This is a genomic window from Pseudolabrys sp. Root1462, assembly GCF_001426945.1.
Classification (GTDB): Bacteria; Pseudomonadota; Alphaproteobacteria; order Rhizobiales; family Xanthobacteraceae; genus Pseudolabrys.
Genome location: NZ_LMFS01000004.1, coordinates 1 through 113,248 on the forward strand (window position 1 = coordinate 1; position 113,248 = coordinate 113,248).

106 protein-coding genes, 2 tRNA genes and 1 other RNA gene (1 of these 109 cut by a window edge) are annotated in these 113,248 nt (G+C 63.6%); 52 read left to right on the forward strand and 57 right to left on the reverse strand.

All coding sequences use genetic code 11. From position 1 onward, the window contains the following. Positions 1 to 477: 477 nt before the first annotated feature. The gene (locus ASD45_RS20910; protein ID WP_056913657.1) at positions 478 to 720 is read right to left on the reverse strand and encodes a helix-turn-helix transcriptional regulator; all 243 of its coding nucleotides are present in this window, start codon (positions 718 to 720) and stop codon (positions 478 to 480) included. Between the two features lie 93 nt (positions 721 to 813). Between ASD45_RS20910 and ASD45_RS20915 the strand changes: the two genes are divergently transcribed. The 6 genes from ASD45_RS20915 to ASD45_RS20940 all read left to right on the forward strand — a co-directional run bounded on the left by ASD45_RS20915 (position 814) and on the right by ASD45_RS20940 (position 6,801). Continuing rightward, the gene (locus ASD45_RS20915; protein ID WP_056913658.1) at positions 814 to 1,722 is read left to right on the forward strand and encodes a hypothetical protein; all 909 of its coding nucleotides are present in this window, start codon (positions 814 to 816) and stop codon (positions 1,720 to 1,722) included. Between the two features lie 88 nt (positions 1,723 to 1,810). Then, the gene (locus ASD45_RS20920; protein WP_156381017.1) at positions 1,811 to 2,347 is read left to right on the forward strand and encodes a hypothetical protein; all 537 of its coding nucleotides are present in this window, start codon (positions 1,811 to 1,813) and stop codon (positions 2,345 to 2,347) included. Position 2,348: 1 nt separating this feature from the next. After that, positions 2,349 to 3,113 carry a metallophosphoesterase gene (locus tag ASD45_RS20925; protein WP_056913660.1) on the forward strand — a complete coding sequence of 255 codons (765 nt, stop codon included), beginning with the start codon at positions 2,349 to 2,351 and terminating at the stop codon, positions 3,111 to 3,113. After that, positions 3,110 to 5,314 (forward strand): AAA family ATPase, encoded by a 2,205-nt coding sequence (locus ASD45_RS20930; protein WP_056913661.1) that lies wholly within the window; start codon positions 3,110 to 3,112, stop codon positions 5,312 to 5,314. The genes ASD45_RS20925 and ASD45_RS20930 overlap by 4 nt, the downstream gene beginning before the upstream one ends. A 9-nt stretch (positions 5,315 to 5,323) precedes the next feature. Further along, positions 5,324 to 6,253, forward strand: a complete 930-nt coding sequence (locus ASD45_RS20935; RefSeq protein ID WP_056913662.1) for a 3'-5' exonuclease — start codon at positions 5,324 to 5,326, stop codon at positions 6,251 to 6,253. A 203-nt stretch (positions 6,254 to 6,456) separates the two neighbouring features. Further along, a complete protein-coding gene (locus tag ASD45_RS20940; protein ID WP_156381018.1) occupies positions 6,457 to 6,801 on the forward strand; it encodes a hypothetical protein in 345 nt (114 codons plus the stop codon). A gap of 12 nt (positions 6,802 to 6,813) precedes the next feature. On the opposite strand, the gene ASD45_RS20945 is transcribed toward ASD45_RS20940, so the two are convergent. Further along, positions 6,814 to 8,373, reverse strand: coding sequence for an AbiV family abortive infection protein (locus ASD45_RS20945; RefSeq protein ID WP_056913664.1), 1,560 nt, complete (start codon positions 8,371 to 8,373; stop codon positions 6,814 to 6,816). 776 nt (positions 8,374 to 9,149) lie between these two features. Here ASD45_RS20945 and ASD45_RS20950 point away from each other — a divergent pair. Next, positions 9,150 to 9,899, forward strand: coding sequence for a hypothetical protein (locus tag ASD45_RS20950; protein ID WP_156381020.1), 750 nt, complete (start codon positions 9,150 to 9,152; stop codon positions 9,897 to 9,899). Here ASD45_RS20950 and ASD45_RS23635 read toward each other — a convergent pair. From ASD45_RS23635 to ASD45_RS20970, 5 genes are all read right to left on the reverse strand, one after another. Next, positions 9,896 to 10,201 carry a hypothetical protein gene (locus tag ASD45_RS23635; protein ID WP_156381021.1) on the reverse strand — a complete coding sequence of 102 codons (306 nt, stop codon included), beginning with the start codon at positions 10,199 to 10,201 and terminating at the stop codon, positions 9,896 to 9,898. The genes ASD45_RS20950 and ASD45_RS23635 overlap by 4 nt on opposite strands. A 92-nt stretch (positions 10,202 to 10,293) precedes the next feature. After that, a tRNA-Met gene (locus tag ASD45_RS20955) sits at positions 10,294 to 10,371 on the reverse strand. A gap of 436 nt (positions 10,372 to 10,807) precedes the next feature. Next, positions 10,808 to 11,455: a hypothetical protein gene (locus ASD45_RS20960; RefSeq protein WP_056913666.1), complete on the reverse strand. Its 648-nt coding sequence runs from the start codon at positions 11,453 to 11,455 to the stop codon at positions 10,808 to 10,810. After that, complete coding sequence (locus ASD45_RS20965) at positions 11,452 to 13,728, reverse strand: Mov34/MPN/PAD-1 family protein (protein WP_056913667.1); 2,277 nt, start codon at positions 13,726 to 13,728, stop codon at positions 11,452 to 11,454. The genes ASD45_RS20960 and ASD45_RS20965 overlap by 4 nt, the downstream gene beginning before the upstream one ends. Before the next feature lie 4 nt (positions 13,729 to 13,732). Further along, positions 13,733 to 14,983, reverse strand: a complete 1,251-nt coding sequence (locus ASD45_RS20970) for a metallohydrolase (protein WP_244485591.1) — start codon at positions 14,981 to 14,983, stop codon at positions 13,733 to 13,735. Between the two features lie 175 nt (positions 14,984 to 15,158). Between ASD45_RS20970 and ASD45_RS20975 the strand changes: the two genes are divergently transcribed. Beyond that, a complete protein-coding gene (locus ASD45_RS20975; RefSeq protein WP_056913669.1) occupies positions 15,159 to 16,373 on the forward strand; it encodes a Fic family protein in 1,215 nt (404 codons plus the stop codon). 92 nt (positions 16,374 to 16,465) lie between these two features. On the opposite strand, the gene ASD45_RS20980 is transcribed toward ASD45_RS20975, so the two are convergent. The 5 genes from ASD45_RS20980 to ASD45_RS21005 all read right to left on the reverse strand — a co-directional run bounded on the left by ASD45_RS20980 (position 16,466) and on the right by ASD45_RS21005 (position 23,376). Next, the gene (locus ASD45_RS20980; protein WP_056913670.1) at positions 16,466 to 17,842 is read right to left on the reverse strand and encodes a DUF2235 domain-containing protein; all 1,377 of its coding nucleotides are present in this window, start codon (positions 17,840 to 17,842) and stop codon (positions 16,466 to 16,468) included. Positions 17,843 to 18,330: 488 nt separating this feature from the next. Beyond that, on the reverse strand, positions 18,331 to 19,269 hold the full coding sequence (locus tag ASD45_RS23640; protein WP_156381022.1) for a plasmid recombination protein: 939 nt from the start codon (positions 19,267 to 19,269) through the stop codon (positions 18,331 to 18,333). Positions 19,270 to 19,933: 664 nt separating this feature from the next. Next, positions 19,934 to 21,781, reverse strand: coding sequence for a hypothetical protein (locus ASD45_RS20995; RefSeq protein ID WP_156381023.1), 1,848 nt, complete (start codon positions 21,779 to 21,781; stop codon positions 19,934 to 19,936). 21 nt (positions 21,782 to 21,802) lie between these two features. Then, complete coding sequence (locus ASD45_RS21000; RefSeq protein WP_056913674.1) at positions 21,803 to 23,089, reverse strand: hypothetical protein; 1,287 nt, start codon at positions 23,087 to 23,089, stop codon at positions 21,803 to 21,805. Beyond that, positions 23,086 to 23,376, reverse strand: a complete 291-nt coding sequence (locus ASD45_RS21005) for a hypothetical protein (RefSeq protein WP_056913675.1) — start codon at positions 23,374 to 23,376, stop codon at positions 23,086 to 23,088. Before ASD45_RS21005 ends, ASD45_RS21000 begins: the two co-directional genes overlap by 4 nt. Before the next feature lie 108 nt (positions 23,377 to 23,484). Between ASD45_RS21005 and ASD45_RS21010 the strand changes: the two genes are divergently transcribed. Then, positions 23,485 to 24,141, forward strand: coding sequence for a hypothetical protein (locus ASD45_RS21010; RefSeq protein WP_056913676.1), 657 nt, complete (start codon positions 23,485 to 23,487; stop codon positions 24,139 to 24,141). A gap of 73 nt (positions 24,142 to 24,214) precedes the next feature. Here ASD45_RS21010 and ASD45_RS21015 read toward each other — a convergent pair. From ASD45_RS21015 to ASD45_RS21030, 4 genes are all read right to left on the reverse strand, one after another. After that, positions 24,215 to 24,291: transfer RNA gene (locus tag ASD45_RS21015), tRNA-Arg, on the reverse strand. Positions 24,292 to 24,330: 39 nt separating this feature from the next. After that, complete coding sequence (locus ASD45_RS21020; RefSeq protein WP_056913972.1) at positions 24,331 to 24,885, reverse strand: isoprenylcysteine carboxylmethyltransferase family protein; 555 nt, start codon at positions 24,883 to 24,885, stop codon at positions 24,331 to 24,333. Further along, positions 24,878 to 25,930, reverse strand: coding sequence for a type III polyketide synthase (locus tag ASD45_RS21025; protein ID WP_056913677.1), 1,053 nt, complete (start codon positions 25,928 to 25,930; stop codon positions 24,878 to 24,880). The genes ASD45_RS21020 and ASD45_RS21025 overlap by 8 nt, the downstream gene beginning before the upstream one ends. Positions 25,931 to 26,041: 111 nt before the next feature. Next, positions 26,042 to 27,514 (reverse strand): HAMP domain-containing sensor histidine kinase, encoded by a 1,473-nt coding sequence (locus ASD45_RS21030; RefSeq protein WP_056913973.1) that lies wholly within the window; start codon positions 27,512 to 27,514, stop codon positions 26,042 to 26,044. Positions 27,515 to 27,952: 438 nt separating this feature from the next. Here ASD45_RS21030 and rpmH point away from each other — a divergent pair, with 438 nt between their 5' ends. From rpmH to oxlT, 10 genes are all read left to right on the forward strand, one after another. Further along, a complete protein-coding gene (gene rpmH / locus ASD45_RS21035; protein ID WP_056913974.1) occupies positions 27,953 to 28,087 on the forward strand; it encodes a 50S ribosomal protein L34 in 135 nt (44 codons plus the stop codon). A 33-nt stretch (positions 28,088 to 28,120) separates the two neighbouring features. Beyond that, the gene (rnpA, locus tag ASD45_RS21040) at positions 28,121 to 28,462 is read left to right on the forward strand and encodes a ribonuclease P protein component (protein ID WP_056913678.1); all 342 of its coding nucleotides are present in this window, start codon (positions 28,121 to 28,123) and stop codon (positions 28,460 to 28,462) included. Positions 28,463 to 28,480: 18 nt separating this feature from the next. Continuing rightward, positions 28,481 to 30,349, forward strand: coding sequence for a membrane protein insertase YidC (gene yidC, locus ASD45_RS21045; RefSeq protein WP_056913679.1), 1,869 nt, complete (start codon positions 28,481 to 28,483; stop codon positions 30,347 to 30,349). 1,972 nt (positions 30,350 to 32,321) lie between these two features. Then, entirely contained in the window at positions 32,322 to 32,972 is a 651-nt protein-coding gene (yihA, locus tag ASD45_RS21050) for a ribosome biogenesis GTP-binding protein YihA/YsxC (protein WP_056913975.1), read from the forward strand. Positions 32,973 to 33,022: 50 nt separating this feature from the next. After that, on the forward strand, positions 33,023 to 33,385 hold the full coding sequence (locus tag ASD45_RS21055; RefSeq protein WP_056913680.1) for a DUF423 domain-containing protein: 363 nt from the start codon (positions 33,023 to 33,025) through the stop codon (positions 33,383 to 33,385). Between the two features lie 35 nt (positions 33,386 to 33,420). Continuing rightward, the gene (gene argB, locus ASD45_RS21060; protein WP_056913681.1) at positions 33,421 to 34,311 is read left to right on the forward strand and encodes an acetylglutamate kinase; all 891 of its coding nucleotides are present in this window, start codon (positions 33,421 to 33,423) and stop codon (positions 34,309 to 34,311) included. 172 nt (positions 34,312 to 34,483) lie between these two features. Further along, on the forward strand, positions 34,484 to 35,479 hold the full coding sequence (locus ASD45_RS21065; RefSeq protein WP_056913682.1) for a DUF1036 domain-containing protein: 996 nt from the start codon (positions 34,484 to 34,486) through the stop codon (positions 35,477 to 35,479). 135 nt (positions 35,480 to 35,614) lie between these two features. Then, the gene (locus tag ASD45_RS21070; RefSeq protein ID WP_082541100.1) at positions 35,615 to 37,246 is read left to right on the forward strand and encodes a B12-binding domain-containing radical SAM protein; all 1,632 of its coding nucleotides are present in this window, start codon (positions 35,615 to 35,617) and stop codon (positions 37,244 to 37,246) included. After that, the gene (locus ASD45_RS21075) at positions 37,246 to 37,959 is read left to right on the forward strand and encodes a pyrimidine 5'-nucleotidase (RefSeq protein WP_056913683.1); all 714 of its coding nucleotides are present in this window, start codon (positions 37,246 to 37,248) and stop codon (positions 37,957 to 37,959) included. Before ASD45_RS21070 ends, ASD45_RS21075 begins: the two co-directional genes overlap by 1 nt. Positions 37,960 to 38,381: 422 nt before the next feature. Continuing rightward, positions 38,382 to 39,677 (forward strand): oxalate/formate MFS antiporter, encoded by a 1,296-nt coding sequence (oxlT, locus tag ASD45_RS21085; protein WP_056913685.1) that lies wholly within the window; start codon positions 38,382 to 38,384, stop codon positions 39,675 to 39,677. Positions 39,678 to 39,825: 148 nt separating this feature from the next. Here the strand turns inward: oxlT and ASD45_RS21090 are convergent, their stop codons facing one another. The 7 genes from ASD45_RS21090 to ASD45_RS21120 form a co-directional block, all read right to left on the reverse strand. Further along, a complete protein-coding gene (locus ASD45_RS21090; RefSeq protein ID WP_056913686.1) occupies positions 39,826 to 40,554 on the reverse strand; it encodes an amino acid ABC transporter ATP-binding protein in 729 nt (242 codons plus the stop codon). After that, the gene (locus ASD45_RS21095; protein WP_056913687.1) at positions 40,541 to 41,191 is read right to left on the reverse strand and encodes an amino acid ABC transporter permease; all 651 of its coding nucleotides are present in this window, start codon (positions 41,189 to 41,191) and stop codon (positions 40,541 to 40,543) included. The genes ASD45_RS21090 and ASD45_RS21095 overlap by 14 nt, the downstream gene beginning before the upstream one ends. A gap of 102 nt (positions 41,192 to 41,293) precedes the next feature. Continuing rightward, the gene (locus tag ASD45_RS21100; RefSeq protein WP_056913688.1) at positions 41,294 to 41,956 is read right to left on the reverse strand and encodes an amino acid ABC transporter permease; all 663 of its coding nucleotides are present in this window, start codon (positions 41,954 to 41,956) and stop codon (positions 41,294 to 41,296) included. A 152-nt stretch (positions 41,957 to 42,108) separates the two neighbouring features. Beyond that, the gene (locus tag ASD45_RS21105) at positions 42,109 to 42,888 is read right to left on the reverse strand and encodes a transporter substrate-binding domain-containing protein (RefSeq protein ID WP_056913689.1); all 780 of its coding nucleotides are present in this window, start codon (positions 42,886 to 42,888) and stop codon (positions 42,109 to 42,111) included. Between the two features lie 66 nt (positions 42,889 to 42,954). Beyond that, entirely contained in the window at positions 42,955 to 43,668 is a 714-nt protein-coding gene (locus ASD45_RS21110) for an urea carboxylase-associated family protein (RefSeq protein WP_244485593.1), read from the reverse strand. Further along, entirely contained in the window at positions 43,658 to 44,548 is an 891-nt protein-coding gene (locus tag ASD45_RS21115; RefSeq protein WP_056913690.1) for a mechanosensitive ion channel family protein, read from the reverse strand. Before ASD45_RS21115 ends, ASD45_RS21110 begins: the two co-directional genes overlap by 11 nt. 108 nt (positions 44,549 to 44,656) lie before the next feature. Further along, entirely contained in the window at positions 44,657 to 45,289 is a 633-nt protein-coding gene (locus ASD45_RS21120) for a HupE/UreJ family protein (RefSeq protein WP_244485594.1), read from the reverse strand. 107 nt (positions 45,290 to 45,396) lie between these two features. On the opposite strand from ASD45_RS21120, the gene dapD reads away from it, so the two are divergent. From dapD to dapE, 4 genes are read left to right on the forward strand one after another with little or no spacing between them, the layout of a single operon-like run. Then, the gene (dapD, locus tag ASD45_RS21125; RefSeq protein ID WP_056913691.1) at positions 45,397 to 46,254 is read left to right on the forward strand and encodes a 2,3,4,5-tetrahydropyridine-2,6-dicarboxylate N-succinyltransferase; all 858 of its coding nucleotides are present in this window, start codon (positions 45,397 to 45,399) and stop codon (positions 46,252 to 46,254) included. Positions 46,255 to 46,286: 32 nt separating this feature from the next. Next, a complete protein-coding gene (locus ASD45_RS21130; RefSeq protein WP_082541102.1) occupies positions 46,287 to 46,514 on the forward strand; it encodes a DUF1902 domain-containing protein in 228 nt (75 codons plus the stop codon). Then, a complete protein-coding gene (locus ASD45_RS21135; protein WP_056913693.1) occupies positions 46,514 to 46,708 on the forward strand; it encodes a type II toxin-antitoxin system HicA family toxin in 195 nt (64 codons plus the stop codon). Before ASD45_RS21130 ends, ASD45_RS21135 begins: the two co-directional genes overlap by 1 nt. After that, on the forward strand, positions 46,708 to 47,868 hold the full coding sequence (gene dapE / locus ASD45_RS21140; protein WP_056913694.1) for a succinyl-diaminopimelate desuccinylase: 1,161 nt from the start codon (positions 46,708 to 46,710) through the stop codon (positions 47,866 to 47,868). Before ASD45_RS21135 ends, dapE begins: the two co-directional genes overlap by 1 nt. A gap of 101 nt (positions 47,869 to 47,969) precedes the next feature. Here dapE and ASD45_RS21145 read toward each other — a convergent pair whose 3' ends face one another. Together ASD45_RS21145 and truA are read right to left on the reverse strand one after the other, a co-directional pair. After that, positions 47,970 to 48,392, reverse strand: coding sequence for an OsmC family protein (locus ASD45_RS21145; protein WP_056913695.1), 423 nt, complete (start codon positions 48,390 to 48,392; stop codon positions 47,970 to 47,972). Between the two features lie 113 nt (positions 48,393 to 48,505). Continuing rightward, entirely contained in the window at positions 48,506 to 49,252 is a 747-nt protein-coding gene (gene truA, locus ASD45_RS21150; RefSeq protein WP_056913696.1) for a tRNA pseudouridine(38-40) synthase TruA, read from the reverse strand. A gap of 70 nt (positions 49,253 to 49,322) precedes the next feature. Between truA and ASD45_RS21155 the strand changes: the two genes are divergently transcribed. Then, entirely contained in the window at positions 49,323 to 49,835 is a 513-nt protein-coding gene (locus tag ASD45_RS21155) for a pyridoxamine 5'-phosphate oxidase family protein (RefSeq protein WP_082541103.1), read from the forward strand. A gap of 68 nt (positions 49,836 to 49,903) precedes the next feature. On the opposite strand, the gene ASD45_RS21160 is transcribed toward ASD45_RS21155, so the two are convergent. The 3 genes from ASD45_RS21160 to def form a co-directional block, all read right to left on the reverse strand. Then, positions 49,904 to 50,932 carry a fatty acid desaturase gene (locus ASD45_RS21160; protein WP_156381025.1) on the reverse strand — a complete coding sequence of 343 codons (1,029 nt, stop codon included), beginning with the start codon at positions 50,930 to 50,932 and terminating at the stop codon, positions 49,904 to 49,906. 266 nt (positions 50,933 to 51,198) lie between these two features. Further along, positions 51,199 to 52,122, reverse strand: a complete 924-nt coding sequence (gene fmt, locus ASD45_RS21165; RefSeq protein WP_056913698.1) for a methionyl-tRNA formyltransferase — start codon at positions 52,120 to 52,122, stop codon at positions 51,199 to 51,201. 17 nt (positions 52,123 to 52,139) lie between these two features. Then, entirely contained in the window at positions 52,140 to 52,697 is a 558-nt protein-coding gene (def, locus tag ASD45_RS21170; RefSeq protein WP_056913699.1) for a peptide deformylase, read from the reverse strand. Positions 52,698 to 52,825: 128 nt separating this feature from the next. Between def and rmuC the strand changes: the two genes are divergently transcribed. Then, positions 52,826 to 53,956, forward strand: a complete 1,131-nt coding sequence (rmuC, locus tag ASD45_RS21175; RefSeq protein WP_056913700.1) for a DNA recombination protein RmuC — start codon at positions 52,826 to 52,828, stop codon at positions 53,954 to 53,956. 126 nt (positions 53,957 to 54,082) lie between these two features. After that, positions 54,083 to 55,447 carry an MFS transporter gene (locus tag ASD45_RS21180; RefSeq protein ID WP_056913701.1) on the forward strand — a complete coding sequence of 455 codons (1,365 nt, stop codon included), beginning with the start codon at positions 54,083 to 54,085 and terminating at the stop codon, positions 55,445 to 55,447. Here ASD45_RS21180 and pobA read toward each other — a convergent pair. Continuing rightward, a complete protein-coding gene (gene pobA / locus ASD45_RS21185; protein ID WP_056913978.1) occupies positions 55,444 to 56,616 on the reverse strand; it encodes a 4-hydroxybenzoate 3-monooxygenase in 1,173 nt (390 codons plus the stop codon). The genes ASD45_RS21180 and pobA overlap by 4 nt on opposite strands. 75 nt (positions 56,617 to 56,691) lie before the next feature. On the opposite strand from pobA, the gene ASD45_RS21190 reads away from it, so the two are divergent. Then, a complete protein-coding gene (locus ASD45_RS21190) occupies positions 56,692 to 57,609 on the forward strand; it encodes a helix-turn-helix domain-containing protein (protein ID WP_056913702.1) in 918 nt (305 codons plus the stop codon). Between the two features lie 6 nt (positions 57,610 to 57,615). Here ASD45_RS21190 and ASD45_RS21195 read toward each other — a convergent pair whose 3' ends face one another. The 5 genes from ASD45_RS21195 to ffs all read right to left on the reverse strand — a co-directional run bounded on the left by ASD45_RS21195 (position 57,616) and on the right by ffs (position 61,276). Beyond that, a complete protein-coding gene (locus ASD45_RS21195) occupies positions 57,616 to 57,987 on the reverse strand; it encodes a hypothetical protein (RefSeq protein ID WP_056913703.1) in 372 nt (123 codons plus the stop codon). A 137-nt stretch (positions 57,988 to 58,124) separates the two neighbouring features. Continuing rightward, positions 58,125 to 58,730, reverse strand: a complete 606-nt coding sequence (gene recR / locus ASD45_RS21200; RefSeq protein ID WP_056913704.1) for a recombination mediator RecR — start codon at positions 58,728 to 58,730, stop codon at positions 58,125 to 58,127. Between the two features lie 168 nt (positions 58,731 to 58,898). Continuing rightward, positions 58,899 to 59,216: a YbaB/EbfC family nucleoid-associated protein gene (locus tag ASD45_RS21205; protein WP_056913705.1), complete on the reverse strand. Its 318-nt coding sequence runs from the start codon at positions 59,214 to 59,216 to the stop codon at positions 58,899 to 58,901. Between the two features lie 62 nt (positions 59,217 to 59,278). Next, a complete protein-coding gene (locus tag ASD45_RS21210) occupies positions 59,279 to 61,093 on the reverse strand; it encodes a DNA polymerase III subunit gamma/tau (RefSeq protein ID WP_056913706.1) in 1,815 nt (604 codons plus the stop codon). Positions 61,094 to 61,180: 87 nt separating this feature from the next. Further along, positions 61,181 to 61,276, reverse strand: an RNA gene (gene ffs, locus ASD45_RS23200) — signal recognition particle sRNA small type. Positions 61,277 to 61,334: 58 nt separating this feature from the next. Between ffs and ASD45_RS21215 the strand changes: the two genes are divergently transcribed. The 3 genes from ASD45_RS21215 to ASD45_RS21225 are packed head-to-tail and all read left to right on the forward strand — an operon-like array spanning position 61,335 to position 63,685. After that, positions 61,335 to 61,763 carry an HIT domain-containing protein gene (locus ASD45_RS21215; protein WP_056913707.1) on the forward strand — a complete coding sequence of 143 codons (429 nt, stop codon included), beginning with the start codon at positions 61,335 to 61,337 and terminating at the stop codon, positions 61,761 to 61,763. 49 nt (positions 61,764 to 61,812) lie between these two features. Further along, positions 61,813 to 62,772, forward strand: coding sequence for an NAD(+) diphosphatase (gene nudC / locus ASD45_RS21220; RefSeq protein ID WP_082541104.1), 960 nt, complete (start codon positions 61,813 to 61,815; stop codon positions 62,770 to 62,772). Continuing rightward, positions 62,765 to 63,685, forward strand: a complete 921-nt coding sequence (locus ASD45_RS21225) for a PfkB family carbohydrate kinase (protein WP_056913708.1) — start codon at positions 62,765 to 62,767, stop codon at positions 63,683 to 63,685. Before nudC ends, ASD45_RS21225 begins: the two co-directional genes overlap by 8 nt. Before the next feature lie 53 nt (positions 63,686 to 63,738). Here ASD45_RS21225 and ASD45_RS23645 read toward each other — a convergent pair whose 3' ends face one another. The 3 genes from ASD45_RS23645 to ASD45_RS21235 all read right to left on the reverse strand — a co-directional run bounded on the left by ASD45_RS23645 (position 63,739) and on the right by ASD45_RS21235 (position 66,107). Next, complete coding sequence (locus tag ASD45_RS23645; RefSeq protein WP_156381026.1) at positions 63,739 to 63,894, reverse strand: hypothetical protein; 156 nt, start codon at positions 63,892 to 63,894, stop codon at positions 63,739 to 63,741. A gap of 5 nt (positions 63,895 to 63,899) precedes the next feature. Further along, positions 63,900 to 65,045 carry a YeeE/YedE thiosulfate transporter family protein gene (locus ASD45_RS21230; RefSeq protein ID WP_056913709.1) on the reverse strand — a complete coding sequence of 382 codons (1,146 nt, stop codon included), beginning with the start codon at positions 65,043 to 65,045 and terminating at the stop codon, positions 63,900 to 63,902. Positions 65,046 to 65,135: 90 nt separating this feature from the next. Beyond that, a complete protein-coding gene (locus ASD45_RS21235) occupies positions 65,136 to 66,107 on the reverse strand; it encodes a sulfurtransferase (protein WP_056913710.1) in 972 nt (323 codons plus the stop codon). 164 nt (positions 66,108 to 66,271) lie between these two features. Between ASD45_RS21235 and ASD45_RS21240 the strand changes: the two genes are divergently transcribed. Beyond that, on the forward strand, positions 66,272 to 66,742 hold the full coding sequence (locus ASD45_RS21240; protein ID WP_056913711.1) for an Lrp/AsnC family transcriptional regulator: 471 nt from the start codon (positions 66,272 to 66,274) through the stop codon (positions 66,740 to 66,742). A gap of 10 nt (positions 66,743 to 66,752) precedes the next feature. Here the strand turns inward: ASD45_RS21240 and ASD45_RS21245 are convergent, their stop codons facing one another. From ASD45_RS21245 to ASD45_RS21260, 4 genes are all read right to left on the reverse strand, one after another. Continuing rightward, a complete protein-coding gene (locus ASD45_RS21245) occupies positions 66,753 to 67,316 on the reverse strand; it encodes a TadE/TadG family type IV pilus assembly protein (protein ID WP_056913712.1) in 564 nt (187 codons plus the stop codon). Next, positions 67,310 to 67,885: a TadE/TadG family type IV pilus assembly protein gene (locus tag ASD45_RS21250; RefSeq protein ID WP_056913713.1), complete on the reverse strand. Its 576-nt coding sequence runs from the start codon at positions 67,883 to 67,885 to the stop codon at positions 67,310 to 67,312. The genes ASD45_RS21245 and ASD45_RS21250 overlap by 7 nt, the downstream gene beginning before the upstream one ends. A 147-nt stretch (positions 67,886 to 68,032) precedes the next feature. Beyond that, positions 68,033 to 68,524 carry a pilus assembly protein N-terminal domain-containing protein gene (locus ASD45_RS21255; RefSeq protein WP_056913714.1) on the reverse strand — a complete coding sequence of 164 codons (492 nt, stop codon included), beginning with the start codon at positions 68,522 to 68,524 and terminating at the stop codon, positions 68,033 to 68,035. Positions 68,525 to 68,644: 120 nt separating this feature from the next. Further along, positions 68,645 to 69,472 carry a sterol desaturase family protein gene (locus ASD45_RS21260; RefSeq protein WP_056913715.1) on the reverse strand — a complete coding sequence of 276 codons (828 nt, stop codon included), beginning with the start codon at positions 69,470 to 69,472 and terminating at the stop codon, positions 68,645 to 68,647. Positions 69,473 to 69,931: 459 nt separating this feature from the next. Between ASD45_RS21260 and ASD45_RS23205 the strand changes: the two genes are divergently transcribed. The 9 genes from ASD45_RS23205 to ASD45_RS21300 all read left to right on the forward strand — a co-directional run bounded on the left by ASD45_RS23205 (position 69,932) and on the right by ASD45_RS21300 (position 78,845). Beyond that, positions 69,932 to 70,096 (forward strand): Flp family type IVb pilin, encoded by a 165-nt coding sequence (locus ASD45_RS23205; RefSeq protein WP_082541105.1) that lies wholly within the window; start codon positions 69,932 to 69,934, stop codon positions 70,094 to 70,096. Positions 70,097 to 70,264: 168 nt separating this feature from the next. Further along, positions 70,265 to 70,774 carry a prepilin peptidase gene (locus ASD45_RS21265; RefSeq protein ID WP_056913716.1) on the forward strand — a complete coding sequence of 170 codons (510 nt, stop codon included), beginning with the start codon at positions 70,265 to 70,267 and terminating at the stop codon, positions 70,772 to 70,774. Between the two features lie 221 nt (positions 70,775 to 70,995). Further along, complete coding sequence (gene cpaB, locus ASD45_RS21270; RefSeq protein ID WP_056913717.1) at positions 70,996 to 71,784, forward strand: Flp pilus assembly protein CpaB; 789 nt, start codon at positions 70,996 to 70,998, stop codon at positions 71,782 to 71,784. Between the two features lie 23 nt (positions 71,785 to 71,807). After that, complete coding sequence (locus ASD45_RS21275) at positions 71,808 to 73,256, forward strand: type II and III secretion system protein family protein (RefSeq protein ID WP_244485596.1); 1,449 nt, start codon at positions 71,808 to 71,810, stop codon at positions 73,254 to 73,256. 17 nt (positions 73,257 to 73,273) lie between these two features. Then, entirely contained in the window at positions 73,274 to 74,020 is a 747-nt protein-coding gene (locus tag ASD45_RS21280; protein WP_056913719.1) for a CpaD family pilus assembly protein, read from the forward strand. Continuing rightward, positions 74,017 to 75,291 (forward strand): AAA family ATPase, encoded by a 1,275-nt coding sequence (locus ASD45_RS21285; protein WP_056913720.1) that lies wholly within the window; start codon positions 74,017 to 74,019, stop codon positions 75,289 to 75,291. Before ASD45_RS21280 ends, ASD45_RS21285 begins: the two co-directional genes overlap by 4 nt. A 37-nt stretch (positions 75,292 to 75,328) precedes the next feature. After that, positions 75,329 to 76,876 carry a CpaF family protein gene (locus tag ASD45_RS21290; RefSeq protein WP_056913721.1) on the forward strand — a complete coding sequence of 516 codons (1,548 nt, stop codon included), beginning with the start codon at positions 75,329 to 75,331 and terminating at the stop codon, positions 76,874 to 76,876. 13 nt (positions 76,877 to 76,889) lie between these two features. After that, a complete protein-coding gene (locus tag ASD45_RS21295; protein WP_056913722.1) occupies positions 76,890 to 77,861 on the forward strand; it encodes a type II secretion system F family protein in 972 nt (323 codons plus the stop codon). A gap of 9 nt (positions 77,862 to 77,870) precedes the next feature. Continuing rightward, a complete protein-coding gene (locus tag ASD45_RS21300; RefSeq protein WP_056913723.1) occupies positions 77,871 to 78,845 on the forward strand; it encodes a type II secretion system F family protein in 975 nt (324 codons plus the stop codon). Positions 78,846 to 78,865: 20 nt separating this feature from the next. Here the strand turns inward: ASD45_RS21300 and ASD45_RS21305 are convergent, their stop codons facing one another. Beyond that, the gene (locus ASD45_RS21305) at positions 78,866 to 79,672 is read right to left on the reverse strand and encodes a tetratricopeptide repeat protein (protein WP_056913980.1); all 807 of its coding nucleotides are present in this window, start codon (positions 79,670 to 79,672) and stop codon (positions 78,866 to 78,868) included. A 165-nt stretch (positions 79,673 to 79,837) separates the two neighbouring features. Here ASD45_RS21305 and ASD45_RS21310 point away from each other — a divergent pair, with 165 nt between their 5' ends. Both ASD45_RS21310 and ASD45_RS21315 read left to right on the forward strand, forming a co-directional pair. Then, the gene (locus ASD45_RS21310; RefSeq protein WP_056913724.1) at positions 79,838 to 81,208 is read left to right on the forward strand and encodes a leucyl aminopeptidase family protein; all 1,371 of its coding nucleotides are present in this window, start codon (positions 79,838 to 79,840) and stop codon (positions 81,206 to 81,208) included. A 1-nt stretch (position 81,209) separates the two neighbouring features. Next, positions 81,210 to 82,040 (forward strand): NlpC/P60 family protein, encoded by an 831-nt coding sequence (locus tag ASD45_RS21315; RefSeq protein ID WP_056913725.1) that lies wholly within the window; start codon positions 81,210 to 81,212, stop codon positions 82,038 to 82,040. A gap of 57 nt (positions 82,041 to 82,097) precedes the next feature. On the opposite strand, the gene ASD45_RS21320 is transcribed toward ASD45_RS21315, so the two are convergent. The 8 genes from ASD45_RS21320 to ASD45_RS21355 form a co-directional block, all read right to left on the reverse strand. Further along, entirely contained in the window at positions 82,098 to 82,781 is a 684-nt protein-coding gene (locus ASD45_RS21320) for a thioredoxin domain-containing protein (protein ID WP_162249480.1), read from the reverse strand. A 73-nt stretch (positions 82,782 to 82,854) separates the two neighbouring features. Continuing rightward, entirely contained in the window at positions 82,855 to 83,472 is a 618-nt protein-coding gene (locus ASD45_RS21325) for an NUDIX hydrolase (RefSeq protein ID WP_056913727.1), read from the reverse strand. After that, positions 83,473 to 85,101 carry an ABC transporter ATP-binding protein gene (locus ASD45_RS21330; RefSeq protein ID WP_056913728.1) on the reverse strand — a complete coding sequence of 543 codons (1,629 nt, stop codon included), beginning with the start codon at positions 85,099 to 85,101 and terminating at the stop codon, positions 83,473 to 83,475. Positions 85,102 to 85,114: 13 nt separating this feature from the next. Continuing rightward, the gene (locus ASD45_RS21335; protein ID WP_244485631.1) at positions 85,115 to 86,263 is read right to left on the reverse strand and encodes an ABC transporter permease; all 1,149 of its coding nucleotides are present in this window, start codon (positions 86,261 to 86,263) and stop codon (positions 85,115 to 85,117) included. A gap of 33 nt (positions 86,264 to 86,296) precedes the next feature. Further along, on the reverse strand, positions 86,297 to 87,409 hold the full coding sequence (locus tag ASD45_RS21340; RefSeq protein ID WP_056913730.1) for a microcin C ABC transporter permease YejB: 1,113 nt from the start codon (positions 87,407 to 87,409) through the stop codon (positions 86,297 to 86,299). Between the two features lie 133 nt (positions 87,410 to 87,542). Next, positions 87,543 to 89,387, reverse strand: a complete 1,845-nt coding sequence (locus tag ASD45_RS21345; protein WP_056913731.1) for an extracellular solute-binding protein — start codon at positions 89,385 to 89,387, stop codon at positions 87,543 to 87,545. Continuing rightward, positions 89,387 to 91,270: an extracellular solute-binding protein gene (locus ASD45_RS21350; RefSeq protein ID WP_056913732.1), complete on the reverse strand. Its 1,884-nt coding sequence runs from the start codon at positions 91,268 to 91,270 to the stop codon at positions 89,387 to 89,389. The genes ASD45_RS21345 and ASD45_RS21350 overlap by 1 nt, the downstream gene beginning before the upstream one ends. A 250-nt stretch (positions 91,271 to 91,520) precedes the next feature. Then, positions 91,521 to 92,147, reverse strand: coding sequence for a cytochrome c family protein (locus tag ASD45_RS21355; RefSeq protein ID WP_082541106.1), 627 nt, complete (start codon positions 92,145 to 92,147; stop codon positions 91,521 to 91,523). Positions 92,148 to 92,342: 195 nt separating this feature from the next. On the opposite strand from ASD45_RS21355, the gene ASD45_RS21360 reads away from it, so the two are divergent. Both ASD45_RS21360 and ASD45_RS21365 read left to right on the forward strand, forming a co-directional pair. Beyond that, complete coding sequence (locus ASD45_RS21360; RefSeq protein WP_056913733.1) at positions 92,343 to 93,083, forward strand: 3-deoxy-manno-octulosonate cytidylyltransferase; 741 nt, start codon at positions 92,343 to 92,345, stop codon at positions 93,081 to 93,083. 48 nt (positions 93,084 to 93,131) lie between these two features. Beyond that, positions 93,132 to 93,995, forward strand: a complete 864-nt coding sequence (locus ASD45_RS21365; RefSeq protein ID WP_056913734.1) for a prephenate dehydratase — start codon at positions 93,132 to 93,134, stop codon at positions 93,993 to 93,995. A 169-nt stretch (positions 93,996 to 94,164) separates the two neighbouring features. On the opposite strand, the gene ASD45_RS21370 is transcribed toward ASD45_RS21365, so the two are convergent. Further along, entirely contained in the window at positions 94,165 to 94,551 is a 387-nt protein-coding gene (locus ASD45_RS21370) for a hypothetical protein (RefSeq protein ID WP_056913735.1), read from the reverse strand. Positions 94,552 to 94,738: 187 nt separating this feature from the next. Between ASD45_RS21370 and ASD45_RS21375 the strand changes: the two genes are divergently transcribed. Then, positions 94,739 to 95,524, forward strand: a complete 786-nt coding sequence (locus ASD45_RS21375; RefSeq protein ID WP_056913736.1) for an SDR family oxidoreductase — start codon at positions 94,739 to 94,741, stop codon at positions 95,522 to 95,524. Here the strand turns inward: ASD45_RS21375 and ASD45_RS21380 are convergent. From ASD45_RS21380 to ASD45_RS21395, 4 genes are all read right to left on the reverse strand, one after another. Continuing rightward, a complete protein-coding gene (locus ASD45_RS21380) occupies positions 95,521 to 96,648 on the reverse strand; it encodes an FAD-dependent monooxygenase (protein WP_056913737.1) in 1,128 nt (375 codons plus the stop codon). The two genes, ASD45_RS21375 and ASD45_RS21380, sit on opposite strands and share 4 nt — an antisense overlap. Positions 96,649 to 96,755: 107 nt before the next feature. After that, positions 96,756 to 98,255 carry a phosphomannomutase/phosphoglucomutase gene (locus ASD45_RS21385; protein WP_056913738.1) on the reverse strand — a complete coding sequence of 500 codons (1,500 nt, stop codon included), beginning with the start codon at positions 98,253 to 98,255 and terminating at the stop codon, positions 96,756 to 96,758. Positions 98,256 to 98,389: 134 nt separating this feature from the next. After that, the gene (gene hrpB / locus ASD45_RS21390) at positions 98,390 to 100,843 is read right to left on the reverse strand and encodes an ATP-dependent helicase HrpB (RefSeq protein ID WP_056913739.1); all 2,454 of its coding nucleotides are present in this window, start codon (positions 100,841 to 100,843) and stop codon (positions 98,390 to 98,392) included. Positions 100,844 to 100,902: 59 nt separating this feature from the next. Further along, positions 100,903 to 102,216, reverse strand: a complete 1,314-nt coding sequence (locus ASD45_RS21395; protein ID WP_056913740.1) for a UDP-glucose/GDP-mannose dehydrogenase family protein — start codon at positions 102,214 to 102,216, stop codon at positions 100,903 to 100,905. Between the two features lie 181 nt (positions 102,217 to 102,397). Between ASD45_RS21395 and ASD45_RS21400 the strand changes: the two genes are divergently transcribed. The 4 genes from ASD45_RS21400 (at position 102,398) to ASD45_RS21415 (ending at position 107,651) form a co-directional block, all read left to right on the forward strand. Continuing rightward, positions 102,398 to 103,453, forward strand: a complete 1,056-nt coding sequence (locus ASD45_RS21400) for an acyltransferase family protein (RefSeq protein WP_244485598.1) — start codon at positions 102,398 to 102,400, stop codon at positions 103,451 to 103,453. Between the two features lie 151 nt (positions 103,454 to 103,604). Then, positions 103,605 to 106,619 carry a DNA polymerase I gene (polA, locus tag ASD45_RS21405; protein ID WP_056913742.1) on the forward strand — a complete coding sequence of 1,005 codons (3,015 nt, stop codon included), beginning with the start codon at positions 103,605 to 103,607 and terminating at the stop codon, positions 106,617 to 106,619. A gap of 54 nt (positions 106,620 to 106,673) precedes the next feature. Beyond that, a complete protein-coding gene (locus ASD45_RS21410) occupies positions 106,674 to 107,012 on the forward strand; it encodes a hypothetical protein (protein WP_156381027.1) in 339 nt (112 codons plus the stop codon). Positions 107,013 to 107,021: 9 nt separating this feature from the next. After that, positions 107,022 to 107,651, forward strand: a complete 630-nt coding sequence (locus tag ASD45_RS21415) for a LysE family translocator (protein WP_056913744.1) — start codon at positions 107,022 to 107,024, stop codon at positions 107,649 to 107,651. Between the two features lie 9 nt (positions 107,652 to 107,660). Here ASD45_RS21415 and ASD45_RS21420 read toward each other — a convergent pair whose 3' ends face one another. Then, positions 107,661 to 109,046, reverse strand: coding sequence for a patatin-like phospholipase family protein (locus ASD45_RS21420; RefSeq protein ID WP_056913745.1), 1,386 nt, complete (start codon positions 109,044 to 109,046; stop codon positions 107,661 to 107,663). 114 nt (positions 109,047 to 109,160) lie between these two features. Beyond that, positions 109,161 to 110,330 carry a mandelate racemase/muconate lactonizing enzyme family protein gene (locus ASD45_RS21425; RefSeq protein WP_056913746.1) on the reverse strand — a complete coding sequence of 390 codons (1,170 nt, stop codon included), beginning with the start codon at positions 110,328 to 110,330 and terminating at the stop codon, positions 109,161 to 109,163. A gap of 220 nt (positions 110,331 to 110,550) precedes the next feature. Between ASD45_RS21425 and ASD45_RS21430 the strand changes: the two genes are divergently transcribed. The 3 genes from ASD45_RS21430 to ASD45_RS21440 form a co-directional block, all read left to right on the forward strand. Beyond that, on the forward strand, positions 110,551 to 111,321 hold the full coding sequence (locus ASD45_RS21430; RefSeq protein ID WP_056913747.1) for a DUF2865 domain-containing protein: 771 nt from the start codon (positions 110,551 to 110,553) through the stop codon (positions 111,319 to 111,321). A 158-nt stretch (positions 111,322 to 111,479) separates the two neighbouring features. After that, entirely contained in the window at positions 111,480 to 112,964 is a 1,485-nt protein-coding gene (locus tag ASD45_RS21435) for a lytic murein transglycosylase (RefSeq protein WP_244485600.1), read from the forward strand. 82 nt (positions 112,965 to 113,046) lie between these two features. Beyond that, positions 113,047 to 113,248 carry the beginning of a 4-hydroxyproline epimerase gene (locus ASD45_RS21440; RefSeq protein WP_056913748.1) on the forward strand. It continues 800 nt past the right edge of the window, so the window shows 202 of its 1,002 coding nt (coding positions 1-202); its start codon is at positions 113,047 to 113,049; its stop codon lies off the right edge, out of view.

Here is a 113,248-nt window from a genome sequence, read left to right on the forward strand (position 1 = left end):
GCCTGAAGCGCAGCACCCAAAATATCCAGCAATCGAAACGCCGGCCGGCCGATTACCCCATCTATTGATTTGGCGGACCGGCCCGACTGTCGGAGCGATCCCTTACGTGAAGCGCGTCCTGCGAAATTGAGGTGCAGTCTCTGGACCCGGCATCGGAACTCTCCGTTGAGCCGGAGCTTCAGCTGAAAGCCTGCAAGGCGCAAAACGTTTTTGATAATAGCTTTGTTGCGGCAAAAATGAGTGCCGTCACTACAGCGGATTTGCCGACTAAGATGCCCGGTTCCCGACAGGACGTCGGCGGCCCCGGATCGGATGCCCGTTGCGTGCACCTGATGGGACCGCCTCAACCGTACACACGTCTTGGGCACTTCCAACGTCTGCCGCAGCGCCCTGCTGTCAACAGGCCTCCCGCCGATCGGCTAGTCAGCGAACGTACCCCCCTGTTGACAGCGGGCACTCACTTTTTCGTTCTACTGCTTAGCTATTCGTGCTGCTTCGATAAATACGAACACCTACGCCAATTTGACCTTCAAACTGAAACTCGACGCCCAGCGCAATGAGCGTCTGTTCAATGTCGCGAAGCGTTCGGTCATGGGGGATTGTTGCCCCGCGCTCGAAATCGGCAATGGTTCTTTTGCCCACTTTGGCTGCGGTTGCCAGATCCTGCTGAGACAGGTTCAGCCACGCTCGTGCGGCGCGTAGTTGCTCTTTATTAATCATAAAATGGTTCTATTGATGCGTATGCCCATCATTTGTACCATACTCGTTGCCATGGACGGGGAAATTACCCCACGGCAAGGAGGCCGTGAACACATGGCGAAACAGCTTGGTTTGACTGACGTATCTCATGCGGCGCTGATCCGCGCCGCCCGCGAAGTGGTGGCAGGCGCTCTTGCCGGCGACTTTCCTCAGGACCCAGTCATCGGTCCGGACCTGTCGCGGGCGATCTCGACTCTCGGCAGCGTGGTGAAGCGGCATGGCGGGCTCATTGAGTTGGGCATTGCTGGCGCCCTGATCGCGAGTGAACGCTTCGTGGTGCTGACCAACGTCGCGCTCCCTGTCACCAAAGGAGCGGCGCAGTTGCTCGACGCGAAAAACTCCGATCAGGCCTTGGCCAAGATCAGGCTCTCGGCTGATTCGGAAGCTGACGGCATCGTGAACGTCGATCTGGTCGTTGTCGACCCTGAGGCAAAATGGGCCGGCGCCTACGAGATCAAACGCGGCAACGGCGCCACGGAGCACGGTAAGCGGCGTCAGTCGATCCACAAGCTGCGCGCAGCTCGTCTGGTGCTGGAATCCTATCTCCGCCAGGCGGGTTACGGCACCATGGAGACTTGCACCAGCGGCGTGATCGACTATTACGGCGCCGCCGGTTTCACCCCGGAATTCACGCTTTTGCGGGATGAACTCGACGACCACTTCGGCGTGCCGGTGGTGGCGACCGTCGACGCCATGACGTCTGCGCTGCAGGAGGAACTGAAGGCCGCCTTGCCGCGGTTGTTCGGACCGTTCCTTGCCAGCCTGCCGGCCCCCGATGACGGCGAGAGGAGGCCGACCGGCAATGCCATCCGCTTGACCGCTGAGATGACTGAGCGCGCGGCGATGGATCCGGCGGTCTTGAAGACGTTGACGGCGCCGCCCACCGGGCCCGGCCGCGGGACCAACCGGCGCAGGCCGGTGCACGGCGTCGCGTCCGCCGAGTTCGGGCGGCCGCCGCACTAAACCCAGGGGTGGCGCCCACGGCGCCGCCTCCTTTTCTCCTTCGATGCCCCTTTTGCGTGCTTGCCACGCCACGGGCGGAGTCTGTGTCATGCGTAATGTCTTTAACCCTGGTTCAAGTGATCAATGCGGCACGTCGCCGTCTGGGCGTTGCGAAGCACCAGCGCCCAACCGCCAGGACTCCTCGCGCGCCATAGCCTTGGCAAAGGTGCCGCCGCTCCATTGGTGGCGCCGATTGCCGGCAGACATATTTACCGGAGCCCATGTCCGCGTCATCCGCAAAGCTTTGGCTGGCCTCTTTATCCTGAATGAGCCGCGGTGGCGCGAAGCCGCCAAAGGTGATCCAGCGGCCGCGATCGGTATTGCCTTGCGGGTCGCGCGGCGGCGCGGCACCGCCGCGCCTGTCATCGACCTGGTGATGTCGGCGGTTCTGCTCGCAGCCTTGTCGGGCGATCCTGCAGCAACGCTGACGCTAACGACGATGATCAAGCGTAAGGGCGCAAGAGCTGAGAGGAACGCCCTCATCACCTCTTGGCTTGGTACCCCCAGCGTTATCGAGGACTCGGGAGCAGCTGCGAACAAGCGCAACCATAACCAACTCGGCTCCGATGCCACGGCGGGAGCCTAACATGCGGCTCCAGATATTTTCGGATCTTCACGCCGACGTCGCCCGGCCTCGGCCAATCACGGTCGCCCCGGATGTCGATGCGGTCATCGTCGCCGGCGACGTCTGCGAAGGCGCCAAAAACGGCTTTGCCCGCCTGCGCCAGATCGTGCCGATGCAGGTGCCGATCATCATGGTGATGGGCAATCATGAATACTACCGCAGCCACCTTGCCAGTGAACTGGCATCCGCGCGCCAGGCGGCGCCGCTCTATGGTATCCACCTGCTTGAAAACGACCTCGTCACTCTTGGTGGCGTCAGGTTCATCGGCTGTTCGCTGTGGACGGATTACGCGCTTTTTGGCGATCCTCAGCGCGCCATGCTGGTCGCCGCCGAGGGCCTCAACGACCACCGGCGGATCAAGTGGTCGAAGGAGCCATGGCTGCGCTTTCGCCCGCAAGAGGCGTTGCTGCTGCATAAACGTTCGCGCGCCTTCATCGAGACGACGCTGGCGGAGCCGTTCGAGGGTGCCACGGTCGTGGTGACACATCACGCCCCTCACCCCGGCTCGATCCATTCTCGCTACAAATCCGACCCTTTGACCGCCGCATACGTTTCCAACCTGACGGCGGTGATCGAGGCGGGCCGCCCCGCCTTCTGGATCCATGGCCACGTTCACGAAAGCTTCGACTACAGCGTCGGGACCACTCGGGTGATCTGCAATCCGCATGGCTATGGCGGAGAAAACCAGCGGTTCGATCCTGCACTTGTGGTGGAGATCGCGTCATGACGCGTGTGCAGATGCTTGCATCGTCACCAAGGCCGCTCGCCGATGTGCTGGTCGATAGCCTGCGTGGCAGCGGCAATTCCTTGTTAAGGCTTCGGACCCCTTCATCCGATGAGGATGTCTGCGACCAGCGCCAGTATCCGCTGCGACTCGAGGATGTGGAAGAAGGCGGCGATAGCCATTCAACCCACGTCATGCGGCCGGACGAGGTCGCCATCGCCATTTTGCTCGGCCAGGCGCTCGATCATCGACGCGATGTCCTGGCCAGGCTCCAGGACCGCGACACCGTGGCGATCATCGAAGCCCCGGGCGAGGAATACATCGACTTCGTCGAGCGGCTTTTCAAGAAGTACGTGATCGGCACCGACGCCCCGATGCTCGACGGCGATGGGTTGTCGCTCCAGGAAATTGCCGTTGCGGCGCCGCGGACGGTCGCCATTTTCGTACGGCGCGGCGAAGAGAAGTCCAAGAAGGCGACAAAAAGTGGCAACGCAGAATTCGCCGCCGCTATTCAACGGCGCTGTGCGATCGTCGGCATCGCCACTGAGCCCGATCGCCTGCTTCCGTCGCATCTGGTTCGCATGGCTGAACATCGTGTCGTTCTGGGGCGGCTGGACGGTCCGGCGATTGCCGCTGTGATCGAGGCAATTACCGGCCGCCATCCCGGCGCGGTCGATGACAAGCTTGCCCGAAGCACGACCCTGGAAGCTCTCAATCTTACCGTGCGCGCCGATCTTGGCGCCGAACGCTCGCTCAAACGGCTCCGCCAATTCGTCTGTCGCAATGACGTAGATGCCGAACCCGGCGTCCTTCTGACCGACATGCACGGGCTTGGCGCTGCCAAGACGTGGGGCCTGGCCTTGATCCAGGACCTGCGCGACTACGGCACTGGCCGACTGCCTTGGGCCGAGGTCGACAAAGGCTGCTTGCTGACCGGCGCGCCTGGGACCGGCAAGACTTCATTTGCGCGAGCACTGGCGCAGGAGGGCAACGTCCACTTCATCGCCACCAGTTATGCGCAGTGGCAAGCGCACCGCGAGGGCCACCTCGGTCACGTGACTCAGGCCATTCGCAAGGCCTTTTCCGAGGCCATGCTTCAGAGCCCGACGATCTTGTTCATCGACGAAATCGATACGATTCCCGCGCGCGGCACCGGCAAGTGGAACGACGACTGGTGGACATCGATCACCAACACATTGCTGGAATGCCTTGATGGGTTCGAGCGGCGCGAAGGCGTGGTGGTCATCGCGGCCTGCAACGACCCCTCTCGACTCGATCCGGCCCTGGTGCGCTCGGGGCGTCTCGACCGCCACATCGAGATCCCGCTGCCCGATGTTCCTTCGCTGGTCGGCATTCTCCGCACCCACCTCGCCGCCGACCTGGCCGGCGCCGACCTGCGCGAAGTGGCCCTCGCCGCCCGCGGTGGCACCGGCGCCGATGTGGAACGCTTCGTGCGTGAAGCGCGTGGCCGCGCACGCCGCGCCGGCCGTCCAATCAATATTCAGGACCTCCTCGATGCCGTACGCAATGGTCAGTCCGAATGGCCCGCCGATGTGCGCCGCCGTGTCGCTTACCATGAAGCCGGACATGCCATTGCTTTCCTGGCCCTCGGCATTGCCGAACCCAAAGCGCTGTCGATCGGCGGTACCGGTGGCCTTGCCGAAAGCGACCTGGGCGAGATGCGCGCGATCACCCGCTCGCACCTGGAGAAATTCCTCGTTGCCCTTCTCGCCGGACGTGCCGCCGAACAGCTCACCTTCGGTGAAGCGACCGCCGGCGCCGGCGGCAGCGACGACAGCGATCTTGGTCGGGCAACGATGCTGGCGACGCGCCTGGAGACTGACTATGGCCTTGGCACTTTTGGTCTGGTCTGCATCCCCGGTGGGTCAAGCGGTCGTGACCTTCTCCTGCTCGACACTCTGCGTTCGGCCGTCGGTGGCACCATTGATCGCGCCTACGCGACGGCGCTTGAACTGCTGGGCCGGAACCAGCACGCGCTTGAAGCCCTTGCCGCGGCCTTGTTCGCCGCCGGCTATCTCGACCGGACTGATATCCAGGCAATCCTGGTTCATTCGCCGCTGGTCTCCCAAACCATGGCGGTGGCACCGGCAGCCCCGGCCTCCGAAACCCTCGATGCGCCGAGCAACGATACGGCCATCGCCGGCGCTACGCCGTCCAACTCCGCCCTCAAGAATCAGGCATAGAAGGCCGTCATGAACATTCATGCTCAGACCACGATAGCTCAAGCGCAGCCCACTAGTGACGACGCCGAAAGTCTGGCGCGCCATCTTGAGGCAACCGGCTACTATAAAATCCTCCGCCGGCTGATTCCGAGAACTGCTACGCCTGCGCCCGCCGACTATACCGGCAAGATTGGTGTCATCGTCGATTTCGAGACAACGGGGCTCGATCCGGCGAAGGACGAGATCATCGAAGTGGCCATGATCAAATTCCGGTATTCCGCAACGGATGAAATCACCGGCGTCAGCGGCGTCTTCCAATCCTACAATGAACCGTCGATCCCGATCCCCGCGTTGGTTACGGACCTGACCGGCATCACGAATGAAATGGTCGCTGGGCACCGGATCGATATCGCCAGCGTGCAAGCATTCGTCGCCGACGCCAATATCGTCATCGCCCATAACGCCGGGTTTGATAGGAAGTTTGCCGAGCGGCTGTCACCAGTCTTCGAGCACAAGCACTGGGCCTGCACCCAGACCGAGATCGATTGGCGCAAGCAGGGCTTCGGCGGCGCCAAGCTCGGTTACCTACTGGCCGACATCGGGTATTTCCACAACGCGCATCGCGCCATCGACGATTGCCATGCGCTCGTCGAGGTTCTCTGCCACCCGCTGCCGGCGACCGCTCGGTCCGTGTTTGCCGAATTGATCGACTGCGCACGTCGAACCACGGTCCGTATCTGGGCGCAACGCTCGCCTTTTGACCTGAAAGACGCGCTGAAGGCCCGTGGCTATCGTTGGAATGATGGAACGGATGGCCGTCCAAAGTCATGGTTCATCGACGTCGATGAAGACAAGCGCGATGCCGAGCTAAGTTTCCTGAAGAAGGAAATCTACCAACGCGAGGTCCATATCGGGTGCCGCGCAATGACCGCCCTCGATCGATTTTCAAATCGCGCGTAGGTCCATTATGGAATATTCGCGGTTCATTAGCATCCGGGCCACATGGCCCCCGTCGAATTATCTATCAGGTGGACAACAGCGACCTTCAGATTATGAGCCTCTGCAAAACACGGAAATTCCTGTTTGAAGTCAACGACCTTCGGGCGTCCGTGTGCCAATCCTGTGCCCGGGAGTATGATGTAGGCGTAGACAATGGAGGTCAGATGAGTCTCTCCAAGCGCATTCTCTTTGGCAATGATCCGGCTAATGACGAAGCACGGCGCCAGATTCAGGAGGGTATCGCCCGGGCTATTGAGACGTACAAATTTGGCGTGGCAACCCGCCGTCGAAGCAAGACCGGGTCTGGAACGCATTGGGACAGCCTCTGGCCGTCATGCGTCCAGAGCGCCGTAGACCAGTTGGCAATTAAGACAATCGGGGTGAACAGCCGGATTTATGCAAAAACCGAAGCAGAAGCCGAGGCGATCAAGGCCCGTGCAGAGGCGCTCTATAAAGCGCGACTGGCCGAGCGACTTGAGCTTTTGGCAAAGCGTCATTCGCGGAGATAGGCAGAGCCGCCTTCAACCGGACGGCTGCGCCCCCGCGGCCAATCTCGCATCCATAGCCTCTGCCGCCTTCGGCTGGATTTTGTGCAGAAAGTAAGCGTCACAGAACAGCTTGATGAAGGACACTTCCTTCAGGGTAATTTTGGCATTAGTCGCGTCGTTCGCATCGAAGGCGCGACACAACTCGACGTAACGTGCGGTCTCGTCGAACTCTGGAAACAGCTCTCCGATGAAGCGAACGAACGCGCCTTCGAAGGGTTTGCCTTCCCGCCAGTCGCCCTGCTGAGCCATCATGTGGCGTAGACACTCAAAGAAATTGCCGAACGCCTGAACTTCGCATTGCCAGTGCACGTCGTTGAGCGACAGGAAGGTCACGCCGCCGACATAGTAGTCGAGCCCGGTTTGCTTCCCCTGCTTGTCGCGCGCCGGCAAGGCCGCAAACACGGCAGCGGTGCGCGCCAAGTCCTCAATCGTCAGGACGCGATTCTCGCCCCAATCAATTTTGAGGCTCGGGCGCCTTTCAATCCGCACCTCCGCTTTGTTCTCAAGGTCCTGGACGGACTCGTGATAACGGTCGATCTGCTCAGGCATGCGCCACCACCAGAACCCCATCGTGGCGATATTCAGCGCAACGACGAACTGGCGGGCGACGCCCCATCCGAAATACCACAGCGCTTCGACCGGTACGTTGTCGCCAAAGATGAAGTCGATAAGCAGCTCATTCTTCTTGCCGCTCACCGCCGTGAGCTTGATCCAGTCCGTTTTCTCGTTCCATGCCGTGAGTACTTTTGGTCGAATGGAGTGCGACGCACAGATGATCCGCACCCGCAGCTTCCATTTGTCCTTGGTCTTTTTGTCCGGCACATTCCTGCTGCGTTCAATCTCGACGGCAACAGCAGCTTGTGACTCGGCTTCGGCCTTGTCGAAAAGGTCTTTCAGCCACAGGCCCCATGCGTGAGCGTCCTTCAACTCCGCCAGCTTCTCCATCGATCCTTTTGATAGAATCTGCTTGCGCTGCTCGGGATCATCGACCGCCGTCATGAACCACGCTTGCAATTCGACATCGGCTTTCGTGAAATCTTCGCGGACGGTTTCCGCTTCGGCCATGCCGAGCCGGGCCTCGGCAAGGCCGATAAGCTCCTCGGCCTGCTCAAGCAAAACGGCATCCGCCGGGATGCTCAAGCCGTCTTCGCCGTTATCCACATACAAGCCTGCGAGCCGGTTGCCATGGATACGCTCGGCAAGGCCGGCCATCTCCGTCAGGCCTTTGGCCGTGAGACGGTTGCCGTAGAACTCGGGTCCGAAGAACGCCCAGAACAATTTCTTGATGTGGTCGTGCTGGTGATTTTTCGGCCATGCGGGTGGGACGACTTGCTGATCAGCAAGGTGCTGCACACCCATCAGCGCGCGACGGCCGATCTCTTCGAGTGAAAGCGTCGCAAGGTGATAGGCCACATTTGCGTTACCGGTTGTCTGAACCGCCTTGGCCGAATCCAACAGCGCGCGAGCGTGCGTCACACAAGCCTGCATCGCGGCAACGTGCTGGGGGTCGATCGGGAGCTTGGGCGGTTTCATACCCGGCATGGCCTGTGAGGGCAGATAGTAGCATCGCAAATGCATGTCGAGTTGACGCGCCCTTGGCAAGAGGCCTTTTTAGTCAGCACCGCGGGGCTACAGCTCCAAGGGCGGGCATCATCATGCGTCGGTGGACACTACTGGCCTCCAAAAAGGCCACGAAGTGACGCTAGGGCGGCGGAGACGATGGCGCCGAGGCTCCCAAACCGCCCCCCGCTTTTTGCCGGACGCGGGGGGTTAGCTGAGCCGACGCTCTCAACAACTCGTGTCGAGCTGTATCTGGCCCAGCCAAAACGCCAGGTCACCTCCTGCCTACTCTTGTATGCCTTGTGAGCAGCTGCGGCGGCGGGCGGCGAGGCATTTACAGGCTGAAGTATTTCGACGGTCGAAAGCGGATTGTTATTTGGCTCCGGCGGAGGCACAAATATGGGTGATTCGTTGCCTGCGTGATTCGGTGTTTGAGACGCTACAGTTGCGCTACCTGAGAGGTAGCCCTCACTGTTGCCCTGTGCCCCGGTACTCATTGATACAACTCCCCTCCGAACGCTGTCGGTTGCCAGCGCAATTGAAGGCGGTCTTGTTCCGGAAGTGAAGCGGGCGCGCCTTAACCTTTCCAAATATGACCCATTCAAGATTTCGGTGACGTGGATGGGGAAAGACCCCTTGAACCCATTGAGGGGGTTCGAGCCATTGTCATAATGCTCGGCATATACACGTCTGAGTCGCGGGCCAATTAATTGCTAACATCGATCCAAGCATTGCAAACGATTGCGGACGTGCCCGATACCCTGGACGTTCGCTTTTTCGCGCGTGCGCTTGGGCCGCGCTACCGCTGTTATGTTGGCGGCCTTCGCGAACTCCTTGACCTTTTTGCCCTTGCCTATCCCGACGATTATTCGCGGGAGGGCCTATACGCCGTGATTGCTGGCTATCACGAACTGGCCGTCGCCAAAATTCCAGCCGAGCTGCGGCGCAGACCTTTTCACGATACGCGCCTATTTCATTGGGACTATATCAAGCCACAGGACGTGATCAGCGCCTGCGAGTGCAAGCTGATCCGCTATGACAGAGCTATCCAAGTCGCGAACTGCTTAACGCTCGCGCTACGATGGTCTTCGGCCCCCGGCCTTTCGACGGTCGATGCGTGGCGCTTTCTTCGTGTTCGCCCCGTCATATTCACGTTTGAAGGCGGTGGCGCCCGCTGGCTGGACCACGGCTCCGGCCCCATTTACGAGCGTATGCTCAACGAGCTTGGTGCCGGACGGCCGGACCTCTCTGAGCGAAAGGTCAAGTCGTTCCTAAAGAATGTCGGATCGGGTGGCGCGATAACGCATGCAAACGCGGTTCGACTTCGCGCCTATCTGACGGAAGCAAAAATCCCCCATAGCGGCTTCGGCGTCGTTACCAATCGGGCAGAACCGAAACCGGTGAAGGAAGAAGCCTGCTTCATAAGCCTTGCGCCCGCGCTTGCCGCCGAGTTCAGTCTTTTAAGGACGGCTTGTGCGCAAGCGCAGGCCCGGGCTTAGCGTCGTAGGGCGACGACGCGTCCTTCAGACATTGATGCCGGGCGGTGGGGAGAGCCGACGCGTTCATTGAACTGACGTCGCCCAGCCGCGCTGAGATTGAACTCATCGAACAGATGACCTCCGCCGACGCGATCCCACTGTTGAACCGTAATGATTCCGTACGACCTGTAGATGTTCTTAAGAAAGCTCATGACGGGAGTTCGGTCGGCAAACAGCGCGCAGAGCATTTGGTGCGGCGAGAGAAAAGCCTGACGCGCCGGTGCGTGCCGCGGCTCGACTTGCAACTCCACTACATTGCTCACGCGATACATCCTGCTCAGACCGTGCACTGTATTAGAGCGCTGTGCCGTTAATAAATTGGAAATTATGCCGCTGTGCTGCGATGAAATCGAAGTGGTTGCGGGGGTTGGATTTGAACCAACCACTTCAAGGTTATGAGCCTTGCGAGCTACCGGGCCGCTCTACCCCCGCGACCGACAAGCTAGGGCGCAAGGCACAGAGCTTCAAGGATTAAATTCCGCGCCATTTTTCAAGGTTATTTGTGCTCTGTCGGGCCCCGTATGTTGGGCGACTATGCCCGTTGGCTCATTCTTCAATAGGCGTGCGACAGCACAACACGCCCGAATGGAAGACGACAACGCAGCAGCTACATTTTGTGGCACTCACTTTCGTTGAACTCATACACCACGCCCGCATGAAGGACGACTGCGCCAAAGCTTCTGGGATCTTTTCGTTTTGCACATCACGCTCAAGTGGAGGGCGACTGCGCCTGCTGAAATGATCAGAAAGATCGGGGATTTATAATTTTTGGAGCGGGGTGATTGGTTGTTGAATGCGCTTAAAATAAAATAAAGCCACGTGACGAATTGATTCGTCACAACGCGAGACTTCTTTCAGCGCCACGGTTGTCAGTGAGACGCCACCGCGAGTGTGTTCTGCACCAGCCGAGCGGCATAGACCTGAGCCGCAAGGCACATCAAGGCATATGCCGCAAACAGACAGCCGGCGTAAACAGCAACCCTTCCATGATCCTGGGTGAACAAGCCGGCAAGCGGGACCAACAGGATCAGCAGGATTAGATTGATCGTCCCGATGTCGCGCGCCGCGAGATAGGATTTGTGAGCGTCGAGCACGCCGACATCGGCGGAGTGCTTTCGGTATATCGAGTAAAACAATCGGCCCTGTTCGTCCGGGTCGACCGGCAAACGGCCGTGAGCTTTTTTGAGCTTTTTCATATCCACGCGCTGATCTGCCGGGCCAATCTTCGTGAAGGCGCGCGCGCCCGGCAAAGGATTGATCCAACGCCAGTGAATGAGGCGATCACGCATCTGCGCCGGTATCAGGCCCAGCAATACAAGCCGGGTCAGAGCTATGAGGCCGAGGGCAATTGATCCTGGGGCCAAGAAGTTCTGCATCTTCTGCAAAGCCTCCGGCCCGGAAAGCTGCGTAATCGGCAACGGTTGAAAGACGACGTAGGCGAATGCCAGGGCGTGAATAACCAGGACCGCCCGGATGAGCCAGGCGTTCTGCTCTTTCAGAGACTTCCCGGCACTCATTCGGTTACCCCGTTGTGCATCAGCGCGTAGAGCCGGCTGGGTGCTGTGATTAGCAATACTGACGGCGGCGGGCGCTCTGCCGCAAGCTGCCTTGCAGTTGCCCTATCCAAAGACGATGGACCATGATCGGCCAGATGGGAATGCCATGTGCCGACATCAAAGAGCGTATTTCCGCTGAGGCGGTGGCGCGCCTTGATGGCCGCCTTCAAGCCCTTTGTCCCCAGCACAAAAAGCGCAGCCGATCGCAAACTATCGGGCGGCGCGGGGATCAGGTCCACGACCGTCACTGCCCTGAGCCGGGCGCTGCATGTACCGATAAGAACGCCGCCGGTTTCAACGTGCGGATAACGCGCGGTTTCGGCTCTGATTTCCTCAACGACGCGCCGGGATGCGCGAACCGTCCAGCCTTCAGGGCCTTCAATTTCAACGACCTCGAACGGCGGAACCTGCTGCTTTTGCCAAACCGTATTTGATGTTGTTTCCGCTTTGGTCCCCACGATGATGCAACCATCCTTGCCGGGCTGCTGCGTAAACCCGACGAATTCTTCGGTGAGCGCTGCGGTCATTGCCGACAGCCGCATGTCGGTCATTGGCATTGTGAGCGAGCCGCAGCCCTGTCCAATCTGAATTTCGGTGAGCCCGAACGCGGGATCGAAAAGCAATTTGCGCAGGCGGTCGTCCGTGGCAGCCGCATTCATTTCTGCGACAAGATCGCAGAGAGTCGGATTGTGAGCGGCCCCTTCGACAACAAGAAACCCGCCGTCGCCGCGCCCGAAGAGAGCGGCTTCCGCGAGACGGGGTTTGATGTCTTTGGCTGAAAGAACTGAAAGCGCCTCCCGAACGCCAAGCGAAGCAGTTGTATTAAGGGCGTACTCCGCCTCTTTAGGCAGAACCGTCTTCCGCGCTTCCTTTGTCGGAAGACTTGCGACCAGATCGTCTTTATAAACAGCCGGCGACTGGCCCAGCTGTTCCAGCTCCTTCGCCAGCTCGGCTGCTTTCGACCCGGCATAGCTGGACCGGGCCAGCGCATGGCGCGCCATGTTATGCGGCCGCAACGAGCCGCTGTCGCTGACTGAAGAAATCTTTGCCCCGGACCGCGCGAGATGCATCGCCATCTTCGAGCCGACGCTGCCGCAACCGATCATCGCAACAGGCGCAATCACGGGAGCGCCTGACACGTTTCGCAAAAGCTCGGGATTTGTCGCATCGATCTGCATGGTCGGGGCCACCGGCTCATTGTCGCCGCCCGCCAGCAGCGAGCTTCGCTTCTTCATTGCCCGGATTTCGAAGACATAAGGAAGCAGTTCGATATTTGACGGCGATCCCGCGAGAGCGCACGGCCGCCGCGCGCACAGGATCACGGCAACCGGTATCGACACTTCAAGAACGAACCCGTCGAAATTTCGCTCAAGCTCGCCTATGAAAAGCCGAAGGGCCCGGCCGCAATGCAATTCGTCCGCCCGCGCGAGAAGGCGGGCGAAGTTGTCGACCGTCTCCGGCATGTAAGAGGCGGCGACAAACTCCGCGCCGCTCGGCATTTTATCCGGCCAGACGAGACAGCACACCGTCTCGCCGCCCCACCCGTTTCCGCTCTTGCGCCTTACGAACAGGTTCTTGTCGTCGCGTTTCAGCGGAACCTGTTCGTTGCTAACATCGAGCCACGCCATGGCCTCGCCGCCAAGCAATGCTTCGTCTTTGCCGGACCGAAAAAAGCCCGCCTTGAGGACGCGATGTCCGCCGTTCCGGTCAACGGCGGCGCGGCAAGCCTCCGCATCCACCGCAACCACATCCGACAGATCGCGGCGCAGCGTCACTTCCCAGCCGCCGCCATGATGGATGAGAGTGCCTTCCGCAGCACGCTGAAGCCACAAGACAAGCTGATGGATGAGGTTGAAGACACCCAGCTCGATCAGCCCGAACTGAAAGAAATATTCACGCTGGTTGCCGTCGACCAGGCAGGGGCGCGGCAGGTTGTCCGCCGAGCCGGGCTGCAAATGCGGAAGATCGCGCGGGAAGTCGCTGCGCAAATAGAATACCGGTGACGACCACGGATAGTCCGGCCGCAAGACAACCCGGACAGTCTCAGTCGTTCGCACGCCGTTGGGGCTGGCGCCGTCGACTTTGAACTCAAGCGCCATCTCGACATTGAGGTCGAGTTCGAGCGCCGAACCCTTTTCGTCGCTCGCAATCAGGCGCCCCGCGCGACATTCCGCGTGGGTCTTCGCTGCCGAAAGAAATCTTTCGGCAGCGGAGTTGGGCCGGCTTTCGGCCATATCGTCAGCCGTGATGCCGCGCGTGCGATGCGGTCGCGCTGATGCCGAGCGCCGGCGCGGCGAGCGCAGCCGCCGTGCCGATCTTCCGGACGATGCCGCTGGATTTCACTTCAAATTCCAGAGTCAGCTTCTTGTCCTTCCAGTATTCATCGGTGCAGAAGAACCGATCGGCATCGTCATCCAGAATGACGACATATTCGCGTTTCGCGCGCTCGTGCGGGGGATTATCGTCATCGGCCTTGATAGGCTTGCAGCTTGCGACGATGACTGCCCCTTTGCGCGTCTGCGAAAGCGCGTTCCGCGCATTCGCGTCGACCTCGACGGCCTCGCCCAATTCGCTCCAGCGGTCGAAGCTCAGGCTGCGCCACGAGCAATGATGCGGGGTTTGAAGAAGGTCGTACGAGAGCCAATCCGCATTGGCGCCGCCGTGGGTGTCCCACAAGCGGTTCCAGATAGCGACTTCGGCATCGCCGCCGGTCAGAAAGCGGCAGCGGTCGCTGATGCCGCCGCCGCGCAGAGAAAAGCGAAGGATCACGGAAGACTGGTTATGACGGAGGGTGTCTTCGTCGTCCTCATCGATGGGAAACAGCGGAGCCAGAAGGCGCGCTTCGAACGAGCCGTCGCGGACGCGGTTGCAAGTATCGACCAGTTCGTTGAGCTTGACGACGATGCCCAGGATGTCGTCGGTCTTGTCGTCGACATCCTCGCCCATGATTTGAATGCGATCGCCTTCCGTGGTCGCAAAGCTTTTCTCGCGGAAGAGCTTCACGCGCCGCCGCGCCTCTTTGGCCCATGCGCGCGCGTCTTCGCAAAGGCTTTCCCCATTGGCGTCGGCGCGGCGGAAGACAACAGGCGAGGACCACATCTCGCGGATCATGATTTTGTCGTCGTCTTCGTTCCAATCGGCAGGCGGCCCGAGGTGAAAGTGGTTGCGCAGACCGGTCGTATGGTCCGAGTGCGGATGACTGACCAGAAAGGCGTCCACAAACAGACGCCCGTCCGCGTCGCGGTCGAGACGGCCGCGAAGGTCTTCAGCGACATTTGGCGTATCGTCGTTCTCGTCGTCCGCGGCGCCGCGGATGTTCACGTCGACCAGGATGGTCTGGCCGTTATCAAGGCGGATGAGGGTCATGTCGCCGTTAGAGACGGGGAAGAAAGCAACTGAAGCGGTCATTTGGGGTACACCTTGTTCAGTATTTGTTCCTTGTACAAAGGGATTGATAACCCGGTTCCAGCCGGGGCAATGGGCGGACAATGGAACTCCGCATTGGGGCTAAATAGTGAACAGATTCTGGATTTAAAGAGGCAAATACGATTTATTCGGAACAATTTAAAGCGGTCTAACAAGCGGACATTTCGGCAGCCACAAGGCAGCTTCTTTATTTTTAAATATATGATATAAATAGATTTATATGGGCAGAGAAGAGGACATGAAAGAGGACATGAAAGAGGCTCTCCGGGACCGTGGAGAGTCAACGGGATTAATGCAACCTCTTGTACTCCAGGAAGGCGCTCCGCAGCGAGGCGCTCTTACTGATTTAGCCGTCGATCTGGCCGCAAAGTCCGCCGGGTTTCGGCGCAGCCTGCCTCAAGGAGTGATGGCGGCGCTCGCCGACCTCGTGCGCTCAATGAACTGCTACTACAGCAACCTCATTGAGGGTCACAACACTCACCCTATCGATATAGAGCGGGCGCTGAAGGACGACTACAGCGCCGATCCAAAAAAGCGCGATCTTCAGCGCGAAGCCAGAGCGCACATCACCGTTCAACAATGGATCGATGCCGGCAGGATCGAAAATCCCGCAAGCACCGGCTCTCTTCGCGAGATTCACCGCCGCTTCTGCGAATTGCTTCCCGATGAGCTGCTTTGGGTGGAAGAGCCCACGACCAAAGAACGCGTACGCGTCGTACCGGGGGAATTCCGCACGAAGGATGTGAAAGTCGGCTTGCATATTTCCATCAGTCCCGGCGCAGTCCCGCGCTTCCTCGCGGACTTCGAGCGCGTCTTCAGCGCCGTCGGAAAGACCGACGCGATCATCGCCGCCGCCGCCGCCCATCACCGCTTCGTCTGGATTCACCCGTTCCTGGACGGCAACGGCCGCGTGGCACGGCTGATGTCGCATGCGATGCTGCTCAAGACACTCGATACAGGAGGCGTCTGGTCGGTGGCGCGCGGTTTCGGCAGGAATGTCGCCGCTTATAAGGGCCACCTCGCCGCCTGCGATCTGCCGCGCCGTAACGATCTCGACGGACGCGGCAACCTAAGCGAAGAAGCTCTTGCCGCTTTCACGAAATTCTTTCTCGAAACCTGCCTCGATCAAGTAGCCTTCATGGAAGAGCTGGTGCAGCCCGATCGCCTGCGCGCCCGCATCGGTCTGTGGGCGGAAGAAGAAATCAAGCTCGGCAAACTTCCTGCGAAATCGGGACAGGTACTTGAAACGGTGCTTTATCGCGGCGAACTGCCGCGCGGCGATGTGGCCGAAATCCTCGGCGCTACGCCGCGTCACGCGCGGCGTACAATTTCTGCGCTTCTTGATCGCGGCGTCCTCACTTCAAAAGGGATGCGGGATCCGTTGCTTCTGGCGTTTCCCGCCACTCTCGCCTCGCGCTGGATGCCGGGCCTGTTCCCGGACAAAGAAGCATAGGGCGGCAAGTCCTAATGGCTTTCGTCCTGTCGCGCCGCAGAGCGCTTGGACTCGGCAGCAACGCTGATTATACGGAAAGCAAAGACCCGTAATCACTTCGCTTTGTAAAGCTCCGCGAAGTCGGGCTGGTTGCGCAACGCTTCCGGCCTATAAGCGGCATACTCGTCGTATTGCAGGACACGCTCCGCTTTCATGCGCGCAAGCACCGAAGGGTGCATGGACGAGCCAGGCACCGGCGCCCTTGGCCGTTTCTTCGCGAAGCGGAAGACGCTGCTGCGGGTTTCATCATGCAGTGGGCCGAGGGGATCGGGATTGAGCCGCAACAAGGCCGTGTCGAATTTCAGGCCGTCCGGCAAAGCCTGCGCCTCCTCCGCCATCCACTGCAAGGCGATGTCGGACAGGCGAGATTCATTTTCGGGGTAGCTTCCGCCGATGTCGGAATGATTGCCGGGAAACCAAAGCTGCTTGAACCATCTCGGATTCCCGGGCCCAGTATCCCGCCAATCTTTCGGATCGCCCCAAGGGACGCGCGGGAAAGAGTCGCGGTTCTCGTCGATCGCAATGGCGTGACGCGCATAGCCAACGTTGGGGTTCAGTTCTTGATCATAGAAGCGCAGGCGCAGCGCCGTGAAGTGGAACGTCTTCCAGAACGGATAACCCGGGAGACCTACGGCATAGCGAACATTCATAAAGGCCAGCAGGCCAAGCGTGGCCACGACTGCGGCAAGCGCCGTAATGCCAGTCCAGAAGAGAAAATGCCCGAAGAGAACCCCGAGAGTAGCGCCAAGGAAGGCGACTACAACGGCGATACCCCCGAACACCATCAGCAGCCCGCTCAATGTCGCGACGGAGGCAACCGTGTCGAACACGCCTATAAAATAGGGATAGGCGTTCGATTTGCCATCCGCATCCGAACCGAATTTTTCTCGGAACCATTTCGCGAGCGCCCTGCGCTGATCGAGGTAGGCCGAGTCTTTCGGGGAACTGACGTGCTGGTAGACTTTCTTGACGGCGATCTGCGCAACGGCGCGCACCGAACCGGGATCGAGCTTTAACAGTTTTCCGTCCTTGCCCAAGCGCGGAACGCCGCACATCGCCACGACCGCGCCGACGCATCGCGCGGTGTAGGCGCCGCGGCTGAAACCGAACAGGTAAATTCTGTCGCCCGGCTCCCACATGCGGATAATCGCCGCATAGCAGTCGATAATGTTGGTAGTGATTCCCAAGCCTGTGGCTTGGCTGACTACATTCTGGACTTTGCGCCAGAGACGTCCCATCAATCCGAGACCGCCGGGCTCCGTGCCGATTCCGGGATCGTAATAGGTCAGTTGCTCTGCTGGATTGACACAGGAATCGGGACCGCAGCGCGTGGCCCTGTACAGTTTGTAGATATTGCTGCGGCATTCGTCGAAGAGGATGCCCCCGCGCTGGCCCGTGCCATCAGAGAAGACGATGATATTTTTTGGCATGACCTGCCTTTAATTTTTCATTGAAAAACGGGCTCGAATATAAGGTCCGCACCAAAAGAACGCGGCAACAATCGTCGTCTCCTTTTAGCAGAAATATCCATCATGACAATTGCCGGTTGAAGCAGGCGTATAGACAGCGAAGCGGCAGCATCATTTGAAAAGGCTAAACAAGATTTTGGGCTGAAGTGACAGCGCCGCGAATGCCGCCAGTTTTATTTCAACAACATCCGATATTGCAGTGCCAATCTATTGCGGCGTCGGCGGCACACTGAACACCAGCCGCTCCCGCCGTGACCCGCACGCGGCCCGCCCCGCCGGCGGGGTTAACCGATCTCGAGCGCCGCTAAGCCCCACTCGCCCCGGGGCCGACGGCGCTCGGCACGCCCCGGCGGGCGGCGGCTTGGTGCCGTGTTGCCCGCCGTCAGCGGCCCGAAGGCGGCTAGGCCGCTGACGCCAGTTGAGGCGGGGGCCGGCGGGTCCGGCCACCGTTAGAAGGCCGGCCTCGGCGCAGCGGCCGGTTCCAGCGCCGCCAGACGCTCGCGTAGGGCCACGCACTCCGCCTCAGCTGCCCGGCGCCGCTTCTCCTCGGTGCCGTAACGCTCCGCGAGGACGGCGGCATCTTGCTGCAGGGCCCGGTACGGCGCGGCATAGCGTTCCCACGCACGCTTGCGCGTATCGTAGTCAACTTCATCCCGTTTTTTCTCGATCTTTTCGAGCATGCTCTTCTCCTTCGCCGCTATGGCCTGCTCCATCTTCCATTGCAATCGGTTCACGCGCTGACGGCGGGGCCCGGAGCGCTCGTGGCGAAAGAATGCGCTGACGTCGCGATGAAAAGTGTCTTGCCATTGCCGCATCCCCTGGCGATACGCCCGGTCCCTATGCTTGGGCTCGGCACCGTCCGCCGCGGCCGCCGCCTTGGCACGGCGTCCGGGATGGACCTGGTTGATGTCGAGCCGCCCGTCGTCCCGCAGATCCGGGACCACATAAAAATGCAAATGGGGATATCGTTCATCGCGATGTTCGACAACGGACTTAAGATGATGGCCGAACTGTTGCCGCAGCCACGCAAGCACCATCTGCTGCCAAAGCGAGTACACATCGCTGTCCACCGGATCGTCGCACAGCGATTGGTGATCCCAAGGATAGCTCACGACGCCCGCCAACAGGCAGACGCCGTCTCGGCGCAGCCGTCGAAGTTTTTTGCCTTCGTCACGGGCCTGATCGGCGCGTTCGATCGCGAGCCGTCCCGCTTCGATCGGCGACACCCCGTCGATAACCTTCGGCTGCGCCGGATAGCGGATATGATTGGACGCGCCCGGGCTACGGGCCCCCTCCGCGGTGATCCCTTCGATGCATGACCAACTCGGTTCTCCCGAGCGCGGAAAGCGGCCGCACGAGCCCAGATGTAGAAACTGATAGCTTTTCATTTTCGCCTCCTGATGGTTGTTTGAGGCATTCAAACCGACCGCCTAGCAAACTCAAAAATGTTTTTTAAAAAATAATTTTGGACAACAATTTTCGCGTCTGCGGTCCATATGCTACTGACCGACTAGCATACGCGGAAAATTCGCAACCGCCCGGCAGCACCTGGCGCTCCGGAATGACGTTCGGATGTTCTCCGCGCCGTCCAAAATTATGCTCACTTGTAGGCAGTCGCACCACGCTCGACGTCGGACCGCAGGGGTGTCAACAGGGGTGTCGGCTCGTCGACGGCTCCGGTCCGGGCCCCCCTGTTGACAGACCGAACCACCGACTGCTCTCGGAAATAATATTACGCAGCCAAGGTCTGCTCACGAGGAAAAGAGCCCTTCGATGGCGGGCGAACATTCCGAGCCGCACTCACTGTATAATGCGATGAACTCTACTCACAGATGTGGGACAACCGATGAGCCGGCTGACGACGGATCACGGATTCCGCAACGGCCTAGCCAAATCTATTGGCCGGATGGACAAGCCCTAGTCGAGATCGCCGCGATCAAGTTGGCGGCGGCACCCCGAATGACCGGATCGCCGGTTCGTCCGCGAAAGGCTAGGAACGGCATCCGCCACCGATCGACGCCGCTCACGCTATTCGCTTCGCTCTCATCTTCCTTACTGCCTCGGCCGCCGCGGATCAGTCACGAGATCCGGAAGCTGGCGCTCGGGATCAAAAACCACCTCAGCCACACGGACTGCATGGCCGCCGCCCGCCTCCTTAGGATCGCACGGCACCAGCAACTTGTCCGCGACGAGCCGATCAATCGCACGATCGAACTCCGCGGCTGTCGGCATCGCCCTCTTTAAAATACGACCTACGTCCCGCAGCAGCAGATTCGGACGCGCAACGCTCGCGTTCAACTGCGCAAACGAGAGGATACGCCTCGCGTTGCGGACCTCGGAAACAACGCTCGCATCCATCAGGACGCTACGGGCCGCCGGGAGCGCAGTCTGTTCGACAAAATCGATCGCGCGCTGTGCGACATCCTTGCCGATCTCCGCAGACATCTGATCAGCCTTGCGCGCGGCGTGATCCAGAAGGTGCAGCAGGACTGCAATGCGATACGCGAGGTCGGCGGCAGCCACGTAGTAGTGCGCAAGTGGCGGCAGCACCGCGGCCGACGTGCTCACGAACCTCGTTTTAGCGTGCTCCAGTATTTTGCGTGCCGCCGCCGAGAACTTCAACTGAATCAAATCGTCCCCCCTGGTCGCGGTGAGCGCGCGCGCGCGCGCGAGAATATCGGTCGCCGCCTTGGCCACGTCGGTGGCCTGGCCTGATTCCGATTTTTCTTCGGCCGGGATGAACAGCGTGGCCGTCAGTGCGGCGGTGGTCGCCTTGTGAAGGCTGAAGCTGTCGACGACGGAGAGCGTGCCGATGACCGATGCGCTTACCGGACGCATGCGGACACATCCGTCAGCGCGGGGATCGGCGAGTTCGAGCGGGCGGCCGACGCTGGCGTCGTTCAAGAGCTGCGCCGTCAGGGTGTCATAGTTCACGCCAAAGCCCGCCATGCTCGGCATCCGACGCCCATCGACGATCAGGACACCCGAGTTCGCCGCCTCAAGACCGCGTTTTACTTCGGTCTGGACTGGATCGCGCAGCACGACGGAAGGCCGGGGCGGCGACGAAGCCGTTTCGGCAGCTGTGAGATCGAGTTCGAGGCTCTCAGAAAGCCCCGCAAGCCCAAGCATGACGGCCTGGGCACGGGTTTGCCGGCAAAGCCGCCGCCGCGCGGCGATGGCCGCGCCATGCAAATCGGCCTTCTCCTTGTCCACACGCCAGCGCTGCACATCTTTCGCTTCCAGTGCGTATGCGGCGTGCAGCACGGGCCTGGCGGCCTGCGGCAGGTGGTGTTCTTCGCCGACGAAAGCGACGCGCAGCGCGAGCGAACCGCCCACGCCGTTTGCGTTCTTGCCAGTACCGAGCCACACACCGAGACCGGCAGCGGCGGCGGTCGCCGCCAATAACGCGGAAACCGACACTGTGTCAGTAAACAGTTCTTCGAGGGCGGGCGGGAGCGTTCCAACGGGAGGCGAAGCTGCGGGCTTGATGCGGACAACCTGTAAGCACGTCAGATCGGGCGCGCGCTCGTCCGATCCCGCTTCGTTCGGGGCGTCACCAGCGTCGCCGGGCTCTGCCGCGCCGCGTTTGTCGGCGCCGGCAGTCTTCTCCGCCTTGGCGCGGTTGGGTTTGCGCTTCGACTTGTTCTTGCTGTTTTTCTTGCTCTCGGCCTTTGGCCTCTTCGATTGTGTTTCTGCGTCCGTCGCCAACGGCTGAACATCACCATCATCGCCGATGCGAGGTTCGGTCAGCGGCGTTGTCTCAGGGGACGCGGCCTGCACATCGAAGCCTTCGGTCGGTGCGGACCCATCCGACATGTCAGAATTCCGTTCGGTCTTGGTCGCAGCCGTTGCAGACGGTTCGCTGCGATGGTCTCTTGGATCGTTAGACTGCGTGTTCATTTGTGCTCTCCAATGTAAACGTTATGACTTTGCCCTGCGAAGGCGTCTCTTTTCCTGCACGCGCTCGGACATTTCCCGAGCGCCGCGTTTGTAAACATCTCTCGTGATTATCTTGTCGGCGTGTCCCGCCGTGCTCGCGAGATCGTCGTCGCTAGCGCCGGCTGCCGCTGCTTCAGTAATCCCGGAAGCGCGGCCGTCCATATTCCAGACCGATTTTGGAATTCCGGCCGCGGAAGCGTAGCGGCGCCACGCTTTGCTAAATGCCTGTCGGTCGGCCCACGGCTTGCCGTCAGGACGCGCCGCGACTGGTGCATAGGGATTTCCCCGATCGAGATGCCTCACGCAACGGACGACCAACTCACATTTGTCGAGTGCATGAACAACCGGCTGTGTCGTTTTCGATGTCCTAACGACGAGGTTTTCGGCCAGTTGTATCCGGTCGATCGTCATCCCAGACCACACCTTGGGACCGCGCCGTACTTCACCCGGCTTAAGCTCATACGTCGGCGGCTCTTCTCGCCACGAGCCCAAGATATCTCCTTGACGAAGAAACGCCTCGTATTGCAGCGCCTGTGTCAACGCCATGTGAGCGTCATTTTGTTTGAGACACTCGTCCACGACCGCCTTCGCTTGAGTGAAGCTCATCGTCTCTTCACGCGGCGGGTTCTTGGAAAACCTCATCTGGGACAGGCCTTTGCGCAGCCTTTCGCAATCTGGAAGATCAGCCTCAATGCCGAAAGAGAGAAGCGCCCGGATCATCTGAATGCAGCCGTACGCCCGCCGCGTTCTTTCCTCGCCACCTTTTTCTGCGGCTTCCCGCCAACGCTTGTAGTAAGAACGAAAGAATTTAGGGCTGAGTCGATCCAACCGACGCGCACCGATTGTGTTTTTGATCACCTTCAGCCAGTCTCGATATGCCGCCCTGGTGTTGTCCTTGATGTCTTCGAACGCGCTTTCTTCGTCGTGCAGATAGAGATCGATAAGACTGCCGACGGTGCCGTCGTACTTTGGGGCGAGGCGAGACCTGTCTGAGACGGCACCGTCGGCCCAGGCCAACATCGCCTGTTGCTCGCGCTGACAGATCGACTCGATTAAATCAAAATCACAAGCTTCAAAGCTCGAAAGATCGACGTGAATTCGAACGGTTTTCGTCGGGTAGAATTCGAAGTCTGGGTGCTCGTCCTTTACCCAGTAGAGCTGTTGCTCAGGGCCACGCCTGATCGATTTCAAGCCGGGCGCCGTAAGTTGGATTTCTTGACCGGCGATCTTGACGGTGACCTTGCGGGTGCGGGTGACTCGCGACGTCATGGCCCAAAATTCTCCGGACCATCGTCGGCATAATCGACCCCTTGCGGATTCTGAACACCTTCCCGCCGCTGCAGAAACTGAAGTTGCGCCGGAAGGTAGTAAAGGCCTCCCATCGCGCGTCGGGGATCAGGCATCCCTTCGCGCCGGAGCATGGCGTGAATCGACGACCACTGCTTGGCTTTCTCACCAAGTACGATCGCAGATAGAAGCTCGTCATCGACGTATAGCGGCGTCGGGATGAGAACCCCTGTCGCCGCCAACACACGAAATTCCAAACCTTTGACCATACTCGGGCTCCAATGGACCTAAAGTACCACTGAACTTTCACCGGTACAATAGGTCCGCTGGAGAGCAACCTGTGTTATGGTTAAGCCCCTCTAAGATTCGAGGCTTGAATGGTCACTTCCCGCACTTTGGCAAAAGCGATTGGTGACGCACTTGGCATCGCTCCGGAGAGCGCTGAGCTTCATCTGAAGACCGTCCGGGCAGCCGGCAAAATCTCGTTCAAGGGATATGGAAGGGCTGCGGCCGCGATGACCAGCTTGGACGCCTCAAGGCTTTTGCTGGCTGGCGCAGGCAGCCTGTTCGCAAAGGACTCGCTACAGGTTTTGCAGAATTTCGGAGGACTCAAATCATTACGAGACCGACGATCGAACTTCACCCTTGAAGAGTTCCTCGCAAGGCGCATCGAATCGATTCTTGAAGAGGAAGCTGGAGACCCATCCTTTGAAACCGACCGGCATAAAACTCGCCCGCGGAGGCCCTTCGGATCTGTTCATTTGGCAGAGACAGCGCTCCAGCTTATCGAGCCGATGGGCTCATCCCAGAGAGGACTTCCACGCTTTGCGATCGTCAGGTGGCTTTCTCGGCAGCGTGACAGCCGCGTGCTCACGTTCGCCCCCGAGGCTGAGCGCAGAAGCGACGATGCGCCACTTCCTAAAATGACGGACATCTATGATGTCATCAGCAATTACTACGGAGCGAACTTCTTCCAAATGCGAGCTGTCAAACGCGATGCATTAATGAAGATTGCGCTTGCCATTCAAGAGTGAAATTCACTCGGTAACGCACTCGGTAACATCCGGTAACGGCGCCGAGGATGTAGCTGCTAAGTCATTGAAATGATGGCGCGCCCGAAGAGATTCGAACTCCTGACCCCCAGATTCGTAGTCTGGTGCTCTATCCAGCTGAGCTACGGGCGCTAATGCCGCCGCCGGATAGCCGGGCGGGACGGGCACTAGCTATCGCCTTGGGTATCCGTTGGCAAGTGTCGCCGACGCATTTGCTTCCGGCTGCGGCCCGGCCCCGGCCGACCAGGCCAAGGCCCTGTTTTCCGACCTGATTCGCCAGGCCAGCAGCGCCGCATTGGCCAAGGTGAAGGTCAGCGCCACGCCTGGCAGTCCGAGCGCGAGAGGAACCACGGCGATTTCCAGGGCCACCACGAGGTAATTGGGGTGCTTTAGCCAGCGATACGGGCCGCGGGCGACTAACTCGGCTCCCGGCAGCACCATGACCCGCGTCGTCCACCGGCCACCCAGGCTGGCGATGACCCAGACGCGGGCCGCCTGCAGCAGCACGAACAGCGCCAGCCAGCCGAGATTGACCGGCCGGTCATGACCGAACCAGGCGAGCGCGAGCCACCACGCCGCATGGAGCGTTACCATCACCGGATAGTGGCCAGCGCCGAATTCGACGGCGCCTTCGGCCCTGAGCCGCGCCGTATTGCGCCGCGCCAGCACGAGTTCGGCGAGCCGCTGCACCAGCAGGAAGCCGATGAGCCAGGCGCCCTCACCCATGGGCGCCATCGAGCGCGGCCATCGAGACGGTGAAGCCCGGTCCCATTGCCGCGAGCATCGTCTGACCGCGCAGGCCGCGGCGCACCGCGCGCTCGAGCACGAACAAGACCGTCGGCGCCGACATGTTGCCGTGGGTGCGCAGCACATCGCGTTCGTCGCGCAGCGTGCCCGTCTGCAGCTCCAGCGCCGACTCGACCGCCTCGAGCACCTTCGTGCCGCCGGGATGAAAAACAAGTTGCGGGGCCGTCAACCGCGCGCGCTTGATGAACCGTCGTGCCGGCGCCGCGAGTTTCTGTTCGATGAAACGCGGCAGCGAGCGCGACAGCACGACGCCGAATCCGGTCGGATCCATGGTCCAACCCATAATGTCGAGCGTTGCCGGCCAAGTGTGTTCGGCGGTGGCGCCGACTTTGATGCCAGCGTCCGCCTCGCCCGCGCGCAGCACCAGCGCAGCCGCGCCGTCGCCGAATAACGCTGACGAGATCACATCGGCTTTGGTCGAACGGTCCGCACGAAAGGCTAGCGTGCACAGTTCAACGACGACAACGAGTACGACCTCGCCAGGCTGCGCCTGCGCCAGCCGCGCACCGAGCGATAGCCCGACCACCCCTCCGGCGCAGCCGCGTCCGAACACAGGCACACGCAGCACATCGGGGCGGAAACCCATTTCTGCGCCGACTCGGGCTTCCAGGCTCGGCGTGGCAATACCGGTCGACGAAACCGTGACGATGACGTCAACGTCGCGCGCATCCAGCCGCGCCTCCGTCAATGCTTTCTGAGCGGCCTCGATAAACAGGGCGCTTGCGCTCTCGAGATAAGCCCGCGTGCGCTCAGGCCAGTCATGCTTCCCCTCGAACCAGTCGATCGGCTTCGCCGAGAAGCGCTGCTCGATTCCGGCGTTCACGTAAATGTCAGCGAGTTTGGGATAGCGCGCGAAACTCCGCGCATAGACCCGCCGCGCCAGTGTAGCGACGTCGGATTGGTTCAGCTTATGGGGCGGAACCGCCGTCGCCAAAGCAAGAAGCGCAGATTGAGATGGGCGCATGACAAGACCTTTCGGAACCACAGACATCGCAGATAGTGTCGCCCCAGCGGTGAAAACACCGCCGGGGCGTCGTTCTTCATTCGCGATTGCGTGATTGCTTAGCGACGCGGCTCAAGCGCGTGCGCGGGCCGTGCGGCGGGCGCTCAGTTCTACGGTCACATCCGGAATCGTGATGCGGAAGGTCGCGCCCATGGTGCCGGGGATCAGGCTTATCTCGCCGCCATGCGCCCGAACCAATTCCGCGGCGATCGCAAGACCCAGACCGGATCCGCCGGGGCGGGTCGATCCCTGGAAGGCCTGATACAGGTGACTGCGCGCCCGCTCCGACACGCCCGGGCCGGTGTCAGAAACCTCGATGGCGATCACCTCGCCCTCGCGCCGGCCGGTAATGCGAATTTGGTCGCGAGCGGGGTCACGCGTGCCGTGAGTCTCCAGCGCCTGAATGGCGTTGCGCCCGAGATTGACCATGACGCGGAACATCTGATCGGGGTCCGCTTCCATCGTGAGCCCGCGTTCGACGGAAACGATCCAGCGGATCGGCACTTCCATGGTGAGGCCGAGCGACTCTCGCACCTCCTCGATCAGCGATTCCACCACCACCGTCTTGCGATCGGGCGGCGCTTCCTGAGCGCGCCCGTAGGACAAGGTCGATTGGCACAGCGCGACGGCTCGTTCGATCGCATGCATCAGTTTGGGAGCGAAGCGCTGCACCTTCGGATCAGGCAGACTCGAGATCTGATCGGAGAAAAGCTGCGCCGAGGCGAGCAGGTTGCGCAGGTCATGATTGATCTTGGCGACCGCGAGACCGAGCGAAGCAAGACGATTCTTTTGATGCAGCATGGAGGCAAGCTCGCGCTGCATCGACGCCAATTCCTCCTCCGCGGTGCCGATTTCATCGCGGCGGCCCGAGCGCTCGATGATGCGCGCGGAATTCTCCGGATCAGCGCGGAACGCCACCATGTTCGCCGTCAAGCGGCCCATCGGGCGTACCAGCAAGTAATGCAGCGCGAAGAATACCAGCATCGCTGTGAACGCCGAGATACCCAGCGAGACCAGCATGATGGTGACGGAAAAGCTCAGCATCGCGCTGCGCAGCGGCCCCTCATCAAGAATGATTTCGATGAACTGACCCTTCGCCATCGGCGCGGGCCCGATAACGCGCATGACGTCAGTGGGCTTGCAGAACAGCAGAACGTCGAAGGCTTCCTTGATCGACTGCCACCACATGAGATGGCGCATGTCGACGTCGTCCTCGACCGATGACGGCAGATCGGCCGAGGCGAGCAGGCGACGTTGATCGCCCATCTTCACGGCGACGGCGCGGGCGCCGATCGAATCCAGTATCTTCTTGGCAAGGCTCTCCGGCACCATGCCGCTCGGCGCGGCGTCGAGCACCATGGCGGCGGTATGCGCGGCGGCGAGCCGGTCGTTGAGCCAGTTGAGGCGGAAGTTCGCGATCAGCGGCACATAGATCAGGACTTCCGCCACCAGCACGAAAGCGATCGTCAACAACAGGAGCTTGCCGGACAAACCGACGCGGACCCCCGACCGGCCTGGACTGGTCGTGGCGGCCGGCTCGTCGATCGTTTCAGGGGTCGTGCTCAACTCAGCCCAATCTCACCTTGCTAGCCGCACAGACATGATGCGCCTCGCCGCCAAACCCGGTCAAATCCCGCCCGCCGACGGCTGTTAGCCCGGATTCTAGGCCGATTTGTGCTCTCGCAACGGTAGGAACAAGTGTCCGGACTTAACTTGCCTGAATATTTGCCCTGCCACCAACCGCCGGGCTCTTCCGCCAAAACCGCCGGATTTCGGCCGCGAAGTCGCATTGACGGGCGGGGGTGGCTCGCTTATAAGCCGCCCCAACATATGCCCCTCGGTCATGAACCGGGACATTACCCTATCCATGAACCGGGAATTGCCCTGTCCATGAGCCGGGAATTTCCCTGGTCGTGAACCGGGATTTGGCGGTTTTCGGGGCTCTGGCCCCGGCCCCAAGGCGCCATCAGCGGAGATTTGATCGTGAAGCGGACCTACCAACCGAGCAAGCTTGTACGCAAGCGCCGTCACGGTTTCCGCGCGCGCATGGCGACCACCGGCGGACGCAAGGTGGTCAAGGCTCGCCGCGCCCGCGGACGCAAGCGGCTCAGCGCCTAACCAGCGGCCCTCATAGCCGCGACGCTGCTTTAAATGGAACGATTGAAGCAACGGGCGGACTTTCTCAAAGCGGCGACCGGGACCAAGGTTCCGGCCGCCGCTTTCGTACTGCAAATGCGCAAACGCGCCGAAACCGGTCCGATCCGGGTCGGATTCACCGTGTCGCGCAAAGTCGGAAACGCCGTCGAGCGTAACCGCGTCCGCCGCCGCCTGCGCGAGGTGGTTCGCCTCCACGGCGAAACGCGCATGCACAGCGGGCATGATTATGTGCTAGTGGGGCGCCAGGCGGCTCTGAGCCTGCCTTTCGACCGCATCGCACACGACTTCGAGCGGGCACTGGGGCGTGTCCATAGCGGGGCGCGGCCGCGGCAATAGCCTTAAAACGGGATCCCGATGACCGACAACAAGAACACCATTCTCGCCATAGTGCTGTCCGCCGTGGTGCTGATTGCGTGGCAATATTTTTATGCAATGCCGCAGGCGGAGAAGCAGAAGCAGCTCGCCGCCCAGCAACAGCAGTCCCAGCCGGTGGCGCCGCCGACCGGCAACGCCCAGTCGGGCCTTGCGCCAACGGCCCCCGGCACCGTGCCCGGCACGCCGACCGCGACCGGCCAGCCCGCGGTGCAGACCCGCGACGCCGCCGTCGCCGCCTCGCCGCGCATCCAGATCGACACCGGCGTGCTGCAGGGCTCGATCGCGCTCAAGGGCGCCCGCATCGACGACCTGTCGCTGCTGAAATTCCGCGAGACCGTCGACCCCAAGTCGCCGCCGATCACGCTGCTGTCGCCGTCCGGCAGCCCGGAGCCGTTCTACGCCGAGTTCGGCTGGACCCCGCCGAGCGCCGACATCAAGGTGCCGACCGCCGACACGGTGTGGACCCAGCAGGGCAACAACAAGCTCGACGTCGCCCACCCGGTGATCCTGACCTGGAACAACGGCGCCGGACTTACCTTCAAGCGCACCATCGCGGTCGACGAGAAGTACCTGTTCACCGTGAAGGACGAGGTCGCCAACGCCTCCGACAAGCCGGTGACGCTGTATCCCTACGCGCTGATCTCGCGCCACGGCACGCCGGTGACCGCCGGCTACTACGTGCTGCATGAAGGCCTGGTCGGCTATCTCGGCTCGGAAGGCCTGCAGGAATACACCTACAAGAAGATGCTCGACCTCAAGCCGAACGCCGCCGGCGTGAAGTCGGTCGACTTCAAGGTGACCGACGGCTGGCTCGGCATCACCGACAAATACTGGGCCGCGGCGCTGCTGCCGCCGACCGACGCCGCGCTCACCGCGCACTTCACCACCGGCACGATCGGCACCACGCCGACCTACCAGACCGACTACCTGATGAACGGCGTCACCGTCGCGCCCGGCGCGACCGGCAACGCCACCGGCCGCCTGTTCGCCGGCGCCAAGGAAGTGTCCGCCGTCGGCATCAACTTCCCGCTGGTCGGCATCGGCGGCTACACCAAGCAGCTCGGCCTCAACCACTTCGATCTGCTGATCGACTGGGGCTGGTTCTACTTCATCACCAAGCCGATGTTCCTGGCGATGGACTTCTTCTTCCATCTGCTCGGCAATTTCGGTCTCGCCATCCTGATGGTGACGGTGATCGTCAAGCTGATCTTCTTCCCGCTGGCGTCGAAGTCCTACGCTTCGATGGCCAAGATGAAGGCGGTGCAGCCGCAGATGGTGGCGCTGCGCGAGCGCTTCCCCGACGACAAGGCCAAGCAGCAGCAGATGCTGATGGAGTTGTACAAGAAGGAGAAGATCAACCCGCTGGCCGGCTGTCTGCCGATCGTCATCCAGATCCCGGTGTTCTTCTCGCTGTACAAGGTGCTGTTCGTCACCATCGAAATGCGGCACGCGCCGTTCTTCGGTTGGATCCGCGACCTGTCGGCGCCGGACCCGACCAACATCTTCACGCTGTTCGGCCTCATCCCCTACGATCCGACGATCATTCCCGTGGTCGGCCACTTCCTGCATCTCGGCATCTGGCCGCTGATCATGGGCGTGACGATGTGGGTGCAGATGAAGCTCAACCCGGCGCCGCCGGATCCGACGCAGGCGATGATCTTCAACTGGATGCCGATCATCTTCACCTTCATGCTCGGCTCGTTCCCGGCCGGTCTCGTCATCTACTGGGCGTGGAATAACTCGCTCTCGGTGGCGCAGCAGGCGACGATCATGCGCAAGAACGGCGCCAAGATCGAACTGTTCGACAACATCAAGAACACGTTCAGTAAGAAGAAGCCGCAGACGTAAGGGCGACCCGAGCCGTCATGGCCGGGCTTGTCCCGGCCATCCACGACTTGACTGTTCAAATGCAAATCGCCGGGCGAGAGCCCGGCGATTTGTTTTTGGGGGTGAGGCAGCGAGCGGCGGCGCCGGAGCGAGCGGAGGCGGGGTGGCCTGCTAGGTCGCCCTTCTCGGCTCGACTATCGAAGTCCCGCGCGCGCAAAAGCGCGTGCACGATCTCCGTCAACCGTCGGGGTGGCCTCCGCAGTCTCCAGCGCTCGACCATAGTCGGTCGGGTAAGAGTTATTAAGCGGAGAGACGAAGCCTTTTTCCACTGGCGAGGCTTGAGACACACTAGACACTTCATCGTACTGAAGCAGTTTCTTCATAGTGCTGTCTCCTACGCTACTGAATGCCTTACGCCCAACTGGTTAAGAAATCCTAGCACAGTCTCTGCGTGGACGCCCATACCGACGTTTAGAAACTGATGTTCCTTGTGTGTCTGTCCATTGTGCCTTATTTCCGGGCTAAATCCGAGGGGAAGGTGGCGTGTTTGCGATTGCACCGCCCATATATGGCCATTCGTATCGAAAGTTGGACCACCACTCTGACCTCGCAGGCCAGGGGATGACGTCTCAACGAATTTAAGTTGGAACGGCGGAGCCGGAGCCGGTGGAGGAACTTCGATTACGCGAGTGAACATTCCCTCTATTGGGAAGAAGGTTACCTCCATCTGGTTCAGCGAGAAGGTATTGGACGCGTCGTCGTACGTCGGAACAAATTCCGCGAAAGGATATCCTAGTTTACAGAGACTAGCGCCCACGCGAAAGCTATCGTCTGGGCGCTTGAACGAAGGATATCGTGACACCCAATTCGGCTGAAAACCATCAAGACGCGCAACCGCCAAATCAATTTCTTCCAATATCGATACGTCTCTTAATGTAACGTTGTTGAAGTACCATAGGGAATACCCTCGGCGGGCGGCTTTCTTGTTGTGCTTACCAAGAGCGTCAAGCTGCCTTTGGCGTTCCTTTGCGCTCAGTGCTTGATTTGCCAGAATGGCGGCTCTCTGCGCCTCCCAAATTCTCGCATTCCTGTCGGATGTTGCCAGCGTAACAGCGTCCTTCATCACATGAGCGGCGGTTATGATCCATCCTTTCGGGTTTATAACGATGAACGCAGCGGCTCCAGCGCTGCATTTTCCCTCCATTGTCAAGCAGAATTGGATTACGGGAAATGTGAACTCGCATGCGTAGTCAAGTGCGTCTCTAAACATTGTTGGCGCCCTCCCCGGAGTCATTCTCGCTGACGAGAAATGCCTTTGTCTACTTCGCGGATGAATCATCAAGGATACCTACGAAGCGACTCCCACTTCTAAAGTGGCGAGCGGAGAAGCACAGGGCGCGCTCATCCTTCGAGGCTCGCGCGCCATAGCACGTTGAAGACGCGCGTGAACACGCTTATGGCGCTTTGAAGACGCGCGTTGACGCGCTTATGGCGCGCTCGCACCTCAGGATGACGGGCCCGGGGTGGTGCGGATGGAAGAGCCGCGCCGGATTTCGCTGCGCTTCATCCGGGCTACAGACTGTGCTTGCGAGCCGCGTCATGCCCCCTCCCCAACCCTCCCACGCATCTTCTTGACGACGGGCGTGAACGCCCTTTTGCGGGGGAGAGGGACGATGCCTGGCCTTCAATCCTAGGATAATATACTTGAAAGCGTGACGCCGTTCGAGTAGAAAGGCGCATTCTCGATAAGTGCATTTGATGGCGCGAATGCCGCTCCTGGGTCCCCGTTTGCACGGGGACGAACGGAGTGTGGTGACAGCGCGCTCGCGCATCCTTCAAGGACATCGCCATGCCACCCTCGATATCGCGCTGGCCGATGAGCCAGGGACAGGCGACGGGGAAGCCAACGCCGGGGAAACGTGATAGAGGCGGCCCACGAGGTAACGCCGTCATTCCGGGGCGGCCGCGTCCCGGAATGGCCGAGAAAGAGATCATGACGACGTCTGACTACACCCGCGACGAAATCGAGACCGGCCGCAAGCTGTTCAAGGCCGATTGGAAATTCATGGCGGCGGCGTCCTCGGTCGAGTCGCTGCCGAAGATGCGCGGCACCGAGATCGCCTTTGCCGGCCGCTCCAATGTCGGCAAGTCGAGCCTGATCAACGCCCTCACCGGCCGCAAGGCGCTGGCGCGCACCTCGCGCACGCCGGGCCGCACCCAGGAACTGATCTTCTTCAACGGCGGCGGCGAGCTGACGCTGGTGGACATGCCGGGCTATGGCTACGCCGCGGCGGCGAAATCCAAGATCGCGGCGTGGACCGACCTGATCGAGAAATATCTGCTCGGCCGCGCCAACCTCGCCCGCGTCTATGTGCTGATCGACGCCCGCCACGGCGTGAAGCCGACCGACGAGCCGACCTTCAAGGTGCTGGGCTCCGCCGCCGTCAGCTATCAGGTGGTGCTGACCAAGGCCGACGAGGTGAAAGCCTCCGAACTCGAGACCCGCATCAAGGAAGTCGAAGTGGCGCTGGCGAAATATCCGTCGTCGTTCCCGACCGTGCTGGCGACCTCGAGCGAGACGCGGATCGGACTCGAGGAGATGCGCGCCGCGGTGGCGCGGCTGCTGAATGAGCGGAAGGGCTAGTGCCGCAATAACGGGCCCGGACATAAACTGGGGCTGGAGAGAGAAAGAGCATGGACACCCTCGTCATCGGACTCGCCGGGCTCATGGGCGCCTTTGGCGTCATGCTGGCCGCGGCCGGCGCGCACGGGCCCAAGGCCGGCACCGGTCTCGACAGCGCCGGCTATCTGCTGATGATCCACGCCTGCGCCGCGATCGCCGTCACGCTGGCGACACGCAGCGGGCTCACGCTGCGGCCGCTCGGCCTTGCCGCGACCGCAGGCTTCGTCATCGGCGCGGCGCTGTTCGCCGCCGACGTGGCGATGCGCGCCTATCTCGGCCACCGGCTGTTTCCCTTCGCCGCGCCGACCGGCGGCATGCTGCTGATCATCGGCTGGCTTTTGGTCGCCATTGCCGCGCTGGCCGCCCGCCGCTAGAACAGCGCACCGAACCAGCCAACAAGGTCGCGGCGATGAGCCAGAAAACCAATCCGCAGGAACAGGCGCGCATCCTCTCCGAGGCGCTGCCGCACATGCAGCAATACGACGAGGAAATCGTCGTCGTGAAATACGGCGGCCACGCCATGGGCGACGAGCAGATGGCGCGCGATTTTGCCCGCGACATCGTGCTGCTCGAGCAGGCCGCCATCAATCCGGTGGTGGTGCACGGCGGCGGGCCGCAGATCGCGGCCATGCTGAAGAAGCTCAACATCAAGTCGGAATTCGCCGGCGGCCTGCGCGTCACCGACGCGGCCACCGTCGAGATCGTCGAGATGGTGCTGGCCGGCTCGATCAACAAGCAGATCGTCGGCTACATCAACGCCGCCGGCGGCAAGGCCATCGGCCTGTGCGGCAAGGACGGCAACATGGTGCAGGCCAAGAAGGTCACGCGCACCGTGGTCGATCCCGGCAGCAATATCGAGAAGGTGGTCGACCTCGGCTTCGTCGGCGAGCCCGACAAGGTCGACCTGTTCGTGCTCAACGCCGTGCTCGGCAAGGAGATGATCCCGGTGCTGGCGCCGGTCGCCTCCTCGGCCGACGGCGGCACCTTCAACGTCAACGCCGACACCTTCGCCGGCGCCATTGCCGGCGCACTGAAGGCCAAGCGCCTCTTGCTGCTCACCGACGTGCCGGGCGTGCTCGACAAGAACAAGAACCTGATCACCGACCTGTCGGTCGCCGACGCGCGGCGGCTGATCGCCGACGGCACCATCTCCGGCGGCATGATCCCCAAGGTCGAGACCTGCATCTACGCGCTCGATCAGGGCGTCGAGGGCGTCGTCATCATGGACGGCAAGGTGCCGCACGCGGTGCTGCTGGAACTGCTGACCGACCACGGCGCCGGGACGCTGATGCATAAGTAGCGGTTCGTACCCGCAATCCTACCCGCCTCATGGTGAGGGCACGCCGAAGGCGTGCGTCTCGAACCATGGGGCGGCCTCGTCCTTCGAGACGCATCACTTCGTGATGCTCCCCGGGATGAGGCCGGGAAAGGCAGCGATTCCGCCGCACCCATTTGCGCCCTACTATCCCCGCATGATTCGCAGCCTCATCACCGGGCTCGTCGCAGCCGTCGCGGTTTGCACCGCGACCGCCGCGCGGGCCGAGCTGACCTTGTGCAACCGCACCAGCTACCGCATGGACGTCGCGCTTGGCCTCGAAAAGCGCGCCAATGTCGAGACCCGCGGCTGGTTCACCGTCGATCCCGGCCAGTGCAAGCAGGTCATCGACGGCGCCTACGACGCCGACATGAGCTACATCCATGTGCGCACGCCGAAGGTCTACGGCTCGGCGCCGCTGCCGCAGAACGGCAATTCCGACTTCTGCGTGCGCGACGGCAATTTCCAGATCTCCGACGGCCGCGGCTGCCCGATCAACCAGCAGGTGCGGTTCTCGGCGGCGCGCCCGTCCGACTCGCCGAAGGGCCCGGCGATCAATCTCGCCGAGGAAGCCGACTACGATGACGATCAGGCCCGCCTCGCCGGCATCCAGCGCCTGCTGGTGATCGCCGGTTACGACGCCAATCCGATCGACGGCGTGCAGGGCGCCAAGACGCAAGGCGCCATCGCCAGGTTCCTTGCCGACCGCAAGCTGCCGGCCGATGCCGCCAGCGGCGCCGACTTCTTCACGACGCTGATCAACGCTGCGCAGAATCCGGAAGGCCACGGTTTTGCCTGGTGCAACGACACGACCTATCCGGTGATGGCGGCGATCGGCACCACGGAAGCCGGCGCCATCATCACCCGCGGCTGGTATCGCGTCGAAGCCGGCCAGTGCGTGAGGCCCGAGCTGCGCGGCGATCCGAAGAAACTGTACAGCTACGCCGAAGCGGTGGACGACGGCGGCCGCGCCATCAAGCGCGGCGGCACGGCGCTCGCCTGGGGCGGCACTGTGCCGTTGTGCACGCGCGATGGCCGTTTCGAACTGTCCGATAACAAGGACTGCGCGGCGCGCGGCCTCAACGCCGCCAATTTCGCCGAGGTCGATCTCGGCCGCGAACCGGCGACGACGATCCGGTTCAAGGAACCCTGATTCGCCAGACTTCGCGCAGGCTTAGCGACGAATATACCACCGACGGCACGTCCGGTTTCGCTCGCAGTTCCGGCCATTTTCCTTTAGGCCTGCGCGAGCGTTCGTGCGATATAAACAACCAGGAGGATGCAACGAATGTCGAGTCGTTCGTCCAGGGTGCTGTTCGTTTATCCGAAATTCGTTCCAAACTCGTTTTGGAACTATACCGACACCTGCGAGCTGCTTGACGCGCGCTATCCGGCCGCACCGCTCGGCCTGATCACCGTCGCCGCGTTGCTGCCGCAGCACTGGGAATTCAAGCTCGTCAACCGGAACACCGAGGAACTCAGCGCCGACGACATCGAATGGGCCGATGTCGTCATGACGGGCGGCATGATGAATCAGCAGCCCGACTGCATGCATCTGATCAAGCTGGTGCAGGCCAGCGGCAAACCGGTGGCCGTCGGCGGCCCCGACGTCACCTCCAGTCCGCATCTTTACACGGCGGCCGACTTCCGGATTCTCGGCGAAGCGGAAACGGTCATCGACGACTTCGTTGCGGCATGGGAGCGCGGCGAGCGCGCCGGCGTGTTCGAAGCGGAGAAGTTCACGGCCGACGTCACCAAGACGCCGATCCCGCGCTTCGACCTGCTCGACTTCAACCACTATCTCTATATCTGCGTGCAGTACTCGCGCGGCTGTCCGTTCACCTGCGAATTCTGCGACATCATCGAGCTGTACGGGCGCAAACCGCGCACCAAGACCAACGAGCAGATGCTGGCGGAACTCAGCCGGCTGTACGCGCTGGGCTATCGCGGCCATGTCGATTTCGTCGACGACAACCTGATCGGCAACAAGAAGGCGATCAAGGGTTTCCTGCCCGAGCTGAAGACCTGGCAGCAGGCGCACAATTATCCGTTCGAATTCTCGACCGAAGCCTCGATGAATCTGGCGGATGACGACGATCTGCTCGAGATGATGAAGCAGGCGAACTTCTTCGCCGTGTTCATCGGCATCGAGAGCCCCGATCCCGAGACGTTGCGGCAGACCAGCAAGAAGCAGAACACCCGCCGCAACATGGCGGAGAACGTCCACAAGCTCTACAGCTACGGCCTGTTCGTCACCGCCGGCTTCATCGTCGGCTTCGACAATGAAAAGGGCTCAATCGCGGATGCCATGGCGGACTTCATCGAGGAGTGCGCGATCCCGGTCAGCATGGTCGGCCTGCTTTATGCATTGCCGAACACGCAATTGACGCGCCGTCTCGCCAAGGAAGGCCGGCTCTACGAAGGCCATGACGTGATGGACGTCGAACGCTCGGGCGACCAATGCTCGCTCGGCATCAATTTCGAGCCGCTCCGGCCGCTGCACGATATCCTCACCGACTACAAAAAGATTCTCGAGCGCGTGTTCGAGCCGGCCGCCTATGCGCGCCGCCTCGACCGTCTGGCCACGCTGCTCGATCGAAGCGGGCGCCCGGAACCGCACAAGGAAGACCGGCGCCGCCGCCTCGCCTCCCTGCAGACCGTCAACCGGATCCTCGATGCGATGCCCGGCGGGCGCAGCAAGTTCTGGGACAGCTTCATCAATTGCGCGCGGACGAACCCGGCCGCGCTGTCCGCCGTGGTGTCGCTGATGGCGATGTACGCGCATCTCGGCCCGTTCTCGCGCCAGGTGATCGGCGAGATCGACCGGCGCATCGCCGCCGATGCCGCTTTCAAAAACGCACCGGCGGTGCCATATGTGCGCGGTGAATCAGTTGCCATGGCGGGATCGCGTCTGAACTAATGACCGTAAAGAAGCCAGCGCCGCGCAGTTTCGGCCACGTCGAAACCTGGGTATTCGATCTCGACAACACGCTCTATCCGCATCACCTGCTGTGGCAGCAGGTGGACGACCGCATCCGCGCCTATGTCGCCGAATTCCTCAAGGTCACGGCGGACGAAGCCTTCCGCGTGCAGAAGGACTATTACAAGCGCTACGGCACGACGATGCGCGGGCTGATGACCGAGCACGGCCTCGATCCAGACGCCTATCTCGATTACGTGCACAAGATCGATCACTCGCCGCTGGAGCCCAATCCGGCGCTCGGCGACGCGCTGGAGAAGCTGCCGGGCCGCAAGCTGATCCTGACCAACGGCACCGTGGCGCATGCCGATGCCGTGCTGAAGCGGCTGGAGATCGACAAGCATTTCGAGGACGTGTTCGACATCGTCGCCGCCGAACTCGAACCCAAGCCGAAGGCGGTCACGTACGAGCGCTTCCTCAAGCGCCACGGCGTCGATCCACGCAAGGCGTCGATGTTCGAGGATCTGTCGCGCAATCTCGAAGTGCCGCACACGCTCGGCATGACGACGGTGCTGGTGGTGCCGTCCGGCCAGCGCGAAGTCTTCCGCGAAGAGTGGGAGCTCGAAGGCCGCGGCGACCCGCATGTCGATCACGTCACCGACGACCTCGCCGGCTTCCTGGCCAAGGTGCGCACCATGGCGGCGACTGAATAAGAACGGCGGCGGCTGAATTTTCCGCCGGCTTTTCAGTGCGTCAGAACCTCGACATGCGACTTTCGGCTTAGCGCCGCGCCAGCGCTTATTTACACAGAAGTTACGGGCCGTTTCGGCACCGCAAGATTGACCTTTTCAGAACTGGTATACTTAATAATTGCGATAAGCGGGGCGCGCCTATCGTAGGTTTCGGCAATGCGGTTGGGCACAGTGCCCTCGCCTCGCTTTGACGTTCGGCCCGATCTTGCGATCGCGGCCGGCATCGCCGCTATGGCGGCCCGCACCATCCTCATCACCGACCTTTACGCCGGCGGCGGGCCAATCCACGCCCGCTCGCGCGACGACGAGACGCGCGCCCTGCGCACTACGCCTGTCAAAATCAAAAACAACGACACGTCGAGGAAACCCAAGGAGCGTACAAGATGGCCAATGCTGCATTAGCGCAACCGCACTCGCCGCTGCGCGATCGCTGGACTCAACTCATCGCCGGCATCATCTGCATGATCATGATCGCCAACCTGCAATATGGTTGGACCTTGTTCGTGCATCCGATCCAGCAGAAGCACGGCTGGTCGATTGCCGGCATCCAGCTCGCCTTCTCGATCTTCGTTGCGCTGGAAACCTGGCTGACGCCGGTCGAAGGCTGGATCGTCGACAAGCTCGGCGCGCAGCGCGGCCCGAAACTGGTTGTCGCGTTCGGCGGCATCCTGATCGCGGTCGGCTGGATCGTAAACTCGATCGCCGATTCATTGGCGATGCTCTACCTCGGCGCCGTTCTGTCCGGGATCGGCGGCGGCGCGGTCTATGCGACCTGCGTCGGCCTCGCGGTGAAGTGGTTTCCCGACCGCCGCGGCCTTGCCGTCGGTCTCACCGCGGCCGGCTTCGGCGCCGGCGCCGCACTCACCGTGGTGCCGATCCGCGCCATGATCGCCTCGGCCGGATATGAAAGCACGTTCTTCTGGTTCGGCCTCGGCCAGGGCGCCATCGTCTTCATGCTGGCCTGGCTGCTGCGCGGACCGGAGCCGGGCGAACTCGCCGCCGTGCCAGCGCGATCGAACCTGGTGCAGACCTCGCGCAGCTACACGCCGGCGGAGATGCTGAAGACGCCGGTGTTCTGGCTGCTCTATGTGATGTTCGTCCTGGTATCGGCCAGCGGCCTCATGGCGACGGCGCAGATCGCGCTCATCGCCAAGGACTTCAACGTCGCCAACACCGCGGTGCTGTTCGGCGCCTCGGCGCTGTCGGTGGCGCTGATCGTCGACAATGTCTGCAACGGCGCGGCGCGGCCGCTGTTCGGCTGGGTCTCCGACAATATCGGCCGCGAATACACCATGGCGCTCGCTTTCGGCCTCGGCGCCGTCGCCTACTGGCTGCTCGGCGCGCTCGGCACCGCGCCGTGGGCCTTCGTGGTGTTCGCGGCGCTGATCTTCCTCACCTGGGGCGAGATCTTCAGCCTGTTCCCCTCGACCTGCACCGACAGCTTCGGGCCGAAATTCGCCACGGTGAATCTGAGCCTGCTGTACACCGCCAAGGGCGCCTCGGCCTTCCTGGTGCCGCTCGCCAACATCATCAAGAGCCACACCGGCAACTGGCACGCGGTGTTCGTGATCACGGCGCTGATGAACCTCGCCGTCGTGGCGCTGGCGCTGTTCGTGCTCAAACCGATGCGCTCGCGGGCCACCACGCAGGAATCGCGGGTGCTGCAACCGGCGGAGTGAAAAGCTTTGCCGCGAACGCGGCGCGCTCCCTCTCCCCGCTCTTGCGGGGAGAGGGTTGGGGTGAGGGGCGAATTACAAGCGCAGACGTGAGAATCNCCGGCTCGCTTCGCTCGCCACCCTCTCCCCGTAAACGGGGAGAGGGTGGAAGCTACCCGATCCCGCTGACGAACTGCTGCAACTCCGGCGTCTGCGGCGCAGCGAAAACTTCTTTCGGCTTGCCGGATTCGTGCACCTTGCCGTGATGCATGAACACGAGATGCGTGCCGACATCGCGAGCGAAGCGCATTTCGTGCGTGACCAGGATGAGGGTCATGCCCTCTTTCGCCAGCTGCTCGACCACGCGCAGCACCTCGTTGACCAGCTCCGGATCGAGCGCCGAGGTGATCTCGTCGCACAGCAAGACCTTCGGCCGCATCGCCAGCGAGCGGGCGATGGCGACGCGCTGCTGCTGACCGCCGGACAACTGGCTCGGATAGGCGTCCATCTTCTCCGACAGACCGACCTTGGCGAGCACTTCGGCGGCGATGGCGCGGGCTTCCTTCTTCGGCGTCTTGTTGACCACGGTCGGCGCCAGCATCACGTTCTCGGCCGCGGTGAGATGCGGAAACAGGTTGAACTGCTGAAATACCATGCCGACGTGGCGGCGCAGTTCGCGCAGATTGGCATGCAGGCCGCCGACCTCGATGCCGTCGGCGAGAATGGCGCCCGACTGATAGGTCTCCAGGCCGTTGATGCAACGAAGCAAGGTCGATTTGCCCGAACCCGAGCGGCCGATGATGGCGACGACATCGCCCTTTTCGACCTCGAGCGACACGCCCTTGAGAACCTCGACGGTGCCGTAGCTCTTGCGCACGTCGCGAATACTAACGAGCGACATTGAGTTTCCCCTCAAGGCGTTTGGCAAACCAGGACAGCGGGAAGCACAGGCAGAAATAGATCAGCGCCACCAGCGCATAGACCAGGAACGGGCGGAACGTGGCATTGTTGAGCATGGTGCCGGCCTTGGTCAGTTCGACGAAGCCGATGATGGAAGCGAGCGCCGTGCCCTTGATGACCTGCACCGAAAAGCCGACAGTCGGCGCGATCGCAATGCGCATCGCCTGCGGCAGGATGACGTAGCGCATCTGCTCGATGTAGTTCATGGCGACGCTGGCGGAGGCCTCCCACTGGCCTTTCGGAATCGCCTCGACGCAGCCGCGCCAGATTTCGGTGAGGAAGGCGCTGGTCCACAAGGTCAGCGCCAGCCCGGCCGCGGTCCATGGCGAGACCTCGATGCCGAACAATGCGACGCCGAAGAAGAACAGGAAGAGTTGCATCAGGAGCGGCGTGCCCTGGAAGAACTCGATGTAGAGCTTCGTCGGGACTTCGAGCCATTTGACCTGCGAGGTGCGCAGGAACAGCAGGATCAGGCCGACGATACCGCCGCCGATGAAGGCGATCAGCGACAGAGCGATGGTCCACTGCGTCGCCCAGATCAGGTTCTTGAGAATGACCCAGAAGGAGAAGTCGCTCATGCGCTACACCTCGGCCCAGGTAAGGCAAGTCGCGCCATGCGACGCATTTTGTTTGCGCATGGCTTGATCCGAAAACCGGCTCTCACTTTTCGGAACCATGCGCTAGCCCACCTTCACGAAGCGGTCGCCGATCAGGCGCAGCAGGTAGCGCAGCAGAATCGAGAGCATCAGGTAGATGAGCGCGACGACGAAATAGACCTCGAAGGCGCGGAAGTTGCGCGACTGGATGAAGTTGGCGGCGTAGGTCAGATCCGGCGCCGAGATCTGCGACACCACCGCCGAGCCGAGCATGACGATGACGATCTGCGACGACAGCGCCGGATAGATCTTGGCGAAGGCTTGGCGCAGCACGATGTAGCGCAGCACTTCGAGCCGCGTCATGGCGAGCGAAACGCCGGCCTCGATGTGGCCTTTCGGGATGGCGTCGATGCCGGCGCGGATGATTTCGGTCGAATAGGCGCCGAGATTGACGACCATGGCGATGAAGGCCGCCGTCGTCTCCGATAGTTTAAGGCCGAGCGCCGGCAAGCCGAAGAAGATGAAAAAAAGTTGGACGATGAACGGCGTGTTGCGGATCAGCTCGACATAGACCCGCACCAGCCCCGACAGCCATGGCGGGCCGAAGCTGCGCGCCGAGGCCCCTAACGTGCCGACCGCGATGCCGACCACGGTCGAGACCGCGGTGAGCACAATGGTGAACCAAAGACCCCAGGCGAGGTCCTGCCAGTACGGCAGCAGCGCGGAGAATTCGAGGTGGTAGGTCATGGCTATGCCAATGGGCCGTCGGGTGAAGACGAGCGCCGCCACACGCCGTCATGGCCGGGCTTGTCCCGGCCATCCACGTCTTCCTCAGGAAGAAAGGCGTGGATGCCCGGCACAAGGCCGGGCATGACGAGTTTGGGGGTTATGCTGGTGCCTCAAAAGCCCGCCGGCAGCGGGTTCTTCAGCCACTTCTCCGAGAACTTGTTGAGCGTGCCGTCGGCCTTCGCCTTGGCGATGATCTCGTCGACCTTGGCCTTCAGCGCCGGCTCGTTCTTGTTGAAGCCGACATAGCACGGCGAGTCCTTCATGATGAACTTGGTCACGGCCGGACGCGACGGGTTCTTCTCGGTGATCGCCGCGGCGACGACGTTGCCGGTCGCGATCAGATCGACCTGACCGGAGACGAAGGCGGCGATGGTGGCGTTGTTGTCCTCGAAGCGCTTGATCGTCGTGTCCTTCGGCGCGTCTTTGGTGATCTCCTGCTCCTCGATGGCGCCGCGCGTGGCGCCGATGGTCTTGCCGGCGAGGTCCGCGATCTTGGCGACGGCGATGTCCTTGGTGCCGAACACGCCGGAGAAGAACGGCGCATAAGGCGCCGAGAAGTCGATGACCGCCTCGCGCTCGGCATTCTTGCCCAGCGACGAGATGACGAGATCGGCCTTGTGAGTCTGCAAATAGGGAATGCGGTTCGCCGACGTGACGGCGATGATCTCGGCCTTCACGCCGAGCTGTTCGGCAATGTAGTTCGCCATATCGACATCAAGGCCCTGCGGCTTGAGATCGGCGCCGGCCGAGCCGAACGGCGCGAAATCCTGCGGCACCGCGACCTTGATGACCTTGGCCTTCATGATGCTGTCGAGAGCATCCGCATGCGCGGCGCCCGCCAACAGGCCGACGCTCAGCAAACCGGCAGCCACTGCACGAAAAAACGACATACGAACCACTCCTCGCTTGAGACAACAGATGCTGCCCAAACTTGAAGCAATTGGCGTGCCATCAATTCATTGCGGCACCCAGGTGGGGCGCGGCGGCGGATTGGGAAAGCCTTGATCCAGCACGATAAAATGCGCCGATTGCGGCACGCCGGCCTCGCCCTGGATCTTCACGATGTCCTGCGGGCAGGCGGAAAAGGCGACGTAGCAGTCCATGTCGGCGCGCAAGGTGATGTAGTCGCCGGGCTTGGTAACCGCAGGGCCGGTGTTGAGGCTGCGGCCGTCGGGCTCGACGGCGATGTTCATGAACACGTTGAACGAGGCCAGGATCGGCATCGGCGGCTCAAGCCCGAGTTCGCGCATGCCTTCGAACATGTTGTCGAGGCAGTTGCGGTGATACGCCTTGACGCCGAGCCGCTCGTAGCGATGGCGGTCGCAGGCGGCCATGAAGGTGTCGTGCACGCCGGGCGAAGTATCCTCGACCAGTGTGAGAATCGGCTCGCGCTTCATGGTGACGAACGTGTCGCCGACCAGCGGATTGAGGCGCTGCAGCCAGACCCGCGTCGCCTCCATGCTCATGTGATCGGTGAGATCAGCGGCATTCCACGCCCAGCAATCGACGACCTGCGTGCCGTGCGTGTTGATGAGGCGGACCGCCTGACCCTTGTTGAGCTTGAGCGCCTTGCCGTGGCGCGCCGGAATTTCGATCAGCGTGTCATTCTGCATGCGCCGCTTATAGCGCTGCGCGGCAACAGCCGGCAACGGCGAACCGTCACGCGGCATCCCTGCCGTCGCCGTCGCCCGGTCCGAAGGGCTTACCGTAATAGTGCACCTGTCGCTGCGGGAACGGGATGGTGAATCCGGCGCCTTCGAGCGCCGCCTTGCCTCGCTCGGTCAGCGCACGGCGCACCGTCCAGTAGTCGGCGTTCGAGGCCCAGCAGCGCAGCCGCAGCACCACCGCGTCGGTGCCGAGTTCATCGACAAATGTCTGCGGCTCGGACGGCGCCTTCAGCACCATCGGCTGGGCGTGGGCGAGATCGAGCAGGATCTGCTGGCCCTTCTCCGGATCGTCCTCGTAGGCGACGGAGAATTTCAGATCGACCAGCCGCGTCGGCAGCCGCGAGTAATTGATGATGCGCTTGTTCCACAACTCCGAGTTCGGCACGAATAGAAAGATGCCGTCCCAGGTGTGCAGCTCGCTGGCGAACAGGCCGACATCCTTCACGGTGCCGGCCACCGAGCCGGTGTCGATGTAATCGCCGACGCGAAACGGCCGGAGCCACAGCAGCATCATGCCGGCCGCGATGTTCGACAGCGTGCCCTGCATGGCCAGGCCGATGGCGAGACCGGCGGCACCGAGCGCGGCGATGATGCTGGTGGTCTGGATGCCGAGCTGGCCGAGAACGGCGACGACAACGAGAATGAGAATGGTGTAGCGCGCCAGCGACGAGATCACGCCCGACAAGGTCGGGTCGATGTGGCGCTGCCGGCTGAGCAAGCTGCGCAGGCCGTGCTCGACGCGGCTGGCGAGCCACCAGCCCCCGATCAGCAGCACCATTGCGCCGATGAAGCTTGGGATGGCGACCGCTGCCCAGGCGGTGAGCTGCGTCACGAATACCGAAATCTCGTTGCCAAGTTGCTCGACGTTGGGAACAACATCCATCGTTTCCGCCTCCTGGAAAATGCGAACACCCGCAGCGGGTGTGACCCATCGCGGGCGCGTCCGAACAGATCGGACAAGGGTGCGGCGTTACTGTGGCCGGGTGGAACTTCAGACCGCCGGCACGATCTGCTGCACAAAGACGGCAAGGCCGATGCCGGAGATGCCGGCGCCGATCAGCCGCAGCGGCGCGGCCTCCGCCATGCGGCGCATCAGCAGGCGCGCGACGCTCATGGCGGCGACCGCGATCGCGCCCTGGATCACCGCGAGACCGATCAGATAGGCGACGAGCGGCGTCTGCTCGGCGCCGTAGATCGATTCACCGAGCGCGTAACCGTGCAGCAGGCCGACCGCGGCGAACAGCGCCAGCGCCGCTGCAGCGCTCATGGCGCGGCGCGTCATCAGCACGGCGCCGAGCGCGATCACGGACAGCGCCACCCACAGTTCGGCGCCCGGCAGCGTCGCACCCATCAGATGCACGGCGACGCCGGCCATCATGGCCAGCACATAACCGAGCGCGAGCCGCACGCCGGCGGCGTGCAGTGACGCGAGGCAGCCGATCGCCACCACGGCGGCGAAATGGTCGAGCCCGATGACCGGATGCCCGAGCCCGGACAACAGCCCCTGGCCGAAGGTCGCCGGCATCTTGCCGCCCATGACGTGATGGGCGAAGGCCGGCTCGGCGGCGACTGCCGCCACGACACTGGCGAGGAGAAGGCTGGGAATGCGGAGGTTTCGGCGCACGGCGGGGCTCCTGTCTGGGTGTCCCAGCGTAGCGGCTCCGCGCTGTCTTGACATCCCCCGCCCCGCCCCCGACAAACCGGGCCTTCAGTTAAAAAGTCGGGGTCGTCATGCCTGCCAAAGTCAATCTTGAGAGCCTGGAAAAGACCATCAACGAGGCGTTCGAGGCCCGCGACAAGGTCACGGCCAAGACCAAGGGCGCGGTGCGCAAGGCGGTCGACACCGCGCTCGATCTGCTCGATTCCGGCGCGGCGCGCGTCGCAGAAAAGCAGGGCGACGGCAACTGGCAGGTGAACCAATGGCTCAAGAAGGCCGTGCTGCTGTCGTTCCGGCTTAACGACATGAGCGCGATCCCGGGCGGCCCCGGCGGCGCCAAGTGGTGGGACAAGGTCGATTCCAAGTTCAAGGGCTGGACCCCCGCGCGCTTCAAGAAGGAAGGCTTCCGCGCCGTGCCGGGCTCGGTGGTGCGCAAGTCGGCTTACATCGCCCCCGGTGTGGTGCTGATGCCGTCCTTCGTCAATCTCGGCGCCCATGTCGGCACCGGCACCATGGTGGACACCTGGGCGACCGTCGGCTCCTGCGCGCAGATCGGCAAGCATGTGCATCTGTCCGGCGGCGTCGGCATCGGCGGCGTGCTCGAGCCGCTGCAGGCCGGCCCGGTGATCATCGAGGACAACTGCTTCATCGGCGCGCGTTCGGAAGTCGTCGAGGGCGTCATCGTGCGCGAGGGATCGGTGCTCGGCATGGGCGTCTATCTCGGCATGTCGACCAAGATCGTCGATCGTGCCACCGGCAAGATCTATTACGGCGAAGTGCCGCCCTACTCCGTCGTCGTCTCCGGCACGCTGCCGGGCAACGCGATGCCGGGCAGCAATATCGGCCCAAGCCTGTATTGCGCGGTGATCGTCAAGCGCGTCGATGAGAAGACGCGCAGCAAGACGAGCATCAATGAACTGCTGAGGGATTGATTTCCCCCGCAAACGGGCACAAATTTACGGTCATGAGCCGCAACATTACCATTCAGGCACGATGGGACGGCGAAGCCAGCGTCTGGATCGCCACCAGTGGTGACGTTCCTGGGCTCGTTGTCGAGGCCGATAGCTGGCCTGGCATGATCGAGGAAGTTCGTCTTATTCTTCCAGAGATGATGGAAGTGACGGGACAGACCGATAAAGACCTCTCCCTTACCTTCAAAGCCGAAGAGCATCTCGATCTCGCAGGCGCGTAATGGCCAATTTCTACCGCGATCTGATCCAGGTCTTGCGGGAGAATGGTTTCGAGTTGCTGCGTGCCGGCAAAGGCAGCCACGAAATCTGGTTCAATCCTTCCACTAACCGCCACGTCACGCTTCCTCGCACCACAAAGTCCCGGCACACAGCGAACGACGTGCTTAAACAAGCCGGACTGTCAAAGAAATACTAATGCCCGCCGATCCCGTTGCCATCACCCGTGAACTGTTGCGCTGTCCGTCGGTGACACCCGCGGAAGGCGGCGCGCTGAGCTATCTCGAGACGACGCTGAAAGCCGCCGGCTTTACCGTGCATCGCAAGGTCTTCTCCGAACCGGGCACCGACGACGTCGAGAACTTCTACGCCCGCATCGGCACCGAGGCGCCGCACCTGACCTTCGCCGGGCACACCGACGTGGTGCCGACCGGCGACGAGAAGGCCTGGAAGCATCCGCCGTTCGGCGGCGACATCGACAATGGCGAACTCTATGGCCGCGGCGCCGTCGACATGAAGGGCGGCATCGGCTGCGCGGTAGCGGCCGTCCTCGATCATCTCGCCGCCCATGGTGGCAGGCCGCAGAAGGGCTCGATCTCGTTCCTGATCACCGGCGACGAGGAGAGCATCGCGGTCAACGGCACGCCGAAGCTGCTGCAATGGGTCGACGGCATGGGCGAGAAATTCGACCACTGCATTCTCGGCGAGCCCAGCAACCAGGAGGAGATGGGCGACACCATCAAGATCGGGCGTCGCGGCTCGCTCAACGGCCATCTCATCGTCACCGGCAAGCAGGGCCACGTCGCCTATCCGCAGCGCGCCGACAATCCGGTGCGCGGCATCGTCAAGTTGATCGATGCTCTTCTGTCCGAGCCGCTCGATGCCGGCAACGCCAACTTCCAGCCGTCGAACATGGAATTCGTCTCGGTCGATGTCGGCAACAAGACGGTCAATCTCATTCCCGGCGAAGCGCGTGCGATGTTCAACATCCGCTTCAACGACTGCCACACGCTGGAATCGCTGAAAGCGCTGCTGCAGCAGCGCGCCGAGAAGGCTGCCGGCGGCAAGATCAAATTCGAGTTCAAGTTTCAGCCGTCAAATGCCGGTGTGTTCGTGACCAAGCCGGGTCCGTTCACCGAACTCGTGGCAAATGCGGTGAAGGAAACCACCGGCCGCGCGCCAGCGCTCTCGACCACCGGCGGCACGTCGGATGCGCGCTTCATCACGCATTACTGCCCGGTGGTCGAATTCGGCCTGGTCGGCCAGACCATGCATGCGATCGACGAGCGCGTGCCGATCGCCGATCTGCGCGCGCTGACGACGATTTATCGGAAAATTGTGGATCGGTATTTTGGCTGACCCTCATGGTGAGGAGCGCCGCAAAGCGGCGCGTCTCGAACCATGAGGCTATCCTTCGTGGCGCATCGCTTCGCGATGCTCCTCAGGATGAGGTCAGAGGATCACACCAGCTTCGCATCCAGCGTGATCTCCGCTTTCAGCAGCTTGGACACCGGGCAACCCGCCTTGGCCTTGGCCGCCAGCTTCTGAAACTTGGCGTCGTCGGTGCCGGGAATCTTCGCCTTCAGCGTCAGGTGCACCTTGGTGATGGCGAAGCCGTCGCTCTGCTTTACCAGCGTGACGTCGGCCTGCGTTTCCATCTTTTCCGCGGTCAGACCGGCTTCGCCGAGGATACCGGACAGCGCCATGGTGAAGCAGCCGGCATGCGCCGCGCCGATCAGTTCTTCCGGGTTGGTACCGGGCTTGCCCTCGAAGCGAGACGCGAAGCCATAAGGGTAGTCCTTCAAGGCGCCGCTTTTCGTCGAGATCGCGCCCTTGCCGTCCTTGATGCCGCCCGACCAGACTGCCGTGCCGAATGTGCTCATGAGCTTGCTCCTGTGCTGAAAACGCTACCCCGATAAAGGTAACGTATGACAGGGCAGTATCGTTGCAAAAGGCCACGGACTTTACGGCCCGAAGAGGCCCGAAGAGCGGCAGCTTAATAATCGACCTTCATCAAATACAGCCCATCCGGCGGCGCCACCTGGCCGCAGGCGGTGCGGTCGCGGGCCTCGAGCGCCCGCGTCATATCGTCAGCGGTCCAGGCACCCGGACCGGTGAGGCCCGTACTCATCAAGGTGCCGACCATCGAACGCACCTGATTGTGCAGGAACGAGCGCGCCGAGGCGAAGACGTGAATCTCATCGCCGTGGCGCATGACGTCGAGCCGATCGAGCGTCTTGTCCGGCGACTTGGCCTGACACTCGGTCGAACGAAAGGTGGTGAAGTCGTGCTTGCCGACGAGACGCTGCGCCGCCTCGTGCATGGCATCCGCATCGAGCGGCCGCGCAACGCGCCAGGCATATTTGACATCGAAGGTCAGGTCCGGCCGGCGGTTGACGATGCGATAGAAATAATGGCGCTTGATCGCCGACATGCGCGCATTGAACTCGTCGCCGACCTGTTCGGCCTTCAGCACCGCCACCGGATAAGGCCGCAAATGCGCGTTCAGCGCGTCGCGGACCGTGTCGGTTTTCCAGTCGCGGGCAAGATCGACATGCGCCACCTGGCCGCGCGCATGCACGCCCGCATCGGTACGGCCGGCGCCCTGCACCAGCACGTCCTCACCGGACAGCGCCTTGACGGCGGCCGTGAGCACGCCCTGCACCGTCACCTGGTCGGCCTGGGTTTGCCAGCCGCAGAACGGCGCGCCGTCATATTCGATGGTCAGCTTGTAGCGGGGCACGATTGATTCACCTCAAATCCGCCGCGGGGCGGGCTTTCTACACTATGGCGTCAAACGCGGGGACAGGGCCATGCACGACGCATTCAAGCGGCAGATCATCGACCTTCTCGACCAGCACCGCATCATGACCATCGCCACCAACCGCGCCGACGGCTGGCCGCAGGCGACGGTCGTCGGCTACGCCAATGACGGATTGATTATCTACTGTCTGGTCGCGCGCGACAGCCAGAAGTTCACCAACATCATGCGCGATCCGCGGGTAGCTCTGGCCATCGCCAAGGACTATCCGCAGCCGCTGCAGATCAAGGGTTTATCGATTGCCGCCAACGTCGTCGAGGCCACCGACCCCGGCGAGCGCGACCATGTCACCGAAATCCTGCTCAAGCGCTATCCGGAATACAAGGTGATACCGAGACCCACCCCCGCTGCCATGCCGCTGTTGCGGCTGACGCCCGAGGTGGTGTCGGTGCTCGACTATTCGAAGGGCTTCGGCCACAGCGATCTGGTGAAGGTCACCGACGGCGATCTAGCCGAGTTCGTCGAGGCGCGACGGCACCACTGGGCGAGCTTCCACGCGGCCTGATTCGCAGAGGCCTTTCCAGGACGCACGCGCCCCGGAAAGACTGTGTGCGATGAAGCGGAGACGCCGCCTCAGGCCAGCGCCTTGGCTTCGCGGAACGAAATCAGCCGGCGCTGGGTTTCGTCCCACAGCGTCAGGCGCACGCAGCCGAAGCTCTCCAGCAGCGTCAGCCGGCCGACATGGCGCAGCTCCGGATGGTCGCGCAGCACGCTCGGCAGCCGGTAAGACGGAATGCGGCTGTGCAGATGATGCACGTGATGGATGCCGATGTTGGCGGTGAACCAGCGCAGCCACAGCGGCAGATCGTAGTGCGACGAGCCATGCAGCGCGGCTTCGTGCAGATCCCAGCCGCGGCTCTCATTCCAGAGCGTATCCTCGAACTGGTGCTGCACGTAGAACAGCCAGACGCCGAATACCGCCGAGAGCAGCAGGATCGGCAGGTGCACGAGGAAGAACGCGTCGACGCCGATGAGCCAGATCAGCGCGATGGCAATCGTCGCGATCGCCGCGTTGGTGGCTTGCGTCGAGATCCATGGCAGCCAGCCGGCCCGCATCATGCCGATCGGCAAGCGATGCTGCAGCAGGAAGAGATAAGCCGGCCCGAAACCGAACATCACCAGCGGGTGGCGGTAAAGTCTGTACTTCAGCCGGCCCCAGCGCGAACGCGCCTTGTACTCGCGTACGGTGAGCGTATCGACATCGCCAATGCCGCGCCGGTCGAGATTGCCGGCGGTAGCATGATGAATGGCGTGGGTGCGGCGCCAGAAATCATAGGGTGTCATGGTCAGCACGCCGAGAACGCGGCCGACCCAGTCGTTCACCGTCCGGTTGGGAAAGAACGAGCCGTGGCCGCAGTCGTGCTGGATGATGAACAGCCGCACGAGGAATCCCGAGGCGGGAAGCGCGATCAGCAGCGAAGCCCACCAGAAGCCGAACGAATAAAGCAGCCACGCCACCACCCACAGGGCGACCAAAGGCAGGGCGGTAATCGTCAGTTCGACCACGCTGCGCACGCGGCTCGGCTCGCGGTAGCGATTGAGAATTTGCGTCCAGAGGCGGGCGTCCGGGGGCGAAACGTCGGTATTGTGACCAATGCTCAAAGCCAGTTTCCAGATCGGGGCCGACGCGCGCCGGTAAGCGGCCGCTGCCCAGGAATATCGCGATGCGTGAGAAACCCCAGAATGCCCGAGAATAGGGGCTTTTTGGTGGTCCGAACGGCGGTATCGTCAGAATAACGAAGCCTCAGGACAGACTATCGAAAGGCGTAGGATAACGCACGCGACCATTTTCGGTTCGGGCGTCGGGCTGCGAAACCGCGCGATGGCATCAGGAAGAGCGCGACCCGATGGTCAGCGCCTTCGTTCGATCACCCGAGCCGCGTGCCGGCCGCAACCTTTGTGCCGCGCAGGAATTCGTCAGCGCTCATCGCTTTCTTGCCCTCGCGCTGCACCTGGATGAGCCGCACCGCGCCGTCGCCGCAGGCGATGGTGAGGTTGTCATCGAGCGCGGTGCCGGGCGCACCGGACCCCGAGCCAAGCGTCGAACGCAGCACCTTGATGCGCGCACCGTCGAATTCGAACCAGGCGCCCGGAAACGGCGACAGGCCGCGGATGTGATTGTGCACGTCGCGCGCCGGCTTGCCCCAGTCGATGCGGGACTCGGCCTTGGCAATCTTCTCGGCGTAGGTGACGCCGTCGGCCGGCTGCGGCGTCGGCTTGAGCGAGCCTCGATCGGCCGCTGCCAGAGCCAATGGCATCAGCCGGGCGCCGAGCGCGGCCAGCGCATCGTGCAGTTCGCCGGTGGTGACGTCGAGTCCGATCGGCAGCGCCTCGCGCATCATCATCGCGCCGGTGTCGAGGCCTTCGTCCATCTGCATGATGGTGACGCCGGTTTCGGCATCGCCGGCCATGATGGCGCGGTGGATCGGCGCGGCGCCGCGCCAGCGCGGCAGCAGCGAAGCATGGACGTTGAAGCAGGCGAGCCGCGGCGCCTCGAGGATCGGCTTCGGCAGGATGAGACCGTAAGCGACGACGATGGCGGCGTCGGCCTTGAAGGCGGCGAATTCCGACTGCGCCTCGTCATTGCGCAACGATTTCGGCGTCAGCACCGTGAGGCCGAGCTTGGTGGCCTCGCGTTCGACCGGAGTCGGCACCAGATCGAGGCCACGCCGCCCGCCGGGCTTGGCGGCGCGCGTATAGACCGCGACGATCTCGTGACCGGCCGCGTGCAGCGCCAGCAAGGTCGGCACCGCGAAATCCGGCGTGCCCATGAAAATCAGGCGGAGCGGCATCACCCTGTCCCTCGGCGTCAGCCGATATGATGCGACGGCTCTTTGTCCTTGGCGAGCGCGGGCGACACGCCCTTCTTGGCGGCCTTGGTGAACTTCTTGATCACCATGTCGCGCTTGAGCTTGGAAATGTGGTCGATGAACAGCACGCCGTTGACGTGGTCGATCTCGTGCTGCAGGCAGGTGGCTAGCAGGCCGTCGGCTTCGACCTCATGGACCTTGCCGTCGGCGTCGAAATACTTCACCCGCACCTTGGCCGGCCGCTCGACCTCCTCGTAGTACTCGGGAATCGACAGGCAGCCTTCCTCGTAGGTCGAGGTCTCGTCCGACGACCACACGATCTCCGGATTGATGAAGACCTGCGGTTCCTTCGGGTCGTCCTTCTTGGCGACGTCGATCGTGATGACACGGACCGGCTCGCCGATCTGGATCGCGGCGAGCCCGATACCGGGCGCCTCGTACATGGTCTCGAACATGTCGTCGACCAGCGCGCGCAGCGGCTTGTCGAACGCCTTGATCGGCTCGGATTTCAGCCGGAGCTTCTTTTCGGGGATGATGAGGATGTCGCGGATCGCCATGGCGGCGATGTAAGGGCTGATGGGCGGAAGGTCAACGGAACCCGGGAAAAACGGGCGGTTTTGGCCGCCCGTGGCGCCCCGTTCGCTCTTCGTTCCCTCCGGCCTCGAATCGCGGTAGAACCCTCGCCATGACCGACACCCTGATCGACCTGCTGCAATCACCAGCCGCCCTGCCCGTAGGACTTGGCGTCGCCGCGCTGGTGGTCATCTGTGTGATCGCGATCCTCATCATCCTGCTGCGGCCGAAGCCGCCGGCGAAGGACCTTGAGGCCGAGCAGCGGATGCGCGAACTCAACGCCCGGCTCGACGCCATGGGCGCGTGGCTGCAGAACGCGCACGGCCAGCTGGCGCAAACCGTCAACTCCCGCCTCGACGCCGTGAGCCAGAACCTCGGCGAGTCGATGAAGACGACCGCCAAGCACACCTCCGACCACCTGCAGGCGCTGCATTCGCGCCTCGCGGTGATCGACTCGGCGCAGAAGAATATCACCGAACTGTCGTCCACCGTGACCTCGCTGCAGAACGTGCTGAGCAACAAGCAGTCGCGCGGCGCCTTCGGCCAGGGCCAACTCGAGGCCATCATCGCCGACATCCTGCCCAAGGGCGCCTTCGAATTTCAGTTCACGCTGTCGAACCGCACGCGGCCGGACTGCGTGGTGTTCATGCCCGATTCCGGACCGCTGGTGATCGACGCCAAGTTTCCGCTCGAGGCCATGACCGCGCTGCGCGATGCGCAAACCGACGAGGAGCGCAAACTCGCGGCGGCGCGGGTGCGCACCGACATGGCCAAGCATGTCGCCGACATCGCTTCGAAATATCTGCTACCCGGCGAGACCCAGGACATCGCGTTGATGTTCATCCCGTCGGAGTCGGTTTACGCCGACCTGCACGAGCAGTTCGACAATTTGGTGCAGAAGGCGCAGCGCGCCCGCGTCATGATCGTGTCGCCGACGCTGATGGTGATGGCGATCCAGGTGATCAAGCAGGTGCGTAAGGATGCGGAAATGCGCGAGGCCGCCGACCAGATCCGCACCGAGGTCGGCATGATGATGAAGGACGTCGGCCTGCTGTCCGACCGCGTGCGCAAGCTGCAGGCGCATTTCAACCAGGCCAATGCCGACATCGACCAGATCCTGATCTCGACCGGCAAGATCGAGAAGCGCGCCGGCAAGATCGAAGGGCTGGATTTCGACGCCGACGCGCCCGCCACCGCCGAGGTGATCGCAGCGCCGATCCGCAAGATCGGCGCTGCCGAGTAGATTGCCGTCGTTCCGGGATGGCCCCGAAGGGCCAGGCCCGGAATCCGGAGGAAAGCTTGGAGTGTGGGTCCGGATTCCGGGTTCACGCGCTACGCGCGTGCCCCGGAATGACGTAGAACGTGATTCATGACCGCCACGCCCGACGCGAAAGCCGACGCCGCCGCCCGCCGCTCCTTCATCGAGGCGCTCGCCGTCTATTTGAAGCCGCGGGTGCTGATCGTCCTGCTGCTCGGCTTTTCGTCCGGCCTGCCGCTGGCGCTGTCGGGCTCGACGCTGGCGGTGTGGCTAACCGAAAGCCACATCGATCTGGCCACCATCGGTCTGTTTTCGCTGGTCGGCCTGCCCTACACCTTCAAGTTCCTGTGGGCGCCGCTGACCGACGCGCTCGACATCCCGGTGCTGTCGCGGCTGCTCGGCCGCCGCCGCGGCTGGCTGGTGTTCACCCAGCTCCTGCTGTTCGTCACCATCGTCATCCTTGGCCTGTGCGATCCTCTGAAGTCGCTGCCGCTGATCATCATCGGCGCGGTGCTGGTCGCCACCGCCTCGGCGACGCAGGACATCGTGGTCGACGCCTTCCGCGTCGAAAGCCTGGAGCCCAGCGAACAGGGCGCCGGCATGGCCGGCTATGTCGCCGCCTACCGCATCGGCATGCTTGCCTCCGGCGCCGGCGTGTTGTTTCTGGTCGCCTGGCTGGAATACAAGGGCGTGCCGCGCGCCGATGTGTGGATGTGGGGCTATATCGGCGCCGCCTTCGGCATGGCGATCGGCATCGGCGCAACGCTGTTCGCCACCGAGCCTGATGCGCCCCCGTCCGCCGTCGACCGCACCCACAATCCGCTGCAGCGCCTGTACGAGACCGCGACCGGCGCCTTCGGCGAATTCCTGGCGCGCGACGCGGCCATCGTCGTGCTGCTGTTCGTCGTGTTGTACAAGTTCTGCGACGCCTTCGCCGGCGCGCTGACGGCGGCCTTCGTCATCGACATCGGTTTCGACAAGGCGACCTATGCGGCGGTCGTCAAGGGCGTCGGACTGGCCGCGGCGCTGATCGGCGGCTTTGCCGGCGGCGCCATCGTGCGCGGGCTGCCGCTAGCCACCAGCCTGTGGATCGGCGGCATCGTGCAGATGCTGTCCAACCTCACTTTCTCCTGGCTGGCCGTCGTCGGCGTCAGTGTGCCGGCGCTGATGGTCACCATCGTGGTCGAGAATTTCATGGGCGCCATCGGCACCGTGATCTTCGTCGCTTATCTATCCGCGCTGTGCGGCGACCGCGCCCACACCGCGACGCAATACGCCCTGCTCACCGCGCTCGCCGCCGTCGGCCGCACCACGCTCGCTTCCGGCGGCGGCTTCATCGCCGAGGATTTCGGCTGGGTGACGTTCTTTTTCATTACCGCACTGGCGGCGCTGCCGTCGCTGGCGCTGTTGTGGTGGCTGCAACTGCGCGGCCACTTCGCCGCGCTCGACAAGCCGCGTACGGCAGTTAAAGCCTAGAACGGCAGGCCGACGTAATTCTCCGCCATCACGCTCTTGGCGGCGTCGGACGACAAGAGATAAGCCAGCTCGGTCTCCTGCAACTGGTCCTCATAGGGCGTGTTGTCCGGAAACCGGTGCAGCATCGTCGTCATCCACCACGAGAAACGCTGCGCCTTCCACACCCGCGCCAGCGCCTTGGCCGAGTAGCCTTCGAGACCGGCGTCGTCGTTCTTGTGATAGTGATCGACCATGGCGTGGTAGAGATAATAGATGTCGGACGCCGCGCTGTTGAGCCCGCGGGCGCCGGTGGGCGGGAAGATGTGCGCGGCATCGCCGGCGAGAAACAGCCGGCCGTGGCGCATGGGCTCGGCGACATAGCTGCGCAGCGGCGCGATGCTTTTCTCGATCGATGGCCCGGTCTGCAGCCGCGCGGCGACATCCGCCGGCAGCCGGTTCTTCAGCTCGGCCCAGAATGCATCATCCGACCAGTCCTCGACCTTGTCGGTCAGCGGCACCTGAATGTAGTAGCGGCTCAGCACCTGTGAGCGCAGCGAGCACAGCGCAAAGCCGTTCTTGTGCTTGGTGTAAATCAGCTCGGGCGACACCGGCTTGGTCTGCGACAGCACGCCGAGCCAGCCGAACGGATAGACGCGTTCGTATTCGCGCAGCGTCCCGGCCGGAATCGACTTGCGGCTGACGCCGTGAAATCCGTCGGCGCCGATAATGTATTCGCAATCGACGCGGTGCTCGGCGCCACCTTTGCGATAGGTGACGTAAGGCGCGTTCCCCTCGATGTCGTGCAGCGCCACATCCTCGGCTTCATGAACGACCTTGCCGTTCATGCGGTCGCGCGCGTCGTAGAGATCCCGGGTGACTTCGGTCTGGCCATAGACGATGACCGACGAGCCGCCCGAATATTTGTGCAGATCGATGCGGTCGAGCTTGCCATCATGGGCGATGAACACACCGTCGTGAACTTCGCCTTCGCGATCCATGCGCTCGCCGCACTGCGCTTCGCGCATCAGGCGGGCAAAGCCGTGCTCCAGCACGCCGGCGCGAATGCGCGACAGCACGTAATCCCGGGTGTGCTTCTCGAGCAGGACGTTGTCGATGCCCTTGAGGTGCAGGAGCTGCGACAGCAGCAGCCCGGACGGGCCGCCGCCGATAATGCAGACCTGAGTTTTCACGGCGGTTCCCTGCGGCATCGCTCCCTCACCTTTTGCTGGTTGACGGTATTTGGGCCACGGCAGGCCACCGGGGCAATGGATCAGGACGACGATGTCTTGTACAAATCGAACATGCCGCGCGCCCCACTCAAACCCTCGGTCCTGCCCGCCATCCTGTCCTATAACCTGTTCGGCGAGGTCCGCGACCTGCCGGACGTCGTGCATTGCGAGACGCTGGCCGCGCGGTCGGTGCCCCACGGCTGGCAGTTTCCACCGCATCGCCACGGCCGCCTGCATCAGGTGCTGCTGATTTCGCGCGGCGGCGGCCACGCCACGATGGAAGGCCGCGATTATCGGCTCAAGGCCATGACCGCGGTCAACGTCCCCGCCGGCCACGTGCACGGCTATCGTTTCGCCAAAGGCACCCAGGGCTGGGTGGTGACGATCGCCACCGAAATCCTCGACGAGGTGTTGAACGCGCCGGACGGGCTGTCACGCACCTTGTCGGAGGCGGCGCTGCTGCGCGCCACGCCAGCCATGCGCCGCCTCATGCAGGAGATTGCCGCCGAGTATGGCAGCCGTCACTTTGCCCGCGCTCATGTGTTGAAGGCGCTGTCGGCGACCTTGCTCGGGCTGGTGGCGCGCGAACTGGCGGCGAAGGCTTCACCCGCGACAGCGACTGTCGGCGCCGGGCTGGTCGATCGCTTCGGCGCCTTGATCGACGATCACTATCGCGAGCACTGGCCGGTGGCGCGCTACGCCGCGGCGCTTAAAGTGACGCCGACGCACCTGTCGCGCCTGACGCGCGAAGCGTTCGGCTGCCCGGCCTCGCACATGATCCGCGACCGCGTCGTGCGCGAGGCGCGCCGCCAACTGGTCTATACCAACACCGCGGTATCGAAGATCGCCTACGAACTCGGCTTCAACGATCCGGCCTATTTTACCCGCACCTTCACGGTCGCCACGGGCCTGTCGCCGAGCGAATTCCGCGACCGGGTTCACACCGGATCATAGAGCGGCTTACGGCTTCAGCCGCCATTGGGCGAGCACGGCGTCGGCAATGTGCCAGGCCGTCTGCGCACAGAAGAAGTCTTCCGCCTCGACTGCGATGGTCTTGCCGACGAGGCGGTCGAGCCGCTGCGTCAGCGCAGGGTTCTTCGTGACGATCAGTTGAAAGGTCTTCGGCGGCTGTTCGCCGCAGAACTCGTCTTTCTTGGCGAACGGCTTCGGCGCATCCGACACGATCTCAAAGACGCGGATCGCCGTGCCGTTCGGATGTTTGGCATTCACGACCTGCAATGTGCCGGTGATGGTGTCGCCGAGCTTGAGGGTAGCTTGGGCCGGCTGTTGCGCATGCACCGCGCTCGCGATCGCCAGGAAGACAAAGAACAAAACTCCGTTCGCCCCCGCGAAAGCGGGGGCCCAGAAGCGAAACACCGAAGCGCTTGTTTTGGAATTATGGATCCCCGCTTTCGCGGGGAACGGCGGATAGTGTTGCCACACAGACATTAGCGCGGGCTTCCGGTTGTTCAGAACAAGGTCCGCTGCTTCATCGCCGCCGACAGCGTACCCTCATCGAGATAATCGAGTTCGCCGCCGACCGGCACGCCATGCGCCAGCCGCGTCACCTTCACATTGGCGTCGCCGAGCAGCTCGGTGATGTAATGCGCCGTGGTCTGGCCGTCGACGGTGGCGTTGAGCGCCAGGATGACTTCGTTGACCTGCGGTTCGTGGGCGCGCGCGACCAGCGCATCGATCGACAGATCCTGCGGGCCGACGCCGTCGAGCGGCGACAGGGTGCCGCCGAGGACATGATAGCGGCCGTTGACCGCATGCGCCCGCTCCAGCGCCCACAGGTCGGCGACATCGGCAACGACGACGAGGATCGACTGGTCGCGGCGCGTGTCGGTGCAGACCGTGCACGGGTCCTGGGTATCGATGTTGCCGCAGGTCTTGCAGACCACGATCTTTTCCAGTGCGGTCTGCAGCGCATTGGTGAGCGGCGTCATCACCTGCTCGCGCTTCTTGATCAGAAACAGCGCGGCGCGCCGCGCCGAGCGCGGGCCGAGGCCCGGCAGGCGCGCCAGCAACTGGATCAGGCGTTCGATTTCGGGTCCGGCAACGGCGGTGGGCATGGCGCTTTCTTCCTTCCCTCGCCCCGTTTTACGGGGAGAGGGCGGCCCGAGCAAAGCGAGGGCCGGGTGAGGGGCGAATTAGATTGTGCATATAGGGGGCCCTCACCCGCCTCGCGCGGCAGAGGCGCGCGCTCGGCACCTCTCCCCGCTCCCGCGGGGCGAGCGACGCTACCCCAGCAGTCCCGGCGGCAGCGGCAGGCCGCCGGTCATCGCCTTCATCTTCTCGGCGAGGACGGTTTCGGCCTTGCGGCGCGCGTCGGCATGCGCGGCGATCAGAAGATCCTCGAGCACTTCCTTTTCCGACTCCTTCATCAGCGAATTGTCGATCCGGACGTGCTTGAGGTCGCCCTTGGCGGAGAGCTTGACCAGCACCAGCCCGGCGCCGGCCACGCCTTCCACCTCGATCATATCGAGCTCGGCCTGCATCTCCTGCATCTTCGATTGCAGTTGCGCGGCCTGTTTCATCATGCCCATGAAATCGCGCATCACTTTCCTCCTTGGCGCATGGTGCTGTCCGAAAACCGGTACCCAATTTTCGGAACCATGCGCTAGTCATCCTCTTCGGTATCGCTCGGTGCCGCGAGGCCTTCGTCGGCATGCGGCTCATCGGCGGTCTGCGTGATCTCGCCGACCTTGGCGCCCGGAAACTTCTTCAGCACCGCCTGCACCAGCGGGTCTTGCAAGACTTCCTGGCGCAAGGCCGCCTGGCGGTCATTGGCCTGTTCACGCAGGGTCCGCTCGCCCTGCTCTTTCGAGATGACGACGATCCAGCGCCGGCCGGTCCAGGTCGACAGCTTCTGCTGCAGCTCATGGACCAGGCTCTTCGGCGCGCTCGGCATCAAGGCGATCTCGAGCTGGCCATCTTCGAAACGAACGAGACGCACGTCGCGTTCCAGCGCCATCTTGGCATTGATGTCGCGCTTGTCGGCAACAAAGGCGATCAGCTCGGCGAACGATTTGATGGCGACCGTGGGCTGCGCCTCGGGCTCGTCGCGGCGAACCGCCGGCGCGTTGCTCGCCATCGGCTGCGAGGCGACGACCTGTGCGCGCGGCGCGCCGCGCGGGGCCTCGAAACGCGGCGCATAATTCTGAGAGGCCACCGGCGCCGCCGCGGCAGCCCCTGCACCGCCACCGCCACCGCGGGCCGGCGCACCGCCCCCACTGTCGGTGAGCGAGCGCACCACGTCGTCCGGCGTCGGCAGGTCAGCGGCATAGGCGATGCGCACCAGCACCATCTCGGCCGCGGCCACCGGCCGGCCGGAGGACTGCACCTCGCCGATGCCCTTGAGCAGCATCTGCCAGGTGCGCGACAGCACGCGGAGCGAAAGCTGTTGCGCGAAGGCGCGGCCGCGCACGCGCTCGGCTTCCGACAACGAGACGTCGTCGCCGACGCTCGGCACCACCTTCATGCGGGTGACGAAATGGCTGAATTCGGCAAGATCGCTCAGCACCACCGCCGGATCGGCGCCGATGTCGTATTGCGCGCGCAATTCGGTGAGCGCGGCGGCGATGTCGCCTTTCATCAAGGCTTCGAACAGATCGACGATGCGGACGCGGTCGGCAAGACCGAGCATCTGTCGCACGTCCTCGGCGCGAACCGGGCCTGCCGCGTGGGCGATCGCCTGATCCATCAACGACAGACTATCGCGCACCGAGCCTTCGGCGGCGCGCGCGATCAGCGCCAGCGCGCCCTGCTCGGCTTCGATGCCTTCCTTGGCGGCGATGCCGGCGAGATGCGCGATCAACACATCGGCATCGACCCGGCGCAGATCGAAGCGCTGGCAGCGCGACAGCACCGTGACCGGGACCTTGCGGATTTCCGTGGTGGCGAAGATGAACTTGGCGTGCGGCGGCGGCTCTTCCAGCGTCTTCAACAACGCATTGAAGGCGGCGCCGGACAGCATGTGGACTTCGTCGAGGATGTAGACCTTGTAGCGCGCGGACACGGGCGCATAGCGCACCGCGTCGTTGATCTGGCGCACGTCGTCGACGGAATTGTGCGAGGCGGCGTCCATCTCGAGGACGTCGATGTGCCGGCTGTCGATGATGGCCTGGTCGTGGATGCCCATCACCGGCATATGGATGGTCGGGCCCTTCACCGAGCCGTCGGGCAGTTCGTAGTTGAGGGCGCGGGCCAGGATGCGGGCGGTCGTCGTTTTGCCGACGCCGCGGACGCCGGTGAGGATCCAGGCCTGCGGGATGCGGCCGCTCTCGAAGGCGTTCGAGATCGTGCGGACCATGGCCTCCTGGCCGATCAGGTCCTCGAAACTGGCGGGGCGATATTTTCGCGCAAGGACGCGGTAACCGCCGGCGGGCTCGGCCGGGGCGGAACCGGGACCTTTCGGGCTCTCAGCGTCGCTCATGGGGCCCATACTGGCAAGCCCGGGACGCGGAGGCCACCCGCCCTGGCGGGACGGGGGACAACTCGCCCAAGCATCGTGGAAAAATAGGTGGGAGGCTGACGAGCGACCCGATCCGTGCTCGTTAGGGCTGCTTCCTTCCGGATCTGACCCGGTTGGCGAGTGGTTCGTCCACCGCCAACCTCCCGGGCCCTATATCGGGCTATTGGGGGGAGAAAGCAAGCGAAGGAGCCCGCGGAAACCCATGCCGGATTTCACCCTCCACCCCCAGCTCGTCGCCGACACCGTCGAGGTCGGCGACCTCGCGCTGTGCCGCGTGCTGCTGTCGAACGACGCCAATTATCCGTGGCTGATCCTGGTGCCGCGGCGGCCGGATATCGTCGAGCTGATCGATCTGACGGCGGTGGACCGCGCCGCCCTCAGCGCCGAGATCGACGCCGCCGCACGGGCGCTCAAGGCCACCGTCCCGTGCGAAAAGCTCAACGTCGCCGCCCTCGGCAATATGGTGCCGCAACTGCATGTCCACATCATCGCCCGGCGGCACGGCGATCCGGCCTGGCCCAAGCCGGTCTGGGGCGCGGTTCCGGCGATCGCCTACAATCCCGCCGTTCGCGACGGCTTTGTGACGGCGTTGCAGCGCGCCCTCGACGTCGCCGCGATCAAGGAATTGTAAAGCCAGCCCGCATTGCGCTCCTTGGGCCGCCATGCCAGTTTCCGCGCCGATGTCCGACCGTCCGATTCCGCAGTCACTTCCCTTTCCAAAACCGGTTCTCGGTTATGCCGACAGCCGCATCGAGCGCGCCGCCGAACTGCGCACCAATACGGCCGCGCTCGAGGCGATGGCGGCCGATAAACGCGCCGGCGCTTATGTCATCGGCGGCGAGATGATCGTCGCCAAACGCGGCGAACCGAACGAGCCGCTGTTCACGCTCGAGGAAGCGCGCCGTTTCGGCCCGGCCGAGGAAACCGCATTTCTCGGCCATCTCGACGGCGCGCCGCGTTTCGGTTTCGGCATTCCGCCCGCAGCGGCCGAAGCGCTGAAGGCGCGCGACGATCTCCTGGTCACCGACCTGCGCTCGATCGCGGTGCAAGGCCTGGTCGATGGCGTGCATTTGCCGCCGATCGCCGAGGCCAAGGCGGTGCTGCACTGGCATCAGCGCCACCGCTTCTGCTCGAATTGCGGCGTCAGGACCGACGCCGTCGATGCCGGCTGGAAGCGGCTGTGTCCGTCGTGCAAGACCGAGCACTTCCCGCGCACCGACCCGGTCGTCATCATGCTGATCGTCGATGGCGATCAATGCCTGCTCGGCCGTTCGCCGCGCTTTGCCCCGACCATGTGGTCGTGCCTCGCCGGCTTCATCGAACCGGGCGAAGCGATCGAGGACGCGGTACGCCGCGAAACCCGCGAGGAAGCCGGCATCCTGTGCGGCCGCGTCACATATTATCGCTCCCAACCCTGGCCGTTTCCGACCTCGCTGATGATCGGCTGCCACGCCGAGGCGAAAAGCCGCGACATCGTCGTCGATGCCACGGAACTCGAGGCCGCCCGCTGGTTTAGCAAGGATGAGACCATCACGATGCTGACGCGCACGCATGCGGAGGGCCTGACCACGCCGCCGCCGGTTGCGATCGCGCATCACATCATCCGCGCCTGGGTAGAGGACGACATTCGATTTGACTGAACCGAAGGCAACTGTCCGCATCGTCTGCGCCGGCGGCGCCGTGCAGGACAATGTGATGCGGGTTGAGAAATTCCCCGAGCCCGGCGGCAAGGTTTCCGCGACCGACTTCATCGTCACCAGTGGCGGACAGGCCGGAAACGCCGCGGTGGCGATGGCGCGTTTGGGCGCCCGCGTCACCTACATCGGCGCGGTCGGCGACGAGCATGATGACGTCGCCAATTCCATTCTCCGGGCTTTCGCGAAAGAGAATATCGATATCTCGAAAGCCATCCGCGTTCCGGGCGCGCGCTCGGCGGCCTCGCTCATCATGCTCGACGCGCAGGGCGAGAAGATGATCGCGACTTTGCGGCCGCAAGGTCTGCACGCCGCGGTGCCGGACGATCCGGCGGGCACCGTCGCGCAGGCCGACGCCGTCATGCTCGACAACCGCTACAGCAATATCAGCCTGCCGATCTGCCAAGCCGCGAAAGCGTGCGGCATTCCCCGCGTGCTCGATTTCGACAAGCCGACGCCGACGGACGATCCGCTGTTCCAGTGCTGCTCGCACGTCATCTGCTCGGCCGACGCGATCCGCGAAGCGACTGGCGTCGCCGATCTCCCCGGCGCACTGAAGAAACTCGGTGCCAGCTTTTCCGGCTTTCTCGCCGTGACCAATGGACCGCAGGGTGTCTATTGGCTCGATGACGGCGCGGTGCGCCACCTCGATGCCTTCCAGGTTGAGGCGGTGGATACGCTAGGCGCCGGCGATACGTTCCACGGCGCTTTCGCCGTGCGCTTTGTCGAGAGCCGCGACGTCGTCGATGCCATGCGCTTTGCCGCCGCCGCAGCGGCGATCAAATGCACGCGTTTCGGCGGCTTGATGGGCGCCGCGACGCGCGCCGAAGTCGAGGCGTTCCTGAAAGAACACGCCTAGTTCGCGGCCTTTAGGGGACGCGAGCGGAGTTCGCGGCCCCGAACGACCAGCGACTAATTATTCTTCGATGGACACGGCGCGCCGCAAGGCGCGCAGGCGCCGGCGAAATCTTCCGGCGACACCGCGCGCCCGCTCGACGGGCTTGTCAGGTGATTGCCGACAATGGCGACGAAAGCGACCAGCGTCACGACGATGTAAACCTTCCTCATAAGATTTACTCCCGCGACAGGCCGAACAGCGGCCGCAAGCGGATGCCGATCAGGCTGCCGACAAGCGCCATCGCGAACCACACCCAGCCATGCAGCGAGCCGGAGGCGACACCGCCGACAAAGGCGCCGATGTTGCAGCCGAAGCCCAGGCGCGCGCCCCAGCCCATCAGCAGGCCGCCGACCGCGGCGGCGAGCAGCGAGCCGAGCGGCGGCCACGGCGCGTTGGCGTAACGCTTGGTCGCGGCGGCCGCGGCCATGGCGCCGAAGATGATGCCGAAGTCGGTGAGGCTCGATGTGTCGGACAAGACGGATTCGGCAAGCGCGTGCTTCGGGCCCGCCCACTGCCAGAACGCGGCCTGCGAGAAGTCGTAGCCCAGCGCCTGGAAGATCTTGGCGCCCCACACCGTGTAGCCGAACGTCACGCTCCACGGATGGCCGCCGGCGAAGAATACGAAGACGCACAGCAGGCCGATGACGATGCCGCCGATGATGTAATTGCGCGACGGCTTGTAGTTGGCGCCGCGCTTGCGCGCCACGGTGATCATGATCGCGGCGGCGACGGCGAGACTCGCCAATGTCGCGATCAATCCGCCCCACGGCCCGAGATAATCCGAAGCCAGAATGGGATCGAGGCCGCCCATGGCGAGGAATGCCGGCAGTGACAGCGAGCCGAACACGCTGCCGATGACGAAGAACGCCAAGGTAATCAACATGCGGCCGGAGCCGCCGCCGACCGTGTAGAGGGTGCCGGAGCCGCAGCCATTGCCGAGCTGCATGCCGACGCCGAACACCAGAGCCCCGATGATGAGCGACGGCCCGAGGGGCGCTATGGCGCCGCCATAGCCTTGCCAGAGCGCCGCCACCGGCACGACCGCGACTGCAGCGATGGCGATGACGATGAGACCGCCGATGAGGCCACCGGCTTCGCCGCGCGTCAGGAAGCGCCGCCACGACGCGGTATAACTGAACTCGGCCTTCAGGAAGGCGACGCCGAGCCCGAAGCCGCCGATGATCAGCGCGGCCGAGGCCCGCTGTCCGTCGAGCAGCACCAGCGCGACGAGGACCGCCGTGGCGAGGATGGAAATGGCGAGGAACAGATAATCGGCGCGCGGCGCGGCGGCCGAGGGAGCGGAAATGGTCGCGGTAGACATGGCTGGCTTTCTTGGCGTCGTCACGAGATGAAGCGCGCGCCTCGTCAGCGCGCGCTTCCGCAGAACGGGGGAAACTCGGAAGTCAGCCTATCACGAACCCAGGCCGAGCGCCTTCTTCAGGTCATCCCACTTGGTGCGGGACGATTCGATCGGGCGCGTCGCGTCCGCGGTCCACTCGACCATGGAACCGTCGTAGAGGCTGACATCCTTGCGGCCGAGCAATTCGTGCAGGACGAACCAGTCGGTCGCGGCCCAGTGCCCGGTGTTGCAATAGGCCACCGCCGGCCCCTGCGGCAGATGCGAAGCGAGGGAAACCAGTTCGGCGCGCGGCTTCAGCTTGTTGGCGTGCGCGTCGTAGAAGCTGGCGCTGTCGAGACTGACCGCACCGGGAATATGCCCATAGGCCTTGGCGGCAGGCGCCTTTTCCTTGCCTTCGAAGAACGAGGCGGGACGCGCGTCGATCAGAGTCGCGTTCTTGGCGGTCTCGACCTTCTTCACGTCATCGGCCTTCGACAACAGGCTGCTGTTGAGGGTCGCGGTGAAGATCGTCGGTGACGGCTTCTTGATGCCGTTTTCAAGCGGCAAGCCGGCCGCTTTCCAGGCGGCGACGCCGCCGTCGAGGATCGAAACGTTGTTCACGCCGACGATTTTCAGCGTCCAGTAGGTGCGCGCCGCCGAACCGAAATCGGTGAAATTCACGCCGGCCGGGACGACGACGACATGGGTACTCTCGTCGATGCCGAGATCGCCGATCAGCTTCTCGAGCTCAGGGACGGTCGGCAGCATGAACGGCACGTCGTTGCGCGTCACGCGCCAGCCGGCCTTGTCGTAATCGCTGTGCACCGCGCCGGGAATGTGGGCTTCTTCGTAAGCCTTGGCGCCGCCGCCGTCGATCGCGGAGCGGATGTCGAGGACGAGAACGTTCTTGTCGGTGAGGTGCTCCTTGAGCCAGGAGACGCCGACCAGCGGCTGCGTCTCGGCGGCCGACGCGGAGAAGGTCGCGCTCAGCGACACCAGGGCGGCAAGGCTCGCAGCAACAAGCGGGGCGAAGAATTTTCTCATGACCGGGACCCATTCGAAACAAGGCACCTGCCGGCGCCATCACATGGCCCTTGAAATAGAATATTTTTCTCTGTAAAGACAGTACCGTTGTTCAAATAAGAAAATCCTTCTAGCCGCTGCGCTGCCCGTAGATCAACGATCCTGCCTTTTCAGGGAAACAGAGAATGGACGCCATCGACCGCAAGATCCTCGCCGTGGTCCAGGACAACGCCTCGCTGTCCGTCGCCGAAATCGGCCAGCGCGTCGGCCTGTCGTCCACGCCGTGCTGGAAGCGCCTGCAGCGGCTCGAGGCCGACGGCGTCATCACCAAGCGCGTCGCGCTGATCGATCCGGAAAAGGTCGGCCTCGGCATCACCGTGTTCGTTTCGGTGGAGACCGGCGACCATTCGCAGGACTGGCTGAAGAACTTCGCCGACGTCGTGAACGCGATGCCGGAGGTGATGGAATTCTACCGAATGGCGGGCGACGTCGATTACGTGCTGCGCGTCGTCGTTCAGGACATGGCGAGCTACGATACTTTCTATAAAAAGCTGATCGCCACGGTGCCGCTGAAGAACGTCACGTCGCGCTTCGCCATGGAGCGCATCAAGTCGACGACGGCGTTGCCGCTGGTCGAGCCGAAACCGGCGCGCTGACCAAGAACCGTCAGCTACAGGCGGTGCCGTTATAGGTCGGCGAAGTCTGGCGCGGCGCCATGTACATCTTGTCCGCCAGATTGAGCGATCCGGTGATGTTGTAGCCGACGGTCGGCGCGTAGGCGTAGCTGGCCTCGGCGAGGACGAGTTGCGTGTTGGCGACCGCGAGCGCCGAGGGCAAGGTCATGGTGCCGGAATTCGCCGTGCCGTTGCGCGTCACGCTCCATTTGACCGTCGCCTTCTTGGTGGCGTCGATGTTGATGCAGGTGATCGTCATCTTCAGCTTGCTGGCGTCGTAGGGCTGGATGATGCCGCTCGACGCATTGAGAATGTTGGTCATGTCGCTGGTCGAGATCGTCGTCACCTGCGCCGACAGGTTGGCAAGCGCTGCGGCGGTGAGGCTGACCTTGCGATCGACCGCCACGGCATCGGACACTTCGACACAGCCGAAATACAGACAGATCATGATCGGCGCGACCAGCGCGAACTCGACCGCGGAAACGCCACGACGATCGCGGACGAAGCGGCTGCGGCGAGGGCCGGCGATGAATGTCAGCACGCGATGGCTCAGCATGCGTTGCTCCCGCCATAGGGCTCGTTACGGAAGACCGATGTCGCGACCAGCAGCCGCTTGTTGCCGTTCAGATTCGCCAGATTGTTGCCGAGCAGCGAAACGTAGATCGGCCACTGGTAATACAGCGACACCTTGACGATGCAGCCCGGTCCGCCGGGCGTATAGGCCATCTTGGTGCTGTCGAACTGTCCATTCGAGACTGGCGAGGCTGCCGCGGTCACCGAGCTAAAGTCCGAGTAGGTCTTGACGTCGACATAGACGCCGCCGTTGCAATCGAACAGGCCGGCGATACGGCTGCACACCTGGTTCTTGAAATCGGTGGCGCTGAAGCCGTTGGTCTGCGCCTGTCCGGTCATGATCAGCCGCGCGGAATCGGCAGTCGCGGCTTCCAGCGTCTGCCCGGCAAAGAACACCAGCGCGGATTCGATGATGGCGAAGGTCAGCGCCAGGAACGGAGTTGCCACGAGCGCGAATTCGACGGCGGCGGCGCCGCTCTGCTGCTTGATGAAGCGCCGACCGATGCCGCCGCGCCAGCAGCCGCCGATGCGTTTCCTTATTTTACCGAACATGGCAGAGGTCCCAACGGCTCGCTAATGCGCCCAGCCGAGGTCCTTATAGCGAGACGGCGTTGTCGATTTCTTGCGCGCAATGACGAAAACGCCGGGACCGCGGTTTAACGTCCGCTAACCATGACGGGACGTTAACCGCGCCGGGCCTCAGCGGGCTGAGGGTGCCGCGCCGCCGCCGCCACCACCGCCGCCGATGCGCGCGCCGGACTGGCCGAGGATATTGCCGAAGTAGGTCGCCGAGTCGCCGAGCGTCAGACGCTTCTCGCATTCCGGCGCGCAGCTATAGGACTCGCGTTCGACGCCCTTGTACACGACGACCAGGTCCGCGCTGCCCGGCCCGGTGACCTGCACCGTTGTATCGAGGACGATCTTGCCGCTGCGGTTGAGCGCCAGCATGTTGGTCGAGCCGAAGCCCTTACCGGTCAGCACCAGCACGCCGCCGCCCTGCAGCGTGGCGTCGGCGATCAGCGGATTGCCGATGACGATGGTGGCGACGTTGTCGGGAAGCTTCATGATGCGGGCCTCGTCGACCGAGACCGTCACCGTTTCAGCCTGCGCCGCCCCCGCCAGTACACCGGCAAGCATGACGCCCGCCATGACCGTAAGCAGGCGGCTGGGACGTCTGAACGCGGCCGACATCGCATCTCTCCAACGCTACGCAATACTAAATCCCGCGCGGCCATACACGCCGGCGGGCCGAGACCGCTGCAGTTGACTGCAAATTGGTGAACGAAGTGCAAAGAGCCGGTGCGGCGTCGCCTACTGCCGGAACGGATAGAGCATCTGGGCGCCGAAGCTCTCGGGGAAGTGCTCGTCGTCGACGCCGTAAGCGTCCGGCAGCTCACCCTCGGGCATGTACCAGGTGCCGAACAAGATATCCCAGATCGGAAACGTGCCGGCGAAATTCATGTTGCCGCCGCGATCGGGCGAGGTGTGGTGCCAGCGGTGGAATATCGGACCGGCGAGCACGTATTTGAACGGACCCAGCGTCCAGTTCAGGTTGGCATGAACGAAGGCGGATGAGGCCGTGGTGAACGGCCCGACCCACAACATCACATTAGGCGAGATGCCGGCCAGCAGCAGCGCGGCATCGACCAATACGGTTCCGAACAGGATGTTGACCGGATGGAAGCGCGCCGCCGAGATCCAGTCCACCTCGGTCGAGGAGTGGTGGATGGCGTGGTACTTCCACATCGCCGCGCCGTGATAGAGGCGGTGGAACCAATACAGCAGAAAGTCGGAAACGACGAGGAAGGTGATCGCCTGCGCCCACAGTGGCAATCGCGCGAGCGGACCGAAGCCATCGTCGAAGAACGCCATCAGCTGGTCGCCGGTGTGGATGCCGTAGATATAGGCGGCGCCGGTCACCATCAGGCCGATGCGCACGAAGCGCGCCAGCAGCGGGATGAGGAACCAGTACAGGACGTCGGTCACGATCTCCCGCTTCCGCCACCACACCTGGCCGGGATTGCAGGCCGACCAGTGCGTCAACACGGCGAAGACCAAGCCCATCGCCAGCGTGATCGGCACGATCTTGAGCACCGTTTGTCCGGCGACCAGGAAGACAGAATAAAATTCGTTCAGCATGTCGGCGGCTCGCGGGATCACGGCTCCACCGTATCGGTATCGGCTTCGCGGATTAATGAGTGGTGAAAGCCGCGCATTCCACGCTGACCGGAGTCCGCATCGCCATTGCGATGGAGCAGGACCGGACCCGGTGACAGTATTGCCAGGCGAATACTTCGCCGAAGAAATATTGTATTGCCTGACAGATACAAGGAATTCCCGGGTTTGATTTTATGTATTCACTCGAATTAGAATAGAATATCCTATCAATATACATCATATACCAATTCTTAACCATAATATTCATTAGGTTACAGGTCATTAACTACGTTGAAATACCGAAGAATGACCCTGTATTTCTTAGATCACATTAAGACAGCCGCAAGACCTGCCGCGTAAGGTCCCGTCATCAGAACAGCGGGAGCCAATCCCAGCGTTTTGACCCTGCTCAGACAGCCTCGTGGATCAATGGAGCTACCGATGAAGAACCTGTTCGTGCGTTTCCTGAAGGACAATTCTGGCGCGACCGCCATCGAATACGGCCTGATCGCCGCCGGCATTTCGGTCGCCATCATTGCCGTCGTCAACGGCATCGGCACCAAGCTGAACACTTCGTTCAACAGCATCTCGACCCAGCTGAAATAAGCCGGGCGGCTGTGCATCACCAAGGGCTCCGGAGAATCCGGAGCCCTTTGCCTTTTGCGGCGGACCGGCGTCGCCGGCGCTGCTAACCGAACGGCAAGCATCGCGACGCTAGCTTGTCTGTGCCCGGGGGAGCGCCGGGCAAACCTGGCTGAACTGAAAGGTGCTGCAATGACGGCGGTCGACGCGATCAGGCTCGCTCTGTTCCCTGCGCTGATGGCTTTCGCCGCCTCGAGCGACCTGTTCACGATGACCATCTCCAACCGGCTGTCGCTGGCGCTGACCGGCGGCTTTGTGGTGCTGGCGTTCGCCGCCGGCATGCCGCTCGCGGCGATGGGCATGCATCTGGCCGCCGCGGCATGTGTGCTGGTGGTGGGTTTCGTCTTCTTCTCGCAGGGCTGGATCGGCGGCGGCGACGCCAAGCTGTTCGCCGCCACGGCGCTGTGGTTCGGCTTCGATCACCTGCTCGACTATGCGACCTATGCCTCGATCTTCGGCGGCGCCCTCACCCTCGCGCTGCTGCAGTTCCGCAAGCTGCCGTTGCCCGAGGCGCTGACGCGGCAGCCCTGGATCATGCGGTTGCATGAAGAACGCGGCGGCATCCCTTACGGCATCGCGCTCGCCGCTGCCGCGCTGGTCATCTACCCGAAGACGGGATGGATGCCGGGCGCCACGCCCTGACCGCAACCGCCTGCGTCACTGACGCCGGACCTTCTGCGCGCGTCGCTCGCGCCGCCTGTGACGCGCGCCGAATCTTACGGGCAACCGTTTATTAACTCGACTTAGTCACGGCTGCTTAACCATGCCTTGACCTTTAGCTGGTCAAATCCCTGCACGCGGCTGCTTCGGCCGCCATGTGGGTTTTGACGGCGTTTCGTTCCGTCTGTTGTGAGAGTGAGCGTATGAAAGCCGCGCGCATCGTGGTGTTGACAGTCGCCGTTGCCGCCGGTGGCGTTGCGGCGATGCTGGCTGGCCGCAGCCAGAAGCCGCCGGAAGCGCCCGCGCCGGTGGCCGCCAAACCCGCAACGATCGACGTCCTCGTTGCCAAGAGCAACATCGGCATGGGCCAGACGCTGAGCGCCAGCGAGGTCGAGTGGCAACCCTGGCCGATGGAAGCAGCCACTGGCAACTTCATCCGTAAAACCGATCGTCCCGCGGCGATCGAGAATTTGTCGGGCCAGATCGCGCGCTATCCCTTCGTGGCCGGAGAGCCGATCCGCGAAGCCAAACTGGTGAATTCGAAGGGATCCGGCTTCATGGCCGCGATCCTCCCGCCCGGCATGCGCGCTGTCTCGACACAGATTTCGCCGGAAACCTCGGCGGGCGGCTTTATTCTGCCGAATGACCATGTCGATGTGACGCTGACGCGGCGCGACCGCGAGGCCGAGAAAGCCACCGGCGTCGAAAGCTTCACCAGCGAGGTTGTTCTGCGCAACATCCGCGTCCTCGCGATCGACCAGAACGTCGAAGAGAAAAACGGCCAGAAGGTCGTGGTCGGCAAGACCGCGACGCTCGAGCTGTCGCCGCCGCAGGTCGAGACGCTCGCCCTGTCGCAGCAGCGCGGCACGCTGTCGCTGGCGCTGCGCAGCATCACCGATGCCGAAAAGACCGAAGCTCCGACCGAGGCGCCGCGTAACAACGGTGTCAACATCGTCCGCTTCGGCGTTTCAACCGTGAGCACGCCGCGATGATCGTTCGAAGGAAACTTCAGACCATGGCGAAACACCGCTCCATCCGCGCAGGCCTGCTGATGGGTCTGCTGGCGGCCGCGGCGCTCGCCGGATCGGCGCCGCTGCACGCGGCCGACACCGGAACCGGGGTGCCGGTGATCCAGGTGGCGGCGAGCGAGGCGACATCGCGCTTCATTCCCCTCGGCATCGGCAAATCGGTGGCGATCGACCTGCCGGCCGACATCAAGGATGTGCTGGTCGCGGACCCGACGGTCGCCAATGCCGTCGTGCGCACGTCGCGCCGCGTCTACATGATCGGCGTCAAGGTCGGCCAGACCAACATCTTCTTCTTCGACGCCAACGGCAAACAGATCGCCGGTTTCGATATCGCGGTGACCCGCGATCTCAACGGCGTTCGCGCGGCGCTCAAACAGGCGATGCCGGATGCCACCATCCGCATCGAAGGCGTCGGTGACGGCATCATGCTGTCGGGCTCGGCGGCGAGCGCGGCCGAATCCCAGCAGGCCTACGATCTCGCGTCCCGGCTCGTCGGCGACGGCACCAAGGTCGTCAACGGAATCACCGTGCGCGGCCGCGATCAGGTCATGCTCAAGGTGACGGTCGCCGAAGTCCGTCGCGACGTCATCAAGCAGCTCGGCGTCGATCTGTCCGGCAGCTTCAACGTCGGCAACAGCGCGCTCAACCTCAATACCCAGAACTCGTTCTCCGCGGTCGGCCAGACCCTCAGCGAAACCGCGTTCGGTGTGTCCTGGAAGGGCCTGACCGCGACGTTGCGCGCGATGGACCGCGCCGGCGTGCTGCGCACATTGGCCGAACCGAACCTGACCGCGATCTCCGGCGAAACCGCGAGTTTCGTGGCCGGCGGCGAATTCCCCATTCCCAACGGTCTGTCGTGCGACACCACCAAATCGCCGCCGGTCTGTCAGTCGCAGGTCGACTTCAAGAAGTTCGGCGTCGGCCTGGTGTTCACGCCGGTCGTCCTGTCCGAAGGCCGCATCAGCCTGAAGGTGATGACGGAAGTCTCCGATCTCTCGACCGACAACGCGCTGACGCTGACGGTGCCGGGCGCGACCCAGTCGCTGACCATCCCCTCGATTTCGACCCGGCGCGCCGAAACCACCGTGGAAATCCCCTCGGGCGGTTCGCTGACCCTGGCCGGCATGATCCAGGAAAAGACCAAGCAGCAGATTAACGGGGTTCCCGGTCTGATGCAGGTGCCGATCCTCGGCTCGCTGTTCAAGAGCCGCGACTACATCAACAACCAGACCGAACTCGTCGTCATCGTAACGCCCTACATCGTGCGGGCGGTGGCACAGAAGCAACTGTCGCGGCCCGATGACGGCTTCGCGGACCCGAGCGACCCGTCGACGGCGCTGCTCGGCCGCCTCAACCGCATCTACGGCGAGCCCGGCAATTCGAACCCACCGCCGGCGGGGGATTACCACGGCAAATACGGTTTCATCCTCGATTGAGCGGCGGAGACGGTGCAATGACAGCTTTGCGAATTCAGACCGACAGGCGCCGGCAAGCGGCGCTTCGGTTGCTCGCTGCCGCGGCGCTGACGAGCCTGCTCGGCGGCTGCTACCAGACGCAGACCGCCCGGAATGAATATCCGACCGACTATCGTGACCGCCATCCGATCACGGTGCGCGAAGGTTCGCGCCAGGTCGATGTGTTCATCAGCAGCAATCGCGGTGGACTGAGCCCCTCGCAACGGGCCGACGTGCTCGCCTTCGCGCAGAACTGGCGGCACGAGGCCAAGAGCGGGATCATCGTCGAGGTGCCGCATGGCGGCGCCGTCGATCGTGCGGCCAACGACACGATGCGCGAGATCCATTCGATCTTCGCCGCCTCGGGCGTGCCGCGCAACGCGGTGTTCGTGCGGCAGTACCGACCGACGGCCGCGTCGCTGACCAGCATCAAGATCGGTTACTCGAAGATGGTCGCCGAAGCCGGTCCCTGCGGCCAGTGGCCGAACGATCTGGGGCCCAGCGCCGACCGCAACTACTTCGAGAACCGGCCTTACTGGAATTTCGGCTGCGCGACGCAGCGCAATCTGGCTTCGCAGGTCGATAATCCGGCCGATCTCGTGCAGCCGCGCGGCGAAGCGCCGGCCCCGGCAGGACGACGCTCGGTGGCGCTCGACAAGTATCGCAGGGGTGAAAATCCGAGCGCCGGCTATCAGGGCGACTCGAACGGTTACGACAACGGCAAGATCAGCGACCTCGGCAAATGATCAAGAACGGCAACTTCACCGCACCGACCGAAGACGTCAGCCTGGCGCCGGCAGCGCCGCTGTCTGAGGAACACATTGCGCCGGCGCCGCGCGTGTCGGTGCAGGCGTTCTGCGAAACGGTGGAGACGGCAGCCGCGGTGCAGTCGGCCGGCGAAGACCGCCGGCTGGCCAAGGCGCACGTCAAGATCCAGATGGGCGGCGCCACCGCCGCCGTCGAAGCTTATCGCAACTCACCGACGCCGAACGTCATCATCATCGAGGCGGAAAGCCGCGGCGACGCGATCCTCACCCGGCTCGACCAGCTTGCCGAAGTCTGCGACGCCGGCACGCGGGTCGTCGTCGTCGGCCGGATCAACGATGTCATGCTCTATCGCGAGCTGACACGGCGCGGCGTCAGCGACTACCTGATTGCGCCGGTTTCCACCATCGACGTGGTGCGTGCCGTGTGCGGCCTTTTCCACGCGCCGGAGGCCAAGCCGGTCGGCCGCATCATCGCGGTGGTCGGCGCCAAAGGCGGCGTCGGCGCCTCGACCGTCGCGCACAATATCTCCTGGGCGATCGCGCGCGATCTCAGCCTCGACACGGTGGTCACCGATCTCGACCTCGCCTTCGGCACCGCGGGTCTCGACTACAACCAGGATCCGCCGCAGGGCATCGCCGACGCGGTGTTCTCGCCGGACCGCATCGACACCGCATTCGTCGATCGCCTGCTGTCGAAGTGCACCGATCACCTCAGCCTGCTGGCGGCGCCGGCCACGCTCGACCGGGTCTACGATTTCGGCCCCGAGGCATTCGACGCCATCCTCGATTCGATGCGCGCCTCGATCCCGTGCGTGATCCTCGACATCCCGCATGTGTGGTCCGGCTGGACCCGGCGGCTTCTTGTCAGCGCCGACGAAATCCTGATCGTCGCCGGGCCGGACCTCGCCAATCTGCGCAACGCCAAGAACATGGTCGATCTGCTGCGCGTGGCGCGGCCGAACGATCACCGCCCGCACTATTGCCTGAACCAGATCGGCGTGCCGAAACGGCCCGAGATCTCGCCGGCCGATTTCGCCAAGGCGCTGGAAGATCAGCCGCTGACCATCATCCCGTTCGAGCCGCAACTGTTCGGCACCGCCGCCAACAACGGCCAGATGATTGCCGAAGTTTCGGCCAGCCACAAAACGGCGGAGCTGTTCCGCCAGATGGCGCAAGTGCTCACCGGTCGCGCCGAAGCCAAGCGCGGACGTCCTGGCCTGCTCGGCAAGTTGCTCAAGCGCGCCGGCTAGCGCTGGAAATGTGATCGATTGTCTGGAGTAAAGCGACGTGTTCGGTAAGCGTGGCGTCAACACCGATTTCCGCGGCACGGCACCTGCCGAGCCGGCGGCGCCTGCGCAACGCGCGGCGGCGCCGATGGCGGTTGCGCCGGAGCTCGAGTCACAGTCGGCGCCGGCGGCTCCTGTCGAAAGCGGCCGCACCCCCTTCCCGTCCGACGGACTGGGCGCGCCGCTGGTGCCGGCGCCGACGCCGGAACGCCGCCAGGCGGCCGTCAACATGCCGGCCGTCGATTCCCGCCGCTCGGAAGCCTATTACGTCACCAAGGGCACGATCTTCGGCGCGCTGATCGAGGCGATCGATCTGGCGCAGCTCGCGCGCCTCGACGCCGACTCGGCGCGCGAGGAAATCCGCGACATCGTCAACGAGATCATCTCGATCAAGAATATCGTGATGTCGATCTCCGAGCAGGAGGAACTGCTCGACGACATCTGCAACGACGTTCTCGGCTTCGGTCCGCTCGAGCCGCTGCTGGCCCGCGACGACATCGCCGACATCATGGTCAACGGTTCCGGCACCGTTTACATCGAAGTCAAAGGCAAAATTCAGCGCACCGGCATCCGCTTTCGAGACAACCAGCAGCTGCTGAACATCTGCCAGCGCATCGTCAGCCAGGTCGGCCGCCGCGTCGACGAAGCCTCGCCGATCTGCGACGCGCGCTTGCCGGACGGCTCCCGCGTCAACGCCATCGTGCCGCCGCTGGCGATCGACGGCCCCGCGCTCACCATTCGTAAGTTCAAGAAGGACAAGCTGACCCTCGATCAGCTCGTCAAGTTCGGCACGATCACCCAGCAGGGCGCGGAAATCCTGCGCATCATCGGGCGCTCGCGGGTCAATACGCTGGTTTCCGGCGGCACCGGTTCCGGCAAGACCACGCTGCTCAACTGTCTGACGCAGTTCATCGACGACGACGAGCGCATCATCACCTGCGAAGACGCCGCGGAATTGCAATTGCAACAGCCCCACGTGGTGCGGCTGGAAACGCGCCCGCCGAACCTGGAAGGCGAAGGCCAGGTGACGATGCGCGACCTGGTGCGCAACTGTCTGCGTATGCGTCCCGAGCGCATCATCGTCGGCGAAGTCCGCGGACCCGAGGCGTTCGACTTGCTGCAGGCCATGAACACCGGCCACGACGGCTCGATGGGCACGCTGCACGCCAACAATCCGCGCGAAGCGCTGTCGCGCTGCGAATCGATGATCACGATGGGCGGCTTCTCGCTGCCGTCGCGCACCATCCGCGAGATGATCGTCGCCTCGGTGGACGTCGTGATCCAGGCCGCGCGTCTGCGCGACGGCTCGCGCCGCATCACGCACATCACCGAGGTGATGGGCATGGAAGGCGACGTCATCATCACCCAGGACCTTTTCGTCTACGACATGATCGGCGAGGCGGCCGACGGTTCGATCATCGGCCAGCACCGCTCGACCGGCATCGGCCGTCCGCGGTTCTGGGATCGCGCGCGCTATTACGGCGAGGAAAAGCGGCTGGCGGCAGCTCTCGATGCCGCCGAAGCCGCCAACGAAGCCATCCGGGGCTGAACGGAGGTCCGGCATGGAACAACTGCCGATCTTCCTGCTCGCCGCGGTCGCCGTCGGCGGCGTCGCTTACGTCTTCATCTATCCGATCCTGTCGGGCGAGAAGACCACCGAAAAGCGCGTGGCCACGGTCGCGCGCACCACGGCGACGTCGCGGACGCCGCGAAACGCGCCGCAGAAGAGCCGCCGCGACACCATCGAAAACACGTTGAAGGAATTCGAGGAACGGAACAAGAAGACCAAATCGCCGCCGCTGTCGGTTCGTATCGCCCAGTCGGGCCTCAGCTGGTCGAAGCACACCTTCTTTCTGGTTTCGGGCGCCGTCGGCATCGTCTTGTTTCTGCTCGGCACCGCCTCCGGCGCCGGCTTATTGCCGGCGGTCGGCCTCGGCTTTGCCGGCGCCTTCGGCCTGCCGCGCTGGTTCCTCGGCTTCCGCAAGAGACGCCGCGAGCAGAAGTTTCTCAATGCGTTTCCCGACGCGGTCGACGTCATCGTGCGCGGCGTCAAGGCCGGCCTGCCGCTGCTCGACTGCATCAAGATGATCGCGATCGACGCACCGGAGCCGGTGCGCTCGGAATTCCGCAGCATCCTCGAAACCCAGGCCATCGGCATGCCGCTCGGCGAAGCCTGCGGCAAGCTCTACGAGCGCATGCCGCTGCCGGAGGCGAACTTCTTCGGCATCGTCGTCTCCATCCAGCAGAAGGCCGGCGGCAACCTGGCGGAGACGCTGAGCAACCTGTCGCGCGTGCTGCGCGACCGCAAGAAAATGAAAGCCAAGATTCAGGCGATGTCGCAGGAAGCCAAAGCGTCCGCCGCCATCATCGGCGCCCTGCCGCTCGCCGTGATGACGCTCGTGTGGCTGACCAGCCCGGCCTACATCAATCTTCTGTTCACCGAACCCCTCGGCCACATCATGCTCGCCGGTTCGGCGACGTGGATGGCGATGGGCGTCCTGGTGATGAAGAAGATGATCAATTTCGACTTCTGATGTGAACCGATGATCGATCTGATCTCAAATTCGCTCAACGCCCAGACGATGACGGTGATCTTCGCCGCCGTCGCCGCTATGGCGACGGTCTTGACCATCGCCATGCCGATCGTCTTCGCCAATCCTCTCGACAAGCGCATGAAGGCGGTGGCGATCGAGCGCGAGAAGATCCGCGCGCGCGAGCGCGAGCGCATGGCGCTGGAGAAAGACAAGGTGTCGCTGCGGCAATCGCCGAAGCAGTACATCCAGAAGACGGTCGATAACTTCAACCTCAACAAGTGGTTCGGGCAGGAAGAAGCGCGCCTCAAGCTGGTTCAGGCGGGCTATCGCGGCCAGGCGCCCTATATCACCTTCCTTTTCGTGCGCATGGTGACGCCGATCGCGGCCTTCCTGTTCGCCGCGTTTTACCTGTTCGTCGTCCTCGACTTCGATCAGCCGGCCACCGTCAAGCTCGGCCTTTGCATCGGCGCCGCCTATCTCGGCATGCACCTGCCGCTGATGCTCCTGAAGAGCAAGATCCAGAAGCGCCAGGTCTCGATCAAGCGCGCCTTCCCCGACACGCTCGACCTGCTGCTGATCTGCGTCGAATCCGGCATGTCGATCGAAGCCGCGCTGAAGAAGGTCAGCGAGGCCATCGGCACGCAGTCGGTTCCGCTGGCGGAAGAACTGACCCTGACGACCGCGGAATTGTCGTACCTACCCGATCGCCGCCAGGCCTACGACAACCTGGCCAAGCGCACCGATCTCGAGGGCGTCAAATCCGTGTGCATGGCGCTGACCCAGGCGGAAAAGTACGGCACGCCGCTCGCGAACATGCTGCGCGTGATGGCGCAGGAAAATCGCGACATGCGTATGTCCGAAGCCGAGAAGAAAGCCGCCGGCCTGCCGCCGAAGCTGACGGTGCCGATGATCCTGTTCTTCCTGCCAGTGCTGTTTGTCGTGATTCTCGGGCCGGCTGCCATCAAGGTGATGGCGCTCAACTAGCGCGGCGTTGCACGCCCGCTTCAACCGCCGGGATTCGGCGGCGGGACGTAGCCCTTGTTGCCGCGCTTGTGTTCGGCCAGCACCTGCCGGAGATAATCGACATTGGCGGCGGCTTCGTCAGCGGACAGACCCTGGCGGGCAATCTGCTCGGCGTCGGCAAACTTGCCGCGCAGGCCGACCACCAGCGCGAGATTCTGCCGCACTTTCGGATCGGCTCCCGGCTGCGCCAGCGCGCGGCGCAGGGTGACCTCGGCGCGCTTGAGATCCTTGGTCAGCAGATAGGACAGTCCGAGATTGGAGAGCACCGAAGGCTCGTCCGGCATCAGCTTGAGCGCCGATGTGTAATGCTTCTGTGCGTCGGCGTGGCGGCCGAGCTGGTCGAGCACGGCGCCCTGGGCATTGAGAATGCGCCAATCCGGATTGTCCGGGGTGTGGGCGCGGCCGAGCACGTCGAGCGCCTGCTGCAGATTGCCTGCGGCCGCCAGCGCGCGGCCGTATTCGCCGAGCAACTGCATGTTCTCGGGATTGCGGATCGCCGCCTGCTCCAGCACCGCCACCGCCTGTGCTCGCTGGCCGATGGCGCGCAGTGCGCGGGCGTATTTGATCGCCGCCTCAACACTCGACGGATCCTGACGATAGCGCGCGCCCCAGGCTTCCATGGACTGGCGCCATTCGCCGTCGGTGCGCGGCGTATCGTCGGCACTGGCGCGGACGTTGCCGATCGAGCCGGTGACATCCGAATTGGTGGTGTTGCAGCCGGCCAGGCCGAGCGCCAGCACGGCGGCCAACGCGGCGGATACGAGGAGGCGCGCGTGAGGATGACGCATGGGCAGCCCGCTGATGCGATGGGAGACGTGCGGCGGCATGGATCAGCAATAAAACGTTAACCCTAACGAGTGGTTAACCCGGCGCCGGCGGCCTAATCTGCCTCTCGCCCACCCGCCTTGGCCCGGTTATGACCGGGCAGCCCGCCTTTGGAGTAGAGATTCGTCATGCACCCCGTTTTTGCCGCCGGAGAGACCCGCGGCACCCCGATCTGGTTCGTTCATGCCGGCAATGCCGAGACCGTTTTGGCCGGCTTCGGTGACCGCGAGCGGGCTTTCGCCGCGGCGGCGGGCTTCGAGGCGAAACCCGGTAAGCTGCTGCTCATCCCCGCGCTCGACGGCAAGCTTGCCGGCGTGCTGTTCGGCCTGGAGAAGCCCGGCGACCTGATCGACACGTTCCGTCCCGGCGCGCTCGTCAACCTGCTGCCGGCCGGCACCTACCGCTTTGCCAATGCGCCGCACGATGCGCGGCTCGCCGCGCTGGCCTTCGCCACCGGCGCCTATCAATTCACCCGCTACCGCAAGGGCGACGCGCGCAAGATTAAGCTCGTCGTGCCGAAGGGCGTCGATGGCGAGGAAGTCGGCCGCATCGCCGAGGGCGTGGCGCTGGCGCGTGATCTCACCAACACGCCGGCCAACGACATGGGGCCGGAAGAGCTTGAGGCCGCAGCGCGCAAGCTCGCCGCCGCGCATGGCGCCAAGATCCAGGTGACGAGCGGCGATAAGCTCGCCAAGGAATTCCCGCTGATCCACGCGGTCGGCATGGGCTCGCCGCGCGCGCCGCGTCTGATCGACATCACCTGGGGCAAGGACAAGGACCCCAAGGTCACGCTGGTCGGCAAGGGTGTCTGCTTCGATACTGGCGGGCTCGACATCAAGCCATCGAGCGGCATGCTCAACATGAAGAAGGACATGGGTGGCGCGGCGAGCGTGCTCGGCCTTGCGCACATGATCATGGCCGGCAAGATGAAGCTGCGCCTGCGCGTGCTGATTCCCGCGGTCGAAAACTCGATATCGGGGCGCAGCTTCCGGCCGCGCGATGTCTATGCCTCGCGCAAAGGCCTCACCGTCGAGATCGGCAATACCGACGCCGAAGGCCGCCTGGTCCTTGCCGATGCGCTGACGCTCGCCAGCGAGGACAAGCCGGCGCTGATCGCCGACTTCGCCACCCTCACCGGGGCGGCACGCGTGGCGCTGGGCGCTTCACTGCCGGCGCTGTTCAGCAACGACGACAAGCTAGCCGCCGACATGGGCAAGGCCGGCCTTGCCGAGAACGATCCGGTGTGGCGGCTGCCGCTGTGGCAGCCTTACGAGGCGCAGCTCGATTCGAAAGTGTCCGACATCAACAATATCGGCAGCGACGGCTTCGGCGGCGCCATCATCGCAGCGTTGTTCCTGAAGAAGTTCGTCGATGTGCCGTCGTGGGTGCATTTCGACATCTTCGCCTGGACGCCATCGGCCAGACCGGGACGCCCTGAGGGCGCCGAACTGATGGCGGCGCGGGCGCTCTACGGCGTGCTGTGCGCACGCTATGGGTGACATGCTCGACCCCCGCCTCAATCCCTATCGCCCCGACATTGCCGCCGCGCAACTGCGCGGCCGGGTCGAAGCGGCGCAGTTCGTCGAGGCCACCACCTATGAGGTGATCGAACCGGTTGCGGATATCCGCCGCGATCCGGCGCACGAAGCGGCGCTCGATACGCAGGCGCTGAAGGGCGAACGCGTCGCGGTCTATGAGCTGAGCGAGGAAGGCTGGGCTTGGGGCCAACTCGAGCGCGATGGCTATGTCGGTTATCTGTCGGCTAACGCGCTCGGCCCGGTCGGCGCCGCGCCGACGCATCAAGTCAGCGTGCCGCGCACCTTTGGCTTCCCGGCCGCCAATATCAAGTTGCCGCCGATGATCGCGCTGCCGATGGGCGCCGGCATCGCCGTCGCCAGGACGACCGACAGCTTCGCCGTTGATGGCTATGGCTGGCATTATCCGCTGCACCACGTCGCGCCGCTCGCCGCGCCGGGCGACTTCGTGGCCATGGCCGAGATGTTTGTCAGCACGCCCTATCTGTGGGGCGGCAAGTCATGGCTCGGCATCGACTGCTCGGGCCTGGTGCAACTCGCGCTGCAGACGGCCGGGCAAGACGGCCCGCGCGACACCTATATGCAGGAAAAGGCCCTCGGCCGACCGGTGGCGCTCGGCAACATCCGGCGCGGCGATCTGCTGTTCTGGAAGGGCCATGTCGCCATCGCCCGAGACGCGGAAACGATGATCCATGCCAACGCGCATCACATGATGGTGGCGATCGAGAAGACCGCCGACGCCATCGCCCGTATCAAGGCCACGGGCAGCGACGTGACCAGTGTGAAGCGGCTGTAAGAACTCCCACCGCGTCGGCGCGCTTGTCGTCCCCGCGAAAGCGGGGACCACAGATTGCTAAGGGCACATCACCGTGCCGCATTTGGCGACCGAATTGACCGCCTCAGTCAGCGCCTTTTTGCCCGGATAGCCGACAAAGGCGACGCCGCCGACAATAATGCCCGGGGTCGCCTGAATGCCGAGCTGATCGCCGATGCGCAGGTGTTCCTTCATCACCGTGGCGAATTCGTTTTCGCTGGCGATCTTGCGCACTTCGACGGATTCCAGGCCGATCGCCTTCGCCGCGGCGAAGGCGCGCTGGTCGTCGATGGTGCCGCGATCGCCGTAGACCAGGTGGTGGAATTTATAGAAGTCCTCAGGCGAGGCCATTTTCGCCACGGCATATTCAACCCGCGCCGCCAGGATAGAGGGAATGCCGAGCACCGGGAACGGCACCAGCACCAGGCGCAGGTCCTTGTTCTTCTGCGTCAGCTCCGCGAGATCGAGCGAGGCTCTCCGGCAATACGGACAATTGAGATCGTAGAACTCGTACAGCGTTACCTTGCCTTTCGGATTGGCGACGACGACGATGTTCTTCAGCGACTCGATGCGCTCGACCAGTTCCGGCGGCACGCTGTGATTGGCAATCGGCGTGCCATCGTCCGCCATGATCGGAAATTGCGCGTCGTCGGCCCGCGCCGTGAGTGGCGCAAAAAGCAGGATCATCGACAAGACGGCAAGGCGAAGGCGAGAGGCGGTCACGGGCATACTCCAATAGTGCAGACACGCTCATGCCTGACTGCCGCATCATATTGCGAATCAACAATATGTGAGATCAGGCCTGCAGCAGCGCGCCGAGTCGGGCCCGGTTCAGCGCCAGCCATTGCAGCGCCAGGATCATCGGCCCGTTGGCGACGCCGCCGCCCTGTACCAGCGCCACCGCATCGTCGAGCGACAGCCGGATCGTCTCGATCCGCTCGCCCTCGTCGGCGGCTCCGGATCGCGCCGGCACACGGGAGGCATCGACGCTCGCCAGAAACAGGACGATGATTTCGTCGGTAATCCCGGGGGTGGTCATGAAGCTGAACAACTCGATCAGCCGGCCGGGCGCGACGCCGATTTCTTCTTCGCATTCACGCCGTGCCGCCGCCGCCTCGGTTTCGCCCGCCTCGACACGGCCGGCGACGATCTCGACCATGTCACCCTTGCCGGTCCCGATATGTGCCGGCAACCGGAACTGACGAATTAAAACGACCTCGTCGCGGGCCAGATCCACCGGCAGCACGGCGATCACCCTGCCGCCGATCAGGATATCGCGCTGCTGCTGCAGCGGCGAGTGACCGGGGTCCCGCAAGGTCAGATGATAACGCCAGTAATCGCGAAAGCCGTCGGCCAGCTTGTCTGGCTCGCCAAGCTCGACATTCGCCGGGCGATCGGCAGGCAGCTTGGCCATCTACTGCGCCACCGCGTCGCCGGGCGCGGTCTCGATGTGGAACGCGGCGGCAAACAGCGCGCGCGTGTAGTCGCTCTTCGGGTTCTTGAACAGCTCGGCGGCGGCGCCCTCTTCTACCATCTTGCCGTCGCGCAGCACCAGCAGCCGCGACGCCAGCGCCGCGACCACGCGCAGGTCGTGCGAGATGAACATGTAGGTCAGATCGCGCTTCTTCTGCAGATCGCGCAGCAGATCGACCATCTGCGCCTGGATCAGCATGTCGAGCGCCGAGGTCGGCTCGTCGAGCACGATGAATTTCGGCTCGAGCACGAGGGCGCGGGCAATCGCGACGCGCTGGCGCTGGCCGCCGGAGAATTCATGCGGATAGCGATGGCGCGTCGCCGCATCGAGGCCGACATCGGTCAGCGCGGCGATGACGCGCTGTTCGCGCTCGGCCTCGCCCAATTCGGGATGATGCACCCACAGGCCTTCCTCGATGATGTCGGACACCGACATGCGCGGCGACAGCGAGCCGTAAGGATCCTGGAACACGATCTGCATATCGCGGCGATAAGGCCGCATTTCCTTGAACGTCAGCCCCTGCACCGGATGGCCCATGAAGACGACGGGGCCGTCCGACGAGATCAGCCGGAGGATCGCCAGGCCCAATGTCGTCTTGCCGGAGCCCGATTCGCCGACGACGCCGAGCGTCTCGCCCTTGCGCAGCTCGACTGAGACGCCATCGACCGCCTTGATGTGGCCGACCACCTTGCGCAGCACGCCGCGCTTGATCGGAAACCACACCTTCAGATCGTCGGTCTTGACCATGATGGGCGCGTCCGGCTTCGGCGGCGCCGGATCGGGCTTCGGTTCGGCGGCGAGCAGCGCCTGCGTATACGGATGCTGCGGCTTGGTGAACACTTCTTCCACCGGGCCCTGCTCAACGATTTCGCCGCGCTGCATGACGCAGACACGGTCGGCGAGCTTGCGCACGATACCGAGGTCGTGGGTGATGAACAGCATCGACATGCCGAGGCGCGACTGGATGTCCTTCAGCAGCTTGAGGATCTGCGCCTGCACGGTGACGTCGAGCGCGGTCGTCGGCTCGTCGGCGATCAGGAGATCCGGCTCGTTCGCGAGCGACATCGCGATCATGACGCGCTGGCGCTGGCCGCCCGACATCTGGTGCGGATAGCTCTGCAGTCGCCCTTCCGGATCGGGAATGCCGACCTGGGTCAAGAGTTCGATGATGCGGGCCCGCGCCGCCTTGCCGGTGAGGCCCTTGTGCAGCAGCAGCACCTCGCCGATCTGTTTTTCGATCGTGTGCAGCGGATTGAGCGAGGTCATCGGCTCCTGGAAGATGATGGTGATGTCGTTGCCGCGAACCTTGCGGATCTCGTTCTCCGGCATCGCCAGCAATTCGCGGCCCTTGAAGGTGATGGTGCCGGAAGGATGACGCGCCGCCGGATAAGGCAGCAGCTTCATCACCGACAGCGCGGTGACCGACTTACCCGAGCCGCTCTCGCCGACCAGCGCCAGCGTCTCCCCCTTGCCGATCTCGAACGACACATGTTTGACGGCATGGATCTCGCGCTCGCCGACACCGAAGGCGACGGACAGATCGGAAACCTTGAGCAGCGGTTCGGTCATGGCGTGTGCCTGCTCATCGGAACGTCTTGCGCGGGTCGAAGGCGTCGCGCACCGCCTCGCCGATGAAGATCAGGAGCGACAGCATGATGGCGATGGCGAAGAAGCCGGTGAGGCCGAGCCACGGCGCCTGGATGTTGGCCTTGCCCTGGCTCAGCAGTTCGCCGAGCGACGGCGAGCCCGGTGGCAGGCCGAAGCCGAGGAAGTCCAGCGCCGTCAGCGTCATCACCGACGACGACAGGATGAACGGCACGAAAGTCAGCGTGGCGACCATCGCGTTCGGCAGCAGATGGCGGAAGATGATGGTCGTGCTGCCGACGCCGAGCGCCCGGGCGGCCTGGATGTATTCGAAGTTCCGGCCGCGCAGGAATTCGGCGCGGACCAGGCCGACCAGCCGCACCCAGGAGAACAGCAGAAGAATGCCGAGGAGCACGAAGAAGCCCGGCACCAGCACCGACGATATGATCAGCAGCAGGTAGAGTTCGGGGATCGACGTCCAGATCTCGATGAAGCGCTGGAACAACAGGTCGGTCCAGCCGCCGAAATAGCCCTGCACCGCGCCGGCGGCGATGCCGATGATCGACGACGCGATGGTCAGGCAGAGGCCGAACAGAACCGAGATACGGAAGCCATAGATCAGCCGCGCCAGCACGTCGCGGCCGCCATCGTCGGTGCCGAGCCAGTTGTATTCAAGCGTGCCGCATTTGGCGAAATTGTTCTTCGCCGCGAATTCGCAATCCTTCTCGGTCAGCGCCCAGGTCGGCTTCGACGGGAACGGCGACGGCGGCTTCGACACCTGCGTCGAATAGGAGAACGGGATCGGCGGCCAGATGACGACGCCGCCTTCCTTCTGGATCAGGCCCATCAGATAGTCGTCGCGATAATCGGCGGCGGTGCCGAACAGCAGCGGGTCCTTGTCCTTGGCGAAGGCCGTGTCGGGATAGGTGAACACTGCCGGGAAGAACGACTTGCCGTTGACGTGGATGAAGATCGGCTTGTCGTTGGCGACGAATTCGGCGAACAGCGAAATGATGAACAGCGCCAGGAACAGCCACAGCGACCAGTAACCGCGCCGGTTGGTCTTGAAGTTGTCCCACCGCCGCCTGTTGAGCGGCGAGATGGCGATCCACCGCCTCGGCACCGGCTCGGGGCCGGTCGGCGTAATGGTCGCGGCAGGATCGACGCGGGTATCCACGGCTCAAACCTCCCGCGACTCGAAATCGATGCGCGGATCGATCCACGTATAAGTGAGATCGGCGATCAGGTTCACGACGACGCCGACCAGCGAGAAGATGTAGAGCGTGGCGAAAACCACCGGATAATCGCGGTTGAGCACGCTTTCGAAGCCGAGCAGACCAAGACCGTCGAGGGAGAAAATCGTCTCGATCAGCAGCGAGCCGGCGAAGAAAGCGGACACGAAGGCCGAGGGAAAGCCGGCAATGACGATCAGCATCGCGTTACGGAACACGTGGCCGTACAGCACCTGATTCTGCGAGCAGCCCTTGGCGCGCGCGGTCAGCACGTATTGCTTGCGGATTTCTTCGAGGAACGAGTTCTTGGTGAGCAGCGTCATGGTGGCGAAGGCCGACAGCACCATCGACAGGATCGGCAGCGTCAGATGCCAGAAGTAGTCGGCGATCTGCGCGTACCAGGGCAGCGCCCAGAAATTCTCCGAGATCAGTCCGCGCAGCGGGAACCAGTTGAAGAACGAGCCGCCGGCAAACAGGATGATCAGCAGGATGGCGAACAGGAAACCCGGGATCGCGTAGCCGACGATGATGATCGTCGAGGTCCACATGTCGAAACGCGAACCGGCATCGACCGCCTTCTTGATGCCGAGCGGGATCGATATGAGGTACGTCAGCAGCGTCATCCAGATGCCGAGGGACATCGAAACCGGCAGCTTTTCCTTGATCAGTTCCAGCACGGTGACGTCGCGGAAATAACTCGAGCCGAAATCGAAGCGAGCGTAATTCCACAGCATGATGCCGAAGCGCTCATAAGCCGGCTTGTCGAAGCCGAACTGCTTCTCCAGCTTCTTGATGAAGGCCGGATCGAGGCCCTGCGCGCCGCGATATTTGGCATTGACGGCATCGACGGAGCCGCCGCCCTGCGCCATGCCGCGGTTGCTGAAATCGCCTTGCGAGCCGGAAATGCGCGAGGTGGCGCCGGTATCCGAGCCCGACAGCTTGGCGATGACCTGCTCCACCGGTCCGCCCGGGGCGAACTGCACCACCACGAACGACACCAGCATGATGCCGAGCATGGTCGGCACGATGAACAGCAGGCGGCGGAGGATATAGGCGGTCATGTGATCCTCACTACGTCATTCCGCGGCGCCGCGAAAGCGGCGAACCCGGAATCCAGAAGCACGAAGACGCCCTTCCATGCCGCTGGAATCCGGGTTCGCACCTCCGGTGCGTCCCGGAATGACGGTGCCATGGCTACCCCTTCTTCTCCGCTGCCCACCACGTATCCGGAATGCCGCGCGCATAGCGCGGCTGGCGCGAAGGCCGCCCGAACACGTCCCAGTAGGCAATGCGGTGCGAGGCCAGGTACCACTGCGGAATCCAATACCGTCCGGCGCGGATCAGGCGGTCGAGCGCCTTCGCGGCACTGGTCATTTCTTCGCGGCTCGGCGCCGCGATGACCTTTTCGACCAGCGCGTCGATCGCTGGATCGGCGATGCCGGCGAGATTCTGCGCACCCCTGGCCTTGGCCAACTGCGAGGTGAAATAGCTGCGCAGCGAGTCGCCGGGCGTCGACGAAAAGCTCATGCGCTCGACGGTGATATCGAAATCGAAGTCATCGACGCGGGCCCGGTATTGCACCGGATCGACCAGCCGCAGGCTGGCCTGGAAGCCGAGCAATTCGAGGCTTTTGATGAAAGTGAGGTGGTGCGGCTGAAAGCTCGGCTCCTCCGACAGGAACTCGATCGTGAAGGGCTTGCCGTTCGGCAGCATGCGCTTGCCGTCCTTCAGGACGATGCCGGCCTCGTTGAGCAGCGCCACCGCCTTGCGCAGCACATTGCGATCGGTGCCCGAACCATCGGTCACCGGCGGCACATAGGGCTCGCCGAACACCTCATCGGGTACTTTGCCGCGGAACGGCTCGAGCAGTTTCAGCTCAGCCTCGTCGGGCTTTCCTTTCGCCATCATCGGCGAATTCTGGAACACCGAATGCGTGCGCAGATAAGCGCCATACATGATGTTCTTGTTGGTGTATTCGAAATCGAAGGCGTCGATCAGCGCCTCACGCACACGGCGATCCTGGAACTGCGGCCGCCGCGTATTCATGAACCAGCCCTGCGCGCCGGACGGCGTGTCGTCCGGAAACACGTCGCGCTTGACCTTGCCTTCCTTGAGCGCCGGAAAGTCGTAGCGGGTCGCCCAGGTGCGCGCGGTGAACTCCTCGCGGAACAGATAGTTCTTCGCCGTGAAGCCGACGAAGGCTACCTCGCGATCCCGGTAGTATTCGTAACGGACCGTGTCGAAATTGTTCTGCCCGACCTCGACCGGAAGCTGGGCGCCCCACCAGTCCTTTACCCGCTCGAATTCGATGTAATGTCCGGCTTCGAAACGGCCGACCTTGTAGGCACCGGAGCCGAGCGGAATATCGAGCGTCGACTCGTCGAACGGCTTCTTGGCGTAATAGGTCTTCGAGAAGATCGGCATGCCGGCGACCGACAGCGGCACCTCGCGACCGCGGCCGGCCTTGAAACGCGCAATCACGCCCTTGTCGCCGTCTGCTTCCGCCTTGTCGAAGTCGCGCAGCAACTGCGTAATGATCGGATGGCCTTTGTCCTTGAGCGTATTCAGGGACCACACCACGTCGTCCGCCGTCATCGGCGAACCGTCATGGAATGTCAGGCCGTCGCGCAAGGTGAAGCGATAGGTTTGCCCGTCGTCGGTAATACGCACGCTCTTGGCGGCGAGTCCGTACATGGCGTCCGGCTCGTCGCTCGCCCGCGCCATCAGCGTGGCAAAAGTGTAGTCCATGCCGAAGGCGCCATCGCCCTTGAGGATGTAGGTGTTGAGCGAATTGAAGGTCAGGAACGAGCCGTTATAGGTGCGTAGCGAAATGCATTCGGAATAGGCGCCGCCCTTTGGCGCCTCCGGATTGGCGTATGGGAAGTGCTTGAAGTCCGCCGGCAGCGCCAGATCGCCGAAAGCCGACATGCCGTGGCGATCGGTGTCGAGGGCGATGGGTTGAGCATTCGCGGCGGTCGGCAGCTTGACGGCGGCGAGCGCGCCGGCCGACAAGAGAAGGGCGTGGCGCCGCGTAATCATTACCGCGTTGCCTTCGCGGCCTTCGCCTGATCCCACCACCACACCGTGGGGAAGGCCGACGCGGCATATTTCGGCATGGTCTCGGGATGGCTGAAGCGATCCCACCGCGCGGTGCGCTGGAACGGATAGCTCCACTGCGGCACGACGTAGTGATTCCACAGCAGCACGCGGTCCAGCGCGTGCGTCGCGGCGACCAGTTCCTCGCGGCTCTTGGCGAAGATGACGCGATCGATCAGCTTGTCGATCGCCGGGTTCTTGATGCCGACGACGTTGCGCGAGCCCGGCTGGTCCGCCGCCTGTGAACCCCAGAAGCCGCGCTGCTCGTTGCCCGGCGACAGCGACTCGCCCCATGACGCGACGATGATGTCGTAATCCCACTGCCGCAGGCGGTTCTCGTATTGCGACGTATCGACGGTGCGGACCGACACGGCGATGCCGAGGCGCTCGAGCGCCGGCTTGTAGAACAGGGCGACGCGCTCGAAGGCCGGCTGCACCAGCAGCATCTCGACGCCGAGCTGTTCGCCGGTCTTGGTATTGACCAGCTTGGTATTGCGGATCTCATAACCGGCATCGCGCAGCAACGTCAGCGCCGTGCGCAAATTGGTGCGGGCCGCCTGCTGATCGCCGTTCGACGGATTGGTGTAGGGCTTGGTGAACAGGTCGGCCGGCACCTGATCCTTCACCGTGTTGAGGATCTCCAGCTCAATGCCTTGCGGCAGTCCGGATGAGGCCAGTTCGGTGCCGAAGAAGTAACTGTCGATGCGCTTGTACGCGCCGTAGAACAATTGCTTGTTCATCTCGTCGAAATCGAAGGCGTAATTGAACGCCAGACGCAGCCGAGCATCCTTGAACTTGTCGCGGCGGATGTTGAAGGCAAATGCCTGCATCACCCCGGAGCTGGTCTGCGGGAATTCCTCACGCACGACCTTCTTGTCGCGCAGAGCCGGGAAATCGTAGGACGTCGCCCAATCCTTGGCGCTGGTCTCCGTGCGCCAGTCGATCTGGTCGCCCTTGAAGGCTTCGAGCGCGACGGTGGTGTCGCGGAAATATTCGAAACGGATCTGCGCGAAATTGTTGGTGCCGATGTTGACGTTGAGGTCCTTGCCCCAGTAGTCGGCGACCTTTTCGTAGACGATGTTGCGGCCCGGCGCGAATTCCTTGATGCGATACGGCCCCGAGCCGAGCGGGATCTCCAGCGTGGTCGCGGTGATGTCGCGCTTGTTGCCGGATTTGTCCTTACCTTCCCACCAGTGCTTCGGATAGACCGACAACTGGCCGACGATGTGCGGAAGTTCGCGATTGCCGGGGCCGTCGAAAGTGAAGGTCACTTCGCGCTCGCCGGTGTTCTCCGCCTTGGTGACGTGACGATAATAGGCGGCGAGATCGGGACGGTTCTCCTTCTGGACACTGAAGGAGAAGATGACGTCATCGACGGTCACAGGCTTGCCGTCCCACCACTTCGCCTTGGCGTTGATGCGATAGGTGACCCAGGAATAATCGTCGGCGTGGCGCACGGCGTCGGCGAGCAGACCGTATTCGGTCGAGACCTCGTCATAGGATGGGGTCATCAACGACTCGTTGATGAAGTTCGTGCCCATGGCGAGGTTGCCCTTCACCAGCGCCACGACCTCGTTGAAATTGTCGAAGGTGCCGAAGCCGGACATGCGCACGGTGCCGCCTTGCGGCGCGTCGGCCTTCACGTATTCGAAATGCTTGAAGTCGGCGGGGTACTTCACGTCGCCGAACAGCGACAGGCCGTGCTTCCACGCCTTGTCGTCGGCGCGCGCCGCGACGGAGAACGACGCCAGGCCGAGCGCCGACAACGCCGGCGCGGCGAAGGCGGCGGCGGTCGAACGCAAGAGACCGCGACGGGACAATTTCATGGTGGGCAAAGACTTGGACGGTTCGCTGTAGTGCAAATCGATAACCTCAGACGTGGTTCCGCCGCCCCGGCCGCCCCATGACGGATTCGGCGCCGATTATGTCGGTTTTTCGGTCCGCTACCAGCGCCGCCGGGCGGCATGACCCGGATCGGGCTCAAATCTCCGTGGCCAATCGCCGCAACGCGGCCCGCGAAAACAAAACGGCCGGGCACAGGGCCCGGCCGTCAAATATTGGCTTGTCTGGCGCCGCTTACTTCTTCGGTGCCTCGGCCGGCTTGGCGGCGCCTTCGGCGGGCTTGGTGCCCTCCGCCGGAGCGGCGGCCGCGCCGGCATCGGCGGCGGTCGGCAGCGGCTTCGGGCTGTCCGAGAGCGAGCGCAGATAGGCGATCACGTCGGCGCGCTGCGAATCACGCGACAGACCGGCGAAGGTCATGGCGGTGCCCGGGATGTAGCCGCGCGGGTCCTTCAGGAACTTGTTCAGTTCGTCGTAGGTCCACTCGCCACCCTTGGCCTTCATGGCGGCGGAGAAGTTGAACCCGCCGCGGCCGGTGCCGCGCTCGTGGCCGACGATGTCGTAGAGGTTCGGGCCGACGCGGTTCGGGCCGCCCTTCTCGAAGGTATGGCAGGAGGCGCACTGCTTGGCGGCGGCGGCGCCCTTCTCGACCGAAGCGCTGGCCAGCAGCACGGCGATCGGCTTCTCCGGCTCGCCGGCGGCAGGCTTGCCACCCGCACCGGTTTCCTTGACGGCGATCGCGTAACCCGGCTTGGCCGGCTTTTCCGGCGTGAACAGCGCGCCGGCGCCGATGCTGAGCGCGAGCAGGATCAAACACGTGGCCAGAACGGCGCCGAGAATCTTGTTCAGTTCGAAAGAGTTCATTGAAAACGGGCTCCCGACAGGGGCGCGACGGACGAGGGCGCGACGGACGTGAAGTAGCAGTCGCCGCCGCTGGGTGCGGCGTCGGCGATGAGATACCGGTTTGCTCTGCCTCTGGCAACCCGTATAAGCGCCGCCATCCGCTGACTTTCAGCGCTTGGCGGCCCTGTTTCCCCGGCGCCAAGGGGTACCCGAGCGATGTCGAAAACCCACCCGAAAACCATCATTCTTATACCGGCGCGCATGGCCTCGACCCGCCTGCCCGGCAAGCCGCTGGCCGATATCCATGGCATGCCGATGATCGTCCACGTGCTGCACCGCGGCCGCGAGGCCGGTATCGGCGAAGCGATCGTCGCCACCGATTCGGAGGCGGTGCAGGCCGCGGTCGAGAAGGCCGGCGGCCGCGCCGTCATGACCAGCGCCCACCACGCCTCCGGCTCGGACCGGATTTTCGAAGCCCTGGAGGCGGTCGATCCCGAGCATGGTGTTGAATACATAGTCAACGTCCAGGGCGACCTCCCCACCATCGCCGCCGCGGACATCCGCGCCGCGCTGACGCCGCTCGCCGACCCCGCGGTCGATATCGCCACCCTCGCCGCGGTGATCAGGGACCCGGCCGAGCTGACTAATCCGAATGTGGTCAAGGCCAAGGGCACTCTGGTGAGCCCCGGCCGGCTGCACGCCGCCACCTTCACCCGCGCCAATGCCGAAGGCGCCGGGCCGCACTATCACCACATCGGCCTCTACGCCTACCGCCGCGCGGCGCTCGAGCGTTTCGTCAAGCTGCCGCCGTCGGTCAACGAGCAACGCGAGCGGCTCGAACAGTTGCGGGCGCTGGACAACGGCATGCGCATCGACATCGCGATCGTCAGCAGCGTGCCGCTCGGTGTCGATACAGTCGAGGACCTCGACAAGGCCCGCAAGATGCTCGCCGGTTGACTCGCATCGCCGGGTCCGCGTACGCCCCCTATCGGAGCAGGTAACAGTATGGCCAAGAAAAAGATCGTGTTTCAGGGCGAGCGCGGCGCGAATTCCGACCTCGCCTGCCGCGAAGCCTATCCCGATTACGAGCCGGTGCCCTGCCCGACCTTCGAGGATTGCTTCACCGCGTTGCAGAATGGCGAAGTCGATCTCGGCATGATTCCGATCGAGAACTCGGTCGCCGGCCGCGTCGCCGATATCCATCACCTGATGCCAACGGCGAAGCTGCACATCATCGGCGAATGGTTCTTGCCGATTCGCAACCAGCTGATGGCGCCGAAGGGTGCAAGCCTGAAGACCATCAAGTCGGTGCAGAGCCACATCATGGCGCTCGGCCAGTGCCGCAACATCATCCGCGAACTCAAGCTGACCCCGGTGATCGGCGCCGACACCGCAGGTTCGGCGCGCGAAGTCGCCGAAGCGAACGACATCACCCGCGCCGCCATCGGCTCACGGCTGGCGGCGGAGATCTACGGGCTCGATATCCTGAAAGAAAACGTCGAGGACGAATCCAACTCGACGACGCGCTTCATTGTGCTGTCGCCGGAGAAGAAATGGGTTGAACCGGGCAACGGCAAGGTTGTCACCACCTTCGTGTTCCGCGTCCGCAACCTGCCGGCGGCGCTCTACAAGGCACTCGGCGGCTTCGCCACCAACGGCGTCAACATGACCAAGCTCGAGAGCTATATGGTCGGCGGCAATTTCTTCGCGACGCAGTTCTATGCCGATGTCGAAGGCCATCCCGACGACACCGCGCTGGTGCATGCGCTGGAAGAGCTCGCCTTCTTCTCGAAAGAGCTGACGATCCTCGGCGTCTATCCGGCGCACAAATTCCGCGACACGTTCAAGGAAGAGAGCGACGACGAATAAGGGCCTTCCGGGCCGCGCCTGTTCAAGGCCGCGAGCCCGGAATCCCGCCGTCTGCCCCGCTGGGAAGCCGAAGCGTTTTCGAGCGAAGTGGTACCGGTTCGCGTGAAGAGAATGCGTCAAAACACGAAGCTGGAGCTCCCGCTTCTATTCCATCGAAGCCGGAAAGCGCCTACCGGGTCATGCGGTCTTCAGCCTTGAAGTACTTGCGCGCGTGCGCCACTAACTGGCCGTCACTCGGATGGTCGATAGTCTCGACGCCGGCGATCAGCTTCTTCAGCGCAGCGTCGTGGCCTTCGATGTGCTTCACCAGGTCGTTCTTGGCGCTGCCCGGGCCGGTGATCAGCACGGCGCCGGCATCGGCAATGGCCTGCGCCACCGAATGCAGGAATTCGTGGTCGCCGGCGGCATTGCCGGCACCGATCGAACCCGCCTTGTGATGCAGGTGCTTGGCGGGCTTGTCCGGATGGATGGTGAGCTTGTCGACCTCGGCCGGGCTGAAATGAAAGACCCGCGCCTCCCGGTGGTCGATCCAGACAACGGCATGAAAATGGCTCATCGCTAACGTCCCTTCGCAATCAGACTTGTCAGCCGGGACCGTCCGGCTGTCTGAATATAATGCGTCCGGCCGCCCCCGCCTGCTTTGATCTAGCGCATGGTGACGAGGCCTCTTGATCGCCGGGCCGCAAACGGCTTGAACTGGTATGGCACGACCGGCGAAAAATCGCGGGCATTCGGGAGGGACCATGCATTCGGGACATAAGGTGGCGCTGGTCACCGGCGCGGCGCGCGGCATCGGGCTGGCCACCGCCAAGCGCTTTCTGGCCGAAGGCTACAAAGTCGCGCTGCTCGACATCAATTCCGAGACCCTTCACGCCGCCCATGCCGCGCTCGCCGGCGATCATGACATCATGGCGATCGAATGCGACGTGTCGCAGCCGGACGCGGTGGCGTTGGCGTTCGATGCGGTCAGCCGCCAGTTCGGCCGGCTCGACGCGCTGGTCAACAATGCCGGCATCGCCATCTTCAAGCCGATCCTCGACGTCACCTTCGAAGACTGGTCGCGCGTGCTGGCCGTCAATCTCAGCGGGCCGTTCATCTGCACGCAAGCCGCGGCACCGATGATGCGCGACCACGGCGGCGGCGCGATCGTCAACATCACCTCGATCTCGGGCCTGCGCGCGTCAACCTTGCGGACCGCCTACGGCACCAGCAAGGCCGGGCTCGCTCACCTCACCAAACAGCAGGCGGCTGAGCTCGCGCAGTATGGCATCCGCGTCAATGCGGTGGCACCCGGACCGGTCGATACTGCGATGGCCAAAGCCGTGCACACGCCGGAGATCCGCGCCGACTATCACGACCACATGCCGCTCAACCGCTACGGTCTTGAGGAAGAGCTCGCCGAGGCCATTTATTTCCTGTGCAGCGATCGGGCGAGCTACATCACCGGCCAGATCCTGTGCGTCGACGGCGGCTTCGATTCGACCGGCATCGGCCTGCCGACGCTCCGCAAGGACTTGCGCAACAGCTAGGTTCTCGACGCCTCGTACCAGCCGACAAACTCCGGCGACAGCTTGCGCAGCCGCTCGAGATCGACGCGACCGGAGCGCGTGATGTAGCTCATGGCGAAGTCGGCGGGCCTGAGCTTCATATGCTCGCCGAAATGCTCGTACCAGGTGGCGCTGTCATTGGCGCCGCCGACCAGCTTCTCCAGCACCGGGCGGCGCATCGCTTCATAGGCGGCGAAGGCCGCCGGGATATCCTTCGGATGCGCAGCCAGCGCCTTGTCGAGCGCGATGGCGTCTTCCAGCGCCAGCCGGGTGCCGGAGCCGATGGAGAAATGCGCGGTGTGCAGGGCGTCGCCCATCAGCACGTATTTGCCGTGCGACCAGCGCGCATTATGCACCAGCGGGAATTGCCGCCAGATCGAATTGTTCGCGATCAGCGGCTCGCCATCGAGCGTCGCCGCGAAGACCTGCTCACAGAAAGCCTGCGATTGCGCGGCATCCATCTGTGCCAGACCAGCGCCGGCGAAGGTATCGGCTCCGGTCTCGACGATGAAGGTCGAGCGGTCCGGCGCGTAGCGGTAATGATGCGCATTGAACGGGCCCCACTCGGTCTCGACGAAGGTTTGCGTCAGCGTCTCGAACACCTGCCCGGTGCCGAACCAGGCGAAGCGATTGGTCAAGTGACCGACACTGGCGCCGAGTTCGGCGGCATAAGTGCGGCGCACCAGCGAATTGACGCCGTCGGCGCCGACGACGGCATCGAACTCAGACAGTTCGTCGAGCGAGCGCACCGCGCAACCGAAAATCGTCGTGGCGTTGACCGAGGCGGCGCGCGCCTGCAACAGCTGCAGGAGCTTCAGCCGCTCGATGGCGGCAAAGCCGACGCCGTCGATGACGCTGCGCCCGCGCGGATGGTTGAGCGTCATGTCGCGCCACGATTCCATAAACGGCACGATGGCGGCGTAGGTGTCCTCGTCATCCTCGCGGAGGAAGTCGAGCGCGCGATCGGAGAACACAACGCCGAAGCCGAAGGTGGCATCGGCCGCGTTCTGTTCGATCACGGTGACGTCGGCAGCCGGCGCGCGGCGCTTGATGAGGTAAGAGAGATAGAGGCCGGCCGGACCGGCGCCAAGGATCGCGATGCGCATGGCGCGAGTGTGTCACACCACACGGGTGCGCGGTATCCGGTGCGAGACGAAAGATAATTCAGCTGTCGTTCCGGGGCGCGGCCTTCGGCGCGCCCCGGAAGACGAGTTCAAATCGTCTGGTTGTACTCGCCGACGTCCGGGAAGGTCCGCAGCACGCCGTCGACGGACTTGAACATCTCGCGCATGCGCGCTTCGGACACCGGGCTCTCGACGACAACGACGAGCTCCGGCTTATTCGACGAGGCGCGTACCAGGCCCCAGGTGCCGTCTTCGACCGTGACGCGCACACCATTGACGGTGACGAGGTCGCGGATCGGCTGGCCGGCAAAGCGCGAGCCATCCTTCTTCAGACCCTCGAAATGCTTCACCACCGCATCGACGATGCCGTATTTCTTTTCATCGTCACAATGCGGCGCCATGGTTGGCGAGCCCCAGGTCTTGGGGAGCGCCTTGCGCAGGTCCGCCATGGTCTTATCCGGGTTGCGGTCAAGCATGTCGCACACCGCCAGCGCAAAGATCATGCCGTCGTCATAACCCCGGCCGAACGGGCGATTGAAGAAGAAGTGGCCGGACTTCTCGAAGCCCGCCACCGCGCCGAGTTCGTTGACACGGCGCTTGATATAGGAGTGGCCAGTCTTCCAGTAATCGACCTTGACGCCGTTCGCCTTCAGCACCGGATCGGTCAGAAACAGCCCGGTCGATTTCACATCGACCACGAAGGTTGCATTCTTGTGCAGGCTCGACATGTCGCGCGCCAGCATCACGCCGACCTTGTCGGCGAAAATCTCCTCGCCCTCGTTATCGACGACGCCGCAGCGGTCGCCATCGCCGTCAAAGCCGAGCGCAACGTCGGCTTTGTTCATCAACACCGCATCGCGCATCGCGTGCAGCATCTTCATGTCTTCGGTGTTCGGGTTGTAGCGCGGGAAGGTGTAATCGAGATTGCAGTCGAGCGGCACCACTTCGCAACCGATAGCTTCGAGAATGCGCGGCGCGAAGGCGCCGGCCGTGCCGTTGCCGCAGGCCGCCACGACTTTCAGCTTGCGCTTGATCTTCGGCCGCTTGGTCAGATCGGCGATGTAGCGATCGGGGAAATTCTCGACGAACACATACGACCCGCCACCCTTCAGATCGAATTTGGCGCCGAGGACGATTTCCTTGAGCCGGGTCATCTCCTGCGGGCCGAAGGTCAGTGGCCGGTTGGCGCCCATCTTGACGCCGGTCCAGCCATTGTCGTTGTGCGAGGCCGTCACCATCGCGACGCAAGGCACGTCGAGATCGAACTGGGCGAAATAGGCCATCGGCGTGGTGCACAGACCGATGTCATGCACTTTGCAGCCGGCAGCCAGCAGGCCGGAGACCAAGGCCATCTTCACCGACGCCGAATAGCTGCGGAAATCGTGACCGGTGACGATCTCGGGCTTGACGCCCATTTCCTTGATCAGCGTCCCCAGGCCGATGCCGAGCGCCTGCACGCCCATCAGGTTGATTTCTTTTTCGAGCAGCCAGCGCGCGTCGTATTCGCGGAAGCCGGTCGGCTTCACCAGCGGCGAAGACTCGTAGGCATAGGTATTGGGCGTCAGCGCGGGCTTCGGGGTCGGATACATCAAATCCTCGAATGGGATGGCTGGAAATTGGGCAGGACAATAGCGTTGGGGAAATTGCCACTTGATTACCCTAACGCTCAAGGAGACCAAATAGCTCCGTCCCGGGGCCGGAAAATGGCAGAATTCCACACGGGTCAGGTGCCGCGCGGTTTGGCCCGGCGGGTCGGCGCGGCCGAAGCCGGATCGTCCGGCCAGGGGTGCCTTGGATACCGCCCGCGCATGTCGGCGCGGACGTCGGCATAGGAGCCGCGCCAGAAGCCCGGAAGGTCGCGCGTGATCTGCACCGGCTTGTGACCGGGCGACAGCAATTCGATGACCAGCGGAATGCGCCCCGCCGCGATCGAGGGGTGCTGTGCCAGGCCGAACAATTCCTGCAATCGGATTGAGATCGTCGGCCCCTGCTCGGCTTCGTAGTCGATCGTCGCGTGGGTGCCGGTCGGCGCGGTGAAATGCATCGGCGCCTCCTCGTCGAGGCGGCGGCGCATATTCCACGGCACCTGGTTGCTCACGGCATCGAACAAGTCGCCGGCCGAAATCTGGCCACGGGACGTCTTGTCTATCAGCAACGGCTCGAGCCAGTCTGCGGCGCTTTGCGCAAGACCTTCGTCGGATAGATCCGGCCACTCGTCACCTTCGGCGCGGCGTAGAAACTGAACGCGGGTGCGCAGTTGCAACGCCGCCTTGCTCCAATCGAGTTTGCCGAGACCTTGCGCGATCAGGCCCTGTGCGAAAATGTGGGCGGTGTCGGCGTCTGGCGAGACCTGTTTGATCTGCTCCGCGAGCACGATCGATCCGAGCCGCCGCGTGCGCCGCGCCCGCAACGAAGCGGTGGCATTGTCGAAGGTTACGGCATCGCGGTCCTCGATCTTGTCGGCGAAACGCTGCTCGATCTCGCTGAGCGCCATCGGCGCCGCCAGCACGATGCGGCTGGCATTGGCCGTTCCGGTCAGTTCAGCGACGACGATGAACGGCTCACGCGCCAGCGCGGACGTCTGATCCACCAGACCACCGCGGCCATTGGCCAGCAGGAAAGCGCCGCCGGCGCCGCGGTTCTTCGCGACGCGGTCGGGGTAGGCAAGCGCCAGAACGGCGCCGACAGACATGTCGCCATCGCCATTGCCGGACGCCCATCGCTTCGCCATGGCCCGCGCATCCTCGGCGCGGCGCGAGCGGTCGCGGCGGAACTGGTCGAGACGATGGGTCAGATCGACATCGTCGCCGCCGAGGCCGCGCTCGGTCAGAATGGCGGCGATATTCGCCGCCTGCGCGCCCGCGCCCTCGGCTCCGGCATCGACCACCATGCGCGCCAGCCGCGGCGGCAAAGGCAGCGCCCGCAACTTGCGGCCTTCCCCGGTGATGCGGCCCTGCGCGTCGAGCGCGCCGAGCTCGGCGAGCAGCGCACGCGCTTCCTTCATCGCCGCCTGCGGCGGAGCGTTGAGAAAGGCGAGCTTGCCAGTATCGCTCGCGCCCCATTGCGCCAGGTCGAGCACGAAACTCGACAGGTCGGCCGACAGGATTTCCGGCCGCGTATAGGCATCGAACGATCCGGTCTGCGGCTCGTCCCACAGCCGGTAGCACACACCCGGCTCGGTGCGGCCGGCGCGACCGCGCCTTTGATCCGCGGCGGCGCGCGACACGCGCACGGTCTCGAGCCGCGTCAGCCCGACATCCGGCTCGTAGCGCGGCACACGGGACAGGCCCGAATCGATCACCACGCGCACGCCTTCGATGGTCAGCGACGTCTCGGCGATCGAGGTCGCCAGCACGATCTTGCGTTTGCCTTTCGGCGTCGGAGAAATGGCCCGATCCTGGTCGCGCGCCTCGAGCGCGCCATAGAGCGCGACGATATCGACGTCCGGATCGCGCACGTCGTCTTTCAGCATGGCTTCGGTGCGGCGGATTTCGCCGGCGCCGGGCAGAAACACCAGCAGCGAACCGGTGTCGGCGCGCAACGCGCGCTTGACCGCATCCGCCACCTGCCGCTCGATGCGCTCGCGCGGGTCGCGGCCGAGATAGCGCGTCTCCACCGGAAAAGCGCGGCCCTCGCTCTCGACGACCGGCGCATCGCGCAGCAGCGCCGCGACGCGCGCGCCGTCGAGCGTCGCCGACATCACCAGAACCTTGAGATCCTCGCGCAGACCTTCCTGCACGTCCCGCGCCAAAGCAAGGCCAAGGTCGGCGTCGAGCGAGCGCTCGTGGAATTCGTCGAACAGCACCGCGGCAATGCCGTCGAGCGAGGGATCGTCGAGCACCAGTCGTGTGAACACGCCTTCGGTGACGACCTCGATGCGGGTCTTCCTGGAGATCTTGGAGCCGAAGCGCACGCGCAGGCCGACGGTATCGCCGACCTGCTCGCCCAGGGTTGCCGCCATGCGCGCAGCTGCGGCGCGGGCGGCGAGCCGGCGCGGCTCGAGCAGCAGGATCTTCCTGTCTTTTGCCCACCGCTCATCGAGCAGCACCAGCGGCACGCGGGTGGTTTTGCCGGCGCCCGGCGGCGCCACCAGCACAGCGGCCTCGCGCGCACGCAACGCCTCAAGAAGGCGCGGCAGCGCATCGTCGATGGGGAGCGGTGAATCAAATTTCTGCATCGATGCCGGCCACTCTTCCCCTCTCGCACAAGGGGAGAGGGGAAGAAAGAGGGCCTGCGTTAGCCCTTCTTCCCCCGCCCGACACCCTCATAGACGAAGCCATGACGGGTAAGTTCGTCGGGCCGGTAGATGTTGCGCAGGTCGACCAGCACGGGCTTGGCCATCACCGACTTGAGCCGGACGAAATCGAGCGCGCGAAACTGCTCCCATTCGGTGACAATCACCAGCGCCGAGGCGCCTTCGGCACAGTCATAGGCATCGCGACAATAGGTGACGTCCGACAGATAATCCCGGGCCGCTTCCATGCCGACCGGATCGTAGGCGCGCACCTGTGCCCCCAAGTCGTGCAGCGCCGCGATCAACGGGATCGACGGCGCCTCGCGCATGTCGTCGGTGTTCGGCTTGAAGGTCAGCCCCAGCACCGCGACGGTCTTGCCGCGAATGTCGCCATTGAGCGCATGCGCGACCTTGCGCGCCATCGCCCGCTTCCGGTTGTCGTTGACCGCGACCACGGCCTCGACGATGCGCAGCGGCGTGTCGTGATCCAACCCGGTTTTCAGCAACGCCAGCGTGTCCTTGGGGAAGCACGAGCCGCCATAGCCCGGGCCGGCATGCAGGAACTTGGAGCCGATGCGGTTGTCCAGGCCGATGCCGCGCGCGATCTCCTGCACATCGGCGCCGGCCTTCTCGGCGAGATCCGCGATCTCGTTGATGAAGGTGATCTTGGTGGCGAGAAACGCATTGGCCGCGTATTTGATCAGCTCCGCCGTACGGCGCCCGGTGAACATGATCGGCGAGCGGTTGAGGTAAAGCGGCCGGTAGAGTTCGGTCATCACCGCCTTGGCGCGCTCATCGTCGGTGCCGACGACGATGCGATCGGGATGTTTGAAGTCCTGGATCGCCGCACCTTCGCGCAGGAATTCCGGGTTGGACACCACCGCGACTTCGGCATCGGGCCGCGTTTCACGGATAACTCGCTCGACCTCGTCGCCGGTGCCGACCGGCACCGTCGATTTGGTAACGACCACGGTGAAGCCGCCGAGCGCCGCGCCGATCTCCTTGGCCGCCTCGTAGACGAAGGACAGGTCGGCATGGCCGTCGCCGCGACGCGACGGTGTGCCGACGGCGATGAACACCGCGTCGGCGCCTTTGACTGCCGCGGCAAGGTCGGTGGTGAACTTGAGCCGCCCGGCCTTGGCGTTGGCGGCGACCAGTTCGGTCAGCCCCGGTTCGTAGATCGGTACCGCGCCGCCATTGAGCGAATTAATCTTACCTTTGTCTTTATCGACGCAGGTCACCTCATGGCCGAAGTCGGCGAAGCAGGCCCCCGACACCAGTCCCACATAGCCAGAGCCGATCATCGCAACGCGCATTTTCTAAACCGTATCCGAGAGCAAGATAGTTAATCGATCGCGGCTGCCGCCCATGCCCGCTCCTTAGCAGAGCGCCCGACCGGAAGCGAGAGAGCCCCAAGTCGGGCCGATTTTCTGCGATTCTGTAAAGAGGAAAGAAACGTTGGCCTGTCATAAGCCTATCATGAACGGGACCGATAAAATGCCAGTACAAATGCATGATGGGCGCGTCGACTGGGTCGACTACGCCAAGGGTTTCTGCATCGTCTTCGTGGTGATGATGCACTCGGTGCTCGGCGTCGAAGCCGCCGCCGGCCAAACCGGCTGGATGAATCATGTCGTCGAGTTCGCGCGGCCGTTCCGCATGCCGGACTTCTTCATGATCTCGGGCTTGTTCCTCGCCAATGTCATCGACCGCGACTGGCGCACGTATCTGGACCGCAAGGTCGTCCACTTCTTCTATTTCTATCTGCTGTGGACGGCGATCCAGTTCGCCTTCAAGGCGCCGGGCTTCATCGCCGAGCAGGGCGTGGCCGGCGTGGTGCACGCCTATCTCATGTCGTTCATCGAGCCGTTCGGCACGCTGTGGTTCATCTACCTGCTGCCGATCTTTTTCGTCTTCATCAAGCTCACCAAGCGCGTACCGTGGCCGGTGCTGTGGCTCATCGGCGCCGCCATGGAGATCTCGCACGTCGAGACCGGCTGGATGATTCCGGACGAATTCGCCGCGCGCTTCATCTACGTCTATACCGGCTACATCGCCGCGCGTTACATCTTCGCCGTGACCGCATGGGCGCAGGCGAGGCCCCAACTCGGCATGGCTGCGCTGGTGGTCTGGGGCATCGTCAATGGGCTTATGGTCAAGGCCGGTGTGGCCGCCCTGCCCTTCTACTCACTGGCGCTCGGCCTTGTCGGCGCGGCGGCGGTCGCCACGATCGCCTCGCTGCTGTCGCTGCATGACGTGTTCAAGCCGCTGCGCTATTGCGGCCGCAACTCGATCGTCATTTATCTGGCCTTCTTCCTGCCGATGGCGGCCTCGCGCGCGGTGCTGCTCAAGACCCATATCATCACCGACATCGGCACCATTTCGGTGCTCGTCACCGCGGCCGGCGTGATCGGTGCGCTGATAGTGTACTGGGCGGTGCGCGGCACATTCCTGAAGTTCCTGTTCGAGCGGCCGGCCATATTCTGGCTGGTACCGAAGAAGGAGAAATCGGCCGAGAAGAAGCCCGAGTTCACGCTGCAGCCGGCGGAGTAGTCCTCCGTCATTCCGGGACGGCCCGATGGACCGAGCCCGGAATCCATGACGCCACTGCTGCGATCGATGGATTTCGCTCCCTTCGTTCGCGCCCCGGAATGACTGTGGATTGAACATTGATTCATCCCGCGGCACGGCCCACATTCGGGCCATGCCGACATCCAAAAGCACCAAATCCGCTCCGAAACCTGCCGCCAAAGCCGCACCCGCCAATCCGGCGGCGCGCGCCCTGAAAAAAGGCGACCACGTCTTCCTGGTCGACGGTTCCGGCTACATCTTCCGCGCCTATCACGCGCTGCCGCCGCTGACCCGCAAGTCGGACGGCCTCCAAGTCAACGCCGTGCTCGGCTTCTGCAACATGCTGTGGAAGCTGCTCAGCGAAATGCCGGCGGACAACAAGCCGACGCATCTCGCCGTGATCTTCGACAAGAGCGAGAAGACCTTCCGCACGGATATGTATCCCGACTACAAGGCGCACCGGCCCGACCTGCCGGAGGATCTACGGCCGCAATTCCCCCTGATCCGCGACGCCGTGCGCGCCTTCGAGATTCCCTGCCTCGAGCAGGCCGGCTATGAGGCCGACGACCTGATCGCCACCTATGCGCGGCTCGCCTGCGAAGCAGGCGCGACGACAACGATCGTGTCCTCCGACAAGGATCTGATGCAGCTCGTCGGCGATACCGTCGTCATGTACGACACCATGAAGGACAAGCGCATCGGCCGCGCCGAGGTCATGGAAAAATTCGGCGTGTCGCCGGAGAAGGTGATCGAGGCGCAGGCGCTCATCGGCGACACCTCCGACAACGTGCCGGGCGTGCCGGGCATCGGGCCGAAAACCGCGGCAGAATTGATCGGCAAATACGGCGATCTGGAAACGCTGCTGGACCATCTCGACGAGATCAAGCAGGACAAGCGCCGGCAGACGCTCAAGGACAACGCCGACAAGGCGCGTATCTCCAAGCGTCTCGTGACACTCGACAACAAGGTGCCGCTCGAGGTCGATGTGGCCGAGCTCGCGGTGCATGAGCCGGACTACAAGAACCTGATCGCCTTCCTCAAGGCGATGGAGTTCACCACCATTACCCGCCGCATCGCCGAGAAATCCGGCATCGATGCCAGCGCCGTCACCGCCGACGCCGCGCTGACCTCCAAAGCCGCACCCGCTCCCTCCGGCCGCACCGCCGGCCAGGGCCAGCTTGCATTCGATGCGCCGCCGTCCGCCGGCCATGCGCCCGCCGACGCGTCCGGCGAAATGACACCGATCTCGCTGGCCGAGCGTCGGCTCGAGCGCCTGCGCAATGCGAACTTCGATGCCTCGAAATACCAGACCATCGACAGCCTCGACGCGCTCAAGGCACTGATCGTCCGCGCGCTCGATCTCGGCGCCATCGCCATCAGGACCGAGACCAGCGCGCTCGACCCATTGCAGGCGGCGCTCTGCGGCATCGCGTTCGCCGTGGCGCCGAACGAGGCCTATTACCTGCCACTCGGCCACCGCGACGCCAGCGACAGTGACGGCGCCGGCCTGTTCGCCGCCAAGCTGTGCGACGGCCAGATCCCGGAGCGCGCCGCGCTCGACACGCTCAAGGCGCTGCTCGAGGACGATTGCGTCATCAAGGTCGGCCATGACATCAAACGCGACCGTCTCGTGCTCGGTATGCGCGGCATTACTCTCGGCGCCGCCGACGATGTGATGCTGATCTCCTACGTGCTCGATGCCGGCCGGGGCGGCCACGACACCGCGACGCTGGGCAGCCGTTACCTCGATCGCATGCCGTCGCGCTTCAACGAAGTTAAGAACAAGGAAAAAGCGCTGTTCACCGCCGAGGCGACGCCGATTTCGCGCACCGCTGCTTACGCCGCCGAGGACGCCGACATCATCCTGCGGCTGTGGCAGGGCCTCAAGCCGCGCATGGCGGCCGATCGCGTCACCGCCGTGTACGAGACGCTGGAGCGGCAGATGCCTGCAGTGTTGTCGCGCATGGAGAGTCGCGGCATTTCCATCGACCGCGCTGTGCTCGCCAAGCTGTCCAACGAGTTCGGCAAGAAGCAGGTCGCGCTTGAGGAGGAGATCAACAAGATCGCCGGTACGCAGGTCAATCCGGGCTCGCCCAAGCAGCTCGGCGACATCCTGTTCGGCCAGCTCGGCCTGCCCGGCGGCTCCAAGACCAAGACCGGACAATGGTCCACCACCGCCCGCGAACTCGAAGAACTCGCCGAACAGGGCCACAAGCTGCCGCAGGTCATTCTCGACTGGCGTCAGGTGTCGAAACTGCGCTCGACCTATACCGAGGCCCTGCCGAACTACGTCCACCCGACGACGCAGCGCGTGCACACATCCTACGCGCTCGCCGCCACCTCGACCGGCCGGCTGTCGTCATCCGAGCCGAATTTGCAGAACATCCCGATCCGAACGGAGGAGGGCCGCAAGATCAGAAAGGCTTTCGTCGCGGCGCCGGGCATGAAGCTCATCTCGGCCGACTATTCGCAGATCGAACTGCGTTTGCTGGCCGAGGTCGCCAACGTGCCGACGCTGCGGCAGGCGTTCAAGGACGGCATCGACATTCACGCCATGACGGCGTCGGAAATGTTCGGCGTGCCGGTGAAGGACATGCCGGGGGAAGTGCGCCGTAGAGCCAAGGCCATCAACTTCGGCATCATCTACGGCATCTCGGCCTTCGGCCTCGCCAACCAGCTCGGCATCGAGCGCGGTGAGGCGGGCGAGTACATCAAGAAGTATTTCGAACGCTTCCCGGGCATCCGTGACTACATGGACGAAACGAAGGAGTACTGCCGCCAGAACGGCTACGTGCTCACCCTGTTCGGCCGCAAGTGCCATTATCCGGATATCAAGGCGTCGAACCCGTCGCTGCGCGCCTTCAACGAACGCGCCGCCATCAACGCACGCCTGCAGGGCTCGGCCGCCGACATCATCCGCCGCGCCATGATGCGCATGGAGGGCGAACTCGCCAGCGCCAGGCTCAGCGCGCAGATGCTGCTGCAGGTGCACGACGAACTGATCTTCGAGGTGCCGGAGAAGGAAGTCGCCGACACCATCCCGATCATCCGCGACGTCATGGAAGGCGCGCCGCATCCGGCCATCGCCATGAACGTGCCGTTGCAGGTCGAGGCTCGCGCCGCCGACAATTGGGACGAGGCGCATTAGGCGTCAATCGCAATGGGCGTCTGGGATCGAAAAGTCGGCGAAGGAACGATTGTGGTGACGGTCATCATCGTCGCCGTTCAGATTTTCGTCACTTACGATTTTGCGTCCGCGTGGCTCGCGCCGCTTTGCAAGAATGCCCCCGAAGCCGGTACCTGGTGCCGAACGATCGGCTTCGTAGGACCCTTCGCGGACGCCTGGGCCAACCGCTCGCTGTTCAATGCGAGACTGCTGGCCTCAATTCAATTCGCAATCGCGACGCCGGTGTTCGTCGCGGCACTCCGCTGGTTCTTCGGCCAGCCGCGCGAGCGGCGCGGCGCTTACGCATTGCTTCTTACCGCCGTCGCGATTGGGACGATCGCTGTCCCGGCCTTGCTCCTCAACTCCGTCAGCTAGCGGACGTCCATGCCCACCACCACCTCCCTCATCGCCTTCGCTTCGCTCGCCGTCGCCGTGGTGCTGACGCCCGGGCCGAACATGATCTACATGATCTCGCGTGCGATTACGCAGGGCCGCCTCGCCGGCCTGATCGCCTTCTCGGGCGTCGTTGTCGGCTTCGTCGTTTATCTCTTGTGTACGGCGTTCGGCCTCACCGCCATCGTGTTCGCCGTGCCTTACGCCTATGACGCGCTGCGCTTCGCCGGGGCGGCCTACATCGCCTGGCTTGCCTTCGAAGCGCTGCGCCCGGGTGGCAGATCACCGTTCCAGATCCGGACGCTGCCGCCGGCTCGGCCGCACCGGCTGTTCCTCACCGGCCTTTTGACCAGCCTGCTCAATCCGAAGATGGCGATCTTCTATCTGGCGCTGCTGCCGAACTTCATCGACCCGGCGCGCAATGTATTGACGCAGTCGCTGGTGCTCGGCTCGACGCACATCGCCATCAGCATCACCATCAATTCGATGATCGCCTGCGCCGCCGGCTCGATCGCCGCATTCCTGATGACTCGGCCGAAATGGCTGTTGGCGCAGCGCTGGGTGATGGGCACGATGCTCGGCGGCCTCGCCCTGCGCATGGCACTGGAAGGTCGCAAGTAGCCGGCGTCGTCACATCTCGCTGAGAAAGCGCTGAAACGCCGGATTGGCGCTCAGGGCATCGCCGCCGGCGCGCGCCAGTTCGTCCACGCTCTCGGGCGGCAGCGTGAAACTGGTCGGCACCGCATTGAGCGATCTGGCCCGATCGGGGCCGAGTTGGTCGAACGAAATGCGGGCGATGGTGAATTTGAGGTCCTGGCAATTCCACGGCCCGCCGCGACCGCGCAGACGGTTCGCTTCGACGGGCTTCAGGCCGCAGCGCCATTTGACGATCGAGTCGCGCCAGCTTTTCATTGTCGCCGCGAAGGCGGTGTAGCTCGACTGCGAATTGGCATCGACCAGCACGTCCACCACGGCGCCGAACAGATCCTTGCCCGCAGGTCCTTCGAGCGTTCTCGACCAGTCGCCTTTCGGACCCTGGCCGGCATCGACGACCAGAAACATCAGCCGCCGCAGATTGACCGCCTCTTCCGGGCGCAGCGGGCCGTAGGGTGTGGTCTGCCCGGCGCGGGTGATGGTGATGCCCGACACGCCGAGATTGTCGGTCAGGCCGCCGTCGAACAGCTTGACGTACTTCACCCGGCCGCTGCGGATGTCGGTCATGCCGCGCGCATAGGCGCGCAACAGCGGCGGCGCATCGACGTTCTTCGCCGCCTCCGTGACCCAGGCCGGCAACGGCGTCTCACACTGCTCGGGAAAAGTCTCGATCACCACCGGCGCGAAAGCGCCCGGCACCGCCGAGGATGCCGCCACCGCCGCGGCGACCGGGTACTGCGCGATGTCGCTGCACGCGGCGGCAAAAGTCTGCGGCGAGAACAGGAACGGCGTGCGGTTGTAGATATCGCTGGCGTTGATGATCGTCACCGGCCGTTTGCCGATGAGGCTGGCGAAAGTCGCATCGTGAAATAGATGGGTGTTGAACCAGTCGCGCAACGCGGTGTCGGTGTTGGCGCCGCCGCCGAGCGCGCGCGAGATGTTGCCCAGCGACAGGCTGGTATTGAGCTGCGACATCAGGTCCTGCGTCAGGTAACGCGCGCGGAAGTCGGTCAGCGCCGCCGGGCCCTTCAGTCCGTAGTACGCCGCCATGATCGAGCCGCCGGACACGCCCGAAATGACGCCAATATGGTCGAGTAACTGGCCATGCCGAACCGTCGGCGTCTGCGACATGCGATCGAGCACGCCGTAGGCGAAGGCAGCGGCGCGCGTGCCGCCGCCGGAAAAGGCGAGCCCGATCACTGTATCGCTGCGCAGGCCGGGCGCGCCGGGTGAACCGGACTCCGCCGCATCGGCCGAGCGAATGATGCCCTGGAACGGCGCGGCCGACGGCGCATTCAACGGCTGATTATAGACGCTGGCGCAACCACCCAGAGCAACAGCAAGCGTCAGCGCCGCAAGCATGGCGGCGGCACTCGTCCTGATACGCCCTAAACCGACTGGCACCGTTTCCGCCCGCAGGCCCTGTGACGTGACGACGGCCTCGCGCGACCAGTCTAGCGGGCGGACGCCCGCCCGTCACGCTGCGAGCATCGGCTTCATCACGGCGTAGAGCGCGTTCTTGCCCTCGAAGCCGATACCCGGAATCGACGGCATGGCGATGCGGCTGTCCTTCACCGCGGTGTTGTCGGCGAAGCCGCCGAACGGCGCGAACACCTGCGGATAGCTCTCATTGCCGCCGAGGCCGAGACCGACGGCGATGTTGAGCGCGAACTGGTGGCCGCCATGCGGCACGCAACGCCGCGGGCTCCAGCCATGGGCACGCAGCATGTCGAGCGTGCGCAGATACTCGACCAGTCCGTAGGACAGGGCCGGATCGAACTGCAGCCAGTCGCGGTCGGCGCGCAGGCCGCCATGTCGGATCAGATTGCGCGCGTCCTGCATCGAGAACAGGTTCTCGCCCGTGGCGAGCGGTGGCCGGTAGCGCGTCGCCAGCGCGGCGTGCAGCAGATAATCGAGCGGATCGAGCGGCTCCTCGTACCAGCGGAGATTATACGGCGCGATGGCGTCGCCGCAGGCAATAGCCTCGTCGAGATCGTAGCGGCCGTTGACGTCGACGCAGAGATTCTCGCCCTTGCCGCCGACGATCTTCAAGACAGCCTCGATGCGCTTGATGTCGTCGGCGAGCGGCACGCCGCCGATCTTCATCTTCACCGTCGAGTAGCCGAGATCGAGATAGCGCTTCATCTCGTCCTGCAGCGCCGAGATGTCCTTGTCCGGATAATAATAGCCGCCCGCGGCGTAGACCCAGGCTTTGTCATCCGCCTTGCCGCCGTTGTAACGGTCGGCCAGCAGCTTCCACAGCGGGACGCCTTCGGCCTTTGAAACCGCATCCCACAGCGCCATGTCGAGCACGCCAACGGCGACCGATCGCTCGCCATGGCCGCCCGGCTTTTCGTTCTTCATCATCGTCGCCCAGGCCTTCGCCGGATCGACCAGGCCCCGCTCGTCCTGGATCGTCTCCGCCTTGGCGTCGCGCAACCGCGGAATGAAGCGCTCGCGCAGCAGGCCTTGTGGTGCATAACGGCCATTCGAATTGAAACCGAAGCCGACGACCGGTTTGCCGTCGCGCACCACATCGGTGTGGATGGCAACCACGCTCGCCGTCATCGTCGAGAAGTCGATATAGGCGTTGGCAATGGCCGACGAGATCGGCACGACGATGTCGTGGATGGCGGTGATGCGCATGGGGCCTCTCAGGTCAGGAACAGCGTGCGTTCCTTAAACCGCTACCACCAGTCCCGCCACCCCACACGAGCGGGCCTAATAACCAGGAATTTACCACGTTGCGGTTAGCTGGCGGCACGGCACCGGCCTCCGGGCCCGCAACCTTCGCCTCCGTGATGCGTTGTTGCGTTGGAAAAAGCGCGCCAAATCGGCGCGATTTGCGGCGACTGCGGGCGTAGATATGGCGCGTGCCAGCAAAAAGCGGATGTTTCAGGCGCTGGCCCTCGGTACCGGTCTCGGTGTCGTCGCCCTGCTGACCTTGCCCGCGCCCGCTTCCGCCGGTTTTTTTGACAGGCTGTTCGGCAGCATCGGCCGCGCCATCGAACGCCCCGCTCCGGCGCCCACGTCAGATCCTTTCACCAGCCTGCTCGGTCACATCGGTGGCGGTGAGGGCGACAGCAGCCATGTCCGCGCCGAAAACTCCGGTCCGGCGAAGGCGTTCTGCGTGCGTAGCTGCGACGGCCATTACTTCCCGGTGGTCGCGCATGCCGGCATGAGCGCCGCCGACGCGTGCCATTCGTTCTGCCCGGCTGCCGAGACCAAGCTCTTCGTCGGCAGCGATATTGATTACGCCACGACAAACGACGGCAGCCGCTACGCCGATTTGCCGAACGCCTACGCCTATCGCAAGAAGCTGGCCTCCGGCTGCACTTGCAACGGCCGCACGGCGTTCGGCCTGGCGCATATCGACGCCACGACCGATCCCACTTTGCGCCCCGGCGATATCGTCGCCACGGAAACCGGACTGATGGCATTCACGGGCAAGGGCGGCGCCGACCGCTCTAACGTCACGGCGAACTTCACGCCGGTGCAGGACTATGCCGGCCTGTCGAAGGCAGCACGGAGCCAGCTTGGCGCCACCAAGGTGGCGCGGCCAGCGCCGCAGCAAGGTGACGTGACCTCCTCGATCCCGCAGGCGGCCCTCAATGCGCGCGCCGAGGCGCTGCGCTAAGATTGGCTGACAGCCGTCGGCCCGTGCCGAATGCGGCCGGAAACCATCATTTCCCCATGAATCGGCCTTAACGTCGTTGGCGATGCGGCCTTGACGCAGGCTGCCATATCGGAAGATTCCAGGGCCTGACGGGCTCTGGGCGCCAGCGGATGGGACGCATGCGATTTGCCAAGCTGATTGTGACGGCCGGCCTTGTCCTGGCGACTTTCGCCGTGACCGGAGAAGCCATGGCAGCGCCGCGCTGCGTCAACACCGGTGACTTCAATCGCTGGCTGACGCAGTTCAAGCAGGAGGCACTGGCCAAGGGCATCACGCAGCAGACGCTCGCCGCCGCCTCGCCCGACATGTATTTCGAGGAGTCCGTGATCAAACGCGACTCAGGCCAGGGCGTGTTTCAGCTCACCTTCCTGCAGTTCGCCAACCGGCTGCTCGGCGGCAAGCGTATTCCCAACGGCCTCGCGAAGATCCAGGAGCATCGCGCGCTGTTCGGCCGCATCGAGAAGGCCTATGGCGTTCCGGGCGAAGTGGTCACCGCGGTGTGGGGCCTGGAAAGCGATTACGGCGCGCTGTTCGGCAAGTTCAAGATCCTGCCGGCGCTGACGACGCTGGCCTATGACTGCCGGCGCGGCGATAAATTCCGTGAGGAATTGATCGACGCGCTTCGCATCATCCAGCGCGGCGACAAGACCGTCGATCAGATGACCGGCAACTGGGCCGGCGAGTTTGGCGGTATGCAATTCACGCCGTCGAACTACATCAAATACGGCGTCGATTTCGACGGCGACGGCCACCGCGATCTGGTCAACAGCATTCCGGACACGCTGGCATCCGCCGCCAATTACCTGCATTCGATCGGCTGGCGCCGCGGCGAGCCGTGGCTGCAGGAAGTGAAAGTGCCGGACGAGATGCCGTGGCAGGAAGCCGACCTCGACACGCAGCATCCGCGCTCGCAATGGATCGCGTGGGGCGTGCGCGCCGCCCATGGCGCGCTGCCGAACGACAAGATGCCCGCTTCACTGATCCTGCCGATGGGCCGCAAGGGTCCGGCGTTCCTCGCCTATCAGAACTTCCACGTCTTCACCGACTGGAATTCGTCGCTGGTCTACGCCACCACTGTTGCCTATTTCGCCACAAGGCTCGGCGGCGCGCCGGCGGTGGACGAGGCAGGCGCCAAGGACATCAAGCCGATCACCACCGAACAGATGATGGAATTGCAGCGGCAGTTGCAGAAGCGAGGCTTCGACGTCGGCGAGATCGATGGCCGCCTGGGCGCCGGCACCCGCAAGGCTGTGCGCACCATGCAGGTGCAGTACGGCCTCCCGGCGGATTCCTGGCCGACCGTGGAGTTGATCGCGCGGCTCGAGAGCGACAAGAATCCGGGCGCGGTCGCGCCACTGGCCAAGCAGACCGCCACCGACGCCCCTCCCGTGCAACGGCCGGTCACCCAACCGCCGGTTTCGGCCGCGCCGGAAACCGCCCCGCGCCCCGCGCCGACCCGGGCGGCCGTCGTGCCGCCGCCCGCCGCCGCGGCTCAGCCGCCTGCGGCCCCGTCGCACAAGATCACCGTGCGCGTGTGGACCGTCCAGGGCTGCCTGACGCTGCGGATGTCGCCCGAAAAGGCTCGCGAATATCGCCGCTGCTAGGGTTCGGCACAGGTCTGCTGTCCATTTTGGGCAGAGACAGAACGGCTCGCCACCGCATAAACTGTCGCCACGGAGACCGTTCATGGCGCGTCACAGCTTCTTCTGCATCGATGCCCACACCTGCGGCAACCCGGTGCGCGTCGTCGCCGGCGGCGGACCGCTGCTGCCGCACGTGCCGATGATCGAGAAGCGCGAGATTTTTCTTCGCGATCACGACTGGGTGCGGCGCGCGCTGATGTTCGAACCGCGCGGCCACGACGTGATGTCCGGATCGATCCTGTACC

Excerpts from the sequence above, each read along its gene's own strand:
- ASD45_RS20910 (WP_056913657.1), bottom strand. The coding sequence starts at position 720 with ATGATTAATAAAGAGCAACTACGCGCCGCACGAGCGTGGCTGAACCTG.
- ASD45_RS20915 (WP_056913658.1), top strand. The coding sequence starts at position 814 with ATGGCGAAACAGCTTGGTTTGACTGACGTATCTCATGCGGCGCTGATC.
- ASD45_RS20920 (WP_156381017.1), top strand. The coding sequence starts at position 1,811 with ATGCGTAATGTCTTTAACCCTGGTTCAAGTGATCAATGCGGCACGTCG.
- ASD45_RS20925 (WP_056913660.1), top strand. The coding sequence starts at position 2,349 with ATGCGGCTCCAGATATTTTCGGATCTTCACGCCGACGTCGCCCGGCCT.
- ASD45_RS20930 (WP_056913661.1), top strand. The coding sequence starts at position 3,110 with ATGACGCGTGTGCAGATGCTTGCATCGTCACCAAGGCCGCTCGCCGAT.
- ASD45_RS20935 (WP_056913662.1), top strand. The coding sequence starts at position 5,324 with ATGAACATTCATGCTCAGACCACGATAGCTCAAGCGCAGCCCACTAGT.
- ASD45_RS20940 (WP_156381018.1), top strand. The coding sequence starts at position 6,457 with ATGAGTCTCTCCAAGCGCATTCTCTTTGGCAATGATCCGGCTAATGAC.
- ASD45_RS20945 (WP_056913664.1), bottom strand. The coding sequence starts at position 8,373 with ATGAAACCGCCCAAGCTCCCGATCGACCCCCAGCACGTTGCCGCGATG.
- ASD45_RS20960 (WP_056913666.1), bottom strand. The coding sequence starts at position 11,455 with ATGAGTGCCGGGAAGTCTCTGAAAGAGCAGAACGCCTGGCTCATCCGG.
- ASD45_RS20965 (WP_056913667.1), bottom strand. The coding sequence starts at position 13,728 with ATGGCCGAAAGCCGGCCCAACTCCGCTGCCGAAAGATTTCTTTCGGCA.
- ASD45_RS20975 (WP_056913669.1), top strand. The coding sequence starts at position 15,159 with ATGAAAGAGGACATGAAAGAGGCTCTCCGGGACCGTGGAGAGTCAACG.
- ASD45_RS20980 (WP_056913670.1), bottom strand. The coding sequence starts at position 17,842 with ATGCCAAAAAATATCATCGTCTTCTCTGATGGCACGGGCCAGCGCGGG.
- ASD45_RS23640 (WP_156381022.1), bottom strand. The coding sequence starts at position 19,269 with ATGAAAAGCTATCAGTTTCTACATCTGGGCTCGTGCGGCCGCTTTCCG.
- ASD45_RS20995 (WP_156381023.1), bottom strand. The coding sequence starts at position 21,781 with ATGAACACGCAGTCTAACGATCCAAGAGACCATCGCAGCGAACCGTCT.
- ASD45_RS21000 (WP_056913674.1), bottom strand. The coding sequence starts at position 23,089 with ATGACGTCGCGAGTCACCCGCACCCGCAAGGTCACCGTCAAGATCGCC.
- ASD45_RS21005 (WP_056913675.1), bottom strand. The coding sequence starts at position 23,376 with ATGGTCAAAGGTTTGGAATTTCGTGTGTTGGCGGCGACAGGGGTTCTC.
- ASD45_RS21010 (WP_056913676.1), top strand. The coding sequence starts at position 23,485 with ATGGTCACTTCCCGCACTTTGGCAAAAGCGATTGGTGACGCACTTGGC.
- ASD45_RS21020 (WP_056913972.1), bottom strand. The coding sequence starts at position 24,885 with ATGGGTGAGGGCGCCTGGCTCATCGGCTTCCTGCTGGTGCAGCGGCTC.
- ASD45_RS21025 (WP_056913677.1), bottom strand. The coding sequence starts at position 25,930 with ATGCGCCCATCTCAATCTGCGCTTCTTGCTTTGGCGACGGCGGTTCCG.
- rnpA (WP_056913678.1), top strand. The coding sequence starts at position 28,121 with ATGGAACGATTGAAGCAACGGGCGGACTTTCTCAAAGCGGCGACCGGG.
- yidC (WP_056913679.1), top strand. The coding sequence starts at position 28,481 with ATGACCGACAACAAGAACACCATTCTCGCCATAGTGCTGTCCGCCGTG.
- yihA (WP_056913975.1), top strand. The coding sequence starts at position 32,322 with ATGACGACGTCTGACTACACCCGCGACGAAATCGAGACCGGCCGCAAG.
- ASD45_RS21055 (WP_056913680.1), top strand. The coding sequence starts at position 33,023 with ATGGACACCCTCGTCATCGGACTCGCCGGGCTCATGGGCGCCTTTGGC.
- argB (WP_056913681.1), top strand. The coding sequence starts at position 33,421 with ATGAGCCAGAAAACCAATCCGCAGGAACAGGCGCGCATCCTCTCCGAG.
- ASD45_RS21065 (WP_056913682.1), top strand. The coding sequence starts at position 34,484 with ATGATTCGCAGCCTCATCACCGGGCTCGTCGCAGCCGTCGCGGTTTGC.
- ASD45_RS21070 (WP_082541100.1), top strand. The coding sequence starts at position 35,615 with ATGTCGAGTCGTTCGTCCAGGGTGCTGTTCGTTTATCCGAAATTCGTT.
- ASD45_RS21075 (WP_056913683.1), top strand. The coding sequence starts at position 37,246 with ATGACCGTAAAGAAGCCAGCGCCGCGCAGTTTCGGCCACGTCGAAACC.
- oxlT (WP_056913685.1), top strand. The coding sequence starts at position 38,382 with ATGGCCAATGCTGCATTAGCGCAACCGCACTCGCCGCTGCGCGATCGC.
- ASD45_RS21090 (WP_056913686.1), bottom strand. The coding sequence starts at position 40,554 with ATGTCGCTCGTTAGTATTCGCGACGTGCGCAAGAGCTACGGCACCGTC.
- ASD45_RS21095 (WP_056913687.1), bottom strand. The coding sequence starts at position 41,191 with ATGAGCGACTTCTCCTTCTGGGTCATTCTCAAGAACCTGATCTGGGCG.
- ASD45_RS21100 (WP_056913688.1), bottom strand. The coding sequence starts at position 41,956 with ATGACCTACCACCTCGAATTCTCCGCGCTGCTGCCGTACTGGCAGGAC.
- ASD45_RS21105 (WP_056913689.1), bottom strand. The coding sequence starts at position 42,888 with ATGTCGTTTTTTCGTGCAGTGGCTGCCGGTTTGCTGAGCGTCGGCCTG.
- ASD45_RS21110 (WP_244485593.1), bottom strand. The coding sequence starts at position 43,668 with ATGCCGCGTGACGGTTCGCCGTTGCCGGCTGTTGCCGCGCAGCGCTAT.
- ASD45_RS21115 (WP_056913690.1), bottom strand. The coding sequence starts at position 44,548 with ATGGATGTTGTTCCCAACGTCGAGCAACTTGGCAACGAGATTTCGGTA.
- dapD (WP_056913691.1), top strand. The coding sequence starts at position 45,397 with ATGCCTGCCAAAGTCAATCTTGAGAGCCTGGAAAAGACCATCAACGAG.
- ASD45_RS21130 (WP_082541102.1), top strand. The coding sequence starts at position 46,287 with ATGAGCCGCAACATTACCATTCAGGCACGATGGGACGGCGAAGCCAGC.
- ASD45_RS21135 (WP_056913693.1), top strand. The coding sequence starts at position 46,514 with ATGGCCAATTTCTACCGCGATCTGATCCAGGTCTTGCGGGAGAATGGT.
- dapE (WP_056913694.1), top strand. The coding sequence starts at position 46,708 with ATGCCCGCCGATCCCGTTGCCATCACCCGTGAACTGTTGCGCTGTCCG.
- ASD45_RS21145 (WP_056913695.1), bottom strand. The coding sequence starts at position 48,392 with ATGAGCACATTCGGCACGGCAGTCTGGTCGGGCGGCATCAAGGACGGC.
- ASD45_RS21155 (WP_082541103.1), top strand. The coding sequence starts at position 49,323 with ATGCACGACGCATTCAAGCGGCAGATCATCGACCTTCTCGACCAGCAC.
- fmt (WP_056913698.1), bottom strand. The coding sequence starts at position 52,122 with ATGCCGCTCCGCCTGATTTTCATGGGCACGCCGGATTTCGCGGTGCCG.
- def (WP_056913699.1), bottom strand. The coding sequence starts at position 52,697 with ATGGCGATCCGCGACATCCTCATCATCCCCGAAAAGAAGCTCCGGCTG.
- rmuC (WP_056913700.1), top strand. The coding sequence starts at position 52,826 with ATGACCGACACCCTGATCGACCTGCTGCAATCACCAGCCGCCCTGCCC.
- ASD45_RS21180 (WP_056913701.1), top strand. The coding sequence starts at position 54,083 with ATGACCGCCACGCCCGACGCGAAAGCCGACGCCGCCGCCCGCCGCTCC.
- ASD45_RS21190 (WP_056913702.1), top strand. The coding sequence starts at position 56,692 with ATGGATCAGGACGACGATGTCTTGTACAAATCGAACATGCCGCGCGCC.
- recR (WP_056913704.1), bottom strand. The coding sequence starts at position 58,730 with ATGCCCACCGCCGTTGCCGGACCCGAAATCGAACGCCTGATCCAGTTG.
- ASD45_RS21205 (WP_056913705.1), bottom strand. The coding sequence starts at position 59,216 with ATGCGCGATTTCATGGGCATGATGAAACAGGCCGCGCAACTGCAATCG.
- ASD45_RS21210 (WP_056913706.1), bottom strand. The coding sequence starts at position 61,093 with ATGAGCGACGCTGAGAGCCCGAAAGGTCCCGGTTCCGCCCCGGCCGAG.
- ASD45_RS21215 (WP_056913707.1), top strand. The coding sequence starts at position 61,335 with ATGCCGGATTTCACCCTCCACCCCCAGCTCGTCGCCGACACCGTCGAG.
- nudC (WP_082541104.1), top strand. The coding sequence starts at position 61,813 with ATGTCCGACCGTCCGATTCCGCAGTCACTTCCCTTTCCAAAACCGGTT.
- ASD45_RS23645 (WP_156381026.1), bottom strand. The coding sequence starts at position 63,894 with ATGAGGAAGGTTTACATCGTCGTGACGCTGGTCGCTTTCGTCGCCATT.
- ASD45_RS21230 (WP_056913709.1), bottom strand. The coding sequence starts at position 65,045 with ATGTCTACCGCGACCATTTCCGCTCCCTCGGCCGCCGCGCCGCGCGCC.
- ASD45_RS21235 (WP_056913710.1), bottom strand. The coding sequence starts at position 66,107 with ATGAGAAAATTCTTCGCCCCGCTTGTTGCTGCGAGCCTTGCCGCCCTG.
- ASD45_RS21240 (WP_056913711.1), top strand. The coding sequence starts at position 66,272 with ATGGACGCCATCGACCGCAAGATCCTCGCCGTGGTCCAGGACAACGCC.
- ASD45_RS21245 (WP_056913712.1), bottom strand. The coding sequence starts at position 67,316 with ATGCTGAGCCATCGCGTGCTGACATTCATCGCCGGCCCTCGCCGCAGC.
- ASD45_RS21250 (WP_056913713.1), bottom strand. The coding sequence starts at position 67,885 with ATGTTCGGTAAAATAAGGAAACGCATCGGCGGCTGCTGGCGCGGCGGC.
- ASD45_RS21255 (WP_056913714.1), bottom strand. The coding sequence starts at position 68,524 with ATGTCGGCCGCGTTCAGACGTCCCAGCCGCCTGCTTACGGTCATGGCG.
- ASD45_RS21260 (WP_056913715.1), bottom strand. The coding sequence starts at position 69,472 with ATGCTGAACGAATTTTATTCTGTCTTCCTGGTCGCCGGACAAACGGTG.
- ASD45_RS23205 (WP_082541105.1), top strand. The coding sequence starts at position 69,932 with ATGAAGAACCTGTTCGTGCGTTTCCTGAAGGACAATTCTGGCGCGACC.
- ASD45_RS21265 (WP_056913716.1), top strand. The coding sequence starts at position 70,265 with ATGACGGCGGTCGACGCGATCAGGCTCGCTCTGTTCCCTGCGCTGATG.
- cpaB (WP_056913717.1), top strand. The coding sequence starts at position 70,996 with ATGAAAGCCGCGCGCATCGTGGTGTTGACAGTCGCCGTTGCCGCCGGT.
- ASD45_RS21275 (WP_244485596.1), top strand. The coding sequence starts at position 71,808 with ATGGCGAAACACCGCTCCATCCGCGCAGGCCTGCTGATGGGTCTGCTG.
- ASD45_RS21280 (WP_056913719.1), top strand. The coding sequence starts at position 73,274 with ATGACAGCTTTGCGAATTCAGACCGACAGGCGCCGGCAAGCGGCGCTT.
- ASD45_RS21285 (WP_056913720.1), top strand. The coding sequence starts at position 74,017 with ATGATCAAGAACGGCAACTTCACCGCACCGACCGAAGACGTCAGCCTG.
- ASD45_RS21295 (WP_056913722.1), top strand. The coding sequence starts at position 76,890 with ATGGAACAACTGCCGATCTTCCTGCTCGCCGCGGTCGCCGTCGGCGGC.
- ASD45_RS21300 (WP_056913723.1), top strand. The coding sequence starts at position 77,871 with ATGATCGATCTGATCTCAAATTCGCTCAACGCCCAGACGATGACGGTG.
- ASD45_RS21305 (WP_056913980.1), bottom strand. The coding sequence starts at position 79,672 with ATGCGTCATCCTCACGCGCGCCTCCTCGTATCCGCCGCGTTGGCCGCC.
- ASD45_RS21310 (WP_056913724.1), top strand. The coding sequence starts at position 79,838 with ATGCACCCCGTTTTTGCCGCCGGAGAGACCCGCGGCACCCCGATCTGG.
- ASD45_RS21315 (WP_056913725.1), top strand. The coding sequence starts at position 81,210 with ATGCTCGACCCCCGCCTCAATCCCTATCGCCCCGACATTGCCGCCGCG.
- ASD45_RS21325 (WP_056913727.1), bottom strand. The coding sequence starts at position 83,472 with ATGGCCAAGCTGCCTGCCGATCGCCCGGCGAATGTCGAGCTTGGCGAG.
- ASD45_RS21330 (WP_056913728.1), bottom strand. The coding sequence starts at position 85,101 with ATGACCGAACCGCTGCTCAAGGTTTCCGATCTGTCCGTCGCCTTCGGT.
- ASD45_RS21340 (WP_056913730.1), bottom strand. The coding sequence starts at position 87,409 with ATGACCGCCTATATCCTCCGCCGCCTGCTGTTCATCGTGCCGACCATG.
- ASD45_RS21345 (WP_056913731.1), bottom strand. The coding sequence starts at position 89,387 with ATGATTACGCGGCGCCACGCCCTTCTCTTGTCGGCCGGCGCGCTCGCC.
- ASD45_RS21350 (WP_056913732.1), bottom strand. The coding sequence starts at position 91,270 with ATGAAATTGTCCCGTCGCGGTCTCTTGCGTTCGACCGCCGCCGCCTTC.
- ASD45_RS21355 (WP_082541106.1), bottom strand. The coding sequence starts at position 92,147 with ATGAACTCTTTCGAACTGAACAAGATTCTCGGCGCCGTTCTGGCCACG.
- ASD45_RS21360 (WP_056913733.1), top strand. The coding sequence starts at position 92,343 with ATGTCGAAAACCCACCCGAAAACCATCATTCTTATACCGGCGCGCATG.
- ASD45_RS21365 (WP_056913734.1), top strand. The coding sequence starts at position 93,132 with ATGGCCAAGAAAAAGATCGTGTTTCAGGGCGAGCGCGGCGCGAATTCC.
- ASD45_RS21370 (WP_056913735.1), bottom strand. The coding sequence starts at position 94,551 with ATGAGCCATTTTCATGCCGTTGTCTGGATCGACCACCGGGAGGCGCGG.
- ASD45_RS21375 (WP_056913736.1), top strand. The coding sequence starts at position 94,739 with ATGCATTCGGGACATAAGGTGGCGCTGGTCACCGGCGCGGCGCGCGGC.
- ASD45_RS21380 (WP_056913737.1), bottom strand. The coding sequence starts at position 96,648 with ATGCGCATCGCGATCCTTGGCGCCGGTCCGGCCGGCCTCTATCTCTCT.
- ASD45_RS21385 (WP_056913738.1), bottom strand. The coding sequence starts at position 98,255 with ATGTATCCGACCCCGAAGCCCGCGCTGACGCCCAATACCTATGCCTAC.
- hrpB (WP_056913739.1), bottom strand. The coding sequence starts at position 100,843 with ATGCAGAAATTTGATTCACCGCTCCCCATCGACGATGCGCTGCCGCGC.
- ASD45_RS21395 (WP_056913740.1), bottom strand. The coding sequence starts at position 102,216 with ATGCGCGTTGCGATGATCGGCTCTGGCTATGTGGGACTGGTGTCGGGG.
- ASD45_RS21400 (WP_244485598.1), top strand. The coding sequence starts at position 102,398 with ATGCCAGTACAAATGCATGATGGGCGCGTCGACTGGGTCGACTACGCC.
- polA (WP_056913742.1), top strand. The coding sequence starts at position 103,605 with ATGCCGACATCCAAAAGCACCAAATCCGCTCCGAAACCTGCCGCCAAA.
- ASD45_RS21415 (WP_056913744.1), top strand. The coding sequence starts at position 107,022 with ATGCCCACCACCACCTCCCTCATCGCCTTCGCTTCGCTCGCCGTCGCC.
- ASD45_RS21420 (WP_056913745.1), bottom strand. The coding sequence starts at position 109,046 with ATGCTTGCGGCGCTGACGCTTGCTGTTGCTCTGGGTGGTTGCGCCAGC.
- ASD45_RS21425 (WP_056913746.1), bottom strand. The coding sequence starts at position 110,330 with ATGCGCATCACCGCCATCCACGACATCGTCGTGCCGATCTCGTCGGCC.
- ASD45_RS21430 (WP_056913747.1), top strand. The coding sequence starts at position 110,551 with ATGGCGCGTGCCAGCAAAAAGCGGATGTTTCAGGCGCTGGCCCTCGGT.
- ASD45_RS21435 (WP_244485600.1), top strand. The coding sequence starts at position 111,480 with ATGCGATTTGCCAAGCTGATTGTGACGGCCGGCCTTGTCCTGGCGACT.